This is a genomic window from Burkholderia sp. BCC1999 (assembly GCF_905339975.1).
Classification (GTDB): domain Bacteria; phylum Pseudomonadota; class Gammaproteobacteria; order Burkholderiales; family Burkholderiaceae; genus Burkholderia.
This window is the reverse complement of record NZ_CAJPHP010000010.1, coordinates 115,343-228,116: the sequence shown is the minus strand read 5'-3', so window position 1 is coordinate 228,116 and position 112,774 is coordinate 115,343. Positions and strand designations below refer to the sequence as shown.

110 protein-coding genes and 1 tRNA gene (2 of these 111 cut by a window edge) are annotated in these 112,774 nt (G+C 66.0%); 47 read left to right on the top strand and 64 right to left on the bottom strand.

Annotated features, from left to right (window positions below):
• From U5809_RS16935 to U5809_RS16915, 5 genes are all read left to right on the top strand, one after another.
• Positions 1-1,267, top strand: the 3' portion of a protein-coding gene (locus U5809_RS16935) for an SDR family oxidoreductase (RefSeq protein WP_322087367.1). It extends 521 nt beyond the left edge of the window; only the last 1,267 of its 1,788 coding nucleotides appear in the window; the start codon falls outside the window, past its left edge; the stop codon is at positions 1,265-1,267.
• A 29-nt stretch (positions 1,268-1,296) separates the two neighbouring features.
• On the top strand, positions 1,297-2,202 hold the full coding sequence (locus U5809_RS16930; protein WP_166961765.1) for a metal-dependent hydrolase: 906 nt from the start codon (positions 1,297-1,299) through the stop codon (positions 2,200-2,202).
• Between the two features lie 79 nt (positions 2,203-2,281).
• Positions 2,282-2,569, top strand: a complete 288-nt coding sequence (locus U5809_RS16925; protein ID WP_309290849.1) for a hypothetical protein — start codon at positions 2,282-2,284, stop codon at positions 2,567-2,569.
• A gap of 251 nt (positions 2,570-2,820) precedes the next feature.
• A complete protein-coding gene (locus U5809_RS16920; protein WP_322087366.1) occupies positions 2,821-3,198 on the top strand; it encodes a DUF2917 domain-containing protein in 378 nt (125 codons plus the stop codon).
• Between the two features lie 326 nt (positions 3,199-3,524).
• A complete protein-coding gene (locus tag U5809_RS16915; RefSeq protein ID WP_282508728.1) occupies positions 3,525-3,899 on the top strand; it encodes a DUF2917 domain-containing protein in 375 nt (124 codons plus the stop codon).
• Positions 3,900-4,059: 160 nt separating this feature from the next.
• On the opposite strand, the gene U5809_RS16910 is transcribed toward U5809_RS16915, so the two are convergent.
• The gene (locus U5809_RS16910; protein WP_006480752.1) at positions 4,060-4,338 is read right to left on the bottom strand and encodes a hypothetical protein; all 279 of its coding nucleotides are present in this window, start codon (positions 4,336-4,338) and stop codon (positions 4,060-4,062) included.
• A 783-nt stretch (positions 4,339-5,121) separates the two neighbouring features.
• On the opposite strand from U5809_RS16910, the gene U5809_RS16905 reads away from it, so the two are divergent.
• Complete coding sequence (locus U5809_RS16905; RefSeq protein ID WP_176048272.1) at positions 5,122-6,423, top strand: NCS2 family permease; 1,302 nt, start codon at positions 5,122-5,124, stop codon at positions 6,421-6,423.
• Between the two features lie 92 nt (positions 6,424-6,515).
• On the opposite strand, the gene U5809_RS16900 is transcribed toward U5809_RS16905, so the two are convergent.
• The 3 genes from U5809_RS16900 to U5809_RS16890 all read right to left on the bottom strand — a co-directional run bounded on the left by U5809_RS16900 (position 6,516) and on the right by U5809_RS16890 (position 9,511).
• Positions 6,516-8,474, bottom strand: coding sequence for a tetratricopeptide repeat protein (locus tag U5809_RS16900; RefSeq protein WP_322087365.1), 1,959 nt, complete (start codon positions 8,472-8,474; stop codon positions 6,516-6,518).
• Positions 8,475-8,707: 233 nt separating this feature from the next.
• A complete protein-coding gene (locus U5809_RS16895) occupies positions 8,708-8,995 on the bottom strand; it encodes a DUF1488 domain-containing protein (protein ID WP_011354308.1) in 288 nt (95 codons plus the stop codon).
• A gap of 240 nt (positions 8,996-9,235) precedes the next feature.
• Entirely contained in the window at positions 9,236-9,511 is a 276-nt protein-coding gene (locus U5809_RS16890; RefSeq protein ID WP_235212474.1) for a DUF2964 family protein, read from the bottom strand.
• A 185-nt stretch (positions 9,512-9,696) separates the two neighbouring features.
• Between U5809_RS16890 and U5809_RS16885 the strand changes: the two genes are divergently transcribed.
• The 8 genes from U5809_RS16885 to U5809_RS16850 all read left to right on the top strand — a co-directional run bounded on the left by U5809_RS16885 (position 9,697) and on the right by U5809_RS16850 (position 14,905).
• Positions 9,697-11,601, top strand: a complete 1,905-nt coding sequence (locus U5809_RS16885; protein WP_322087364.1) for a sigma-54-dependent Fis family transcriptional regulator — start codon at positions 9,697-9,699, stop codon at positions 11,599-11,601.
• 82 nt (positions 11,602-11,683) lie between these two features.
• A complete protein-coding gene (locus U5809_RS16880) occupies positions 11,684-11,986 on the top strand; it encodes a 2Fe-2S iron-sulfur cluster-binding protein (RefSeq protein ID WP_077220533.1) in 303 nt (100 codons plus the stop codon).
• 58 nt (positions 11,987-12,044) lie between these two features.
• Positions 12,045-12,539 carry an SRPBCC family protein gene (locus U5809_RS16875; RefSeq protein WP_282508725.1) on the top strand — a complete coding sequence of 165 codons (495 nt, stop codon included), beginning with the start codon at positions 12,045-12,047 and terminating at the stop codon, positions 12,537-12,539.
• A 92-nt stretch (positions 12,540-12,631) separates the two neighbouring features.
• On the top strand, positions 12,632-13,009 hold the full coding sequence (locus tag U5809_RS16870) for a DUF2946 domain-containing protein (protein ID WP_282508724.1): 378 nt from the start codon (positions 12,632-12,634) through the stop codon (positions 13,007-13,009).
• 96 nt (positions 13,010-13,105) lie between these two features.
• Positions 13,106-13,471: a copper homeostasis periplasmic binding protein CopC gene (gene copC / locus U5809_RS16865; protein WP_322087363.1), complete on the top strand. Its 366-nt coding sequence runs from the start codon at positions 13,106-13,108 to the stop codon at positions 13,469-13,471.
• A 43-nt stretch (positions 13,472-13,514) separates the two neighbouring features.
• The gene (locus U5809_RS16860) at positions 13,515-13,961 is read left to right on the top strand and encodes a copper chaperone PCu(A)C (protein ID WP_322087362.1); all 447 of its coding nucleotides are present in this window, start codon (positions 13,515-13,517) and stop codon (positions 13,959-13,961) included.
• A gap of 33 nt (positions 13,962-13,994) precedes the next feature.
• Complete coding sequence (locus tag U5809_RS16855) at positions 13,995-14,168, top strand: hypothetical protein (protein ID WP_176048279.1); 174 nt, start codon at positions 13,995-13,997, stop codon at positions 14,166-14,168.
• Between the two features lie 107 nt (positions 14,169-14,275).
• The gene (locus U5809_RS16850; RefSeq protein WP_322087361.1) at positions 14,276-14,905 is read left to right on the top strand and encodes a LysE family translocator; all 630 of its coding nucleotides are present in this window, start codon (positions 14,276-14,278) and stop codon (positions 14,903-14,905) included.
• 13 nt (positions 14,906-14,918) lie between these two features.
• Here the strand turns inward: U5809_RS16850 and U5809_RS16845 are convergent, their stop codons facing one another.
• Entirely contained in the window at positions 14,919-16,232 is a 1,314-nt protein-coding gene (locus tag U5809_RS16845) for a leucine-rich repeat-containing protein kinase family protein (RefSeq protein ID WP_322087360.1), read from the bottom strand.
• A 141-nt stretch (positions 16,233-16,373) separates the two neighbouring features.
• Here U5809_RS16845 and U5809_RS16840 point away from each other — a divergent pair.
• Positions 16,374-16,458 (top strand) — tRNA-Leu (locus U5809_RS16840).
• Positions 16,459-16,673: 215 nt separating this feature from the next.
• On the opposite strand, the gene U5809_RS16835 is transcribed toward U5809_RS16840, so the two are convergent.
• Positions 16,674-17,384 carry an NAD(P)H-dependent oxidoreductase gene (locus U5809_RS16835; protein WP_322087359.1) on the bottom strand — a complete coding sequence of 237 codons (711 nt, stop codon included), beginning with the start codon at positions 17,382-17,384 and terminating at the stop codon, positions 16,674-16,676.
• Positions 17,385-17,518: 134 nt separating this feature from the next.
• Between U5809_RS16835 and U5809_RS16830 the strand changes: the two genes are divergently transcribed.
• Both U5809_RS16830 and U5809_RS16825 read left to right on the top strand, forming a co-directional pair.
• Complete coding sequence (locus U5809_RS16830; protein ID WP_322087358.1) at positions 17,519-18,502, top strand: GlxA family transcriptional regulator; 984 nt, start codon at positions 17,519-17,521, stop codon at positions 18,500-18,502.
• 343 nt (positions 18,503-18,845) lie between these two features.
• The gene (locus U5809_RS16825) at positions 18,846-20,672 is read left to right on the top strand and encodes a hybrid sensor histidine kinase/response regulator (protein ID WP_322087357.1); all 1,827 of its coding nucleotides are present in this window, start codon (positions 18,846-18,848) and stop codon (positions 20,670-20,672) included.
• On the opposite strand, the gene flhC is transcribed toward U5809_RS16825, so the two are convergent.
• Both flhC and U5809_RS16815 read right to left on the bottom strand, forming a co-directional pair.
• On the bottom strand, positions 20,669-21,301 hold the full coding sequence (gene flhC / locus U5809_RS16820) for a flagellar transcriptional regulator FlhC (protein WP_322087356.1): 633 nt from the start codon (positions 21,299-21,301) through the stop codon (positions 20,669-20,671). The two genes, U5809_RS16825 and flhC, sit on opposite strands and share 4 nt — an antisense overlap.
• On the bottom strand, positions 21,298-21,726 hold the full coding sequence (locus U5809_RS16815) for a flagellar transcriptional regulator FlhD (RefSeq protein ID WP_322087355.1): 429 nt from the start codon (positions 21,724-21,726) through the stop codon (positions 21,298-21,300). Before U5809_RS16815 ends, flhC begins: the two co-directional genes overlap by 4 nt.
• Before the next feature lie 348 nt (positions 21,727-22,074).
• On the opposite strand from U5809_RS16815, the gene U5809_RS16810 reads away from it, so the two are divergent.
• Positions 22,075-22,707: a response regulator transcription factor gene (locus U5809_RS16810; protein ID WP_322087354.1), complete on the top strand. Its 633-nt coding sequence runs from the start codon at positions 22,075-22,077 to the stop codon at positions 22,705-22,707.
• A gap of 14 nt (positions 22,708-22,721) precedes the next feature.
• Here U5809_RS16810 and U5809_RS16805 read toward each other — a convergent pair whose 3' ends face one another.
• From U5809_RS16805 to U5809_RS16795, 3 genes are all read right to left on the bottom strand, one after another.
• A complete protein-coding gene (locus tag U5809_RS16805; RefSeq protein WP_322087353.1) occupies positions 22,722-24,041 on the bottom strand; it encodes a right-handed parallel beta-helix repeat-containing protein in 1,320 nt (439 codons plus the stop codon).
• A gap of 671 nt (positions 24,042-24,712) precedes the next feature.
• Positions 24,713-26,020, bottom strand: coding sequence for a dicarboxylate/amino acid:cation symporter (locus U5809_RS16800; RefSeq protein WP_322087352.1), 1,308 nt, complete (start codon positions 26,018-26,020; stop codon positions 24,713-24,715).
• Positions 26,021-26,329: 309 nt separating this feature from the next.
• On the bottom strand, positions 26,330-27,214 hold the full coding sequence (locus U5809_RS16795) for a LysR family transcriptional regulator (protein WP_282508712.1): 885 nt from the start codon (positions 27,212-27,214) through the stop codon (positions 26,330-26,332).
• A 78-nt stretch (positions 27,215-27,292) separates the two neighbouring features.
• Between U5809_RS16795 and U5809_RS16790 the strand changes: the two genes are divergently transcribed.
• Positions 27,293-28,594 carry an aspartate aminotransferase family protein gene (locus tag U5809_RS16790; RefSeq protein WP_322087351.1) on the top strand — a complete coding sequence of 434 codons (1,302 nt, stop codon included), beginning with the start codon at positions 27,293-27,295 and terminating at the stop codon, positions 28,592-28,594.
• A gap of 68 nt (positions 28,595-28,662) precedes the next feature.
• Here U5809_RS16790 and U5809_RS16785 read toward each other — a convergent pair whose 3' ends face one another.
• A complete protein-coding gene (locus U5809_RS16785; RefSeq protein WP_322087350.1) occupies positions 28,663-29,412 on the bottom strand; it encodes an SDR family oxidoreductase in 750 nt (249 codons plus the stop codon).
• Positions 29,413-29,453: 41 nt separating this feature from the next.
• Between U5809_RS16785 and U5809_RS16780 the strand changes: the two genes are divergently transcribed.
• Positions 29,454-30,431: an AraC family transcriptional regulator gene (locus tag U5809_RS16780; protein WP_322087349.1), complete on the top strand. Its 978-nt coding sequence runs from the start codon at positions 29,454-29,456 to the stop codon at positions 30,429-30,431.
• Positions 30,432-30,461: 30 nt separating this feature from the next.
• On the opposite strand, the gene U5809_RS16775 is transcribed toward U5809_RS16780, so the two are convergent.
• Positions 30,462-31,043, bottom strand: coding sequence for a TetR/AcrR family transcriptional regulator (locus tag U5809_RS16775; RefSeq protein ID WP_322087348.1), 582 nt, complete (start codon positions 31,041-31,043; stop codon positions 30,462-30,464).
• A gap of 101 nt (positions 31,044-31,144) precedes the next feature.
• A complete protein-coding gene (locus U5809_RS16770; protein ID WP_176048295.1) occupies positions 31,145-31,597 on the bottom strand; it encodes a MaoC family dehydratase in 453 nt (150 codons plus the stop codon).
• A gap of 169 nt (positions 31,598-31,766) precedes the next feature.
• On the opposite strand from U5809_RS16770, the gene U5809_RS16765 reads away from it, so the two are divergent.
• The 3 genes from U5809_RS16765 (at position 31,767) to U5809_RS16755 (ending at position 33,777) form a co-directional block, all read left to right on the top strand.
• Positions 31,767-32,402 (top strand): isochorismatase family cysteine hydrolase, encoded by a 636-nt coding sequence (locus U5809_RS16765; protein WP_322087347.1) that lies wholly within the window; start codon positions 31,767-31,769, stop codon positions 32,400-32,402.
• Between the two features lie 62 nt (positions 32,403-32,464).
• Positions 32,465-33,325: an AraC family transcriptional regulator gene (locus U5809_RS16760; RefSeq protein ID WP_322087346.1), complete on the top strand. Its 861-nt coding sequence runs from the start codon at positions 32,465-32,467 to the stop codon at positions 33,323-33,325.
• Between the two features lie 44 nt (positions 33,326-33,369).
• Positions 33,370-33,777, top strand: coding sequence for a DUF2000 family protein (locus U5809_RS16755; protein WP_322087345.1), 408 nt, complete (start codon positions 33,370-33,372; stop codon positions 33,775-33,777).
• A gap of 27 nt (positions 33,778-33,804) precedes the next feature.
• On the opposite strand, the gene U5809_RS16750 is transcribed toward U5809_RS16755, so the two are convergent.
• The 4 genes from U5809_RS16750 to U5809_RS16735 all read right to left on the bottom strand — a co-directional run bounded on the left by U5809_RS16750 (position 33,805) and on the right by U5809_RS16735 (position 37,157).
• Positions 33,805-34,155 (bottom strand): VOC family protein, encoded by a 351-nt coding sequence (locus tag U5809_RS16750; RefSeq protein ID WP_322087343.1) that lies wholly within the window; start codon positions 34,153-34,155, stop codon positions 33,805-33,807.
• A 65-nt stretch (positions 34,156-34,220) separates the two neighbouring features.
• The gene (locus tag U5809_RS16745; protein WP_322087342.1) at positions 34,221-35,144 is read right to left on the bottom strand and encodes a DMT family transporter; all 924 of its coding nucleotides are present in this window, start codon (positions 35,142-35,144) and stop codon (positions 34,221-34,223) included.
• 13 nt (positions 35,145-35,157) lie between these two features.
• Positions 35,158-36,147, bottom strand: coding sequence for a 2OG-Fe(II) oxygenase (locus U5809_RS16740; protein WP_322087341.1), 990 nt, complete (start codon positions 36,145-36,147; stop codon positions 35,158-35,160).
• Positions 36,148-36,176: 29 nt separating this feature from the next.
• Complete coding sequence (locus tag U5809_RS16735; RefSeq protein ID WP_322087340.1) at positions 36,177-37,157, bottom strand: hypothetical protein; 981 nt, start codon at positions 37,155-37,157, stop codon at positions 36,177-36,179.
• A 133-nt stretch (positions 37,158-37,290) separates the two neighbouring features.
• Between U5809_RS16735 and U5809_RS16730 the strand changes: the two genes are divergently transcribed.
• Positions 37,291-38,142 carry a LysR substrate-binding domain-containing protein gene (locus tag U5809_RS16730; protein ID WP_175840895.1) on the top strand — a complete coding sequence of 284 codons (852 nt, stop codon included), beginning with the start codon at positions 37,291-37,293 and terminating at the stop codon, positions 38,140-38,142.
• Between the two features lie 90 nt (positions 38,143-38,232).
• Here the strand turns inward: U5809_RS16730 and U5809_RS16725 are convergent, their stop codons facing one another.
• From U5809_RS16725 to U5809_RS16705, 5 genes are all read right to left on the bottom strand, one after another.
• Positions 38,233-38,934 carry an ABC transporter ATP-binding protein gene (locus U5809_RS16725; RefSeq protein WP_176048305.1) on the bottom strand — a complete coding sequence of 234 codons (702 nt, stop codon included), beginning with the start codon at positions 38,932-38,934 and terminating at the stop codon, positions 38,233-38,235.
• Positions 38,934-39,707: a high-affinity branched-chain amino acid ABC transporter ATP-binding protein LivG gene (gene livG, locus U5809_RS16720; protein ID WP_322087339.1), complete on the bottom strand. Its 774-nt coding sequence runs from the start codon at positions 39,705-39,707 to the stop codon at positions 38,934-38,936. The genes U5809_RS16725 and livG overlap by 1 nt, the downstream gene beginning before the upstream one ends.
• A complete protein-coding gene (locus U5809_RS16715) occupies positions 39,704-40,975 on the bottom strand; it encodes a high-affinity branched-chain amino acid ABC transporter permease LivM (protein ID WP_278644185.1) in 1,272 nt (423 codons plus the stop codon). The genes livG and U5809_RS16715 overlap by 4 nt, the downstream gene beginning before the upstream one ends.
• 11 nt (positions 40,976-40,986) lie before the next feature.
• On the bottom strand, positions 40,987-41,913 hold the full coding sequence (gene livH / locus U5809_RS16710; protein WP_034186151.1) for a high-affinity branched-chain amino acid ABC transporter permease LivH: 927 nt from the start codon (positions 41,911-41,913) through the stop codon (positions 40,987-40,989).
• A 183-nt stretch (positions 41,914-42,096) separates the two neighbouring features.
• Positions 42,097-43,215, bottom strand: coding sequence for a branched-chain amino acid ABC transporter substrate-binding protein (locus U5809_RS16705; protein ID WP_282508696.1), 1,119 nt, complete (start codon positions 43,213-43,215; stop codon positions 42,097-42,099).
• Positions 43,216-43,999: 784 nt separating this feature from the next.
• On the opposite strand from U5809_RS16705, the gene U5809_RS16700 reads away from it, so the two are divergent.
• A complete protein-coding gene (locus U5809_RS16700) occupies positions 44,000-44,650 on the top strand; it encodes a hypothetical protein (RefSeq protein ID WP_322087337.1) in 651 nt (216 codons plus the stop codon).
• Positions 44,651-44,881: 231 nt separating this feature from the next.
• Here the strand turns inward: U5809_RS16700 and U5809_RS16695 are convergent, their stop codons facing one another.
• The 6 genes from U5809_RS16695 to U5809_RS16670 all read right to left on the bottom strand — a co-directional run bounded on the left by U5809_RS16695 (position 44,882) and on the right by U5809_RS16670 (position 53,614).
• Complete coding sequence (locus U5809_RS16695) at positions 44,882-47,830, bottom strand: ATP-binding protein (protein WP_322087336.1); 2,949 nt, start codon at positions 47,828-47,830, stop codon at positions 44,882-44,884.
• A gap of 198 nt (positions 47,831-48,028) precedes the next feature.
• The gene (locus U5809_RS16690) at positions 48,029-48,541 is read right to left on the bottom strand and encodes an OmpA family protein (RefSeq protein ID WP_282508692.1); all 513 of its coding nucleotides are present in this window, start codon (positions 48,539-48,541) and stop codon (positions 48,029-48,031) included.
• 87 nt (positions 48,542-48,628) lie between these two features.
• Positions 48,629-49,897 (bottom strand): diguanylate cyclase domain-containing protein, encoded by a 1,269-nt coding sequence (locus U5809_RS16685; protein WP_322087335.1) that lies wholly within the window; start codon positions 49,895-49,897, stop codon positions 48,629-48,631.
• On the bottom strand, positions 49,894-50,592 hold the full coding sequence (locus U5809_RS16680) for a YfiR family protein (protein WP_322087334.1): 699 nt from the start codon (positions 50,590-50,592) through the stop codon (positions 49,894-49,896). The genes U5809_RS16685 and U5809_RS16680 overlap by 4 nt, the downstream gene beginning before the upstream one ends.
• 279 nt (positions 50,593-50,871) lie before the next feature.
• Positions 50,872-53,118 carry a xanthine dehydrogenase family protein molybdopterin-binding subunit gene (locus U5809_RS16675; protein WP_322087333.1) on the bottom strand — a complete coding sequence of 749 codons (2,247 nt, stop codon included), beginning with the start codon at positions 53,116-53,118 and terminating at the stop codon, positions 50,872-50,874.
• A gap of 1 nt (position 53,119) precedes the next feature.
• Complete coding sequence (locus tag U5809_RS16670; RefSeq protein ID WP_322087332.1) at positions 53,120-53,614, bottom strand: (2Fe-2S)-binding protein; 495 nt, start codon at positions 53,612-53,614, stop codon at positions 53,120-53,122.
• Positions 53,615-53,742: 128 nt separating this feature from the next.
• On the opposite strand from U5809_RS16670, the gene U5809_RS16665 reads away from it, so the two are divergent.
• Positions 53,743-54,636, top strand: a complete 894-nt coding sequence (locus U5809_RS16665; protein WP_322087331.1) for a LysR substrate-binding domain-containing protein — start codon at positions 53,743-53,745, stop codon at positions 54,634-54,636.
• A 9-nt stretch (positions 54,637-54,645) separates the two neighbouring features.
• On the opposite strand, the gene U5809_RS16660 is transcribed toward U5809_RS16665, so the two are convergent.
• Complete coding sequence (locus tag U5809_RS16660) at positions 54,646-55,536, bottom strand: LysR substrate-binding domain-containing protein (RefSeq protein ID WP_322087330.1); 891 nt, start codon at positions 55,534-55,536, stop codon at positions 54,646-54,648.
• Positions 55,537-55,780: 244 nt separating this feature from the next.
• Between U5809_RS16660 and U5809_RS16655 the strand changes: the two genes are divergently transcribed.
• The 8 genes from U5809_RS16655 (at position 55,781) to U5809_RS16620 (ending at position 64,464) form a co-directional block, all read left to right on the top strand.
• A complete protein-coding gene (locus U5809_RS16655; RefSeq protein WP_006498781.1) occupies positions 55,781-56,683 on the top strand; it encodes an amidohydrolase family protein in 903 nt (300 codons plus the stop codon).
• Between the two features lie 34 nt (positions 56,684-56,717).
• Entirely contained in the window at positions 56,718-57,623 is a 906-nt protein-coding gene (locus U5809_RS16650; protein ID WP_322087329.1) for an amidohydrolase family protein, read from the top strand.
• 81 nt (positions 57,624-57,704) lie between these two features.
• Positions 57,705-59,099, top strand: coding sequence for a UbiD family decarboxylase (locus U5809_RS16645; RefSeq protein ID WP_322087328.1), 1,395 nt, complete (start codon positions 57,705-57,707; stop codon positions 59,097-59,099).
• Complete coding sequence (locus U5809_RS16640; RefSeq protein WP_322087327.1) at positions 59,096-59,698, top strand: UbiX family flavin prenyltransferase; 603 nt, start codon at positions 59,096-59,098, stop codon at positions 59,696-59,698. The genes U5809_RS16645 and U5809_RS16640 overlap by 4 nt, the downstream gene beginning before the upstream one ends.
• Positions 59,695-60,819, top strand: coding sequence for a GTP-binding protein (locus U5809_RS16635; protein WP_322087326.1), 1,125 nt, complete (start codon positions 59,695-59,697; stop codon positions 60,817-60,819). Before U5809_RS16640 ends, U5809_RS16635 begins: the two co-directional genes overlap by 4 nt.
• Before the next feature lie 61 nt (positions 60,820-60,880).
• Entirely contained in the window at positions 60,881-62,254 is a 1,374-nt protein-coding gene (locus U5809_RS16630; protein ID WP_176048323.1) for a nucleobase:cation symporter-2 family protein, read from the top strand.
• Between the two features lie 87 nt (positions 62,255-62,341).
• Complete coding sequence (locus tag U5809_RS16625; protein ID WP_322087325.1) at positions 62,342-63,724, top strand: amidohydrolase family protein; 1,383 nt, start codon at positions 62,342-62,344, stop codon at positions 63,722-63,724.
• 14 nt (positions 63,725-63,738) lie between these two features.
• A complete protein-coding gene (locus U5809_RS16620) occupies positions 63,739-64,464 on the top strand; it encodes an aspartate/glutamate racemase family protein (RefSeq protein WP_322087324.1) in 726 nt (241 codons plus the stop codon).
• A 13-nt stretch (positions 64,465-64,477) separates the two neighbouring features.
• Here U5809_RS16620 and U5809_RS16615 read toward each other — a convergent pair whose 3' ends face one another.
• A complete protein-coding gene (locus U5809_RS16615; RefSeq protein WP_322087323.1) occupies positions 64,478-65,101 on the bottom strand; it encodes an SMI1/KNR4 family protein in 624 nt (207 codons plus the stop codon).
• A 321-nt stretch (positions 65,102-65,422) separates the two neighbouring features.
• On the opposite strand from U5809_RS16615, the gene U5809_RS16610 reads away from it, so the two are divergent.
• Positions 65,423-66,664: an FAD-binding oxidoreductase gene (locus U5809_RS16610; RefSeq protein ID WP_322087322.1), complete on the top strand. Its 1,242-nt coding sequence runs from the start codon at positions 65,423-65,425 to the stop codon at positions 66,662-66,664.
• A gap of 23 nt (positions 66,665-66,687) precedes the next feature.
• Here U5809_RS16610 and U5809_RS16605 read toward each other — a convergent pair whose 3' ends face one another.
• The 9 genes from U5809_RS16605 to U5809_RS16565 all read right to left on the bottom strand — a co-directional run bounded on the left by U5809_RS16605 (position 66,688) and on the right by U5809_RS16565 (position 75,872).
• The gene (locus U5809_RS16605) at positions 66,688-67,455 is read right to left on the bottom strand and encodes a FadR/GntR family transcriptional regulator (RefSeq protein WP_322087321.1); all 768 of its coding nucleotides are present in this window, start codon (positions 67,453-67,455) and stop codon (positions 66,688-66,690) included.
• Between the two features lie 68 nt (positions 67,456-67,523).
• Positions 67,524-68,414 carry an amidohydrolase family protein gene (locus tag U5809_RS16600; protein WP_322087320.1) on the bottom strand — a complete coding sequence of 297 codons (891 nt, stop codon included), beginning with the start codon at positions 68,412-68,414 and terminating at the stop codon, positions 67,524-67,526.
• A 64-nt stretch (positions 68,415-68,478) separates the two neighbouring features.
• Complete coding sequence (locus U5809_RS16595) at positions 68,479-69,420, bottom strand: ABC transporter substrate-binding protein (protein ID WP_059239325.1); 942 nt, start codon at positions 69,418-69,420, stop codon at positions 68,479-68,481.
• 77 nt (positions 69,421-69,497) lie between these two features.
• A complete protein-coding gene (locus U5809_RS16590) occupies positions 69,498-70,535 on the bottom strand; it encodes an ABC transporter permease (protein WP_176048336.1) in 1,038 nt (345 codons plus the stop codon).
• Between the two features lie 14 nt (positions 70,536-70,549).
• On the bottom strand, positions 70,550-72,088 hold the full coding sequence (locus tag U5809_RS16585) for a sugar ABC transporter ATP-binding protein (protein ID WP_322087319.1): 1,539 nt from the start codon (positions 72,086-72,088) through the stop codon (positions 70,550-70,552).
• A gap of 12 nt (positions 72,089-72,100) precedes the next feature.
• On the bottom strand, positions 72,101-72,877 hold the full coding sequence (locus tag U5809_RS16580) for an SDR family oxidoreductase (RefSeq protein WP_322087318.1): 777 nt from the start codon (positions 72,875-72,877) through the stop codon (positions 72,101-72,103).
• A 43-nt stretch (positions 72,878-72,920) separates the two neighbouring features.
• Positions 72,921-74,198, bottom strand: coding sequence for an L-fuconate dehydratase (locus U5809_RS16575; RefSeq protein ID WP_309290886.1), 1,278 nt, complete (start codon positions 74,196-74,198; stop codon positions 72,921-72,923).
• A 23-nt stretch (positions 74,199-74,221) separates the two neighbouring features.
• Positions 74,222-75,064: an ureidoglycolate lyase gene (locus U5809_RS16570; RefSeq protein ID WP_282508671.1), complete on the bottom strand. Its 843-nt coding sequence runs from the start codon at positions 75,062-75,064 to the stop codon at positions 74,222-74,224.
• A gap of 43 nt (positions 75,065-75,107) precedes the next feature.
• Positions 75,108-75,872, bottom strand: coding sequence for an SDR family oxidoreductase (locus tag U5809_RS16565; RefSeq protein WP_176048341.1), 765 nt, complete (start codon positions 75,870-75,872; stop codon positions 75,108-75,110).
• Between the two features lie 666 nt (positions 75,873-76,538).
• On the opposite strand from U5809_RS16565, the gene U5809_RS16560 reads away from it, so the two are divergent.
• The 3 genes from U5809_RS16560 (at position 76,539) to U5809_RS16550 (ending at position 78,486) form a co-directional block, all read left to right on the top strand.
• Complete coding sequence (locus U5809_RS16560) at positions 76,539-76,829, top strand: DUF3331 domain-containing protein (protein WP_006484717.1); 291 nt, start codon at positions 76,539-76,541, stop codon at positions 76,827-76,829.
• Between the two features lie 155 nt (positions 76,830-76,984).
• The gene (locus U5809_RS16555; RefSeq protein ID WP_322087317.1) at positions 76,985-77,971 is read left to right on the top strand and encodes an oxidoreductase; all 987 of its coding nucleotides are present in this window, start codon (positions 76,985-76,987) and stop codon (positions 77,969-77,971) included.
• A 215-nt stretch (positions 77,972-78,186) separates the two neighbouring features.
• The gene (locus U5809_RS16550) at positions 78,187-78,486 is read left to right on the top strand and encodes a DUF4148 domain-containing protein (RefSeq protein WP_176048343.1); all 300 of its coding nucleotides are present in this window, start codon (positions 78,187-78,189) and stop codon (positions 78,484-78,486) included.
• A 192-nt stretch (positions 78,487-78,678) separates the two neighbouring features.
• Here the strand turns inward: U5809_RS16550 and U5809_RS16545 are convergent, their stop codons facing one another.
• From U5809_RS16545 to U5809_RS16520, 6 genes are all read right to left on the bottom strand, one after another.
• Positions 78,679-79,878, bottom strand: a complete 1,200-nt coding sequence (locus tag U5809_RS16545) for a TauD/TfdA family dioxygenase (RefSeq protein ID WP_322087316.1) — start codon at positions 79,876-79,878, stop codon at positions 78,679-78,681.
• 22 nt (positions 79,879-79,900) lie between these two features.
• Positions 79,901-80,857, bottom strand: coding sequence for an alpha/beta hydrolase (locus U5809_RS16540; protein WP_322087315.1), 957 nt, complete (start codon positions 80,855-80,857; stop codon positions 79,901-79,903).
• Positions 80,858-80,907: 50 nt separating this feature from the next.
• Complete coding sequence (locus U5809_RS16535; RefSeq protein ID WP_322087314.1) at positions 80,908-81,396, bottom strand: thioesterase family protein; 489 nt, start codon at positions 81,394-81,396, stop codon at positions 80,908-80,910.
• A 10-nt stretch (positions 81,397-81,406) separates the two neighbouring features.
• Positions 81,407-82,372 carry an L-carnitine dehydrogenase gene (locus U5809_RS16530; RefSeq protein WP_124671638.1) on the bottom strand — a complete coding sequence of 322 codons (966 nt, stop codon included), beginning with the start codon at positions 82,370-82,372 and terminating at the stop codon, positions 81,407-81,409.
• 86 nt (positions 82,373-82,458) lie between these two features.
• On the bottom strand, positions 82,459-83,388 hold the full coding sequence (locus U5809_RS16525) for a 3-keto-5-aminohexanoate cleavage protein (RefSeq protein WP_322087313.1): 930 nt from the start codon (positions 83,386-83,388) through the stop codon (positions 82,459-82,461).
• 61 nt (positions 83,389-83,449) lie between these two features.
• On the bottom strand, positions 83,450-84,403 hold the full coding sequence (locus U5809_RS16520; protein ID WP_282508664.1) for a choline ABC transporter substrate-binding protein: 954 nt from the start codon (positions 84,401-84,403) through the stop codon (positions 83,450-83,452).
• Between the two features lie 338 nt (positions 84,404-84,741).
• Between U5809_RS16520 and U5809_RS16515 the strand changes: the two genes are divergently transcribed.
• Positions 84,742-84,909, top strand: coding sequence for a hypothetical protein (locus U5809_RS16515; protein ID WP_322087312.1), 168 nt, complete (start codon positions 84,742-84,744; stop codon positions 84,907-84,909).
• 28 nt (positions 84,910-84,937) lie between these two features.
• Here the strand turns inward: U5809_RS16515 and U5809_RS16510 are convergent, their stop codons facing one another.
• On the bottom strand, positions 84,938-85,819 hold the full coding sequence (locus tag U5809_RS16510; RefSeq protein WP_322087311.1) for a LysR family transcriptional regulator: 882 nt from the start codon (positions 85,817-85,819) through the stop codon (positions 84,938-84,940).
• Positions 85,820-85,940: 121 nt separating this feature from the next.
• Between U5809_RS16510 and U5809_RS16505 the strand changes: the two genes are divergently transcribed.
• Positions 85,941-86,384: a DMT family transporter gene (locus tag U5809_RS16505; RefSeq protein WP_322087310.1), complete on the top strand. Its 444-nt coding sequence runs from the start codon at positions 85,941-85,943 to the stop codon at positions 86,382-86,384.
• 68 nt (positions 86,385-86,452) lie between these two features.
• Here the strand turns inward: U5809_RS16505 and U5809_RS16500 are convergent, their stop codons facing one another.
• The 7 genes from U5809_RS16500 to U5809_RS16470 all read right to left on the bottom strand — a co-directional run bounded on the left by U5809_RS16500 (position 86,453) and on the right by U5809_RS16470 (position 91,946).
• Positions 86,453-87,958 (bottom strand): aldehyde dehydrogenase family protein, encoded by a 1,506-nt coding sequence (locus U5809_RS16500; RefSeq protein WP_322087309.1) that lies wholly within the window; start codon positions 87,956-87,958, stop codon positions 86,453-86,455.
• A 33-nt stretch (positions 87,959-87,991) separates the two neighbouring features.
• Complete coding sequence (locus U5809_RS16495; protein WP_322087418.1) at positions 87,992-88,459, bottom strand: cytochrome c; 468 nt, start codon at positions 88,457-88,459, stop codon at positions 87,992-87,994.
• Positions 88,460-88,530: 71 nt separating this feature from the next.
• A complete protein-coding gene (locus U5809_RS16490) occupies positions 88,531-89,031 on the bottom strand; it encodes a cytochrome c (protein WP_322087308.1) in 501 nt (166 codons plus the stop codon).
• On the bottom strand, positions 89,028-89,564 hold the full coding sequence (locus tag U5809_RS16485) for a methylamine dehydrogenase light chain (RefSeq protein WP_176048352.1): 537 nt from the start codon (positions 89,562-89,564) through the stop codon (positions 89,028-89,030). The genes U5809_RS16490 and U5809_RS16485 overlap by 4 nt, the downstream gene beginning before the upstream one ends.
• A gap of 39 nt (positions 89,565-89,603) precedes the next feature.
• Positions 89,604-90,230, bottom strand: a complete 627-nt coding sequence (gene mauD, locus U5809_RS16480; protein ID WP_322087307.1) for a methylamine dehydrogenase accessory protein MauD — start codon at positions 90,228-90,230, stop codon at positions 89,604-89,606.
• Entirely contained in the window at positions 90,227-90,781 is a 555-nt protein-coding gene (locus U5809_RS16475) for a MauE/DoxX family redox-associated membrane protein (RefSeq protein ID WP_322087306.1), read from the bottom strand. Before U5809_RS16475 ends, mauD begins: the two co-directional genes overlap by 4 nt.
• Positions 90,782-90,788: 7 nt before the next feature.
• Entirely contained in the window at positions 90,789-91,946 is a 1,158-nt protein-coding gene (locus U5809_RS16470) for an amine dehydrogenase large subunit (protein WP_322087305.1), read from the bottom strand.
• Between the two features lie 262 nt (positions 91,947-92,208).
• Between U5809_RS16470 and U5809_RS16465 the strand changes: the two genes are divergently transcribed.
• From U5809_RS16465 to U5809_RS16445, 5 genes are all read left to right on the top strand, one after another.
• Complete coding sequence (locus U5809_RS16465; RefSeq protein WP_415877951.1) at positions 92,209-93,153, top strand: helix-turn-helix domain-containing protein; 945 nt, start codon at positions 92,209-92,211, stop codon at positions 93,151-93,153.
• 125 nt (positions 93,154-93,278) lie between these two features.
• The gene (locus U5809_RS16460) at positions 93,279-94,223 is read left to right on the top strand and encodes a GlxA family transcriptional regulator (RefSeq protein ID WP_322087303.1); all 945 of its coding nucleotides are present in this window, start codon (positions 93,279-93,281) and stop codon (positions 94,221-94,223) included.
• A 483-nt stretch (positions 94,224-94,706) separates the two neighbouring features.
• Complete coding sequence (locus tag U5809_RS16455) at positions 94,707-96,419, top strand: M36 family metallopeptidase (RefSeq protein ID WP_322087302.1); 1,713 nt, start codon at positions 94,707-94,709, stop codon at positions 96,417-96,419.
• Positions 96,420-96,498: 79 nt separating this feature from the next.
• Positions 96,499-97,752 (top strand): M20/M25/M40 family metallo-hydrolase, encoded by a 1,254-nt coding sequence (locus U5809_RS16450; RefSeq protein ID WP_322087301.1) that lies wholly within the window; start codon positions 96,499-96,501, stop codon positions 97,750-97,752.
• A 175-nt stretch (positions 97,753-97,927) separates the two neighbouring features.
• On the top strand, positions 97,928-98,290 hold the full coding sequence (locus U5809_RS16445) for a YbjQ family protein (RefSeq protein WP_176048360.1): 363 nt from the start codon (positions 97,928-97,930) through the stop codon (positions 98,288-98,290).
• Between the two features lie 6 nt (positions 98,291-98,296).
• Here U5809_RS16445 and U5809_RS16440 read toward each other — a convergent pair whose 3' ends face one another.
• From U5809_RS16440 to betC, 4 genes are all read right to left on the bottom strand, one after another.
• The gene (locus tag U5809_RS16440; RefSeq protein ID WP_322087300.1) at positions 98,297-99,535 is read right to left on the bottom strand and encodes an MFS transporter; all 1,239 of its coding nucleotides are present in this window, start codon (positions 99,533-99,535) and stop codon (positions 98,297-98,299) included.
• A 254-nt stretch (positions 99,536-99,789) separates the two neighbouring features.
• Positions 99,790-100,929: a porin gene (locus tag U5809_RS16435; RefSeq protein WP_176048362.1), complete on the bottom strand. Its 1,140-nt coding sequence runs from the start codon at positions 100,927-100,929 to the stop codon at positions 99,790-99,792.
• A 258-nt stretch (positions 100,930-101,187) separates the two neighbouring features.
• Entirely contained in the window at positions 101,188-102,153 is a 966-nt protein-coding gene (choX, locus tag U5809_RS16430; protein WP_322087299.1) for a choline ABC transporter substrate-binding protein, read from the bottom strand.
• Positions 102,154-102,198: 45 nt separating this feature from the next.
• Entirely contained in the window at positions 102,199-103,749 is a 1,551-nt protein-coding gene (betC, locus tag U5809_RS16425; RefSeq protein WP_322087298.1) for a choline-sulfatase, read from the bottom strand.
• 238 nt (positions 103,750-103,987) lie between these two features.
• On the opposite strand from betC, the gene U5809_RS16420 reads away from it, so the two are divergent.
• Together U5809_RS16420 and purU are read left to right on the top strand one after the other, a co-directional pair.
• Positions 103,988-104,893 carry a choline sulfate utilization transcriptional regulator gene (locus U5809_RS16420; RefSeq protein ID WP_322087297.1) on the top strand — a complete coding sequence of 302 codons (906 nt, stop codon included), beginning with the start codon at positions 103,988-103,990 and terminating at the stop codon, positions 104,891-104,893.
• Between the two features lie 257 nt (positions 104,894-105,150).
• Positions 105,151-106,038, top strand: a complete 888-nt coding sequence (purU, locus tag U5809_RS16415) for a formyltetrahydrofolate deformylase (RefSeq protein WP_322087296.1) — start codon at positions 105,151-105,153, stop codon at positions 106,036-106,038.
• A 21-nt stretch (positions 106,039-106,059) separates the two neighbouring features.
• Here purU and U5809_RS16410 read toward each other — a convergent pair whose 3' ends face one another.
• From U5809_RS16410 to U5809_RS16385, 6 genes are all read right to left on the bottom strand, one after another.
• On the bottom strand, positions 106,060-107,052 hold the full coding sequence (locus tag U5809_RS16410) for a DMT family transporter (RefSeq protein WP_322087295.1): 993 nt from the start codon (positions 107,050-107,052) through the stop codon (positions 106,060-106,062).
• A 167-nt stretch (positions 107,053-107,219) separates the two neighbouring features.
• Positions 107,220-107,831, bottom strand: a complete 612-nt coding sequence (locus U5809_RS16405; RefSeq protein ID WP_322087294.1) for a TetR/AcrR family transcriptional regulator — start codon at positions 107,829-107,831, stop codon at positions 107,220-107,222.
• A 214-nt stretch (positions 107,832-108,045) separates the two neighbouring features.
• Positions 108,046-109,701, bottom strand: coding sequence for an APC family permease (locus U5809_RS16400; protein ID WP_322087293.1), 1,656 nt, complete (start codon positions 109,699-109,701; stop codon positions 108,046-108,048).
• 178 nt (positions 109,702-109,879) lie between these two features.
• Complete coding sequence (locus tag U5809_RS16395; RefSeq protein ID WP_174992523.1) at positions 109,880-110,743, bottom strand: glycine betaine ABC transporter substrate-binding protein; 864 nt, start codon at positions 110,741-110,743, stop codon at positions 109,880-109,882.
• A 134-nt stretch (positions 110,744-110,877) separates the two neighbouring features.
• Positions 110,878-112,026: a hybrid-cluster NAD(P)-dependent oxidoreductase gene (locus U5809_RS16390; RefSeq protein ID WP_282508640.1), complete on the bottom strand. Its 1,149-nt coding sequence runs from the start codon at positions 112,024-112,026 to the stop codon at positions 110,878-110,880.
• A gap of 29 nt (positions 112,027-112,055) precedes the next feature.
• Positions 112,056-112,774, bottom strand: the 3' portion of a protein-coding gene (locus U5809_RS16385) for an aromatic ring-hydroxylating dioxygenase subunit alpha (RefSeq protein WP_322087292.1). It continues 523 nt past the right edge of the window; 719 of the gene's 1,242 nt are visible here — the last part of the coding sequence; its start codon lies beyond the right edge, outside the window; it ends in the stop codon at positions 112,056-112,058.

Here is a 112,774-nt window from a genome sequence, read left to right as displayed (position 1 = left end):
ATCGTGGTACGTGTACCTGTTCCACCTGCCGTTCATCCCCGAGCTCGGCTGGCGGCTGTGGCTCGGCCGCGCGTGGCCGCGCCTGCTGCGCCGGCTCGAGAAGACACCGGCCACGCCGCGCCCGACGCAGGCCGACGACGGCGCGCGCGGCGTGCGCCTCTATCGCGCGAACTTCATCCGCTGCCTGTTCGCGCCGCGCGAACGCTACGCGCATGCGCCGGTGCAGACGATCGTGCCGCTCGGCGACAAGTACGTGAGCCCTGCGCTGTCCGAGAACCTGTCGCGCTGGGTACCGCAGTACTACCGTCGCGAAGTCGCGGCCGGCCACTGGCTGCCGCTCGCCGATCCCGCGCGCTTCGCGGATCTCGCCGGGCAACTGATCGACGCGGTCGAATCGGGCAACGAACCGCCCGCGCTCGCGAACGCGCGCCGCCGCGCAACGAGCGGCCGTTTCAGCGGCAAGGTCGCGGTCGTCACCGGCGCGGGCAGCGGCATCGGCCGCTGCGCGGCGCTTGCGTTCGCCCGCGAAGGTGCGACGGTCGTCGCGTGCGACATCGATCTCGCGAGCGCCGAACGCACCGCGCTGCTGCTCGGGCTGACCGGCGCGCAGGCACACGCGAAACGTGTCGACGTCGGGTCCGCCGACGAGATGGAAACGCTCGCGACATGGGTCGGCAGCGAACTCGGCGGCGCGGACATCGTGATCAACAACGCGGGCATCGGCATGGCCGGCGGCATCCTCGACACGAGCGCGCGGCACTGGGAGCGCGTCCTGCATGTGAACCTGTGGGGCGTGATCCACGGCTCGCGACTGTTCGCGCAGCAGATGGCCGCGCGCGGCACCGGCGGGCACATCGTCAACACCGCGTCGGCCGCCGCGTTCGGGCCGTCGCGCGACCTGCCCGCATATGCGACGACGAAGGCCGCCGTGCTGATGCTCAGCGAATGCATGCGCGCGGAACTCGCGGAGCAAGGCATCGGCGTGACGGCCGTGTGCCCCGGTTTCGCGGAGACCGGAATCATGGCGTCGACGCAATACGCGGGCGCCAACGCACAGGACGAAGCGCGGCTGCGCAAGCGCGCGACGAAGCTGTACCAGATGCGCGGCCTGAAACCGGAAACCGTCGCGCAGGCAATGGTCGACGGCGTGCTGCGCAACCGCCCCGTCGTCGCGGTCGGCGGCGAGGCGCACGCGATGCGCTTCGTCGGCCGCTTCATGCCGTGGCTCGGCCGAATGATCGCCCGCGTCAGCATGGCATCGCATTGACGGCGCATGACGCCGCACAGGGAGACAACATGACCGATACCGCCGACTACCACAAGATCAAGGCCCGGCACGTGAAGTTCGACTTCAGCGACACGCCGATCACCTGGGTGCCGAACGATCCGGGCAGCACGCACATCATCAACACGCTGAACCTGTTGTTCCCGGAAGGCGAGCTGTGGTTTTGCCGCGTGTACAACAAGGCACTGCCGCTGATCACCGATGCGCGCCTGCGCGACGAGGCCGAAGGCTTCCTGCGCCAGGAGGCCGTGCATTCGCGCTCGCACGGCGGCGTGCTCAAGCACTACTACGACCGGCACGGGATCGACACGAAGCCGTTCACGCAGAAGCTCAACCGGCTGTTCACGCGCGTGCTCGGCGAGCAGCCGCTCGGGCTGAAGATCGGCCATACGCGCTTCTGGCTGCGCCAGCAGCTCGCCGTCATCGCGTCGCTCGAGCATTTCTTCGGCTATCTCGGCAACTGGGTGCTCAATGCGCACGGGCTCGACGAAGGCCGTGCCGACCCGACGATGGTCGACCTGCTGCGCTGGCACGGCGCGGAGGAAGTCGAGCACCGCACCGTCGCGTTCGACATCTACCGGCACCTGGGCGGCAGCTATCCGGAGCGCTGCGTGCACATGGCGTTCGTGATCCTGCTGCTGCTCTACTACATCACGACCGGCGCGAAATTCATGTACAAGCGCGATCCGGACGCCGGCCGCTACCCGGGTTTCGTGCTCGCGTGGTGGCAAGGTTCGCGGCGCGGGCACCTGCCGTCGTTCTGGAAGGTGATCGGCGCGGCGCTGCGTTATTTCAAGCCGAGCTATACGCCGCACCACGAGGGTTCGACCGAGCAGGCGCTCGCCTACCTCGAGCGCTCGCCGGCCGCGCAGGCCGCCGCGCACGGCGGCAACTGGGGCACGACGAAGGGCGCCTGAGCGCGTTTCCGGCCGGCTCGGCGGGCAGTGCCCGCCGAAATGCGTACAATCGCGGCTTCAATTTCCCGGAGGTGCCGCGATGGCCATGAAGAAAACCGATCTCGAAAAGAACAAGGCGCTCAAACTGACGCAAGCGATGAAGCAGTCCGGCTCCGCGCGTTTCGGCAAGGGTGCCGACGAAGCCGCCAAGCTCGACCGCCGCGCGCAGCGCAAGCTCGACCAGGAACAGGGTCTCGTGCCGTTCGCCTGCAAGCTCAACGCCGAGCTCGTCGAACAGCTGAAGGCACGCGCGGCCACGCACCCGGAAGGGATGACGGGCCTGCTGTCCGAGCTGCTCGTGAACGGCCTCGCGCAACGCGACGCGTAACCGCCACGTATCTCGAAATTTCCGTTGACATTGCCAGGCTGCCACGACACACTCGTTCGCATGCCTATGCTCAAGCCATTCGCCATCGCGCATGAAAATCGAGTGAACGCCCATACGTGGCGATCACCGGAGGCGCTTGTGCATTAGCATCGCGATTCAGTTACGCATGTCACAAGGCCTCGCCGGATTCGGATGAGGCCTTTTTGTTTTGGTGCGCGTCATCCTGTCCGGCTCAACGGATGGAGATGACGATGGACCAAGCAAGCCGGCTGGTTGTTTGCCCCGATCGGTGCCGCACCGATACGATCGCGTTGCCGAGAGTCGAACTGCATTTCACGGTCGCGCCGCGCACGACGCTGGCGTGGCGCGCGCAACACGATGCCGAGGTCCGCACACACGATGCGACGCTGTGGATCACGCGGCTGGGCTGCCTCGACGATTACTGGATACGAACCGGCGACGTGCTGCGCCTGCGGCGCGGCGATCGCATCTGGATCAGCACCGACGACGAGCGGCCCGCTGCGGCATCGATCACGACCGCGTACGTGATGAAACGCGACGCGTGGCTCGCGCGTGCGCTCGCGCAGATGCGCCGCATGCTGGGTGGACGATGTCGAAGTCTCGAATAGAGAAAGCGTCGCTGTGCGCTCGATCCGGATGCGCAGCGATCTCGCGATACGCAGCACACGTGCGACAACGGATCATCCGCGCATATCCCGAAAATAGTCGTTGACAACACATCAGCCCGACAACAAAATCGTTCGCATGCCTACGTTCAAGCTCATCGCCGTCGCGATTCATTGCTCGATGAACATTCGAAAGAATGATTCACGGGAGGCGCTTGTGCGTTAGCAATCGAGCAGTACCGCATGTCACACAAGGCCTCACCGGAAACGGATGAGGCCTTTTTGTTCTGGTGCGCGTCATCCATCCGGCTCAATCAATGGAGAAGACGATGGACCAGGCAAGCCAGTTGTTCGACCGTCCCGATCGGCGCCGCGCCGGCACGATCGCGTTACCGACTGTCGTGATCCGCTTCGCGGTCGCGCCGCGCACGACGATGACCTGGCGCGCGTCGCAGGATGCCGAGCTGCGTACGCATGGCGCGGCGCTGTGGGTCACGCGCCCGCCGAGCGTCGACGATTACTGGGTGCGGCCCGGCGACGTGCTGCGCATCGCGCGCGGCGAGCGCATCTGGCTCGGCACCGATGCCGACCGATCGGCCGAAGCGACGCTCACGACCGCGTACGTGCGGCGCGGCGAGCGCTTCAGGCGCACGCTCGCACAAGTGCAACGTTTGCTCGTCGGGGTATGGAGAAGGAGCGGATGAGCGACGTGCCGTCAAGCACGCGAGACTCGGAACGACCGCGACCGGAAACGGACGCACCCGCGGCGCAGCACGCCGCAGGTGCGCATCGAATGCCGCGGCACGCGAGTGCGTGCCGCGAGCGATCGCACGCCGTGCGCAGCAACCGGATGCAATGCGTGCATCAGGTGCTGGCGGCGAGACGCGGGCCCGTGCTCCGGGGAGTGGAATCGAGGTCGGGACGTTGCGCTGCCTGCGAGGTCACCCACGGATCGATGCCCTGCTTCTGCACCTCTTCGAGGAATGACACTCGTGTGCGCCAGTAATCCGCTTGTAATTTCGCATCGATGACGCGCTGTTCGGCTGCGAACAGTTCCATGCGCGCCGTCACGAGCATCGACGCAGCGGTTTTTTCCGGCGTGGGGGCGTGTCGCATCGCCCAACGGCTGATCCAGTTCAACATGCTGACCTCCGTGATTACGGACGAACCCGCATCGGGCAATCGCAATCGGCCGTGCCTGCCCGAACGCGCAACGGCCTTGACCGCCATTCACCGCCTGGCCTGCACGGACTGCGACTCCCCCGCGTCGGCAATTACCGGCCGGCGTGTGCATGCGCGGTGTATCTATCCTAGAAAGACTTGCCGGTTTACGCGATGGGGTCTTGCAATCTTTTACACAGAAACCACAGTCGCCCCCGCATCGCGAAATGACAGTTGCGGACGGGACGGCTTCGGCGCACGATAGCCCGATATCTGCCACCGCCTGGACTGACGAATGGCCGCTGCACGCCGCTGCCGTGCATCCGCACCGGCCGCGCACGTGCGTCCGCGCACACACGCAGCCTGCACCGCGTTCGTGCAGCATGCGGGCGCTCCGTTTCAGTCGCGTGTCATCGCGCACCCGCCACGCGCGATGCAGCTGCCGTGCCGTTGCGCACGCACCGGCCGGTTTCGCCCGTTCCTCCCGCTTGCCTTTCCACCGTTTCCGCCATTTGCGCCATTTCTGCCGGTCCGTGCCGCGCGAACCGGTAAAATGCGCGCCTTCGTCGCGCGGCCGGGCTGCCAGACCGTTCGCGCGCAGGCAACCGATCGTGCCCTCCAACTATATCGTCCGAGCTATCCGCGCTATTACAATCCGCCGATAGCCGGGCAATAGTGGCTGGTTACATTAAGCCGGCCGCGCGCTGCCTTTACAACAATTCGGCACAACAATCAACACGACAACCCGACCGGAGAAACGCCTTCATGGAATCCATCAAGCGGTATTTCGGCTTCGCTGAAGCCGGCACCGACTTCCGCACCGAAATACTCGCGGGCGTCACCACGTTCCTGACGATGGCCTACATCATCTTCGTCAACCCCGCGATCCTCGGCGATGCCGGCATGCCGAAGGAATCCGTGTTCGTCGCGACCTGCCTCGTCGCGGCGCTGGCGTCGATCATCATGGGGCTGTACGCGAACTACCCGATCGCGTGCGCGCCCGGCATGGGCCTGAACGCGTATTTCGCCTACACGGTCGTCAAGGGGATGGGCTTCACGTGGCAGGCCGCGCTCGGCGCGGTGTTCATCTCCGGCTGCCTGTTCCTGCTCGTCACGCTGTTCCGCGTGCGCGAGGCGATCGTCAACGGCATTCCGAAATCGCTGCGCATCTCGATCACCGCCGGTATCGGCCTGTTCCTCGGCATCATCTCGCTGAAGACCTCGGGTGTGATCGTCGGCAACCCGGCCACGCTCGTCACGCTCGGCGACCTGCACAAGCACGACACGATCCTCGCGATCGTCGGCTTCTTCACGATCGTCACGCTCGACCACCTGCGCGTGCGCGGCGCGATCCTGATCGGCATCATCGGCGTTACGGTCCTGTCGTTCTTCTTCGGCGACAACCAGTTCCACGGCGTGTTCTCCGCGCCGCCGTCGATCGATGCAACGCTGTTCAAGCTCGACATCCGCGCCGCGCTGTCGACCGGCATCATCAACGTGATCCTCGTGTTCTTCCTCGTCGAGCTGTTCGACGCAACGGGCACGCTGATGGGCGTCGCGAACCGCGCGGGCCTGCTCGTCGAAGGCAAGATGAACCGGCTGAACAAGGCGCTGCTCGCCGACAGCACGGCGATCGTCGCGGGCTCGGTGCTCGGCACGTCGTCGACCACCGCGTATATCGAAAGCGCATCGGGCGTGCAGGCAGGCGGCCGCACGGGCGTGACGGCGATCACCGTCGCGGTGCTGTTCCTCGCGTGCCTGTTCATCGCGCCGCTCGCCGGCGTCGTGCCGGCCTATGCAACGGCGCCCGCGCTGCTGTACGTGTCGTGCCTGATGCTGCGCGAGATGGTCGAGGTACCGTGGGACGATGCAACGGAAGCCGTGCCGGCCGCGCTGACCGCACTGCTGATGCCGTTCACGTACTCGATCGCGAACGGCGTCGCGTTCGGCTTCATCGCGTACGGCGGCCTCAAGCTGCTGACGGGCCAGGCGCGCACGGTCAAGCCGATCGTGTGGGTCATCGCGGCCGTGTTCCTGTTCCGCTTCTTCTATCTCGGCAGCGAGTAAGCGAAGCTAAGCGCCGCGCGGTACGATGAAAAAACGCCACCTTCGGGTGGCGTTTGCCTTGGGCGTGCCTGAACCGGCGTCGTCCGCGCCGGTCATGGCGTTGCAACCCCTTTCAGTTCCTCGTCGTACAGCCGCTGCGCCAGCGACGAATCGAGCGTCTTGACGCGGCGATACAACTGCACCGCGTCATCGACCCGCCCGGTGCGGCGATAAGCGACCGCCAGGTTGGCCATGACTTGCGCGTCATCGGGATACGTGCGGTTCATCTCCTCGAAGATCCCGACCGCCGCATCGGGCCGCTTGCCGCGAATCGCCGCGATGCCCATCGCCTCCCGCGCCAACCGGTTCGACGGATCGAGCTTCAATGCATGCGCAGCCGCGGCCGACGCTTCGTCGGGCTGGCCGATCTCGTTCAGTTCGCCCGCGAGCACCACCCATCCCGCCGCCAGGGATTCGTCCAGCGCAACCGCGCGCCGGAACGATGCGACGGCTTGCACATGCTGGCCCAGTTGCGCCAGCGTCACGCCGTGCATCCGCCATGCCCTCGCGTCGCTGTCGTTCAGCTTGAGGGATCGGTCGAGCGCGCTCAACGCATCGACATAGTTCGACTGTGTCATGTACAGCGCGCCGAGCCGCAACCAGTATTCGGCATTGTCCGGCGCCGCTTCAACGGCACTGTGCATCGCGCTGGACGCGTTGCCGGACTGGCCCTGCAGCGCATACGCCTGGGTCAGCGCGCCCTGGATGAGCGCGGTTGCGGCGGAATCGCCGCCCTTCTGCGCCTTCAGCGCGTGCTGGTAACTGGCGATCGCGTCCGCCAGGTGGCCGAGATCGTATTGCGCACGGCCGAGTGCGTACCAAAGCCGCGCATCGTCGGGAAAGGCCTTCAACCCGTCGTACAGCACGCCGATGGTTGCCTGGGCATCCTGCTGCGCCGAGGCCAGCAGGCTCCACGCATCTGCCTGGCGCGAACCGGTCAGTTCATGTACGCCCCGTTCGAACAACGGTCGCGCTTCGGCCTTGTCGCCGCGCCGCAAATACGCGATACCGAGATTCATCGGCAGCATCGCGTCCGACGGATCGGCACGCATGCCGGCATGAAACGCGTCGAGCGCGCGATCCATCTGCCCCAGCTCGGCATAGGTGTTGCCGAGCGAAGACCAGCCAAATGCGTATGACGGATCGTTTTCGACCGAACGGCGATAGGCGGCCAGGCTGAGCGCGCCGCGATCGGGCAGCCGGCTCGTGCGGTAGGCATTGCCGAGGTTGTTCCACGCCCACGCGCTTTGCGGTCGCGCGGCCGTCCATGCAAGGTCATGGCGAATCAGCCCGTCGACGTCGTTTGCCACCGCGTACGCGCGCGCCTGGCTCATCCAGGCGGTCGCTTCGAGCGGCAGGTCGACGGCCGGCATCTTCGCCGCCACGGTCGCCATCCACTCGACCGGCAGGACCATATAGAGCGATGCGGCATTGTCCGCGCGGACGCCCACCATGCCGATCAGATTGCCTTGCTCATCGTAGACGCCGGCGCCCGGTTCGGGCAGGTGCGGCGACGCCGGATCCGGCGACGCGACCAGGCCGGAATGCACGCCGCCGTCCGCGGCCCACGCATGGCAGCACACGCGCAGCGCAACGGGATCGCGACGGTCGAATCGCGCGCCCGCCAGATAGGCGGTCGTGGCTGCTTCCGGACTTCGCGCCGTCAACGGCACGGCGGCGACGTCGAGACCCGTCGCTTCGACGATGCAAATGTCCCGATCCTGGTTGCCCGCGACGAGTCGCGCGGGAAGACGGCGGCCATCGGCCGATGCGATGTCGAATGCCGGCCGGCCGGCGAGCCGATGACACGGCGTCGCGACACGCCCCGGCGCCACGACGATGCCACCCGTCGTGACGTCGCCCGCGACGATGTCGACCTCACCGGGTGCGCGCCGACCGATCGCGTCGTCGTCCGACCGAACGGCCGCGTCGGCCATCGACATGCCGGCCCCGAGCAACCATGCGCCTGCCAGCAGACGGCGCGCCTTCCCCCATCCCGAACGATGCTCCACGTGCGGCGCCCTCTTTTTATTGTGTTGGTATTCGAATGATTTCTTCTGCGATCCTGACGAATCGGAACGCCAGTTCGCCTCGACACACTAGCAGCGGGCGCGGTGCAACGGCAATCCGGCGCCGCCCGCATACGAAAATGCCGCCCGACTCCGCCGAACGGCATTGCGTGAAAGGCAACGTCTTCGCGTGCGCCGCGCCCAGCCGCGCGCTCCGCAAGACGAGCGTCGTGTCGTCAGCGCCAGTTGGCCTCGTAGAAGCGCACGTAACCGCTGCGCAGCGTCACGCATTGCGCGCGTGTTTCCGACAGCAGGCGTCGTGCAGCCGCCTCGATACGGTCGCGGTGCTGGTCGAATGCGCCGACCATGTCCTCGAAGCGCGGCGATGCCGCACCGAAGTGGTCTTCCAGCGCCTCGGCGGTGATCTGACACTGGACGCGCTCGCCATTGACCAGTGCCGTGAATGCAAGCATCAGGTCACGCCCCGAATACTCAGGCTTCTCATTCGTGAAATGGATCTGCATGGGAGCCGCCTCGACCGGTAGAAAACGAATGACCGCGTCCGTCGTCCGCTACCGGCCGGACGAAATGTACGCGGGCTCGCCGGCGGAGGCCCCGACCGCGGAGTGTGGCGCGGTCGATGCATGCCGGTTGATTTCCACTTTAGACGGTTTCGCGCAGGAGACAAATATTCCCGCGTGCGTCGTTCCGACGCGCCATTCATCAGATCAGCGCGGCATCGGGCACCGTTTCGGAAACGGACGTCAGTGCGGATCGGTGGGCCAGACGTTGAGCGCGATCGCGGCGGTCGTGACGCCCACCGCAATCGCGGCCGCCCCGTATCGCACCGCATCGGTCAGATCGAACAGCAATCCGTGGATCGCCACGGCAATGCCGCCCAGCATGATGAACGTGGCGATGGCCGCCAGCACGACTCTCAGTTCCGTCCGAACCATGATGCGTCTCCCGAACGGATGCATGTCGCGTCGCATGCATGTTGCAATGCGGAACACGGCGCGTGCGTGCTCCATTTCCATCATTGCAGGCGGGCGCTTAAAAGCAAGGGGATTTTGATCGCGGTCGCGCATCGCACGTGGCGCTTGTATGATGATGCGTACCCGGACGGTCGGCTGTTGCGCCGGATGGTGCACCGCGAGCGGAGCAGCACTCCGCCGCCGGTTCCGATTCGGTCGGCCCGGGTTGCCCCGGGAACAGGAGACAAGTCATGCCGCAACCCTTCGTGCTGCCCGTCACCGCGGGTCGCACCGACCTGCTCGCGCAGGCGCATGCGCGTTCGACCGCGGTCGGCCTGCGCGCGCACGAACGCCCGGATTTTGCACCGCTGTCGCGCATCGCGCTGCGCGAACTGCTCGACACGAATCACGCGCTGTTCTCGCACGCGCGCCCGGTGATGGAAGACCTCCACGCGCAGATCGCCGATACGCAAAGCCTGGTGCTGCTGACCGACGCCGACGGCGTGATCCTGCACAGCATCGGCGATGCCGACTTCATCGAGAAAGCCAACCGCGTCGCGCTGTGCACCGGCGTGTCGTGGGCCGAAGGGGCGCGCGGCACCAACGCGATCGGCACCGCGCTCGCGTCGCGCCAGGCCGTCGTCGTGCACGGGTCCGAGCACTTCCTGCGCGCGAACCACATCCTCACCTGCTCGTGCGCGCCGATCGTCGATCCGTTCGGGCGCACGCTCGGCACGCTCGACGTGAGCGGCGACCCGCGCGGCTCCAGCCCGCATACGCTCGCGCTCGTGCGGATGTCCGCGCAGCTGATCGAGAACCATCTGTTCGCGAACCAGTGCGGGGAAGCGCTGCGGCTGCGCTTTCACGCGCACGAGGATTGCGTCGACTCGCTGTTCGCCGGGCTCGTCGCATTCGGCCCCGACGGCGGGCTGATCGCCGCGAACCGCAGCGCGCAATTCCAGCTCGGCGCGTCGTTCGACGCACTGCAGCATCAAGCCAGCGATGCGCTGTTCGGCATGCGCTTCGGCCAGCTCGCGCAGCAGGCCGCCCGCGCGCCGGGCGCCACGTTCCGCCTGACGCTGTCGACCGGCGTGCGCGTGCTCGCGCGCTGCGAATTCCCGGACGCGCAGAAAACGACCGTTGCCGTCACGCCGCCCGCGCCGGCCGTGCGCGTACGTGCGCCTGACCCCGACACGATCACGTTCGCGACGCTCGACACCGGCGACGCGCGCATGGCCGCCGTGCTCGAGCGCGTCGCGAAAATCCGCGGGCGCGACCTGCCGCTGCTGATCCTCGGCCAGACCGGCACCGGCAAGGAATGGCTCGCCCGCGCGCTGCACCAGGCGTCTCCGCGCGCGGACGGCCCGTTCGTCGCGGTCAACTGCGCGGCGCTGCCGGATTCGCTGATCGAGGCCGAGTTGTTCGGCTATGAAGACGGCGCGTTCACGGGCGCGCGCAAGCGTGGCAGCCCCGGCAAGATCGCGCAGGCCGACGGCGGCACGCTGTTTCTCGACGAGATCGGCGACATGCCGCTCGCACAGCAGGTCAGGCTGATGCGCGTGCTGCAGGAGCGCGCGGTCATGCCGCTCGGCGGCGCACGCGCGGTGCCGGTCGACGTGCGCGTGGTCTGCGCGACCCATCGCGACCTGCGCGCGATGATCGCGGATGGGACGTTCCGTGAAGACCTGTTCTACCGGATCAACGGGCTTGCCGTCACGCTGCCGGCACTCGCCGTGCGCACCGACCTGCCGGCACTCGTCGACCGGATTCTCGCGCGGCTTGCGCGCAGCGAACCGATGCCGCGCCGTATCGCGGCCGACGTGCTCGATGCATTCACGCGCCACCGCTGGCCCGGCAATCTGCGGCAGATGACCAACGTGCTGCGCACGGCCGGCATGCTCGCCGAAGACGAAGCCGAAATCGCGCTCGCGCATTTGCCCGACGATTTCTGGCTCGACTGCGAAGATGGGCCGGTTGCAACGGCAGCAACCACACCGGCCACACCGGCTACCGCGCACGAAGGCACGACGCTGCAAAGCCACCAGGCCGCGGTGATCGACGCCGTGCTCGCGCGGCACGGCGGCAACGTATCGGCGGCCGCGCGCGAGCTCGGCCTCGCGCGCAACACCGTGTACCGCTACCTGCGGCGGCATTGACGCCCCCGGCCGGCGGACGCTGCCCGCCGGCCGGTTCGGGTATGCTTGGCGCGTTGCCGCCGAACCGCCGCCCGCCTCAGTCATGACCGATCCCGACCACCCGCCCCTCGTGCGCATCGAGCCGCTCGGCACGACCTTCGACGCACCCGATTCGCTGACACTGCTCGAAGCCGCCGCGTTCGCGCGCGTGTCGCTGCCGCGCTCGTGCCGCAACGGCACGTGCCGAAGCTGCCTTTGCCGGATCGTCAGCGGCAGCGTACGCTACACGATCGAATGGCCGGGCCTGAGCCGCGAGGAAAAGGCCGACGGCTATACGCTGCCGTGCGTGGCCGTCGCGACGTCGGACCTCGTGCTCGACGTGCCCGACGCGGTCATGCTCGACTAGACGCGGCGTGCGGTCGCGCGCGCCGTCCTGCAACGCCTGATCCTGCATGGAGAACGCGATGGCCCAGCAAACCGATCGCATCGAGAAACACGCTCAGCTCGCGGCATCGCCCGAGCGCGTCTGGGAAGCCGTCAGCAATTCCGGCGAATTCGGCCAGTGGTTCGGCGTCACGTTCGACGGCCCGTTCGCGGCCGGCCAGCCGCTGTTCGGCCGCATCACGCCGACACGCGTCGACGACGACGTCGCCAAGGCGCAGGAGCCCTATGCGGGCACTGTGTTCGAGATCGTCGTCGATCGCCGCGAACCGAAACAACTGTTCTCGTTTCGCTGGCATCCGTTCGCGATCGATCCGAATTTCGATTACACGTCCGAGCCGATGACGCTCGTCACGTTCACGCTCGCCGCGCAGGCCGGCGGCACGCTGCTCACGGTCACCGAAACGGGTTTCGATCAGTTGATCGAAGCGCGCCGCGCGAAGGCGCGCGAGATGAACGACCAGGGCTGGGCCGCGCAGATGACGCTGATCACGAAATACCTGGCGAAGCACGCGTAGCGTGCCGCTTCGCCGCATGCCGCGGCCGACCCGCGGATCGACGTGCGTGGCATAATCCGCTCCATCGTCGCTCATACGCCACCGCGCATCGCATGCTGAGTCGTCGCCTCCGGAAGATCGGCAGTCTGATCGGGATGCTCGCCATCCTGATGACGGCGCTCGCGCCGACGATCTCGCAGGCGTTGACCACGCAAGGGCGTGTCGACGCGCTGCTGGCCGGCTACTGTACGGCCGCGCCGGCCGCCGGCGACCACTCTGCCGATGCGTCGACGAAGCGCCTGCAAGCCCACCTCCAGGCATGCGGCTATTGCAGCCTGCTTGCCCACACGCCCGCCCTGCCCGCGCCCGAACTGACGTTCGCGGCCAACGTGCGCGTGATCCAGCACCGCGCGGCCACCCGCTTCGAAAGCCTGCATCGCGCGCTGCCGCTCACGGCCGCGCAGCCGCGCGCCCCACCGTTCGCGTCCTGATCCGTTGTCGTCACGCGTGATGCCGTAGCGCATCGCGCGGCCCGCGCACGCCGCCCGCGTGCGTGACCTGTCACGTTTCGAAGGACGCTCACCGTCATGAACACCGCCACTTTCTTGCGCGGCGCACTCGCCGCGCTCGGCTTCATCGTCATCCAGGCTGCCCATGCGCATGCCATTCCGAAGACGCAGGACCCGGCCGCCGACGCCACGCTGTCGGCCGCACCGCACGCAGTCACGATCAATTTCAGCGAAGCGCTCGAACCGGCCTTCAGCTCGATCACCGTCACCGACAGCCACGGGCAATCCGTTGCCGACGGGAAGTCGGCCGTCGACGCCGGCAACCGGAAACGGATGCACGTCGCACTGGCCAGCCTGACGGCCGGCACGTACACGGTCGCGTGGGTCGCCGTTGCGAGCGACGGCCATCGCACGCAAGGCCGTTACACGTTCACGCTGAAGTAATGCACGCGCCATCCCCTGCATCCACCGATAAGGAAAACAAACGATGAAACGCTCGATTCCGACCGCGCTGCTGTTTGCACTGCTGGCGCTGCAAGCCCCTGCCACGTTCGCTGCGCCGGCCGTGCAGGCCGATGCGTGCTGGATCCGCGCGATGCCGGCGACGGTGCCGTCGTCCGGCTACTTCACGCTGAAGAACGACGGCGACGCACCCGCCACGCTGACGGGCATCGACAGCCCCGCGTACGGCATGGCGATGGTGCATGAAACGCAGACGAACGGCAGCACCGCGAAGATGGTTCATGTCGACTCGGTCGTCGTCCCCGCGCACGGCTCGGTGACGTTCAAGCCGAAGAGCTATCACGTGATGCTCGAGGAACCGCGCCAACCCGTCGCACCCGGCGCGAAGGTGCCGTTCCGGCTGCATTTCGCCGACGGCTCGACGGTGTCGGTCACCTGCGACGCGAAGCCGCCGACCTACGCCGGCCAGTAACGCGCCCCCGTACCCCGATCGAAGGAGACGCACATGAAAGACCGCCTGCCGCTGGCCGACCTGATCGTCCGTTACCGGACGCCGCTGAATCTCGCCGTGCTGATCGTCTGCGGGTTGTGGGCCGCGTGGATCGCATGGATGACGCGGCCCGCCGCGATCGACACGCCACCGTCGATCCCCGCGTACTGCATGCGCGACGCGCGCTGACGCGCCGCGCATGCGTGGTTCCGGCGGCGGCCCGCGCCATTATTGGCGTGGCATCATCGCTTCAATCGATTCATCCCGACCGCCGGAACCGCCACTCGGAGCGACGCATGTCCGTTCAGACCTGGATGCTGTTTGCCGCAGCCTATCTCGCCACGACACTGTCGCCGGGGCCGAACGTCCTGCTCGTGATCCGCAACACGGTGCGCTACGGTACGCACGGCACCGCCGCGACGATCGCGGGCAACCTCGTCGCGCAGGGTGTGGTCGTGCTGCTCGTCGCGCTCGGCGTCGGCGCGGTGCTGGCCGCGATGCCGCCGCTGTTCGTCGCGATGAAAATCGTCGGCGCCGCATACCTGATGGTGCTGGGCGTGCGGCAATTGCGCGGCGACCGCAAGGCCGCCGCGTCGACCGGTGCCGCGGAAATCGCCGTGCCCGACCGCAGGAAGCTGTTCCGCGAAGCGCTGTTCGTATCGGGCAGCAATCCGAAGACGATGATCTTCCTGTCGGCGTTCATGCCGCAGTTCATCGTGCACGACCGCCCGCTCGCACTGCAGTTCGCCGTGATGTACGCGACGATCGCCTGCACCGTCGTGATCGTTCACAGCGTTTATTCGGCCGGCGTGCGCCGGTTCCATCGCGGTTTCGGCATGAGCCGCGCGGTGCGCGCGCTCAAGCGCGGCAGCGGGCTGCTGTTCGTCGGGCTCGGGATCAAGCTGCTGACCGCGCGGCAGGCGTAAGCGGGCGATCGCGTCAGCGCATGTGGGCGGCGAGCGCCGCCGTGATCTCGTCGAACGACGGGCGCGCGTCGACATCCTCGTTCAGGCAGGCCGCCGCAAGCGCATCGAGGGCCGCCATGCGCGGCTCGCATCGCTCGAGCAGTTCGCCGAGCAGATAGCCGAACGCGCGCACTTCGAGCCGCTCGAACCTGCCGCCCTGCATGCGGTCGTTCACGTCGTAGAGCGACGCCGCACCGAAATCCCCGAGCAACGCGCCGCCGGCCCCGTCGTGCAGGATGTTGTGCGCATACAGGTCGCCATGCATGATGCCGCGCGCATGCAGATGGCCCGCGACCGACGCGATGCCGTGCGCGATCCGCACCGCTTCCGCCGGCGCGAATCGCGCGTCGGCCGCATACACGTCGCGCGTGCAAGACGCGAAACTCGGCGGCCCGGCGAGATTCTTCAGCGCCGGATCGACCAGTTCCATCACGAGGCCATGCGTGCCATCCGGATGCCCGCGCACCTTGCCGATCACCGGGATCAGGTCCGGATGGCGGCCGGCGTGCAGGCACGCGGCCATTTCGCAATCGGGCAAGCCGTCGCTCGTCACCGCGCCCTTGAACAGCTTGACGGCGACCGCCCGTGACGGCTGCCCTTCCGTGTGCCACTGCGCGCGGTAAATGACGCCCGATGCGCCCTCGCCCAGCTTCTGCTCACACGAAAGCGACGCCCAGTCGATCTCCACAACATCCGGCCCCGCGGAAGCAGCGGCCTCCGGCGCCGCGCCGAACGGATTGCCGGCGGCGGCGAGCCACGCGAGGCGCGGCTGGCGCAGCAGCCAGTCGGGCAGCGCATCCAGCCGGTTGGCCGACAGGCGCACCAGTTCGAGCGCGCGGCATGCGGCCATTTCGGCCGGCAGCGCGCGCAACCGATTGCCCGCGAGCATGAGCTTCTGCAACCGCGAACAGTCGCCGATATCGGCAGGCAGCGCATCGATTGCGTTGTCGGTGAGGATCAGCCAGCGCAGCGCGCGCGGCAGCGCGCCGCGCGGCACCGTGCGAATCCGGTTCGCCTTGAAGCCGATCATGTCGAGTTGCCCGCAAGCGCCGAGCACGTCGGGGAACGCGGTGAAGCGATTGCCGGACGCAAACAGGATGCGCAGACGATGCAGCCGCGGCAGGTCGTCCGGCAGCGCGGACAGCGCATTGCCGGTCAGGTCGAGCACTTCGAGCGTGTCGGCAAGATCGAAGATCTCGCGCGGAAATTCGGTCAACCCGCATGCGAGCTTGAGTTGCCGTGCGCCCGACAGTTGTCCGGCCTGCAGTTGTTCGAGGGTGTGGGTCACGGGAGAAAACAGGTTGCGGTTGCGATGATCGTCAGACCGATCCGACGAATTCTACCGGGATCGCTTTCGTGCAAAACCACAACCTTGTCACCCCCCCTTCACAAACGCGCAATGTGACGTTAGAATTGCGCCCCTTGCAGTGCCGACGTGGTGAAATTGGTAGACACGCTATCTTGAGGGGGTAGTGGCGAAAGCTGTGCGAGTTCGAGTCTCGCCGTCGGCACCAGGTTAATGCAATGCGCTGCTTGCCAGCGCAGCAGCCCATCGGGCATCAACCGGCGAAACACATCGCCGTCGAGCCGGCCGCCGCGCCGTCCACGATATCGCCTGCCGATATCGACTTCCGGGCCCCTCGCCGCGATCGCACACTCCCGAGCACCTTGACGACAACGACCTGCCCACGCACGTCATCGCCTCGTCTTGCGCCGCCCCCTTCCCCGGTCACGTTCCGCGCTTGAGCGGATACAGTTGCGCGTCGAAGTCGTCGAGACTCGGGAACACCAGCGGCTGCTCCGTCGCCAACGACGGCAACCGGTTTCGCCACGCATCCAGATAACCGCCCCGGACTTCGTTCGACACATACGGCACATGCCACGCGACGAACGGTTCGAGTACGTCGAGACCGGTGTACGCGAGCGTCCCCTGCAACAGGTGGCGCAGCATGCCTTGTAGCGAACCGTGCACGCGGTCGTTGCCGAACATGTGCGCCTGCCCGCCCAGCGTCAGGCTCACGATCGCACGCTTGCCCTTGAGACCGCCCCGATCGTAGAACCGCATGCCGCCGTAGACGGCGCCGGACACGAGTACGCGGTCGATCCACCCCTTCAGGATCGCGGGCGTCGAGAACCAGAACAACGGGAAATTCAGCACGAGCAGGTCACATCGCATCAGCTTGTCGAGTTCTCCCCGGATATCCGCACTGATGGTGCCGTTGGCTACGCCATGACGCTGCTCCAGCGCATAGACGCAGTAGTCGTCATTGGCACGCGCGCCGAAATCGTTCGCCGATGCGACGGGGTTGAAGCCCATCGCATAGAGATCCGACACCTCGACTTCATGCCCGTCCGCGCGCAACACGTCCTCGGCTGTGGTTTTCAAAGCAGTGCAGAACGATTGAGGCTCGGGATGAGCGTGAACGATCAGGACTTTCATGGCAATGGCTCTCGAATGAACGAATGGATCGTGATCCGGCCGGCTCGGCACGCGATCACCCGGTAGCGAAAGTGTCGCCGGTCGCCGGGTTGCTGTACATTGTCGAAATTGACTAATGTTGTGCCGAAACCGCCATGCACCGCGCCGCCATCCTTGCCTATGACGATTGCTACGCCTTCAGCCTGGGCGGGTTCGCCGACATCCTCCAGGTCGCGAATTCGCACCTGAAGAAGCAGCATGGAGAAACCGGCACGCGCTACGAGTGGCATTTCGTATCGCAGTCGGGCGGCCCGATCCGCACCAGCAACGGTCTCGAGGTGAACACGCAACCGATCCGGCCGCGGCAACGCTTCGATCTGGTGTTCATCCCGAGCGCGCATTACGCGGGGCACAAGGCGTTCGACAGGTTGCTGGCGAACCAGTCGGGCGCATGCGACTGGCTGATCACGCAATGGAATGCCGGCGCGTGCGTCGCGGCCAATTGCACGGGCACGTTTCTGCTCGCGCAAACCGGATTGCTGGACGGACGCGCGGCGACGACGACCTGGTGGCTCGCCGACCGGTTTCGCGCCCGGTTTCCGCGCGTGAACCTTCAGGTCGAACCTGTCATCACCGAAGTCGATCGCCTGATCTGCGCCGGTGCATCGGCGTCTTATCTCCTGCAGACGATTCACATCGTCGAGCGCCTCTCCGGCCCGACGGTCGCATCGCTTTGCGCGAAAACCATGCTCATCGACGTTAGCCAGACGCGCCAGACGCCCTACCTGCCGCTGCTCGCGGACAAGGCCCACGGCGATTCACTGGTTCATCGCGCGCAGCACCTGCTGCAGAAGAACATGGCGAAGGAGGTGCGGATGTCGGCGCTCGCGAACGAACTCGACGTCAGCGAGCGCACGCTGATTCGCCGCTTTCAGGCCGCACTGGACCAGACACCGCTGCGCTATTTGCAGAGCCTGCGGATCGAGGCCGCCCGCGGACTGTTCGAGGCCGCCGACCTCACGATCGAGGAAGTGGCCGTCAAGGTCGGCTATAGCGACGTGAGTTCGTTCTGCCGGTTGTTCAAGGAACGGGTAGGACTGAGCCCGGGCGCTTATCGGGGGCGCTTTCGCACGTCTTGACGTGGCCGATGCCGCGCGTCCGTCACGACGCCGGCACTTGCTGCATACGCGCTGTCGGCAAGCGAATGGCGGCACGGCCGGTGCAATCGATACACCGCTTCCCCGGCTGCCTGATCGCATGTAACGGATTGCGCACCACCGAAACACAATTCGACGCGACCTCCCGCGAATTTCAATCGGGACGCTTCAATTACATTTGCATTCCTGATCAACTTGCCGATGGCGCAAGAAAACGCGGCGTATTACCCGGTCGCAGCGACTATGCTGATGTAACGGGAATACGCGCCTGTGCCGGGCGCGCCGATACTCCCCGCTGCCGTGCGCAGCGATCTGGGGAACGCCTATGCAGTCGCGAGACCGGATTGCCTCGGAGCAGGTCAGGATCGTCTACGACGCCGTGATGCCCTACGCCGTCGGCAGCGTGTTGCTTGCCGTTCTCGCGACCCTGTCGATCGGCTGGCTGGGCCGTCCGGCTCCGGCGTCGGGCCTTGCGTGGCCCCTCTATACCGCGGTGTGCTCGGTCGGCCAGATCGTGCTGTCGCGCCTGTATCGCCGGTCGCCGTCGTCCGCGAGCCACTGGCGGCGCTGGGCGCTGTGGTTCTCCGCCTTCAGCACGGCCACCGGCATGGGCTGGGGATGGGCCTCGATTCATCTCGCGACGCACGCGGATGTCGAAATCGCGAGCCTGGTGGTCGTCGCGACGACCTGCGTCGTTGCCGGCGCCATCCCGGTGCTCGGCACGTACTTTCCGGCATTCATCGCCTTCCTGTTGCCGGCCACCGTTCCGTATATCGGCACCGCGATCCTGTCGACGAATGCGTTCCAGCCGGCGACCGCGCCGATGATGCTGCTGATCGCCTGCGTGGTCGGTTATCTCGGGCTGCGGGCGAACCATGCGGCCACGCAGAACATTCGCCTGCGCTTCAAGGCCGAACAGTACGCAGTCGAGCTCCAGGCGCAGAACGAACGGATCGAGCGGCTCGCCGTCGACCTCGACTGCCAGCGTCACATCGCCGACCAGGCCAATCTCGCCAAATCGCAATTCCTCGCGGCAGCCAGCCACGATCTGCGCCAGTCCGCGCATGCGTTGAATCTGCTGATCGGTGCGCTGCACGGCGTCCCGATGCCGCCGGACGGGCGGCGGCTCGTCGAGCGCATCGAGCGCTCGTCCGATGCGCTCAGCCGGCTCTTCGGCGCGCTGCTCGATCTTTCCCGGCTCGATGCCGGCAGCGTGGACGTACAGTGCCGGCCGTTTGCCATCGACACCGTGCTCGAGTGCGTCTGCAACGACTGCCTGCTCGATGCGCAAGCGAAAGGCGTCGCGCTGTCGCGCGTTCCGTGCCGCGCGGTGGTTCAATCGGATCCGCTGCTGGTCGAACGCATCGTGCGCAACCTCGTATCCAACGCGGTGCGCTACACCGAGCGCGGAAAAATCGTCGTCGGCTGCCGGCGCCGCGGCACCCGCCTCGCGATCCAGGTATGGGATACGGGCTGCGGCATTCCCGATCACCTGCAGAAGCTCGTGTTCCACGAGTACTACCAGGTCGGCAATGCCGAACGCGATCACGAGAAAGGCTTCGGGCTCGGGCTCGCGATCGTGCGACGGCTCGCCGGCCTGCTCGACGGCCAACTGGCCGTGCGCTCGACGCCCGGCCGCGGCTCGTGCTTCGAAGTCGCGATCGCGCTTGCCGCATGCATGCCCGACCCGCTCGACATGCCGATCGCCAGTCACGTCGACGTGCCCGGCTCGACGGGGCTCGTGGTCGTGGTCGACGGCAATCGCACGACCCGCACCGGGCTGTCCGCGCTGCTGACGGCGTGGGGCTACGAGACGATCGCGGTTCGCTCGGGCAAGGAGGCGCTGGACCGGCTGTCGGCCGGCGAGCGGCAGCCCGATCTGCTGATCTGCGACTACCTGCCGCCTCGCGGAGAAAACGGCATCGCGGTGATCGAACGGCTGCGCCAGGACGTCGACGCCGCCCTGCCCGCCTTGCTGATCAGCGGCGATACGACCGACGAACAATTGGCCGCGGCGCACACACGCGGGCTGGTTCTGCTGCATCGGCCGTTGCCGAACGGCAAACTGCGCGCGGCGGTCGGTCATCTGGTCGCCGCCGGTGCGCGCCGGCGCTCGACGACCGACGCGGACGCCCGCGGTGTCGCGATCTAGCAGCATCGTGCGTGCTCGCCGACCGCTGCCGGGTCGAGCACGATGCGTACGTTCGCGCCGGATGCGCCTGCGGCAGACGGCGCCTGTTTCGTACGGCCGGTATGCTTGCCAGCCCGCGCGGGCGGCCGGCACGCGACGCAGACGCGATTCGGCCGCAGGTCGTGACGATGAATCACGAACGCAGCGTGGCATCGGACACAGCGCGCCGTCGACAGCACCCCGCCGTCGACGAAACGCACCAGCATCCATGCGCGCGTCAGGTCGAGCAACGGTTCGCAGTGCGCCGCACCGCATCGCCCCGCATACAACCCGTAAGCCTTCACCAGCGCGTCGAGCCGCGAACACCGCGCACTGATCCGCAGGAAGCTGTAGATGTTGTGGAACAGCGACGCGTGGATGTTGGCCATCCACGTCATGTACCAGTCGCTGGAAAACGGCAGCAGGCCCTTCGGCGGCGGCACGCCACGCACCTCGCGATACAGTCGGACCAGGCGCTCGTGCGGCAGCGCCAGTTCGATCTCGAGCATCTGCGGACGCGCACCGAGCCGGATCAGCGTCACGGCATCGAGGACGAGCCGTGCGTTATCGGCGAGACTCGTCGCATGCGTGTGCTCGGCGCCGCCGTTCACGGCGTGTCCTGGTCGAAGGCCCCGATACTGGAGAGCGCGAGCGCGACGTGCAGCGGCGCGACTTCGTCCGGCGGCCCATGCCTCGCGAGCGCCTCGACCGTGTCGCAGCGGCTCAGTCGCAGCACGCAGATCAATTGCCCCGACGAGGCCAGGTTCAGCATCGATCGCATCGACAGGCTTTCCAGTGCACCCGCCATTTCCGGTGTCGTGCCGAGGCGAAACATGCCGGTCGCGCGATCCGTCCGCAGCAACCGCTGCGCCAGCCACAGATAAGACATGTTCAGGTCGCGAATTAAATCCTCTTCATTGATAGTTTCCATGTTGCACCTTGATTGATATCGAATCAGGCTGATGGAGACACTCGTCAAATCCATGCGAAGGAACATGTCTCGTTTTACGGCGTGAATCGTCTGCTTCAGCGTCAATTGCCGGATCTTCAGAAGGCAATCAATTTAAATAAACAGTGCACCCCGTATTGGCACGTTCGGTTCTTTTTATCGTATAGTCAGCACCCGGGTTCGATCGCACCCCGAAAAACCTCGGCTTTTGCAGCTTGCCCGGGCCCTTGCCATCTCGATCTTCGTTACGCTCGTTGTGCGTCCCAGCGCACCGAAAACCGCGACGATTCAGTGTCAACCACGCTTTACCGGATGTAAATCCGACGTTAGCCCATGGAAAGACGGCGTCGAATACGACCAAAGTATTAAGACTTTTCGAAAACCCGGATTCCACATTAGCGAAAGATATCTGCCTCCGACTTTATTTTTATTTTCATGAAAATACTCATTGTCGATGATCATCCGGTTCTGCGAGACGGCGTGGCGACATTGTTGCGTCAGGATGACGGCGGGATGGTCGACATTCAGGCGAGCAACGCCGACGATGCGATGCGGCTGCTCGAGCTGCACGCAGACCTCGACGTCATCGTCCTGGATCTGAAAATGAGCGGCATGGACGGGTTCGCCGCGATTGCCGGGATCACGCAGCTCCGGCCCGAACTGCCGATCGTCGTGCTGTCTTCGTCCGAGGACCCGCATGACGTACGTGCGGCCTTCACGCATGGCGCGCTCGGCTACATCCCCAAGTCCGCCCCCGCGCATACCCTGCTGTCGGCCATCAAGATGGTGGTGAACGGCGAGCGGTACGTGCCGCCGCTGCTGCTCGACATGCAATCGACGCATCGCGACCCGCCGCCCGCGCACGAACCCGACGGCCCGCGCCTGACGTCGCGCCAGCTCGACGTGCTGCGCCTGATCGCGCAAGGCGTGCCGAACAAGTTGATCGCCGACCGGCTCGGCCTGTCCGAGAAAACCGTGAAAGCCCATATCACCGCCATCTTCAAGGCATTGCACGTGCGCAATCGCACCCAGGCGGCGGCTGCGGGCCAGCGCCTGGGGCTCCTCTGATCGCCGTCGCGGCATCATCGTGCCGCGCCGGTCGCCGGCACCGCACTGCCCGACGACTGCATCAGGCCGGTGCGCACCTGCGGCATCGCCGTCGTCGCCGCACCGGCGGCCGCGATCGTGCCTGACGACGATGCGCCGACCGGCTGGACCAGTGCGACGCCGTCCAGCGTGTTGCCGCTGGCGACGACCTGGCTGGCCGTGCAGCCGCTCGACAGCAGCGACACCGCGGTACCCGCAATCGACGCGAACGTGTTGCCCTCGACCGCGAACTCGCATACGTTGCCCAGGGCCCGGAATCCCGAATAGCCCGATCCCGTCACGCGATTGCGCGTGATCTTCACGTGCGACACCGTGCCCGACCACGTGTCCAGTTCGAGCGCGCCCTGCTGCGTCGGCTGCAGCCCGTTGTTCACGTTCGCATTCTGGATGTTGGTCACCACGTTGCTGTCGATCACGACGTTCGATACGCCGTAGGTACGCCAGCCGTCCTCCTGGGCGACGAGAATGCCCGCCGCCTTCTGCACCCCGGCGACCGTGTTGTTCGAGATCGTCACGGCCTGGCCGCCGACCACCGAAATGCCGCGCCCCCAATAGTTTCCCGACACGGAGTTATGATCGATCAGCACATTGTTGCTGACGCGGCCGTCGCCCAGATAGCTGACGACGGAGATCAAATCGTCGCCGGTAGCTGTCACCGTATTGCCCTGCACGAGCACGTTGGTCGAGCCGTAGGTCGTATGGATGCCGTCGGCCAGCGTGGCGCTCACCGTATTGCCGACGATCGCGACGTTGCTGCCACCGAACACGAAGATCCCGGCGCCGGCGCCGCCCTGGATCGTCACGCCGAGCACCTGGACGCCCGTGCCCGTCACCTCGACCTTGGTCGACGCCGGTATCGTGAGCCGCGTCGTACCCGTGCCGATCAGCGTCACGCCCACCAGCGTCGAGCCGGTGCCGCTCATCACGATCGTCTGGTCGGATGGATTGGTCGCGACGAGCGTGGCGCCGTAGCCCGATACCACGACGCCCGACATCGCCACCGACAACGAGCGGCTGACCGTGTAGCGCCCCGGCGCGAGTATCAGCGTCTGCCCGGCCTGCAACGCATTGAGCGCAGCCTGCAACGCATCGGTCTGGTCGCTGCCGTCGCTTGCCGGCCGGATTGTCGCGGCTGCCGGTACGGCTGGCGCCGGTGCCGCCGGTCGCAGCCGCGTGCCATGTCGCGGTGCGTTGTACTCCGTGAGCGTCGCGGCGCAAACCTGGACCGGGAAGCTGGCAACGGCGCACGCCCATGCAACAACCCCGGCGCCGACGATACGAAATGACCTGGTCATGATGACCCCCTCGATAGGCATCCGCCCGACGCAGCGCACGATGCGACGGCATCCGGTCGCACGGCATCGACGGTCGGCCGGCGTACCGGCGCGACACGTGTCGAACATCAGGGCGTAACGATTTCGTTCGGAAACAGTCGGACAACGCCCGTGCCAGGCCATTGCCCGCTCGTCTGCCGATACCAGGCGGGCCGCTCCCCCAAGAGCGGTCGATGTCGACGGTGCCGGCAGCGTGCGACCGTCGGGCGACATGCCGAAGCGCTTGCGCGAGCGACGTGGGGCGGACGGCTTCGTGTCCCGTCCCGTACGATCATTTCGCTCGATTTGAAGTCTATTTCGCCGTCGGCGCGCGTAAATCGGACAGAAGCCGCGCGACCGTCGTAGGACGGGTCCCGAGCCTGCAGCGCGGCGGAGCACGAGACGGCGTACGACTCGTCAGGCCGGCATGAGTGTGTCGGGAAACAGCGGAGGGAGCGTCAGGAGGGAGACAGCAGGCCGCAACCGGGATCGATTCCCGATCGGGTAGACGGCGTCATCGGATGGACAAGATTCCAGAAATATTCAGGAGTACATTAGAATTAAGATGTGTCGGTCGTTCACGAGAACGCCGACATGCGAATTGCGCAGACGCACGGTTCGGCGTCTGCGCGGAAGAAAGGTGGCGCAGCCGATCAGGCGCCCGCGGTCTGCTTGACCGACGCGGCCAGCTCCGCGTCCATGAGTGCGGCGTTCGCCTCCGCGTCGCTCTCCGACAGCAGCTCGCCCTCCCATTTGGCCACCACCGCACTGGCGATCGAGTTGCCGACCGCATTGGTGGCCGAGCGCCCCATGTCGAGGAACGTGTCGACGCCGAGAATCAGCAACAGGCCAGCTTCCGGGATGTTGAACTGGTGCAGCGTTGCCGCGATCACGACGAGCGAGGCGCGCGGCACGCCGGCCATCCCCTTCGACGTCAGCATCAGCACGAGCAGCATCGACACCTGCGTGCCGAGCGACAGATGAATGCCGTAGGCCTGCGCGATGAACAGCGATGCGAACGTGCAGTACATCATCGAGCCGTCGAGATTGAACGAGTAGCCCAGCGGCATCACGAAGCTCGAGATCTTGCGCTTCACGCCGAAGCGGTCGAGTGCATCGAGGATCTTCGGATACGCGGCCTCGGAACTCGCCGTCGCGAACGACAGCATGAACGCTTCCTTGATCAGCACCAGCAGCTTGAATACGCGAGGGCCGATGAACAGCAGCCCGGCCAGCACCAGCAAGGTCCAGAGCAATGTCAGGCTCAGGTAGAAGTCGGCCATGAACACGGCAAACTTGTACAGGATCGACAGCCCGTTGACCGCGACCGTCGCCGCCATGGCGGCCATCACGGCCAGCGGCGCGAGCTTCATCACATAGCCGGTGATCTTCAGCATCATGTGCGACGTCTGTTCGATCACGGCCACGAGCGTCGCGGCCCGTTCGCCGAGCGAAGCCAGCGCCACCCCGCAGAACATCGAGAACACGACGATCTGCAGGATCTCGTTATTGGCCATCGATTCCGCGAAGGATTTCGGCACCATGTGCCCGATGAAATCCTTCAGCGTGAACTTCGACGTCGCGAGATTCGCCGTCGCGCCGATATCGGGCAGCGGCAGGCCGAGGTTCTCGCCGGGCCGCAGGACGTTGGACATCAGCAACCCGAGCAGCAGCGACAGCAGCGAAGCCGTCACGAACCAGCCGAGCGCCTTCGTAAACACGCGCCCGACCGACGCCGCGTCGCCCATGTGCGCAATGCCGACCACCAGCGTCGAGAACACCAGCGGGCCGATCACCATCTTGATCAGCCGCAGGAACACGTCGGATACCAGCGAGATATAGCCGGCGATCTCCGTCGCGGCCTGCTTCTCCGGAAAATTGGTGTAAATCATGTAGCCGATGATGATCCCCATCACCATCGCGGCCAGGATCCATACGGCCGCGCCTCCCCTTCTCTTCATGATAAGGATTCCTTTTCTTTATGAACGAGTCAGCCTCGTCGAAATCGATTGACCGACCATACGCGATCAATCGCCACGTGGTCGCTTCGATCCGCCTCCACCGGATCGACCCGGTCGCACCAGCGCCTTACAGATCGCTTCCTTGCTTGCCTGTAAGGCGCCACCTGCTTCACCGGATACCCGATCCTCCCGTTTCATATTCCGGCGCACAAGGCGCGCTGACATTCATTGACAATCCATCTGCAGACCTGACGATGCGATCTGGAAATCCATTATCGAAAACCCGATGGCAGCGCCAAACATCGCGCGTCACAACAGCGGCAACGCATTCCGGATGTGCTCGGCAAATGCCGCCGTCAGATGCGACGGTCGTTTCCGGTCGAATTTCAGCGTGATGCCGACAGCCGGCAACGGCGGCAACCGCGGCTCGCCGGTGACGATCGCGAGGTCGGCCGGCACGGCCGTCTGCGTCATCACCGCGAACGCCTGCCCCGAGCGCACCAGCGCGATCAGTCCCGCGAGGCTGCTGCTCGCATACGCGACGCGGTAATCACGGCCGACGCGATCCAGTGCTTCACAGGCTGCGAGGTGATCGAGCGTATCGCGATCGGATAGCGCGAGCGGCAGCGGATCGAAATGTTCGGGCTCCAGCCCCGGGTAACCGATCCACACGAGTTGCTCGCGGCGAATGATGTCATCGGTCGCGCCGTCGTCCGGCAATGAAATCATCGCGAGATCGACCGCACGTTTGTCCAGCTGTTCGATCAGCCGCGGTGTCGGCCCGCATACGACCTCGACGATCGCCTGCGGATGCTGGCTCGAAAACTGCCGCAGCAGCGACGGCAGCCAGACCTCCGCATAATCGTCCGGGCACCCGAACCGGATCGTCCCCGACAGCCCCGTGCCGCACAGGTCGGCCATCGCCTCGTCGTGCAGCCGCAGGATGCGTTGCGCATGCACGAGCAGCCGCTCGCCCGGATGCGTCAGCACCACGCCGCGGCCGGTGCGCTGGAACAGCGGCTGGTCGACAACTTCCTCGAGCCGCTTCATCTGCTGGCTGAGCGCCGACTGCGTCCGGCCGACGCGCGCAGCCGCGCGGCTGAGCGCGCGCACCTCGGCGATCGCGACGAACGAACGCAGCAGGTCGATTTCAAGCGAACGCCCCAAGGTATTAGCTCCTTTTCTACCTTGCATAAGAACTATTCGTTTCCATCAAACCAGACGCGCGCCTAGACTGCAAGCGATCCCTGCCCCTTTGCCCGGAGACGCCCGATGTCCCTGAACGACGATGCAACCTTCTGGCGCAACGCCAGGCAGCACCTGGTCCGCTACGGCGGCACGTTCGAGCCGCTGATCATCGAGCGCGCGAAAGGCAGCTTCGTCTACGATGCCGACGGCCGCGCGATCCTCGATTTCACGTCGGGCCAGATGAGCGCGGTGCTCGGCCACAGCCATCCGGAGATCGTGTCCGTGATCGGCGAATACGCGGGCAAGCTCGACCACCTGTTCAGCGGCATGCTGTCGCGGCCGGTCGTCGATCTCGCGACGCGCCTCGCCGACGTCACGCCGCCCGGGCTCGATCGCGCGCTGCTGCTCAGCACCGGCGCGGAATCGAACGAAGCGGCAATCCGGATGGCGAAGCTCGTCACCGGCAAGTACGAGATCGTGGGCTTCGCGCAGTCGTGGCACGGCATGACGGGTGCGGCCGCGTCGGCCACGTACAGCGCGGGCCGCAAGGGCGTCGGCCCGGCGGCGGTCGGCTCGTTCGCGATTCCGGCGCCGTTCACGTACCGGCCGCGCTTCGAGCGCAACGGCGCCTACGACACCCTCGCCGAACTCGACTACGCGTTCGACCTGATCGACCGCCAGTCGAGCGGCAACCTCGCCGCGTTCATCGCGGAGCCGATCCTCAGTTCGGGCGGGATCATCGAGCTGCCGGAAGGCTATATGGCAGCGCTCAAGCGCAAGTGCGAGGAACGCGGGATGCTGTTGATCCTCGACGAAGCGCAGACGGGCGTCGGCCGCACCGGCACGATGTTCGCGTGCCAGCGCGACGGCGTGACACCCGACATCCTGACGCTGTCGAAGACGCTCGGCGCCGGGCTGCCGCTCGCGGCCATCGTCACGTCGGCGGCCATCGAGGAACGCGCGCACGAACTCGGCTACCTGTTCTACACGACGCACGTCTCCGACCCGTTGCCGGCTGCGGTCGGCCTACGCGTGCTCGACGTGGTGCAGCGCGACGGGCTCGTCGCACGCGCCAACGTGATGGGCGACCGGCTTCGGCGTGGCCTGCTCGACCTGATGGAGCGGTTCGACTGCATCGGCGACGTGCGCGGGCGCGGGCTGCTGCTCGGCGTCGAGATCGTCAAGGATCGCCGGACGAAGGAGCCGGCAGACGGGCTCGGCGCGAAGATCACGCGCGAGTGCATGAAGCTCGGGCTCAGCATGAACATCGTGCAGTTGCCCGGGATGGGCGGCGTGTTCCGGATCGCGCCGCCGCTGACCGTCAGCGAGGACGAGATCGACCTCGGGCTGTCGCTGCTGGAGCAGGCGATCGCACGCTCGCTGTAACGCCCTTCTCCGCGTCGCGCGATCCGTCGCGCCGGTTCGTCCGACTGGTGCGACGGATCCCGAAGCAATCAGCCGGCTTCCGCCGCCCACGCTTGCGCATCGGCGCCGGCCGGCATGCGCATCGGGCTCGACGGATCGGTCGCCGCACGCCATACGGCTTCGGCGACATCCTCCGCATGGGTGATCGGCGCAGACGCATCGAGCATCCGCGCAATCGCCTTCCCGACGAAGTCCGCATACGCTTCATGCTCGAAGCCGTGCATGTTCGCGCGCGCGTTGTCGCCGAAACGCGTATCGGGCGCACGGCCCGGCAGCACGAGATGCGTGCGCACGCCGAACGGCGCGAGTTCGACCGCCATCGATTCGGTGAATGCGTTGACCGCCGCCTTGCTCGCGCCGTACGCGCTGACCAGCGGCAGCACCTTCAGCGTGACGCTCGACGTGACGTTCACGACCACGCCGGCGCCGCGCTCGCGAAACTGCGGCAGCACGGCCTGCGTGAGTGCGATCGTGCCGATCGTGTTGGTCTCGAACAACGCGCGTACCGTGTCGAGCGGCGTCAGCTCGGCCGGCGCGGCCGCGCCGAAGCCCGCATTGTTGACGAGCACGTCGATCGGGCCGGCCGCCTCGATCGCGACGCGGATGCTGTCCGCGTTCGTCACGTCGAGCGGCAGCACGCGCAGGTTCGCCGATGGCGGCAGCACGTCCTCGCGCGGCGTGCGCATCGTCGCGACGACGCGCCAGTCGCGGGCCAGGAAATGGCGGGCAATCTCGAGGCCGAAGCCGGAGGAACAGCCGGTGATCAGTACGGTCTTCATGCGAACTCCTGTGAGGTGTCGGGCAGGTGTTCGTACGATAGATGGCCGGATCCGTATTCGCTACAATCAAAAATCCGCTTTTCTTTTGCGAGAGTCCGGCGATGATCGACCCGCTGACCGAAGTCGTGACGCTGTTGCAACCGGGCGCGCGGTACTCGAAGTACGTGCGCGGCGCGAGCCCGTGGGCGATCAGCCGCACGGTCGCCGGCGAGCCGTTCTACTGCGCGATCCTCGACGGCGGGTGCCGGATCGCGATCGACGGGCACGCACCGATCGAGCTGCTGCCCGGCGACTTCATGCTGATTCCGGCCGCGTACGGTGTCGCGATGTCCAGCCTCGAACCGCCAGCGCCGGGCGTCGAAACCGCGCCGCCAGTCGCGCTCGATCACGGCGAATACCGGATTGGCGACTCCGCCAACCCGGTCGACACGCGGATGATGGCCGGCAACTGCAGCTTCGGTTCGCCCGACGCATCGCTGCTGGTGTCGCTGCTGCCGCAATTCGTGCACGTGCGCGGCGAACCGCGGCTGACCACGCTCGTGCAACTGGTCCGCGACGAATCGCGTGCGCAGCGTCCGGCCCGCGAGATCGTGCTCGCGCGCCTGCTGGAAGTGCTGCTGATCGAGGCGCTGCGCTTCACGTCCGGCACGAACGCGTCGCCCGGCCTCGTACGCGGGCTTGCCGACAGCCGCCTCGCGGTCGCGATCCGGCGGATGCACGAACGTCCCGCGCACCCGTGGACGATCGTCGAGCTGGCAAAGGAAGCCGCGCTGTCGCGCTCGACGTTCTTCGAACGCTTCAGCCGCGCGGTCGGCGTCGCACCGATGGAGTACCTGCTGACGTGGCGCATGGCGCTCGCGAGGGACCTGCTCCGCCGCAACGAGGGCCGCATCGCGGAGATCGCGGGGCGTGTCGGCTATAGCTCGGCCAGCACGTTCAGCGTCGCGTTCACGCGGCACGTCGGCCGGCCGCCCGCGCAATATGCACGCGACGAACAGGCGACGACGAACGACGCGTGAATGGCCGGGCCTGTCCGCCCCTGCGCCGGCTCACGCATCGCGCGGCCGGTCGACCAGCGCGCGTTCGACGTCGGTTGCCCATTTCCTGTCGCCGGTCGCACGAGCAAGCAGGTTCGCGCCGACCATCGCCGCGAACGCGACACGCAGTTCGTCGTCGGACATCGCACACGATGGATCGTCGCGCGCCGCAGTCACGAAAGTCGTATACAACTCCCGGACGCCATTCCGATATGCGTCGTTGAACGCATCGCTCGCATGATGGGGGGCGGCGTCCTGCCCGAGCGCCACCATCGGGCAGCTCCGTTCCGGCGCCTTCTTGCCCAGGTAATACGCGACCAGCCGTCGCCAGCCGCCCGCGACCGGCCGGCCGGCGGCTTGCGCCTTCGCCTTCCAGTTCTGCGCGGCACGTGCGAACCCGGCCGCGCAGGCTTCGGTGACGAGCGCGTCCTTCGACGCGAAGTGGTTGTAGAACCCGCCTTGCGTCAAGCCGACGCGCGCCATGATCTCGGCGATGCTGACGGCAGCCACGCCGCCGCTGCGCACCACCGCATCGGCTTCCTCGACGATGCGCTCCCGGTTCCGGTCAGCCTGCTCGCGATTCGAACGTCCCACGAAATATCCGCTCCTGCCTGAAAAAACACCTTCGATTCCCGGCGCGACACCGACGCCCGCGGCCGTCGCCACGCGCGCCGGATCGGCCGCCATCCGCGAGTCTAGCGCGTCGTGGCGTCGCGCCGGAACACGACCAGCCGCGCGATGGAACGCTGGCAGCACTCGCCGTCCTGGTTCAGCGTGTCGCTCTGCACCGTCACGACGCCGCGCTCCGGCCGCGAACGCGACGGCGCGATCGCCATCACTTCGCTGACGACATGCAGGACGTCGCCGGGCCGCGTCGGCCGTGGCCACGTGACGTCGCTGCCCGCACCGATGATCCCGTTCGCGATCGGCACGCTCTCGACGATCAGCTTCATCGTGATCGCGGCCGTCTGCCACCCGCTGGCGGCCAGCCCGCCGAAGAACGTGTGCCGCGCCGCGTCGTCGTCCAGATGGAAGACCTGCGGGTCGTACGCGCGCGCGAATGCGTGGATCTGGTCCGCATCGATCCGATATTCGGCGCTCGTATACCGATCGCCAACTTTCATGTCTTCCAGATAGATCTTCGTCATGCTCATCGGATTCCTCAATCGATTGGGTTCCAGCAGGCCGGAGATCGCGCACGATGTCGCGCCGCTTGCGCACGGCTCCCGCCCGAACGTAGAATAAATTACGACCAACCTTTATTATTTGCAAGCGGTCAATCGCGGCGACCTGTGCGAACCCTCAAGGAGCATTTCGATGACGACGTATGAACCGGCAGTCACGGCGTTGCTGTGCGTGGATCTGTACAACGATTTCCTCAGCGAAGGCGGCAAGCTGTTCCCGTGGATCAAGGACATCGCGCGCGAGAACAACATGATGGACAACCTGCGCACCGTCGTGCAAACGGCGCGCGACGCGGGCATCACGGTCTATCACGTGCCGCATCACCGCTGGGAGCCGGGCGACTATGTTCGCTGGAAGTATCCGACGCCGTACCAGCTCGGCGGCGCGCAGCATCAGGTGTTCGAAAAAGGCACATGGGGCGGCACGTTCCACGACGACTTCCAGGTGCAGCCCGGCGATATCGTCGCGACCGAGCACTGGGCGTCCAGCGGCTTCCCGAATACCGATCTGGAACATCAGCTGAAACGCTACGGCAAGGAGAAGATCATCCTCGTCGGACTACTCGCGAATACCTGCATCGAGGCGACGGCGCGCATCGGGATGGAACTCGGCTTCCACGTCACGCTCGTGCGCGATGCGACGTCGGCCCGCTCGCACGATGCACTGCGTGCCGCGCACGAAATCAACGGGCCGACCTTCGCGCACGAGATCCTGTCGACCGATGCGCTCGTCGCGGCGATCCGGGCCGGGGCATCCGGCAGCGCGTGAGCGGGCGGCATCGGCGTACACTGCCGGACACGTCACGACGCGGCACGCAACGAGCAATGGAGATGAACACGGCGACGAACGGCAGCGACGCGCGCGACCACTGGCTCGTCGCGCGGCGCGATGCGGAAACCGGCATCGAAAGCCTGCATGCGCATTTCAGCGGCCATGCATACGATGCGCACGATCACGACGACATGCTGGTCGGCTTCACCGAGCAGGGTGTGCAGCAATTCCAGTGCCACCGGTCGGTGCATACGAGCGTGCCGGGCCGTGCGATCCTGATCGAGCCGGGCGCGCTGCACGACGGCCATGCACCCGAAGCGGGCGGCTTCACGTACGGCATGCTGTACCTGCCGCAGGCATGGGTCGAACGCGCGGCGCGCCGGCTGGATCTGCCTGGCCTCGGCGGCGTCGAAGCCGCGTTCGGCCATACGCTGGTCGACGATCTCAGCCTCGTCGACACGATCCGGCAAGCGTTCATCGCGCTCCACGGCAACGAGGGCAAGCTCGCACGCGACCAGGCACTCGACCGCCTGCTGACGCGGCTCGGCGGCGAGTTGCGCACCCCGCTCGCGACCACCGGCGACCATGCCGTCGCGCCTGCGATTGCCCGCGCGCGCGATCTGCTGCATGCGCGCATGAGCGACGATATCGGCCTCGACGCACTCGTCGATCTCACCGGGATCGACCGGTTCCGGCTGACGCGGCTGTTCCAGCGCGCGTACGGCACGTCGCCGCACGCGTACCTGGTGCGCTTGCGGCTGCGCGCCGCGCGCCGCCTGCTGGCCGCCGGCCGCACGCCGGCACAGGTCGCGGCCGACGTCGGCTTCGCCGACCAGAGCCACCTCGGCCGCTGGTTTCGCCGCGCATACCGGATCACGCCGGCCGCGTACCGGCAAATGTGCACAAACGTTCCAGACTGATTGCACGCGGCATTCGATCATGTGCGCTTCAACGAGGAGCAATCATGTTCGATACCAAGGTGGCGCTGATCGTGCGTGACGATCTTGCAGCGTGGCAGAAACTCAATGTCGTCGCGTTTCTCGCGACGGGCGTCGCGGCTGAAGCACCCGAAGCGCTCGGCGAGCCCTACGAGGACGCGGCGGGACGCCGCTACGGCCGCATGTTGGGCCAGCCGATGCTGGTGTTCGCGGCCGACCTCGATGGCCTGCAGGCGGCGCACCGGCAGGCGCTGTCGCGCGCACTCACGATCGTGCCCTACGTGCACGCGATGTTTTCGACCGGGCACGACGCGGCCAACCGCGCGGTGTTTCGCGCCGGCGATGCGGCGCATCCCGACCTCGTCGGGCTCGCGTTGCGCGGGCCGAAGAAAGCCGTCGACAAAGCGGTGAAGGGGTTGGCGTTGCATGCGTGACCGCCGCGCCCGGCCCGGGATGCCGGATCAGCGATGCGCAAGTACGTTGACGAGCTTGCCGAACGGATCGCGCACGTAGAAGCGCCGCACGCCCCACGGTTCGTCGGCCGGACCATATTCGACGGGAACGCCGGCCGCACGAACACGCGCGAGCGCTTCATCGACATCGTCGACCTCGATCGACAGATCGGGCGTCGGCGTGTCCGATCCGCCCTGCGACGCGAAACTGATCTGCACGTCCATCTGCTCGGCATTGCCGTAGGTCGCGATCCGGCCATGATCCATCAGCAGGTCGAGACCGAAGAGGTGCTGGTAGAAACGCTTTGCGTCGTCGACCGATCGAGTGTCGATGTTGGCGACGATCCGTTTGACTTTCATCGGGTTCCTTCGCGAGTCGGGTTGTCTCGCGACGCTACACCGGAATCGCTCGCACAACCAGTGCGTCAGCGGCCGGCCGCCTCCATCTCCGCGCGCCGCGCCCGCGCGGGCCGCTCGACGTGCTTGCCGGCCAGCCACACGCCGATCGCGACGACGACGATGCCGAGATAGGTCGTCACCTCGATCCGGTCGCCGAACATCCATGCGGCCCACATCAGCGTCACCGGCGGTTCGAGATAGACGAGTGTCGCCACGCGCGTCGCGGGCATCCGCTTGAGCAGCGCCCACAGCGACAGATAGGCGATGAAAGTCGAGAACATCGTCAGCCACACGACCGACACCCACACGTTCGGCTGCGTCGGCACATGCAGATTGCCCGTGACGACCCCGCACGCCGCGAACAGCACGAGGCTCACGCACCCTTGCACGAACAGCGGCAGGAACAGCCCGTCCTCGTTGCTGCGCGCGGCCGTCAGTGCGCGCCGCCGCTGATAGATCGTCGCGATCGACAGCCCCAGCGCGGACACCAGCGGCAGCAGGTACATGACGATCCCGACCGACCCTGCCGGCAGCGCATACTGCCCGCCGATCACGATGCCGACGCCGACGAACCCGACGACGAGCCCGGCCCACTGGCGCGCCCCGCTGCGCTCGCTGCCTTCGAGCGACGTCATCGCGGCGGTGATGAGCGGCTGCAGCGCCGCGACGATCGCGGCGATGCCCGGCGGCAGGCCATGCTGAATCGCGATATACACGCAGGTCAGATAGAGAAACTGCGACAGGAAGCCGATCACCGCGTGATAGCGGATTTTTTCGAGCGTCAGCCGGCCAAGCTGCCGGTTGAGGACGATCGCCAGGCACAGCGTAACGAGCAGGAACCGCCAGAACAGCAGGTTGAATGCGCCGGCCGTTTCCGCGCCGAGCTTCGCGCCGATGAAACCGGAACTCCACGACAACACGAAAACGAGCTGAAGCAGGAATAGCTGCATGGGGCGACGGCTCTCAGAAGGTGGCCGGGAACAGGCGCTGGTCGGCCAGATCCTCGGGCCGGATCGGTTCGAGCCCGAGACGGTGATACTGCAGTTCGGCGTCGTCCCTGAGCGCGCGCTGCAGCGCCAGCCAGTTGACGATCGTGCGCGGAATGCCGTCGTCCGACGCGAGATGCCAGAACCCGTTGTCGTCCTCGCGCGTGTACGGACAATGAAACGACAGCACCAGCGACATGCGGCGCCCGGCCTCGACCGGCTCGACGCCATGGAACAGCTTGCTGCCGTAGATGAGCAGCGCGTCGCCCGCGGTGTCGAGATTCGCCGTCTTTACATGCCGGCGCTCCTTGTCGTGACGATCGAACGTCTCCGCAGTCGATTCGTAGAACAGAAAGTTGCCGCCCTCGTAATCGGAGCGATCCGACAGCACGATGTTCAGCATGAAACTCGTGCCGTCGGTATGCCACATACCGAGCTGTTCCTTGCCGTCGTCGCGCGAGTCCGTCGGATAGTAGTAGTTGAACTGCGACCGCGCATTGACCATCGGATACGGAATCAGCGGCGCACCTGCAAGACGCGACACCCTCATCAGGAATGCGCGGTCGTGCATCATGTCGTCGATGAACCGCGAGCGGTTCGTCACCGCGCGCACGCGCTTCGAGATGATCCAGTTGCTGCTCGACGCGCTGCGCTCCAGCGCGCAGCCGATCTCGCGCAGCGCGCTCACCGCTTCGCTGGAGAACAGCCCGCGCAGATGGCACACCGCATTCAGCGAATCCGAGCGCGTGCCGCGCATCGGCACGTCGCGGTAGCCGAGATCGTCGAGGTTGCGGCGATATCGCACCTGGTAACCGTCGCGCAGGCAGGCGCTCGTCCAGCGCATCGGTTCCTTCGACGCATCGATCGCGCCGTCGACGTTCACGCCTGCGGACAGCGACGTCTGCAACGCGAGCCTCACGCGATCGAACCCTCGCGCAAACACCGGCAATGCATTTCCCTTGTTCATCGCGCGCCTCGCTATCGGCATATCGGCATTCAGCCCTTGAACTGCGCAATCTGGTACACGACGCTGCCGTCGCCGCTACGCAGCTCGTCGATCACGCGGCAATTGCCGTGGCTCAGGCGTACGTGGCGGAATTGCTCCGGCGTGTATTTCAGGCAGACGTTGGTGATCAGATGCCCGTCGGCCCCTGCTTTCGACACCGGTTGCAGCGTGACCGCGACATGAAACTGGTCGCCGAGCAGATTGAGCCGCACGATCGACACATGATGCTCGCCCTGCGGCTCGAAGCCCTGCTGCCGGCTGACGATCTCGGAGAACCTCACCATGTTCTCGTTCCGGTAGAAGTTGTAGATGGGCTCTTCGCGCCCCTCCACGAGCAACTGCATCTCCGACACGACGTAGGTCGACTTGCCGCCGAGATTGCGGATGAGCCGGCCGATCGTCACCGGCAATTCGTTGCCTTCCTGGAACCCGAGCATCGTGATGAACGTCACGTCCTGCCCCAGGTCGATATGGTTCCACTGCACGTTGCGGTAATCGTCGGCGATGTAATTGAAGCAGCCGGGCGTTTTCAGGAACGGCATGATCGCGTGACGCATCGCGTCTTCCGACGACTCGTTGATGTCGACGGCCGTGTAACGCAGATGGTCCGGCCCGCCGCCGCTGACGGCCTTCATCAGCTCGGTCGTCTTGACCGGCTCGGGCCCGAGCTCGATGTAGTGGAGATCGCGGCCGCGCGACAAGGTGGCCAGCCGCTCGCTCAGCTCGCCGATCGCTTCGCGCAACGAACCGTTGCCGTCGCGATCCGCGCACAGCGCCGGGCTTCGTACGCCCAGCTCGTTCAGGTTGCGCATCAGCGAAAAGACTTCGCGCCCCGCTTCCCTGCACCGCGCGTCATCGTCAGCGTGCTTCAGCGTCGAATACTTTTCGTGATTCTCGACCGTCCATACCGACTCCGCCTTCAGCTTCCTGTCCCGCACCAATGCATCTACGACAAAATCATTGATCGACATGAATCGTTCCCCGGATGCGTGCAACGCCCGACCGGCTGCCTGCCGTTGTCTGCCTGTTGACCCGAGAATATGGGATGCTCAATAATTCCGTCAATCGACATTACCTGAATCACTGATTCGGAAAAACCAAATCATGCCGCGCACCCTGGACGTCGACCTGTTGCGAACCTTCCACGCCGTCGCGAAGCTCGGCCGCTTCAAGGATGCGGCCGCCCATGTGAACCGCAGCCCGTCATCGGTCACCGCGCAGATTCAGAAGCTGGAGGAAATGGTCGCGCAGCGCCTGTTTACGCGAAACAACCAGGCGGTCGAACTCACGCAGTACGGCCACAAGCTGCTGAGCGACACCACCGAGTTCCTGCTGAGTCATGACCGGCTCGTCGAATCGTTGTCACCGCAAATGCTGACCGGCAAGCTGCGGCTCGGCATCCCCGATTCCTACGCGGCGCACTTCATGGCGGAATTCCTGCCGCGTTTCGCCGCCGATCGCCCGTTGCTCGAACTGACCGTCGAAGCACGTTCCAGCGAGGAACTGCAGCTGCTGTTCTCGCGCGGCCAGCTCGACATCACGATCGCCGTCGTGCCGAAGGCGCCGCCGCACGCCGAGCTGCTCAGCAAGACCCATCCGGTGTGGGTCGCCGCGCGCACGTTCAAGTTCAATCCCGACGCGCCGCTGCCGATCGCGGTGCAGTTGCAGGGCTGCCCGTACCGCGACACCGCGCTGAACGCGCTGAAGAAGGCGAAGATCGCGCACCGGATGCTGCTCGAAAGCGCCAGCTCACCGGCGGTCGAAGCCTGTATCGCGAACGGCCTCGCGGTCGGCCTGATCGAGCACGATCGCGTGTCGGGCAACCTGACGAGCCACGTCGCCGGGATCGTGCTGCCCGATCTCCCGCCGCACCTCATCACCATCCTGACGGACGACAGCAATCGCGCCGCGCTGCATCTGCGCGACGTACTGAAAAGCACGTTCAGGATCGGGTAGGAAAGACAAGGCCGGGAACCGGCCTTGCATGCGAAAGCGCACACATCAGCAAAACGCCGCCGGCCCGTTGCAGGCCGGCGGCTGTCGGCATCAACCGCCGAGGTAGGCCTGCTTGATGCGATCGTTCGCGAGCAGGTTCGCGCCCGTGTCCGCCAGCACCACGCGCCCCGTTTCGAGCACGTAGCCGCGATCGGCCACACCGAGCGCCTTGTTCGCGTTCTGCTCGACGAGGAACACCGTGACGCCTTCGTCGCGAATCGTGCGGATGATGTCGAAGATCTGCGCGATCACGAGCGGCGCGAGGCCGAGCGTCGGCTCGTCGAGCAGCAGCAAGCGCGGCTTGCTCATCAGCGCGCGACCGATCGCGAGCATCTGCTGCTCGCCGCCCGACATCGTGCCGGCCCGCTGCGCCGCGCGTTCCTTCAGGCGCGGAAACAGCTTGAACACGTGCTCGATGCCGTCGTCGATCTCGTGGCGGCTCGCGAAGAAGCCGCCCATCTTCAGGTTCTCGAGCACCGTCAGGCTCGGGAACACGCGCCGCCCTTCCGGCGAGATCGCCATCCCCTGTCGCATGATCTGGTGCGTCGACATCGCGGTGATGTCCTTGCCCTCGAACGTCACGCGGCCCGACGAGGCGCGCGGCGTGCCGCATACGGTCATCATCAGCGTCGTCTTGCCGGCGCCGTTGCTGCCGATCAGCGTGACGATCTCGCCCTTGTTCACCTCGATCGACACGCCCGCGAGCGCCTCGACCGCGCCGTAGTGCGTATGGACCTGTTCCAGCTTCAGCATCACTCTTCCCCCAGATACGCCTTGATCACGCGCGGGTCGTTGCGGACCGCTTCCGGCGTGCCGATCACGATCGGCCGGCCGTGTTCCATCACGAGGATGCGGTCGGACACGCCCATCACGAGGCTCATGTCGTGTTCGATCAGCAGCACCGATACGCCGAACTCGCGGCGCAGCTTGTCGATCAGGTGCTGCAACTCGATCTTTTCCTGCGGGTTGAGGCCGGCGGCCGGCTCGTCGAGCATCAGCAGGCGCGGCTCGGTGATCATGCAGCGCGCGATCTCCAGGCGCCGCTGGTGCCCGTACGACAGCGTGCCGGCCTGGCGGTTGGCGACCGACGTCAGTCCCATCCGGTCGAGCCACACGGCCGCGCGTTCGAGCGCCTCCTTCTCCGCGTGTCGATACGCGGGCGTCGCGAACAAGCCGTGCAGCAGCCCGGCCTTCACCTTGCGATGCTGCGCGACGAGCAGGTTCTCGACCACCGTCAGCGACTTGAACAGGCGGATGTTCTGGAACGTCCGCACGAGGCCCTTCAACGCGATCTTGTGGCTCGGCAGCCCGGCGATCTGGTGACCGTCGAGTTCGACCGCGCCGCCGGTCGGCTTGTAGAAGCCGCCGACGCAGTTGAACACCGTGGTCTTGCCCGCGCCGTTCGGCCCGATGATCGCGAACACTTCATCGCGGCGCACGTCGAAATCGATGCCGTCCACCGCGAGCAACCCGCCGAAGCGCATCTGCAGCCCGGCGACCTTCAACAGTTCCGTATTCGCGCTCATTGCGGCAGCTCCACGTGGGGACGGCTCGCGGGCAGCAGGCCCTGCGGACGCCACATCATCATCAACACCATCACCAGACCGAAGATCAGCATCCGGTACTCGGCGAAGCCGCGCGCGACTTCCGGCAGCACGGTCAGCAGGATCGCCGCGAGAATCACGCCGAGCTGCGAGCCCATCCCGCCGAGCACGACGATCGCGAGGATCAGTGCCGATTCGATGAAAGTGAACGATTCAGGATTCACGAGGCCCTGACGCGCCGCGAAGAACGCGCCGCCGATACCGGCGAACGCCGCGCCGAGCGTGAACGCCGACAGCTTGATGCGCGTCGGGTTCAGGCCGAGCGAACGGCATGCGATCTCGTCGTCGCGCAGCGCTTCCCACGCGCGGCCCATCGGCATGCGGATCAGCCGGCTCGTCACGAACAGCGTGAAGCCGACCAGCACCAGCGCGATCAGGTACAGGAAGATCACCATGTGCTCGCCGCTGTATTCCAGCCCGATCAGTTCATGGAAGGTCTTCGCGCCTTCGACGCTCGCCGAGCGCGCCATCTCGAAGCCGAACACCGTCGGCTTCGGAATGCTCGAGATGCCGTCCGGGCCGCCGGTGAGGCTCGTCAGGTTGTTCGCGAGCAGGCGGATGATTTCGCCGAAGCCGAGCGTGACGATCGCGAGATAGTCGCCGCGCAGGCGCAGCACCGGGAAGCCGAGCAGGAAGCCGAACGTCGCCGCGGCGATCGCCGCGATCGGCAGGCATTCCCAGAACGACAGCCCGAAATACTGGTTCAGCATCGCGTACGTATAGCCGCCGACCGCGTAGAACCCGACATAGCCGAGATCGAGCAGGCCCGCGAAACCGACCACGATGTTCAGCCCGAGGCCGAGGATCACGTAGATCAGCGCGAGCGTCGCGACGTCCACCGCGCCGCGCGAACCGAAGAACGGCCACACGAACCCGATCGCGAGCATCACCCAGATGATCACGCGCTGCTGCTGCGCACCCATCGCGGGCACCGCCGGCAGCTTCACGGCCGCTTTCGCGCGCACGAGCCACGGCTTGAACAACTGGAACAGGAACACGGCCGCGACCGCGATCCACACCGGCCGCCAGTGCGGCGTCAGCACGACCTGATAGCCGTCGAGCTTCAACTGCAGGCCGAGCACCGGAATCGTGAGGATCGCCGTCAGGAACGCGGCGGCCACGGCATTTTTCAGCGCCTGGCCGATCGAAGCGTCGGCGGCCGGGCGGCGAACGGAAATGACTTGACTCATCTGCGTCTCCCTCAGACCTTTTCGATGTCCGACTTGCCGAGCAGGCCGGTCGGGCGGAAGAGCAGGATCAGCACAAGCAGGCCGAACGCGACGACGTCCTTGTACTCGGCCGGCATGTAGCCTGCGGCGAAGGTTTCGGCAAGGCCGAGCAGCACGCCGCCGAGCATCGCGCCCGGGATGCTGCCGATCCCGCCGAGCACCGCGGCGGTAAACGCCTTGATGCCCGCGACGAAGCCGATATACGGATTCAGCTTGCCGATCGTCAGCCCGATCAGCACGCCGCCGACGGCCGCCAGCATCGCGCCGAGCACGAACGTGAACGAGATCACGCGGTTCGTGTCGATGCCGAGCAGGTTCGCCATCTTCATGTCCTCGGCGCACGCGCGGCACGCGCGGCCCATCCGCGAATGCGAGATGAACAGCGTGAGCGCGATCATCAGCACGAGCGTCACGCAGACGATCATCAGGCGCGAATACGGGACGGTCACGTCGAAGTCGCCGCCGAGATGGATGTCGAACGCGCCGGAGATCAGCACGGGCACGGACACGTCGCGCGCGCCCTGGCCGATCTGCACGTAGTTCTGCAGGAAGATCGACATGCCGATCGCGGAGATCAGCGGCACGAGGCGCGGGCCGCCGCGCAGCGGGCGATACGCGACGCGCTCGACCGCGAAGCCGTACAGGCCGGTGACGATCACCGACACGATCAGCGCGGCGCCGAGCACGAGCGGCAGCGGATAGCCGGCGGAGATGCCGATTGCAGTCAGGGTCACGAGGCCCACGTACGCGCCGATCATGTAGATCTCGCCGTGGGCGAAGTTGATCATGCCGATGATGCCGTAGACCATCGAATAGCCGATGGCGATCAGCGCATAGATCGCACCCAGCGTCAGGCCGTTGACCAGCTGCTGGGCGAATTGCGGAAAGAAGTCAGTCATGTGCGGGAAGCTCCCGTTGGCGCTGGGTCGCGTACCGCCGCCGGATCACGGCGTTCGGCCGCGCGCAACGCACGGTGTCGTCTCGGGCCGCCCGTTGGTCGCGCAATGGGCCGATGCGCGACCAATACGCGCCCGCCCCGTCCGGGTCTCGGACAGGGCGGGCGCGCGGGCGGGTACTCCGTATTACTTGGCGGCGGTCTTCGTCGCGTCCTTGTGCCACGTGTAGACGACGAACTTGAACGCCTTCAGGTCGCCCTGGGCGTCATACGCGACCTTGCCGATCGGCGTGTCGAACGTCGTCTTGTGCATGTACGCGGCGACCTTCGTCGGGTCGGTCGTCTTCGCGCCCGCGATCGCGTCGGCGATGATCTTCACCGCTGCGTACGACGGCATCTGGAACGGGCCGTTCGGGTCGCGCTTCTTGTCCGCGAACGCCTTCACGAGCGCCGCGTTGGCCGGATCGGCCGAGAAGTCGGCCGGCAGCGTGACGAGCATGCCTTCCGAAGCCGGGCCGGCGATCGCCGTCACGTCCTTGTTGCCCACGCCTTCAGGCCCCATGAACGTGGCCTTCACGCCCTGCTCGCGCGCCTGGCGCATCAGCAGGCCCATTTCCGGGTGGTAGCCGCCGAAGTAGACGAAATCGACGCCTTGCGACTTCAGCTTCGTGATGATCGCCGAGTAGTCCGAATCGCCGGCGTTGATGCCTTCGAACAGCACGACCGGGATCTTCGCGGCTTCGAGGTCCTTCTTCACCGACGACGCGATGCCCTGGCCGTACGACTGCTTGTCGTGCAGGACGGCGACCTTCTTCGGCTTCACGTTGTTGATGATGTAGTGCGCGGCGGCCGGGCCTTGCTGGTCGTCACGGCCGATCGTGCGGAAGATGAAGTGGCGCTTCTTGCCTTCGGTCAGCTGCGGCGCGGTGGCCGACGGCGTGACCATCACGATGCCTTCGTTCTCGTAGATGTCGGAAGCCGGGATCGTCGAACCCGAGCACACGTGACCGATCACGTACTTGATCTTCTGGCTGACGATCTTGTTGGCGACGGCGACGGCCTGCTTCGGTTCGCACGCGTCGTCCATCATCACGACTTCGAACTTGTTGCCGCCCGCACCGCCGGCTGCATTGATCTGCTCGATCGCGGTCAGCGCGCCGGCCTTCACCATGTCGCCGTACTGGGCGACCGAGCCGCTCATCGGACCAGCGATGGCGATCTTCACGGTTTCCGCTTGCGCGGTGGCGGCGCCGGCGGCGAACAGCACGGCGGCGACGGAAATGGACGTAAGACGGGACAGCGTCATCTGGGAGCTCCTCGATGTTGTTTAGTCATACGGGCAAAGGCGGCATGACTTGCGCAATCGAACAGCACCCGGGGCGAGGACATGGGACACGCCCGAGACACATAGAAGACGGAACTCCAGCGGAATGTTGCGTAGCGGGGCCCGGCTCTTGCAGTCCCCGAAGGGGACGTCTGGTTCGGAAAGACATCGTGATGCGTCTTGCATTGCGCAAGCGTTTCGCCTGCCCCGCTTGCCAAATCGCGTGTTCGGAGGGATGGTCCGACAGCCATTGGCAAGGCAGTCGAAATTATATGGGCGTTTTTAAATCGTCTGTCAAAAATGCCGGTCGACCAAGGGAAAACACGTAGGTTTATGTGACGCCCGGGTGGCGATCGTGGTGCAACCTCGCGAGGCCGAGAACGTTTGCTTCGAGTGCAATTGGGTTGCGATTCGGTGCCGCGATTGGACGCAGTTCCTTGCTGCGTCTGGGGTTCGGCGATTGAAAATTCCGAGTCACACGCTTTCGGGCTACCAAGGGTCCGATCGTTGAAAATCAATCGACTGATGATTGTGTGGGCGGGCACCAACACGGGGCGCTCCGGCCAGGCGGTAAATCCTTCTGTTTACCAACAGACCTAAACACGTTGAAAGCTGATTGATATTTTCATGAAATAATACGAACTCGCTTCTGCAATCCAGCCAGCCTTCCTGCAAGTCGCGCCCGCCGCGCCTCGCAGTCGCTTCAGGGCCGCTTCGACGCTCCTCCGTCGCCCAGCCGCCAGCCAGTGATCTGCCGTTTTGTTCAATGCACATCACCTGCTTCGGATCGCCTATGAATCACCCCATCCGCTTGTCTTCCGCCGCCGCGCTTGCGTGCGCGCTTTCTGTTTCCACGGTCGATGCTTCAGGTCGCGATACGCTGACCGATCGGTCGGCCGGTGCCAATGTGTTCCGCTCGGAGCGGCGTGCTGCTGCTCGGGATGACGGGCATGCGGCGCGTATGAGTCGTCGCCGCGTGCAGTACGCTGCGCCGGTTGAGCGCAGTCCGTTCGATACGCCGGACAAGCGGCCGCTGCGTGCGACAAGCGATGCGCTGGTGGCGTCGCCGCCTTCCTCTGAACATGAACCCGATTTTGTATTGCCACCGAATCGCGTCGCACTTGGCGCGGGTGGGAGCGATAGTCTGGGTCGCGCCGTGCCTGGGTATGAGCAGCGCGAGCAGAACTGGAATGAATATCTGCGCGCCAACGGCTCGCGGCCGGCTGGTAGTGGTGGTTCGTATGCGCCGCAGCGGCCGTACGACGCGCCGCGTGGCCCGCATGGGGCGCCGAATCCGTTCGATCCTTCGGTCCCTCAGCCGGAGACGCGGACGTTCTACGACAACGGCTCGGGGACGACGTGCACGGCGACCGGCGGCGCTGGGACATCGCGGTCGTCTTGCAATATCGATTGGTGAGATGAGGTGTGGGGTAGCTGTAGTTGGGGCCGCCCTACTCGACACGCAGCAAACCCTCATCACGCGGCATTGCTTATAGCTGCGTGATGATCAGTTTTCCCAGCTCAATCTCGATCCGCGCCTTACGGCGCGGAACAAGATACGAATCGTTGATCAACCGCACTCCACCACCCTTCATGTCGAGAAGCTGGCGATCAGAAAACTGAAATCGCCTGCAAGCTCAAAATTCGCTCATGCAAAAGCATCACACAGGGGACCACCCACAGCGGACTCCCAAGCGGTATACAAAGTTGGTTTTTGCTCGGGGAGTTCGATCCCTTCAACAACTGCCCACGCTGCGACCTCCGCTCCACTGCCGAATAAGCGTAGAAGGGCATCGAGACGAGGCACCAATTTTTCCGCAGCGCCAATATCCCCAACAATGACAGCCGTATAATCCTCACCGTGACTTCTATGCTGCACAGCATCAAGAATCTGGCGATTCACTTTGCCTTTCCCCGTCGCCGCACGCCATTTTTCATTCGGCATCAGCGAAATCGCAGCACAACGACTGACAACGGGAAATCCAGCCGAAGACGAATATCCAATGTTATTTAAATCAAATGCAAACAGGCCACGAAACCATGACAAATCATTCGCAATCCCACCGCCCCCCTGCCGAATAAGAAGAGCCTCACCACCACCCAAAGCATCCTTCATCAACGAATTCTCAACACCCCCATTCGGACTAACAAAAAATAAAGTTTTAATTTTAATCTCACTCAACCCATGAGCCGCATTAAGAGCAACTCCATTCGACGTCGCAAAAATTGGAGAAATCAACCCCCCATACGATACCGTTTCTTGTCCAGCAAGTTTTCTGCATAGATCATAAAAATCACGAATCGAAACACAACTCCGAGATGCCTTGGCAAGCGCCATCATATGCTTTTCGATAATATCTGCAGCCAGAAGATCATCGATACCCATTCGATCAAATGCCACCGCACTACGCTGCAAATTTATTGGACATACTCCAGAAGGATCGTACACAGCAATTGAAGGTCGAGTTAAATTAAACCGTGGCTCCAATTCTGCCTGCTTCACAGAAAATTTGATAAATCCATTCTGATAATTATATTTATAAATCTCCTGAACGCGAATCCCGTTAACGGTAACTTCCGATCGTTTTATATGCTCACCGATATGCATGTCCGCACCATCGCTTCGATCTGCACGGTAACACCAAAATATTGCGGCATAAGGGGATGGATCATTGAGCGCGCACCAGTCACCCATCGGCCCTCCAGGCGACGGCACTACATTATCCATAGATGGCCTAAACTCCGCCTGAATTCGAACTGCCCCCCGATCCGATCTCCGCTTCGGAATATCAAAACCATTCCAAACATATTTTACGCGTGGATGCGACTGCACGAACCAGTCCACTTCCGGCCAGTGTTCAAGCTGAATCGGCTCCTTCTCACCAGTGCTTTCCACTACAGCTTTCGACCGCACAGTGGGTCGCAGCTTATCGAACACTTGCGAGTCTGATATCCACACTGAGATTGTTGTTCCGGCAGGTGCGGCGCATCGTCGAAGCTCTACTATTGGTTCATCCATACGAGCAGCAAACTCAAGGCCATCCGTTTCGGCTCTTTCAACATGACGCGTGCGAACTCGAATCTCATCACCAAGAAGAAATGCCGCGAGTGCACCCACTCCGAATCGACCGCCGCGGAGTACGCGACTTCGCCCTTGTTCGTCGACATGCTGACGCTTCCACACATCACTGTTGCGGAATGATGCGCCAGCGATCAGAAAGTAACGCGTAACCGTATCTAGCGTCATGCCAACGCCCCTGTCACGCACCGTAATCCATCCAGTTCTATCGTCTGACTCCTGAATCTCTACGACGACGTCGTATTCGTCACTCCCGACCTCCCCCCCCTTTCGTTCAGAAAGGTCTATCAATTCCCGGCATGCATCAACAGAATTTTGAACCAACTCACGAATTCCAACCTTATACGTATAATCATACAGCGGGCCAACCAACAACTTAAGCAAATCTGGGCCAGACGTATCAAATCCAGCTTTAATCGGGACATACGGCACCGTACGCGCAAAAGAATCCTTTTTGTCCAGATTCGATCTAATACGTCGCCAAGTTAGCCCCAACACAGCCAGACTACCACGTCGCCCATACACTTCCCCGATAGTTGCCCAGCTTTGATCCAATTCCCGCTGAATATCTTTAAATAGCGCCTCAAGCTTTAAATATGTTCGAACGTCCACGGGGGTAGCGCGCACGTATAGCGCCTCTGGATCATCGTGCACTGTAGACACCTCGCGGACTGCAAAGTGATTTCGCCATTCTTGACGCGAAACCGGACTTCTAAGCTCCTTCACACTTAGAAGACTCTTTAAAGCACGCTCACTTTGAACTTGCACATAATCCGCAATTCTTAATACAGCCATCAAAAATGGCGTCTTTATTTTTCTATGCTCGTGCACCAATCCATATCGATCTTCGATGTATTGAAATGTTGATCGAATAGACATACCATGACTTCTTGCCACGAGCCCAGCCAAATCTCGAATTTCCTCATCAAGACCTACTAGTTCGAGTGGAGAGCCGCCGCGACATGGAACTCCGTGCAGAGCAATTTCATGGGCAAGTCTGGCATGATGGCGTCGAACAAACTCCCCGATTAACAAGCAATCTCGCTCAGACAAATTATCCAAATTCAACTGTTCAATCCTCAGGGGCTCTGTATCACCAAAAATGGCCATCAACTTATCCTGACCAAATCGATTTGCCTCCCCTAGAAAATCGTTCCAAATCTGACGCCACGGGCGATCTCCTAAACCAACTATCATAGCCGGCCCGTCATTTGCAATTAATGCGCGAAACCCATCTTGTGTAAGATGCATGCCACAGTCGTGAAGCAATATCGACATGCATAGAACTGCGACGTCTTCTGCGCTCAGAAGATCTCGACTCGCATCGGAAATCAAAGATGCCGCAGTTTCAAGAACGTCCTTGATATGACGCGGACTATGGTCTGTAAATCCTGGGAAAAAAGGCATCCCACTTTGCTCAATCCACGGCTCAAATAAATCGAGGCATTTTCGAACGGAGGTACTGAGCTCTGGTGATTTTTGAATTATGTTCTCGAACAACGCAGGAAGCAGTATCATTTTTCAGTCGCTTTTAATTTAATCATTCATGGCCTCTCATTAATATATCACTTTCGGACCAAACCAAGGCTACGATTCTTTCATCCCATCCGCGCAGCTTCTAACTGGCCACATCTTCATATTCGCGCTAGACAGCGTGATCGTTTGTCGCTGACGACTTTTATTCCTTTGTATACGGGATGCGACTCGTGGCTTCCCTTACCTCGGCGAAACCACGATCGCCGCCCGCCGATTCTGCGCCCGCCCCGCCGGCGTCTTGTTATCCCCTACCGGATCGAGTTTCCCTCTCCCGACAATCGCGATCTGCTTCGCGTCCATTCCGACATCGACAAGCTCGATCGCCACCACCTCCGCCCGCCGCCTCGACAACTCGAGATCGTACTTGTCCTTCCCGTCGTCATCCGAGTACCCATAAACCCGCACGCCATTGATCCCCGCCGACCTCAACGTCCGCCCGATCCGTTCGACGATCCGCCGCACATCCGGCTTGAGGTTGTACCGGTCGAAATCAAACAGAATCGGCCCGGTCGACCCGAACTCGAATCCCTGTCCAGTCTCCTGGAACCCGGCCGACTTCAGCGCCGTGACCTGCGTCTGCGTCAGCCCGCGATGAAGCGGCGGTGGCGTCTTGCAGCCCCCCAGCAGCATGCACAGCAGCAATGCGCTTCCCACGCATAGCCGCCCCATGCTCACAGGAAACGAGTGGTTCATTTCGCATCCCCTTCGAGTGCGCCCTTGTTGGGCGTACTTCTTGTTGATCGCTGCTGCAGCCTCGCCCGCAGCACGAGACGTTAAACCTCAAGCCGACCGGAACGCGCTCTCCGCCAATTGCCACGAGCCCGGCCGCGCGCGCTTGGCGCGGTACATCGCGGCATCCGCCGCGCGCAGCAAACCGCTCGCGTCCGATGCGTGATCGGGATACAGCGCAACGCCGGCACTCATCATGGTGGCCACCACGCGGCCGTCGGACAGCTCGATCGACGGCGCCATGCCGGACAAAATCTCGTCGGCGATCCGGCACACGCTGCCCGCCTCAGGCACCGCCGCCAGCATCACCGCAAATTCGTCGCCGCCCAGGCGCGCGACGAGATCGGCCTCGCGCACCTGCGTGCGCAGCCGCGACGCGATGCCGATCAGCACCGCGTCGCCGGCGTCGTGGCCGAGACAATCGTTGATCTCCTTGAAGCGGTCGCAGTCGAGATACAGGACACCGACCCGCTGCCCCGTCAGGGTGGCGTCGCAAAGCGCAAGCGCCAGACGCGACTCGAACTGCACACGGTTGGGCAATCCCGTGAGCGCATCGTGTGTCGCCTTGTGTTCGAGCGACGCGTTCTCGTCGCGCAACGTGTTCTGCCAGTCTTCGAATTCGTCGAGCAATGCATTGAAGTCGTCGCCGAGCTGGTTCAGTTCGGCGATCGCCACCGGCTCGACGCGCCGCGCGAACGCACGCTCGCGCCGCACCGCGTGCGCCACGCCCGCCAGCGCGCGCAGCGGCGAAACGATGTTGCGCAGCAGACGCTTGGAGCTCACATACGCGCCGAGCACGCTGACGGCCAGGCAGCCGAGGATGCCGCCGACGCCACCCAGCAGGAAGCCGAAGAACTGATGCCCGCGCCCCCGCACGACGACGTGTCCGACGACGATGCCGTCGTGCGTCACCGGGACGGTCACGGGCCCGGGCAGCGCCACGTCGGCGACGGCGCGTTCGAGCCGCGCGATCCCGTTTCCGGCAGGCAGCTGCCACGTCGCGAACGGTTGCCCCTTGCTGTCCGTGACGATCACCTGAGCAACATCCTCGTCGCCGGCGATCAAACCGATCGCCTCGTTCGCCGCGACGCGGTCGCCGAACACGAGCGCCGCCTCGACCGTATAACCGAGCGAGCGCGCCAGCAGGTTCAGGTTGTTGCCCGCATACGCACGCAACGCGATCACGGCGACGACGATCAACGACACGGCCGCCATCGCCACCGCGACGAACGCAAGGCGCAGGTGCGCGCGACGCAACACGCTTTGCAGCGTCGGGCGCGACATGCGCGAGGTGGAAACGGGGAGCACGGACCGTGTCATGGCGTCACCGGCCGTCGGGCGAGGTTGAGCACGTTCGGGTGCACGCGCACGCCGCTGCGCGCGACGGCATCGAGATTGATGTCGAACGACACGCGATCGCCGTCGACATTCAGGCAGAACATGCCGCCGGCAGTGCAGGACGGATCGTGTTCCGAAATCGTCAGCACCGGATGACCGGCCACCACGGCTCTCACTCGCGCGCGTTCATCGTTGCTCAGCGCGCCGAGGTAGACGGCGTCGCACGCCATGCCGAGCGCGGGATCGTCGGGGCTCACGCGCTGCACGTCGACCAGTGTCGAGCCGGCCTCCAGCGTGTCGGTCAGGCCGCGCGCATAGTCGGGCCGGCCCGTGACGCACAGATGCAGGCGAACGGGCGTGGTCGGCCAGCGCGTGAAGCTGATGATGCCGAGCACGACCTGGCGCACGGTCGTGTCGTGTGACGAAACGGAAGGATTCGCGGGGCTCGCGGCGGCTGCGATCTGGACGGTGTCGACCGGATCGTCGGGATTGGCGGGCGCACCGGCGAGCACCGCGGGAGCCGCACCCAGAGCGCAAACGATTGCGAACAACGCGTGGCGCAGCGAAGCGGTTCGGCCAAGACGGCCGCACACCGTGCGCGCGGCGATGGCCGCCGCGTCCGCTGGCGTCGCTGCAGTCGCGAGACTGACAGTCGACGCGCACACTTTCGCATCCATGATGGCAACATCCGCTGGCGTCGCTCTGGCGCTGCCTCCCGCCTCCCTCCATGCGCGTACAGGCACCGAACTACGCGCACGATTTCTTCATCTTAGGTAAAAATTCGGATGACCAAGCAGTGGGAAACACCCGATAAAACGTCGGAAAGTATGCGGAATCGGTGTTGATTCACGACGATGCGGGCACGCGTGTCGCCGGCGTCGATCCGGTGTCGACGCCGGCAAATTGATCAGCGGATTGGATGCCCGTGCGCGGCAAACTTCATACGTTCTCGCGTGCTACGCGATCGCCGACAAATCGAACGGCGTCTCCCGCAACCGCTTGCCCGTCAGCCTGAACACCGCGTTCGCAATCGCGGGCGTCACCGCCGGGCTCGACAGTTCGCCGACGCCGCCCGGCTTCGCCGGATCGCCCTGCACGATATGAATGTCGGTTGCGGGCATGTCGCTCATCCGCATCACCCGATACGTATCGAAGTTCGACTGCTGCACGCGGCCATGCCTGAAATCGATGCGATCGGACGTTGCGTGGCCGAGCCCCCACATCAGCCCGCCGTACAGTTGCTCGTCGACACCGGCCGGCGACACCGCGATCCCGCAATCGGCCACGCACGTGAGCTTCTCCACCTTCACCGCGCCGTCCTTGCGCACGACTCGCGCGACCACCGCGACATAGCTGTCGTACGCCTGGTTCGTCGCCACGCCGAGCGCGACGCCCTCCGGCAGCGGCTGTCCCCAGCCCGCACGCTGCGCGGCTTCGCGCAGCACGGCCGCATGGCGCGGCCGGTCGCGCATGTGCGCGAGCCGGAACTCGATCGGGTCGCGCTTCGCTGCATGCGCGGCTTCGTCCATCACCGATTCGACGGCGAACACGTTCGGGATGTAGCTCACCGCGCGAAACCAGCCGGTCGGCACACCTGTCTCCATCCGGATCCAGCCGATGTCGCGATGCGGCGCCGAATACGCGAACTCCCATTGGGTCATCGCTTCGGTCGTGCTGAAATCCATCCGGTCGGTGCGCTCCAGATAACCGGGCTCCCACTGCTGCGGCGACGCGGGCATCACGCCGCGCAGCCACAGCGACGCGAGATTGCCCTGCGCATCGAGCACCGCACGCGCGCGGTGGTAGCTCGCCGCGTGATAGAACAGCGCACGCATCTCGTCCTCGCGGCTGTTCATCAGCTTCACGGGTTTGCCTGTCTTCACCGCGAGCCACGTCGCCTCGAACAGCCAGTACTTCGATTCGCGCGCGCCGAAGCTGCCGCCCGACACGAGTTCGTGCAGCGTCACGCGATGCGCGGGAATGCCGCCGATCACGTCGGCCGCCTCCATCGCGGTGGACGGCACCTGCAGCCCGCCCCAGTATTCGATGCCGCCGTTGCGTGCCCACACGGTGATATTGATCGGCTCAAGCGGATTCGCGGCTTTGTGCGGCATCGAATACGACGCCTCGATCGTGCGTGCGCCGGCCGCTTTCGCCTTCGCGGGATCGCCGTCGGCAATGGTCGGCACGACGCGCGCGGCCGGATCGTCGACCCATGCGGCCTGACGCGCGGCAAGCGTACTGCTGTCGAATGTCGCGAACAGGCTGTCCTCCCATTCGATCGTCAGCGCGGCCTGCCCGCGATGCGCGGACCAGTAGTCGTCCGCGAGCACCGCGACGCCGGCCTGGTTGCCGCCGAGCACGTCGGGGCGCGGCGGAATCTGCAACACCTCGCGCACGCCGGGAATCGCGAGTGCGGCCTTCGCATCGACGCTGCGCACCCGGCCGTCGATCATCGGGGCGCGCGTGACGACCGCGACCAGCATCCCCGGCAGCGACACATCGATGCTGTATGGAAACGACCCGTCGGCCTTCTGCGCGGCGCCGCGCTTCTTGCGCAGCTTGCCGATGTAGCGGAACTGCGCGGGATCCTTCAGCACGACGTCCTTTGGCGCAGGCAACTGCGCGGCGGCCTGCGCGAGCGAGCCGTATGTCGCGCGGCGCCCGCTCGTCGCGTGCAGCACGGCGCCGTCTGCCGTCGTACATGCCGATACGGGCACGCTCCATTGCTGCGCGGCCGCTTCGACGAGCATCGCACGCGCGGTCGCGCCCGCACGCCGCAGCCGGTCGTACTCCATCGCGACGCTCGTGCTGCCGCCAGTCGAGAACACTTTCCACAGCGGGTGAATGTAGTCCGCGAAGAACGGATCTTCCGGCGTGATCACATCGACACGAAACGGATCGACATCAAGCTCCTCGGCCACGACCGCCGAGAGTGCGGTGCGCGTGCCGGTGCCCGAATCGTGCTTGTGCACGACGAGCTTGATCGTGTCGTCGGGCAGCACGCGCACCCATGCGTTCGGTTCGAATTCACCTGCGGACGGATGCGGATCGCCGCTCACGTTCTTGCCCGCGGCCATCGCATCGGGCATCCGGAAGCCGATCGCGATACCGGCGGCGATCAATGCGGAACCTTGTTTGAGAAAACGCCGGCGCGGCGTGTCGTCGGTGTGCTGCGTATCCGGTGCACGATCGTTGCGCATGTCACGCCTCCTTCGCGGGTTCGGCGGCGGCCTTCAACGCCGGATCGCCTGAAGCCGCGCGCTTGATCGCGCGATGAATGCGCGCATAGGTGCCGCAGCGGCAGATGTTGCCCGACATCGCCGACACGATCGCTTCGTCGTCCACCGGTCGCCCGCCCTTCAGCAGCGCGGCGGCCTGCATCAGTTGCCCCGGCTGGCAATAGCCGCATTGCGGCACGTCCTCGGCCACCCACGCGAGCTGCAGCGGATGTCGCCCGTCCGGCGACAGTCCCTCGATCGTCGTCACGCGCCGCCCGTTCGCGGCGACGGCCGGGATCAGGCACGCGCGCACGGCCTGCCCCTCGAGATGCACGGTGCATGCGCCGCACAGGCCCTTGCCACAGCCGAACTTGGTGCCGGTGAGCTTGAGCCGGTCGCGCAGCACCCACAGCAACGGCATATCCTCCGGTACATTCTCGAGCGAATGGCGTGTATCGTTCACGACGATGTCGATCATGTGCGGTCTCCTGATTCACATTCATGGGGCGGCCCGCGTCCAATGCGCGGTTTCGGAGCATTATCGAAACGCGATGCACGGGTGTGCCAGCGATCATTTCGTCGAATCCCTGTCAGTCGGACTAACAGATGCTCAAGCGATACCCTTCGATCCAGTCGATGCAGGCGTTTCTGCAGGCCGCGCGGGTCGGCAGTTTTTCCAGCGCGGGGCGCCAGCTGGCGCTCACGCACAGCGCGATCAGCCAGCAGATCCGCTCGCTCGAGGAATTCATCGGCCAGCCGCTGTTTGCCCGCGCCGGCGGCCGCGTGATCCTCACCGACGCGGGCACGCTGTTCGCGAACCAGTTGTCGGACGGTCTCGAACAGATCGATCGCGCGCTGTCGTCGGTGAAGGGGCGCACGACCGGGCCGTCGATCCGGCTCGACGTCGATCCGGAACTGATGCAGGGCTGGTTGCCCGCGCGGCTGCCCGAACTGATGCGCACGCTCGACGGCACGACGCTGACGGTGCTGTCCGCGCCGCGTCTCGACCGCGATGCATTCGATCGCGTCGACGTTGCGCTGCGTTATGGCTACGGGGAATGGGAAGGCGTGGACAGCGCGCTGGTCTGCCCCGACCGGCTGACCGCAATGGCCGCGCCCGCCTTGCTCGAACGCTACGGGCTCGCCGCACCGCTCACGCCCGAACAGGTGCTGGCACTGCCACTGCTCGGCTATACGAAGCGCTCGTGGATTCCGTGGCTCGAAGCGGCCGGGCTCGAACCGGTCGAACCCGAGACGATCGCGGTGTTCGACAACGCGGCGGGGCTCGTCGCGACGCTCGCGTCAGGGCTCGGCGCGGGGCTGGTGCGTGGGCTGCTCGCCGCCGACGCGCGCCGCGACGGCCGGCTCGTCGAACTCTGCACGATTGCGATTCCGACGCACTACAACCTCCATGCGATCTGGCCGCGCGAACGGCATGCACGCGTGAAGCCGCTGATCGACGCGATCGGCGCGCTGGTCGCGCAATCGCTCGCGCCCTGACCCGCGCGGCTACGCCGTGAATTCCGCCGCGACCTCGCGCACGGTCTCAAGAAACGCCCCGAGCACGGCCGACGTATCGTCCGCGCGGTAACGTGCCTGCAGCGACACTTCCAGCGCCGGCGGCAACAGCGGCACGAACGCGACACCGCCCGTCGAAATCTGCCGTGACGACGCCGGCAGCAGCGCGACGCCCAGCCCTTCACGCACCAGCGACAGCAGCGTATGCACTTCGACGACCTCGTGCGCGATCTGCGGCGTGAAACGCGCGTCGACGCAACTCTGCTGCAGGAAGCGCGCCAGTTGCGAATGCCGCAGGCCGAATGACACGAACTGGTCGCCGGCCAGTTCGCCGAGCGCGATCGAATCGCGCGATGCAAGCGGATGGCCGGGCGGCAGCACGGCCACGGCCGTTTCGCGTACAACGATCTCGCTGCGGATCGACGGATCGTCCTGGAACAGCCGGAAAAAGCACACGTCGAGCCGCTTCTCCTTCAGCGCGTCGATCTGCGCGGCCGGCGTCATCTCGTGCAGCGACCAGTGCACGTGCGGATGGCGTTCGGCGAACACGCGCAACGCGTGCGGGATCGGCGCGACCATCGCCGAGCTGATGATGCCGACCGCCAGTCGCCCCACTTCGCCGCGCCCCGCGCAACGCGTGAGATCGATCGCGCGATCGAACTGCGCGACGATCAGCGGCACCTGCTCCTTCAGTGTTTTCCCTGCCTCGGTCAATTCGACGCGATGCTGCGAGCGCACGAACAACGCGGTGCCGAGCTGCTCCTCGAGCAGCCGGATCTGCTGGCTCAGCGGCGGCTGCGAGATATGGAGCCGCGCGGCCGCGCGCCCGAAATGCAGTTCGTCGGCCAGTACCGCGAAGTAACGCAACACACGCATGTCCATATCGCAAACGTATCAAGAACGTCAGTAAAAAATATTGTACAGAGCGCATTCGGCTTGTGACACTCGGTCCCAAGCAGCAGTGCACGTCGCAGTGTGTCACTCGATGCCGGCGAGGGGAAGGCGCGAAAAAAAAATGCGCCTTGCAAAGGGCCGCATGAATCCGACCGACCGGGTCGGTTCATCGACGTGCCTGCCCGCGATCCGGCAACCGGCTTTTCCGGTTCCTCTCAAGGAGATCGAGTAGATGATCATCGACACCAGCTGTTACCCGACGAATCTCGTCGACCTCGCGTGGCGTCACGACGGCCCGCCGTTCACCGGCGAGCGCCTGATCGAGACGATGAACGGCCCGTTCCTCATCAACGGCAAGCCGCGCCGCGTCGACAAGGCGTTCATCCAGCCGCCGCAAGGCAACACCATCTATACCTATACCGACGGCGAGAAGTCGGGCACCGAATCGATCGACGCCTACATGGCGTACACGGTCGAAATGGTGCGCAGGCACCCCGACCGCTTCATCGGCTGCTTCGTCTACAACCCGCGCTGCGGCGTGGAGAACGGCGTCAATGCGATCGATCATTACGTGCGCAAGCTCGGCTTCAAGATGGTGCAGTTCCAGGCCAACATGCACGCGTACCGCCCCGATCGCGCGCTCGACTGGCTGCGCCCCGCGCTGAAGAAATGCGCGGAACTCGGCGTGCTCGTGAAGCTGCACACCGGCGACGGCCCGTACAGCATCCCGACCGAGTGGGTGCCGATGATCAAGGAATTCCCGACCGTCAATTTCATCATGGCGCACTTCGGTGTGCAGACGGGCGGCGTCTACTGCTTCGAGCCGTTCCAGCTCGCGATGGATCTGCCGAACGTGTACTGCGAATCGGGCTGGTGCCTGCAGTCGCGCATCGTCGAGTTCGCGAAGGTGCTGCCGAAGCACAAGATCCTGTTCGGCTCCGACACGCCGCCGAACGAACCGGGCATGTGGCTGCGCCTGCTCGAAGTGCTCTGCTTCGATCCGCCGCAAGGGATGAATCTCGACGAGGACACGCTCGAGGATTACCTCGGCAACAACACGGCCCGGATGATCGGTCTCGAACCGACGCCCGCGCCGCGCACCGTCGACGAAGCGAAAGCGTTGCTCGCCGCGTGACGCGCGCCCCTCTCTCCCGATTCCGGAGCATTGCATGATCATCGATACGCACCTGCACCCGACCAACCTCGTCGACGAGGCGTGGCGCCACACCGGCGAACCGTTTACCGGCGAACGCCTGCTGAAGATGATGGACGGCCCGTACATCATCAACGGCAAGCCGCGCCGCATCGACATGGGCTTCATCCAGCCGCCGCCCGGCAACACCGGCTATCGCGATGGCAACCGCCGCGGCCGCGACGGCATCCGCGACTACATGGCGTACATCGCCGAACTCACGCAGAAGTACCCGGACCGCTTCATCGGCAACTTCACGTACAACCCGCGCTGGGGCCCGGAAAACGGCGCGGCGGAGCTCGAATTCCACATCAAGGAGTACGGCTTCAAGATGGTGAAGCTGCACGCGAACATGCACGGCTATCGGCCCGATCGCGCGCTCGACTGGCTGCGCCCCGCGATGAAGGTCTGCGCGAAGTACAACACCGTCGTGCTGATTCACACCGGCGACGGGCCGTACACGATCCCGACGCAGTTCTACCCGATCATCCGCGAGTTTCCGATGGTGAACTTCATCATCGGCCACTTCGGCATCCAGACGGGCGGCAACTACTCGTTCGAAGCATTCTGGATGGCGATGGACACGCCGAACGTGTACTGCGAATCGGGCTGGTGCTACCAGTCTCGGATCGTCGAATTCGCACGCGAGCTGCCGCGCAACAAGATCGTGTTCGGCACCGATTCGCCGCCGAACGAGCCCGGAATGTGGCTGCGCGAGCTGGAGATGCTGTGCGGGCCCGCGCCGCAGGGGATGGATCTCGACGAGGACGGCCTCGAGGATTACATGGGCAACAACATCGCCCGCCTCGTCGGCATCGAGCCGACCAAGCCGCCGAAAGATCTCGACGAAGCGCACAAGCGCCTGACGGCGACCTACGTGTAACGCGCCGCTTGCCGGATCGCGTGCCGCCGCAGTGATGCGCGCGATCCGGCTCTTCCTCTTCCGCATCCGACGGAGTGCATCATGGCGTCCAGCCTTTTCGCCGAGCAGCAGGATTTCCACCACTTCGCGAACGCGTATCGCGATCGCTTTCCGGACGATGTGCTGACGATCGCGCAGCCGCTGTCCGCCGACCAGGACGTCACGGCCGTCGTCGCGTCGCTCGCCGCGCGCGGCCGGCACGACATGCTCGTCTGCGAACGCGTCGACGGGCTTTCGACGCCGCTCGTCACCAATGTATTTGCTTCCCGCACGCGCATCGGCCGGTTGTTCGGTGTCGACGCGAACGGGCTGTTCGACGCATGGCAACAACGCGCGAACGCGCCGGTCGCGCCGGTCGTCGTGCCACATGGCCCCGTGCTCGATCAGGTGACCGAAGGCGACGCGGTGGATCTTGCGCAACTGCCGATGATCCGCCACTTCGAGACCGACCGCGGGCCGTATGTGACCAACGCGGTGATCGTCGCCGAAGATCCGGTGACGGGCGTCGCGAATCTCAGTTACCACCGCTCGATGCCGCATGCGCGCAATGCGCTGGCGACGAGCCTGCATTCGCGCGGCCATCTGTGGCGAATGCTGCAGACCGCGAAGACGCGCGGCGACACGCTGAAAGTCGCGATGGTGATCGGCGCGCATCCGCTGTTCATGCTCGCGGCCGCCGCGCGCGTGCCGTTCGGTGCGGACGAGCGTGCAATCGCCGGCGGGTTGTTCGGCGCGCCGCTGCAGCTCGTGCGCACACCGCGTCACGGCATCGGCGTGCCCGCCGCCGCCGAGTTCGTGCTCGAAGGCACGATCGATCCCGACGCCCATGCCGAAGAAGGCCCGTTCGGCGAATTCACCGGCTACTCGTCGGACCGCTCGACCAACAACGTGCTGCGCATCGACGCGATGATGCGGCGCAACGACGCGTGGCTCGTCGACGTGGTCGGCGGCCCGTACGCGGAACACCTGACGCTCGCTCGGCTGCCGCGCGAAGCCGAGATGAGCGAGAAGCTGAAGGCGCGCTTTCCTTCGGTCACCGCCATTCACTACCCGAACTCCGGCACGCACTTCCACTGCTACGTCGCGCTGAAGCAGTCGCGCGACGGCGAGGCGCGCCAGATCATGCTCGCGCTGCTCGGCTGGGATCCGTACCTGAAGAACGTCGTCGCGGTCGACGCCGACGTCGACATCACCGACGACGCGCAGGTGCTGTGGGCGATCGCGACGCACTTCCAGCCGCACCGCGACCTGTTCGTCGTCGACGGCCTGCCCGGCAGCCCGCTCGATCCGTCGTCGTCGGCCGACGGCACGACGTCGCGGATGGGCATCGATGCGACGCGCGGCTCGCGCTTCGACGGCGTGCGCGCGCGGGTCGGCGACGCCGCGATGCAGCGTGTCGCACACGTCATCGCGCAACTCGGCGGAGCTTCGCGATGAGCACGCGGCGGCTCGTGGTCGGCATCAGCGGCGCATCCGGCTTCGTGTACGGGATGCGGCTGCTCGCGCTGCTGCGCGAGCTCGACATCGAGACGCACGTGATCGTGTCGCGTGCGGCCGCGCTGACGATGGCGCACGAGACCGATTTCAAGCTATCGGACATCGCCGCACGCGCAAGCGTGCTGTACCGGAGCGACGACATCGCCGCTTCGATTTCGAGCGGCTCGTTCCGCACGCTCGGGATGATCGTCGCGCCTTGCTCGATGAAGACGCTTGCCGAGATCGCCAGCGGCCTGTCATCCGGCCTGATCTCGCGCGCGGCCGACGTCGTGCTGAAGGAGCGCCGCCGGCTCGTGCTGCTCGCCCGCGAGACGCCGTACACGCTCACGCACCTGCGCAACATGGCCACCGTCACGGAGATGGGCGCGATCGTCGCGCCGCCCGTGCCGGCGTTCTATGCGCGCCCCGCCTCGCTCGACCAGATGATCGACCACACGCTCGGCCGCGTGCTCGACCTGTTCGATCTCGATTCACGCACCGTCCATCGCTGGAAAGAAAGCGAATCTCAGCCCAACCGACTCAACGGAGACGCATCATGACCCACATCCACACCACCCACAGCGACGTCGAGAAGATTCCGGTTACCGTGCTCACGGGCTTTCTCGGCGCGGGCAAGACCACGCTGCTGAACTACATCCTGCGCGAGAAGCACGGCCGCAAGATCGCAGTGATCGAGAACGAGTTCGGCGAGATCGGCATCGACGGCGGGCTCGTGCTCGAATCGACCGAGGAGATCTACGAGATGACGAACGGCTGCGTGTGCTGCGTCGGCGCGGTGCGCGAGGATCTCGTGCGGATCGTGCGGATGCTGGTCGCGCGCCCCGACCGGCTCGATCACATCATCGTCGAGACGAGCGGGCTCGCCGATCCTTATCCGGTCGCGCAGACCTTCTTCCTCGACGATCCGATCGCGAAGGAAGTTGCACTCGACGCGGTCGTCACGATGGTCGATGCGAAACATATCCGCGCGCACCTCGACGATCTCGTGCTCGACGGCCGCGACAACCAGGCCGTCGACCAGATCGTCTGCGCGGACCGGATCGTGATCAACAAGGTCGATCTCGTCGACACGCCGGACGTCGGTGCGCTGACCGCACGGCTGCGCGAGCTGAACACGACGGCCGAGATCGTCACGTCGAGCTACGCGCAGGTCGATCTCGACCGTATCCTCGGGATCGGCGCGAACGAATTCGCGCAGATCCTCGTCGAGAGCGACGGGCTGCACGCCGATACGCTGCATGCGGACGCGCACACGCACGGCCACGACGAACACGAAGACCACGACGACCATGCGCACGACGGTCACGCCGCGCACGCACACGACGAGGACCACGACCATCACGAGCACGACGAGAGCGTGTCGTCGGTCGGCATCGAAGTCGACTCGGACGTCGATCTCGACGCGCTCGAAGCATGGCTCGGCGAGCTGCGCCGTGCCGACACCGCGAAGCTGTTCCGGATGAAGGGCATTCTCGCCGTGCAGGGCCGCGCGCAGCGCTACGTGCTGCAGGGCGTGCACGGCGTGATCGAACTGCGCGCCGCGCAGGCGTGGGGGTGCGAACCGCGCTCATCGCGCATCGTTTTCATCGGCCGCGATCTCGATCGCGCCGCGCTGACCGACCGTTTCCATGCCTGCCTCGCCGCGCCGGTCGCGGCCTGACGGGCACGCCAGGCGGGCGCGCCACGCGCCCGCCCGATAACGAACCTCAGGAGACACGCCCATGAACTCTGCTTCACATCCCGTCGATCGGGTCCTGCCGCGCCGCCAGATGCTGACGCTCGGCCTGCAGCACATGCTAGTCGCCTATATCGGCGCGATCGCGGTGCCGCTGATCGTCGCATCGGCGCTGAAGATGTCGCCCGCCGACACGACCGTGCTGATCAGCACCGCGCTGTTCTGTTCCGGCATCTCGACGATCCTGCAGACGGTTGGCATCTGGAAGCTCGGCGTGCGCCTGCCGATCCTGCAGGGCGTCGCGTTCAGCAGCGTCGGCCCGGTGATCGCGATCGGGCTGACGCCGGGCGTGGGGTTCGCCGGCGTGTGCGGCGCGGTGATCGGCGCGGGCATCATCACGACCTTCGCCGCGCCCTTGATCGGCCGGCTGCGCCGCCTGTTCCCGCCGGTCGTGACGGGCTGCATCGTCACCGTGATCGGGCTGCAGCTGTTTCCGGTCGCGTACCAGTGGGCCGGCGGCGGCGACGCGGCGAAGCTGCAGTTCGGCGAGCTGTCGTTCCTCGCGGTCGCGCTCGTCGTCGCGGTCGTGATCCTCGCGGTCAACCGCTTCGCGAACGCGTTCCTGCGCAACCTGTCGGTGCTGATCGGGCTCGTCGCCGGCAGCCTGCTCGCGATCGCGCTCGGGATGGGCAACTTCACGAACGTGGCGGCCGCGCCGTGGTTCACCGTGCCCTACCCGTTCCACTTCGGCACGCCGGTGTTCGCGATCGTGCCGGTGCTGACGATGGTCGTCGTGATGATCGTGCAGATGGTCGAATCGATGGGCCTGTTCGTCGCGATCGGCGACATCGTCGAGAAACAGGTCAGCGAGGAGGATGTCGTGCGCGGGCTCCGTGCGAACGGCGTCGCGAGCGCGATCGCCGGCACGTTCGCCGCGTTCCCGTTCATCGCGTTCATGGAGAACGTCGGGCTCGTGATCCTGACCGGCGTGCGCAGCCGCTGGATCGTCGCGGTCAGCGGCGCGCTGATGTGCATCGTCGCACTCGTGCCGAAGATCGGTGCGATCGTCGCGTCGACGCCGTCGGCCGCGCTCGGCGGTGCGGGCATCGCGATGTTCGGCGTGGTCGTTGCGGCCGGCGTGCAAACGCTCGCGAAAGTCGATTTCGAGAACAACCGCTACAACGTGCTGATCGTCGGCTTCACGATCGCCACCGCGCTGATTCCGGTGATGGCGCCGAAGGTGTTCGCGCACATGCCTGACTGGACGCAACCGTTCCTGCATAGCGGCGTCGTGCTCGCGTGCCTCGTGTCGGTCCTGCTCAATGCGCTGCTCAACGGCGTGCCGGCGGCGGAACCCGTCGAATCGCACGTCCATGCCGACGCCGCGCACCGCAGCGGGATGGCGCGCGAGTGCGACTGACCGGCTGCCTGCCGCGCGCGGCATCGAGCCTGCGCGCGGCGCTTGACGAACAACGACCCGATTATCCGAATCCGAGGAGACCCGACCATGAGCGTTCCTACTTCTTCGCTGCTGATCCGCAACCCGATCGCGGTCATGAGCGGCCGCGCCGGCGATGCCGCGCGGCTCGGCCAGGCCGACCTGCGCATCCGCGACGGCCGGATCGAGACGATCGCGCCCGGCCTCGCGCCGCTGCCCGGCGAACGCGTGATCGATGCGAGCAACTGCGTCGTCTATCCCGGCTGGGTCAACACGCACCATCACCTGTTCCAGAATCTGCTGAAAGGCGTGCCGGCCGGTATCAACGCCGACCTGCAGGAATGGCTCGCCGCCGTGCCGTATCCGCGCGTCGCGCGCTTCACGCCGGAACTCGCGCGCATCGCGGCCCGGCTCGGCTTCGCGGAACTGCTGCTGTCCGGCGTGACGACCTGCGCGGACCATCACTACCTGTATCACGCAGGCGGCACGACCGAAACCGGCGACCTGCTGTTCGACGAAGCGGCCAGCTTCGGCATGCGCTTCGTGCTGTGCCGCGGCGGTGCATTGCAGGCGGCCGGCGATCATCCGGGCTTCGCCGGCACCACGCTGCAGCCTGAAACGCTCGACCAGATGCTCGCGGATATCGAGCGGCTGAAGGCGCGCTATCACGATGCAGGCCCGGCATCGATGCGCCGCGTGGTCGTCGCGCCGACGACACCGACCTTCTCGCTGCCGCCCGGCCTGCTGCCCGAAGTTGCGCGTGCGGCGCGCGGCATGGGCCTGCGGCTGCACTCGCATTTGTCGGAAACGACGCGTTATGTCGATTTCTGCCGCGAGCGCTTCGGCAAGCTGCCCGTCGAATTCGTTGCCGAGCACGAATGGCTCGGCAACGACGTGTGGTTCGCGCACCTGGTCCATCTCGAAGCGAGCGAGATCGCGATGCTCGCGGAAACGGGCACCGGCTGCTCGCACTGCCCCGTCAGCAACGCACGGCTCGGCAGCGGCATCGCGCCCGCACCGCGCATGGCGGCGGCCGGCGTGCCGGTGTCGCTCGGCGTCGACGGCGTCGCGTCGAACGAATCGGGCAGCATGACGCACGAAGCGAATTTCGCGTGGCTCGTTCATCGCGCCGCGCACGGTGCGTCGGCCACCACGGTCGAGGACGTGCTGCACTGGGGCACGCAAGGCGGCGCAAACGTGCTCGGGCTCGATGCGGTCGGCACACTCGCCGTTGGACAGGCCGCCGATCTCGTGCTGTACGACGTAAGCGGCCCGCGCTTCAACGGCTTCCACGACTACGCGATCGCACCCGTTACGGCCGGCGAACCGGCGCCGGTGAAGTACAACATCGTGAATGGCCGCGTCGTCGTGGACAACGGCGAGATTCCCGGCCTCGACCTGGCTGCACTGCGCCGCGCCGCAGTCGATGCCGTGCGGCAGTTGCTCGACTGAACGGAGATCATGCGATGAATCCACGCATCCGCATCGGCATTCTCACGCCGTCATCGAACACCGCGCTTGAACCGCTGACGACCGCGATCGTCGCCGATCTTCCGAACGTCAGCGTCCATTTCGCACGTTTCACCGTGACCGAGATCGCGTTGAGCGCGGCCGCGCTCGACCAGTTCGACGCGGAACGCATCCTCGTCGCGGCGCGGCAGCTTGCCGATGCCCGTGTCGACGTGATCGGCTGGAGCGGCACGTCGGCCGGCTGGCTCGGTTTCGAACGCGACGCCGCGCTGTGCCGGAGCATCGCGAAGGCGACCGGCATCCCGGCGACGACATCGGTGCTCGCGCTGAATGAGCTGCTCGAACGCACCGGCGTACGGCGGCTCGGCCTCGTCACGCCGTATCTCGACGACGTGCAGCAGCGGATCGTGCGCCAGTACGCGCAGCTCGGCATCGATTGCGTGGCCGAGCAGCACCTCGGGCTGCGCGACAACTACAGCTTTGCCGAAGTGCCCGATACGCAGTTGGCGGCATTGATGCGCAAGACGGCGCAGGCGCGGCCGGATGCGGTCGTGACGTTCTGCACGAACCTGCATGCCGCGCATCTGGCCGCGCCGTTCGAGCAGGCGACGGGGATCGCGGCTTACGACACCGTGTCGACGGTGGTGTGGAAGGCGTTGCGGATGGCCGGTGTCGATACGCGCGTGCTGGCGCGTTGGGGGAAGCTGTTCGCGATGAGTTGATGCGCACGCGCGTTCAACGTTCGTCGGCGTCCTCGACGAAGATCTCGAACCACGCATTCATCGCAGCCCAGAATTCCACGGATTCAAGCCGTGCCGGCTGCTCGTGCCACCAGATCCGCCCCGCCCGGCTGCCATCGCCGGCGCTGTCGCGAAGGTCGACGCACAGGTAATCGCCGCCGCCGTTGTGAAGCACGGTGCGCACGAGATCGGGGTTCACGCCGAGCTTGCGCGTCTCGGCCGGCGTCAGATCGAGCTTGTCCGCCAACGAGGTCTGATCGCCGAGCGGCAGCGGGCCCATCGAACGGGCCGGAAAGAATGTCCAGCCGTCGTGCACGGCCTGGTGGAAGCGCTGCAAGTCACCGGGCAGCGCGCCCCAAACCGGTTCGTCGACCGGCGCCCGCTCGCGCAACGGCGCGCGGCCGATGAAGAAATTCAGATCGTCCTGCTCCACCGTGTACGGATACAGCAGCATGACCTCGCCGCCGTCGTTGCGAAACACGGCCGGCCGCGCGAGCTTGTCGCGAAAGAACCGCGCAACGGCGGGCAAGTGATCGATGACGCCGGCCCACATCTGCATGAGCCTGTCGGCAAGCATATCGTCCGGAACGGCGAGCAGTTCGCGCCAGCCGGCCGGCACCTCAATATCGGCCGGAATCTCGTCCGCCGCGAGCCACACGCTGCCGATCGCCCTGAAGCGTCTCAACTCCGCCGCATAAACCGGTGCGGAAAACTCGATCATCGCGCGTCACCCCTGAATGCCGGAACTCGCGCATTCTACTGCCCGCCTCGTCACGGCCGTCCGGAATCGTCGCGTACGGGCCACCTGCAACAAAGCGGCCGCACGCGCCCTCTTGGTCCCCCGCGCCGCCGCGAGTATGCTTGCAGTTCGAACGATCTCCAACCAGGGCGCGCACACCGTATCACGGGCGAGCGCACCGCCAACCGTCAATCACCATCGATGGATTTCGACGTCATCGTTCTCGGCGCCGGCATCGTCGGCGTCTCGGCCGCGCTGCATCTGCAGGATCGCGGGCGCAAGGTCGCCCTCGTCGATCGCGGCGCACCCGGCGAAGGCACGAGCTTCGGCAACGCAGGGCTGATCGAGCGCTCGTCGGTCGAGCCGTATCCGTTCCCTCGCAGCCCGTTCACGCTGATGCGCTATGCGCTGAACCGCTCGACCGATCTCTACTGGCACAGCGCGTCGCTGCCCGCGTTCGCGCCGTGGCTCGCGCGGTTCTGGTGGGAATCGGCGCCGCTGCGCCATGCGGCCGCGTCGCGCGACATGCTGCCGCTGATCGAGCGCTGCATCGTCGAGCACGACGCGCTGATCGCACGGGCCGGCGCCGGCGAGCTGATCCGTGCGAACGGCTGGCTCGAAGCGTTCCGCACGCCCGCCGCATTCGAACGCGGCGTGGCCGAGGCCGGCCTCACCGCGCGCCGCCACGGGCTCGGCATCACGCCGCTCGACGCGGCCGCACTGCTCGCGCACGAACCGAGCCTCGCGCCGGGCTTCTGCGGCGCGCTGCACTGGCTCGACCCGAAAAGCGTCGTCGATCCGTCCGCGCTCGTCAAAGCGTATGCGCAGTTGTTCGTGCAAGGCGGTGGCACGCTCCTGACAGGCGACGCCGCGAGCCTCGACGCGCTGTCGCCCGGCTGGCAGGTTCACACGCAGGACGGCCCGGCCGCCGCACCGGCCATCGTCGTCGCGCTCGGCCCGTGGTCCGACACCGTCTTCGGCAAGTTCGGCTACAAGATCCCGCTGCGCGAGAAACGCGGCTATCACATGCACTACGCGCCGTCCGCGCGCGGCGTGCCGTCGGCGCCGATCGTCGATCGGGAATACGGTTACGTGATCGCGCCGATGCGGCGCGGGCTGCGGCTGACGACGGGTGTCGAGATCGCGCGGCGCCGCGTGCCGCCAACCGGCGTACAGCTTGAACGCGCGGAACGCGTCGCACGGCCCGTGTTCGGGTTCGGCGAACGGCTCGACCCGCAGCCGTGGCTCGGCTTCCGGCCGTGCACGCCGGACATGCGACCGGTGATCGGCCCCGCACCCGCCCATCGCGGGCTGTGGTTCGCGTTCGGGCACAACCACCACGGACTCACGCTCGGCCCCGTGACCGGCCGGCTGCTGGCCGAGATGATGACGGGCGAAGCGCCGTTCACCGATCCGGCGCCGTATCGCGCGGACCGGTTCTGAGCGGATAGCGCGTCAACGCGCGCTCAGTCGAGCGCGCGGCCGAAAATCCGGATGACTTCGTCGAGATGCTCGGCCATCGCACGGCGCGCGGCTTCGGGATCACGTGCACGGATTGCATCGAGGATCGCGCGGTGTTCCAGTTCCGACCGGTGCGGCATGTCGTTCGGCATGTACAGCGACTGCAGCCGCTGGAACATCAGGTCGTACTTGTGCGCGAGCAGCTGCTTGATCATCAGCGCATACGCGGCGTTGTCGCTCGCTTCCGCGATACGGATATGGAACAGCCGGTCGCCCGGGTGCGTGAGCGAGCCGCTGCGGTTGTCTTCCTGGTTGCGCAGGAACGCTTCGTGAATCCCTTCGATCTGCGCGTCGGAGCCGTGCCGTGCCGCAAGCGCCGCGGCTTCCGGCTCGATCAGCCGGCGCGCCTGCAACAGGGCGAACGGCGGGATTTCGGTGTCGAGGTCGAGCGCGATGCCGAGTTCGGGATCGATCTCGACGATCGAGAACGGCGCGACTTTCGCAACGGGTTCGGGTGCAGGCTCGGGCACTGCAGCTGCTTCGGGATGGCGCACCTTCACGCCGTCGCCGACGCGCACGCTGACGAGCCCGCTCACTTCGAGCGCGATCAGCGCCTCGCGCACCGACGTGCGCGACACGCCGAACTGTTCGGCCAGTTCGCGCTCGGGCGGCAAATAGCTGCCCGGCGGAAAATCGCCGGACTCGATCATCGCACTGAGCTTGTCGGCGATCTGCTGGTAGAGGCGGCGGTTCTGAATCGGCTGGATGGACATACGTTGACGCTGGTAATCGGTTTCGTTCCGGACGGTCTGACGAATCGAACAGACCGTTCGCGCCTATTTTATATGCCGCGCTTCACATCGCCCGGCACCGCGTAGCAACGCGCGGCCGTGCCGCCCCACAACGCGCCGCGCTCGGCCGCCGACAGCCGCGATTCGGCCCAGCGCTCCACGAGCGACGTCACTTCGTCATACGACGCCGCCAGCAGGCACACGGGCCAGTCCGACCCGAACATCAGCCGCTGCGGCCCGAATGCGTCGAGCGCCGCATCGAGGCACTGTTCGATGTGCCGGATGTCCTGCGCGCGCAGGCCACGCCGCCAGTCGGCCTCGGTCACGAGCCCCGACAGCTTGCACGCGACATGCGGCAGCGCACCCAGCTCGCGCAGCGACGCGCGCCAGCGCGCGAGCGCCGTGTCGTCGCGCCCGAACTCGGCGAGCGCGGGCTTGCCGACATGATCGAGCACGAGCCAGTGCGCATCGTGCGTCGCGCAGAACACGCGCACCTCAGGCAGTTGCCGTTCGAACACGAGCACGTCGTACACGTAGCCGTTCGCCTGCAGCCAGGCGACGCCGCGATTGAAACCGGGATCCGCGACGAACGCGGCCACGTCGGCCTCGTCCTGCACCTGATGACGAAAGCCGCGCAGCTTCGGGCTGCCCCACTCGGCGACACGATCGGCAAGCGCCGGCGCACCGAGATCCTCCCAGCCGACCACCGCCGCGATACGTGCGTCGTCGCGTGCGAGATCGAGCAGGAACGCCGTCTCGTCGCGCCCGGCGCGCGCCTGCACCGCGATCGACGCGCCGAGCGCCTGCGCATGCATCTGCGGCCACAGCGCGTCGGGCAGGTAGTCGCGCGCGAGCACCTCCATCCCGGGGCCGATCCACGGATAGTCGGCCGCGCGATAACGCCAGAAGTGCTGATGGGAATCGATACGCACTGCGCCCATGGTGCCCTCGTGTTCAGTTGCCTCGGCGGCGGCGCGCGTCATCACCGCCGCTCATGCGCAACGTTCAGTCGTACAACACCGCCGCGATCTTCGGATCGTCGATATTGGTCTTGTCGTACCAGTAGAAACCGGTATCGATGACCTTCGGCAGCTTCTCGCCCTTGGTCGCCTTCACGGCCGCCTCGACGGTCTTGTAGCCGATCCCGATCGGGTTCTGCGTGATCGCGCCGGCCATCAGCCCGCTGCGGATCGCGTCCTTCTGCTGCTTGCCCGAATCGTAGCCGACGATCACGACCTTGCGTTTCATTTCGCGCACGCCGTTGACCACGCCGATCGCCGAGCCTTCGTTGGTGCCGAACAGCCCCTTGAGTTTCGGATACGCCTGCAGGATCGACTTCGTCACCTCGGTCGACTTCAGCTGATCGCCTTCGCCGTACTGCACGGTCACGACCTGCACCTTCGGGTGCGCCGACTTCATCCGCTCGAGGAAGCCGTCGCGGCGGTCGATGCCGGTGCGGCTCGTCTGGTCGTGCGCGACCACCGCCACCTCGCCTTCGTCGCCGATCAGCGCGGCAAGCTTGTCGGCCGCGAGCGCCGCGGCGGCCTTGTTGTTGGTCGCGGCCGTCGTCACGGGGATGTCGCTGTCGACGCCCGAGTCGAACGCGATCACCGGGATCTTCTCGGCCTGCGCCTTCTTCAGGAGCGGCAGCGCGGCCTTGCTGTCGAGCGCCGCGAAGCCGAGCGCGGCCGGCTTCTTCGCGATCGCGGCCGACAGCATGTCGATCTGCTTGTCGACCATCGCCTCGGTTTCGGGCCCTTCGAACGTCACCTTCACCTTGTAGTCCTTCGCGGCCTGCATCGCGCCCGATTTCACGGCCTGCCAGAACTGATGCTGGAAGCCTTTCGAGATCAGCGGGATATAGGCTTCCTGCGCCTGCGCGCCGGCCGTGACGCCGACGGCGAACGTCAGCCCGACGATCGCGTTCAACACCTTGCTCCTGATCACTTCGCGTCTCCTTGGTTGGACTCTTCTGGATGCCGGCCGGGCCGGCGGTGAAGCGGATGCCTGCGTGCAGGCGCGCGTCAGCGGCGACGCCGGCGCAGGATGTCGACGTACACGGCGAGGATGATGATTACGCCCGTCACGACCGTCTGCCATTCCTGCGCGACCGACATGATGCGCAGGCCGTTGGTCAGCACGCTCATGATGAACGCGCCGATGATGGTGCCGACGATGCTGCCCGCGCCGCCCGACAGCGACGTGCCGCCGATCACGACGGCCGCGATCGCGTCGAGCTCGTAGCCCTGGCCGAGCGCCGGCTGCGCGGAATTCAGCCGCGACGCGATCAGCAGGCCGGCAATCCCGCACACCGCGCCGCTGAACGTGTAGACGGCGATCTTCCACGCGTCGACGTTCACGCCGGACAGCCGCAGCGCCTCCTCGTTGCTGCCGAGCGCGAACGTGTAGCGGCCGAAGATCGTCCGGTTCAACACGATCGATGCGCCGATCGCGACGAGGAACAGGATCAGCACCGCGTTCGGAATCGGCAGCGCGGGAATCAGGTTGCCGATCAGCGAATCCTGCGCGATCGCCGTGAAGCCCGGCGTGTCGTTGAAGTAGATCGGCCGCGTGCCGGAGATCACGAGCGACAGCCCCTTGAGCAGCATCATCATGCCGAGCGTCGCGATGAACGGCGGCACCTTCATCTTCGCGATCACGAAGCCCGACACGCAGCCCGACAACGCACCGAACAGCAGCGCGGCCAGGATCCCGAGCGGCAGCGGCATGCCCCACTTGGTCAGCACGACGCCGGCCATCACCGCGCAGAATGTCATCAGCGTGCCGACCGACAGGTCGATGCCCGACGTGATGATCACGTACGTACACGCGACGGCCAGCACGCCGTTCACGGCGGTGGCCTGCAGGATCGTGACGAGGTTGTCGACTTCGAGGAAGTTCGGCGACGCGAAGCTGAAGAACACGATCAGCAGCACGAGGCTCGCGAACGCGAGCAGCTTCTGCCGTGCCGCCGGATTGAAGAAGCGCGACTTCAGGCTCGATGCGGCGGCCGGCGTATCGCCGGAAGCGAGGGGCGGAACGGGATGCGTATCGTTGGACATGGTAGGCGTCTGAATCAGGACAACACGGTCGACTCGCGCTGCGTCGCGAGCTGCATGATCTTTTCCTGCGAGGCGTCGGCCGCGCGCAATTCGCCGGTCACGCGGCCTTCGCACATCACGAGAATCCGGTGGCTCATGCGCAGCACCTCGGGCAGTTCCGACGAGATCATCACGATCGCCTTGCCGTCCGCGGCCAGCGCGTCGAGCAGCTTGTAGATCTCGCTTTTCGCGCCGACGTCGATGCCGCGCGTCGGTTCGTCGAAGAACAGGATGTCGCAGTCGCGCAGCAGCCACTTCGCGATCACGATCTTCTGCTGGTTGCCGCCCGACAAAAGGCGCGCGGGCTGCGCGACCGACGGCGTGCGGATCGCGAGTTGCCGCACGTACGCCTGCGCGGTATCGCGCATCTCGCGCGCATCGAGGAACACGCCACGGCGCACGAAGCGACGCATGCTCGACAGGGCAATGTTGTTCTGCACGTCCATCCCGACCGCGAGCCCGAAGTGCTTGCGATCCTCGGACAGGTAGCCGATCCCGTGCCTCACTGCGTCGGCCGGCGTGCGGATCGTCACGGTCTTGCCGTGCACGCGGATTTCACCGGCATCGACCGGGTCCGCGCCGAACACCGCGCGCGCAACCTCGGTGCGGCCCGCGCCCATCAGCCCCGCGAAGCCGAGGATCTCGCCGCGCCGCAACGTGAAACCGACCTCGCGGATCGCACGGCCGCGCGACAGCCCGCGCACTTCGAGCGCGATATCGTTCGACGACGTATCGGGCGGCGTGCGGGATTCCGACTCGAGCTGGCGGCCGACCATCATCGAAATGATCGTATCCATCGAGGTGCCGGCCATCGGCACGGTCGCGACGTACTTGCCGTCACGCATCACGGTCACGCGATCCGCGATCTGGCGCAGCTCGTCCATCTTGTGCGAGATGTAGACGATGCCGACGCCGTTCGCGCGCAGGTCGCGGATGATGCGGAACAGCTCGCCGATCTCCGCGTTGTTGAGCGCGGCGGTCGGCTCGTCCATGATCAGCACGCGCGAGTCGAACGACAGCGCCTTCGCGATCTCGACCATCTGCTGCTTCGCGACCGTCAGCCGGCCGACCTGCGTGCGCGGATCGAGATCGAGCCGCATCCGCCGGAAGATCGCGGCCGCATCGCGGTTGAGTTTCTCTTCGTCGACGAATACGCCGAGGCGGCCGCGAGGCTCTCGGCCGATGAAGATGTTCTGCGCGACGCTCAGGTGGTTCATCAGGTTCAGTTCCTGATGGATGATGCCGATCCCGAGCGCCTGCGCGGCGCGCGGATCGGCGATCTCGACCGCGCGGCCGTCCATCCGGATCTCGCCGTCGTCGCGCTGGTACACGCCCGCGAGGATCTTCATCAGCGTCGACTTGCCGGCGCCGTTCTCGCCCATCAGCGCATGCACCTCGCCGGCGCGCAGGTCGAAGCGGCAGTCGTCGAGCGCCTGCACACCGGGGAAGCGCTTGCCGATACCGGTCAACGCAATCAGCGGCGGCGTGGTGTTGGGGTTCAGGTCGGGTTGCATGAATCGCGGCCCTCAGCTGATCGCACGGTCGAGATGCGTGTAGCCGCCGTCGACGAACAGCCACTGGCCCGTCGTGTGCGACGCGCGTTCCGACAGCAGGAACACGGTCGTATCGGCGATTTCGTCGGCCGTCGTGAAGCGCTGGCCGAGCGGCACCTTGCCCGCGATGCCGGCGAGCTTCGCGTCGGGATCGTCGAAGCCCGCCAACCAGTTCCGGTACAGCGGCGTCATCACTTCGGCCGGGATCACCGCGTTCACGCGCACGCCGTCGTCGCGCAACGCGACGGCCCATTCGCGTGTCAGCGCGAGCTGCGCGCCCTTCGACGCGCAATAGCCGCTCGTGTTGCCCTGCCCGGTCACGGCCGTCTTCGACGAGATGTTGACGATCGCGCCGCGTGCCGCCTTCAGGTGCGGCACGCAGTAGTGCGCCATCACGTAGTAGTGAACGAGATTGCGCTCGAGCGACGCGACGAACGCGTCGCGCCCCGCATCGAGCCCGATGCTGTCGTTGATGCCCGCGTTGTTGACGAGGCCGTCGAGATGACCGAAACACTGGATGGTCTGCGCGACCGCATCGCGGCACTGCGTGTCGTCCTGCAATTCGACGGACACGCACGTGGCGCTCGGCTGCTTCTGCACGAGTGCGCGCCAGAATGCATCGTCTGGCGCGTGCCGCGCGAACACCACCGGAATCGCGCCTTCTTCGGCCAGCCGCATCGAGATCGCGGCGCCGATGCCCGATGCGCCGCCGGTCACGATCACGACCTTGTCTTGCAGATTCAAATCCACTTCGCGTCTCCGTCGTTCATGTTGTCGGCACGCCCACCCTGCTTCAGCCGCGGAACCGGTACTGCTCCAGCGATTCGGGTTTCATCTCGATCGAGAAGCCGGGCGCCGTCGGCGGCATGTACGCCGCGCCGCGCACGACGCACGGTTCGACGAAATGCTCGTGCAGGTGATCGACGTATTCGGTCACGCGCCCTTCCTTCGTGCCGGAAATGCACACGTAGTCGATCATCGACAGGTGCTGCACGTACTCGCACAGGCCGACGCCGCCCGCATGCGGACATACGGGCAGCCCGTACTTCGCGGCCATCAGCATCACCGCGAGAATCTCGTTCACGCCGCCCAGCCGGCACGCGTCGATCTGCACGACGTCGATCGCGCCGCGTGCGATGAACTGCTTGAACAGCACGCGGTTCTGGCACATCTCGCCGGTCGCGACCTGCACGGGCGCGATCGCCTTGCGAATCTTGCGATGCCCTTCGACGTCGTCGGGGCTCGTCGGCTCCTCGATGAACCACGGCCGCGCGAACGCGAGCTCGCGCACCCAGTCGATCGCCTCGTCGACTTCCCACACCTGGTTCGCGTCGATCATCAGCTTGCGATCGGGGCCGATCACTTCGCGCGCGATCGTCACGCGGCGGATATCGTCCTCGAGGTTCGCGCCGACCTTCAGCTTCACGTAGTCGAAACCGGCGTCCACTGCCTCGCGGCACAGCCGGCGCAGCTTGTCGTCGCTGTAGCCGAGCCAGCCGGCCGACGTCGTGTAGCACGGGTAGCCGTCGCGCTCAAGCGCCGCGATCCGCGTGGCCTTGCCAGGCGCCTGCCGGCGCAGCAGCTCGAGCGCTTCGTCCGGCGTCAGGCAGTCGGTCAGGTAGCGGAAGTCGATCGCGCGTACCAGTTCCTCGGGGCTCATGTCGGCGACGAGCCGCCACAGCGGCTTGCCGACGGCCTTCGCCCACAGATCCCACACCGCGTTGACGACGGCGCCCGTCGCCAGGTGGATCGCGCCCTTGTCGGGGCCGATCCAGCGCAACTGGCTGTCCGACGTCACGTGCCGCCAGAAGCGGCCCATGTCCTCGCGGATCCAGTCGAGGTCGAGGCCGACGACAAGGTGACGCATCGCGTCGATCGCCGCGCAGCAGATTTCGTTGCCGCGCCCGATGGTGAACGTGAGCCCGTGACCCTCGAGCCCGTCGCGGTCGGTTTCGAGCACGACGTAGGCCGCCGAATAATCGGGGTCCGGATTCATCGCATCGGAGCCGTCGAGCTGGCGCGAGGTCGGGAAGCGCACGTCGAGGACGCGCATCGATCGAATGATAGGCATGACGAACCGTCCGTTAAAGGAAATCAGGCTTGCACGGTGCGCTGGCGTTGCTCGCCGAGCCCGTCGATACCGAGCGTGATCACCTGTCCGGCACGCAGGTAGACGGGTGGCTTCTGCCCGAGGCCGACACCCGGCGGCGTGCCGGTCGAGATCACGTCGCCCGGCTGCAGGCTCATGAAGCGGCTCAGATAGCTGATCAGGTGTGGCACGCGAAACACCATCGTCGCGGTCGTGCCGTTCTGGTAGCGGTGGCCGTCGACGTCGAGCCACAGCCGCAGCGCGTGCGGATCGGGTACTTCATCGGCCGTCACGAGCCACGGGCCGAGCGGGCCGAACGTGTCGTTGCCCTTGCCCTTGTCCCACGTGCCGCCACGTTCGAGCTGGAATTCGCGCTCCGACACGTCGTTGACGACGCAGTAGCCGGCGACGTGCGACAGCGCATCGGCTTCCGCGATATAACGACCGCCCTGGCCGATCACCACGCCGAGCTCGACTTCCCAGTCGGTCTTCTCCGAGCCGCGCGGAATCTCGACGTCGTCGTTCGGGCCCGAGATCGCGCTCGTCCACTTGCCGAATACGACGGGCTCCTTCGGCACCTCCATCCCCGATTCGGCCGCGTGGTCGGAATAGTTGAGCCCGATGCAGATGAACTTGCCGACGCGGCCGACGCAGGCGCCGAGCCGCGGTGTGCCTTCGACGAGCGGCAGCGACGACGGCGGAATGTCGCGCAGCCGCGCGAGCGACGCGGGCGTCAGCGCGTCGCCGGCGATGTCGTCGATCACGCCGGACAGGTCGCGAAGCTGGCCCTGCGCATCGAGCAGGCCCGGTTTTTCATGGTGTTTGTCGCCAAATCTGAGCAATTTCATAGCGTTGTCCGAACGGAAACGGAAAGTGAATGGGCAGGCGCGGTCAGTTTGACCAGCCGCCGTCGATCAGGTGGATCGCGCCGGTCGTGAACGACGCTTCGTCGGAGGCCAGGTACAGCGCGAGCGCGGCCACTTCGTCCGCGCTGCCGATGCGGCCGATCGGCTGGCGCGCGACGAACGCCTGGCGTACCTCGTCGGCCGACACATGGCGCGTGCGCGCCTGGTCCGCGATCCGCTGCTCCAGCGACGGCGATTCGATCGTGCCCGGACAGATCGCGTTGCAGCGGATGCCGCGCTCGACGAAATCGGCGGCGACCGCCTTGGTCAGCCCGATCACGGCCGCCTTGGTCGTGCCGTAGACGAAACGGTTCGGCACGCCCTTCACGCTCGACGCGGCCGACGCCATGTTGATGATCGACGCGCCGCCGGCTTCGAGCATCGCGGGCAGCAGCGCGCGGATCAGCCGGTACATCGACGTGACGTTCAGGTTCATCGAGAACGCCCACGCGTCGTCGTCGCAGTCGAGGATCGAGCCGTGGTGCACATAGCCCGCGCAGTTGAACAGCACGTCGAAGGCGCGTTCGCCCGCGGCGAGCGCCGCGACGTCGCCTGCATCGGTGACGTCGAGCCGCCGCGTGGTCAGCCGGCCGCCCGCGCGTTCTGCGTCGGCCTCGAGCCGCACGAGCGCGGCTTCATTGATGTCGGTCGCCAGCACATCGGCGCCCTCGCTCGCGAACCGCAGCGCGGTCGCGCGGCCAATGCCCTGCCCGGCCGCCGTCACCAGCGCGCGTTTGCCCTGCAATCTCATGAGCACGTCTCCCGAAAAAGCCGGCCATCCATCGGCCGATTGGCACAAAGGACTAAAGGTCCAACCAATCATAGGAAGGGATCGCGCGTTTGTCACGAAATCAGGATTCAGTATTTACCCGGGTGGGGAAATCGGGCCGGCGGAGAAAAATCCGCTGCTCGACGGGCACGGGAAGGATGCGCCGGGGGCTGCGCGAACCCAATACTGGCGGGCCTCCCGGCCGGGTTGACGCGTTCGCGCGACGCGGCATCGACGCCAAACTGACAAAAAAGTCATGTTCACGTCAGGGTCTCAACGGGATGGGCGCGCGATCATGGCGTTGCCGGACCGCGCTTTTCAACCATCGCCTCTCCGCCCGCTTTCGGTCCCTGCGGGCACCTCCGTCCCCCGGCGATGGACTCCGTGACTGGGCGAGCAGACACGGTGCGCGGGCCGATTTTCCGCCCCGGACTTCCCGTCCGGGGCGTTTTTGTCCGTGGTTTCCAAGAAAATAAGCTTGGATTGTTTCTAAATCGGCAAAAGGTAATTTGAGCCAGACAGGATGTTTTTTCCGGTCACAGACGCTTACATTTAGCGCACCACTCATGGAAACCGCTACGGATTCGCCATCGGGTAGTGACATCCACTGCCACGGCCGAAACCGCACGAGCTTTAGGAAACGGCAAAATGAAGGCCTCCAAATCCCTGCCTGCGCTCGATCCCGCCGACGTCCACGTCGAAATTCTCGAACGTTCCGATACGCTGCTCGTCGTCCGCTGGGTCGAGCCCGGCCGCTGTCACTACGGTGAACAGCGCTGGCGCCGCCGCTTCGCGCAACGCACCGGCACCTGCGCGCTGTCGCGCCAGGTCATCCACCGCGGCGACGAAGTGTTCCGCCCGGCCGAACGCCCGGCGCCCGCGAATGCAGCCGCGATGATCTCCGCCGCCGAGGTGCTCGCGCTGGCCGGAAGCAGGTAAAACCTGCCGGTCGAGCGCCAGGGCGCACTGCGCCCGCCCTAGAAGCACCGGTCTAATTCCCCCGCTTGTCTGTCACGTCCGCCCGCACTATCGTTACACCACGCAATGTAACGATTACGTGTCGCGGCCGCTCGGCCGTGCCGATGGAGACAGACATGCATGCATGGAGTGCGCGCCACGTCCCGGCGCAGGGCGGCAAGGTCGCGGTCGTGACCGGCGCCAACAGCGGTCTCGGCTGGCAGCTCGCGGAAACGCTGGCCGCGAAAGGCGCGACGGTCGTGATGGGCTGCCGCGACGCCGTGCGCGCCACCCAGGCGGCCGATGCCATCCGCCAACTCCACCCCGATGCTCGTGTCGAAGTCGATCCGCTCGACCTCGCCGATCTCGCGTCGATCGAACGCTTTGCAGGCACCATCGCCGAACGCCACGGCCGCGTCGACATCCTCTGCAACAACGCCGGCGTGATGTTCCTGCCGCTGCGCCACACGCGCGACGGCTTCGAGATGCAGTTCGGCACCAACCACCTCGGCCATTTCGCGCTGACCGGCCATCTGCTGCCCGCGTTGCGCGCCGCACGGCGGGCGCGCGTCGTGACGATGTCGAGCGGCTTCAACCGCGGCGGCCAGATTCGCGTCGACGACCTGCGCGGCGAGCGCCGCTACAACCGTTATCTCGCCTATTGCGACAGCAAGCTCGCGAACCTCGTGTTCGCGATCGAGCTGCAGCGCCGTTTCGAGCGCGCCGCGTTCGCGGGAATCAGCGTGGCCGCGCACCCCGGCTACGCGGCGACCAACCTGCAGTTCGCGGGCCCAGCGATGGACAGCTCGCCCGCGCGCGCCGCGTTGATGCGTGCGGCGAACCGCTATCTGGCGCAGCCGGCCGACCAGGGTGCGCTGCCCGCGATTCATGCGGCAACGTCAGCCGATCTCGCCGGTGGTGCGTACATCGGGCCATCCGGCTGGTTCGAGTCGCGCGGGCTGCCGGCGCCCGCGAGCGTGCCGCGCTCGGCGCGCGACGTGGCCTCGGCGGCGCTGCTGTGGGAGGCGTCGGAAGCCGCGACGGGCGTGCGCTTCCTCAGTTCGGGCGCGCCCGCCGGACGCGCGCCGGGCCGGCCGTTCGACACGGCGGCCGAAGCACGCTGAACCGCGCGCCGCCGCCCGCAATATTCTTCATACTTATTGCACAGACCGAAAAGAAAGCCCGTTGAAAGACTGATTCGCCGCGCCACTGTTACCGCGCAGGAAACAATCTATCGTCAAATTCAGCGTTTACCCTGAACCCTCCGGTGACTAAGATTTGATCAATCGCTTAAGACATGGCGTCGAGAGCGAACTCAATAAAACACCCGGAGGTCACCATGAAATCGCTCGTTTCCGCAGTTGTTGCCGCTGTCGCCCTGTCCGCTTCGTTCGGCGCATTCGCTCAAAGCACCGTGACCCGCGCTCAAGTGCGCGGCGAACTGGTCCAGCTCGAACAAGCCGGCTACAAGCCGGGCGTGTCGAGCCCGTACTACCCGAACGACATCCAGAGCGCCGAAGCACGTGTTCATGGTGCCGACACCAGCGGCTACGGCGCACAACCGGCTCCGCTCGTCCACTCGGGCGCCCCGGCAGCCGCATCGTCGAACGCACGCGACTCGATCTTCTTCGGCCAGTAAGCCGATGTGCCCTCGGCGGGCGCCGCGCATCGCGCGATGAAGCAACGCAGTCAGGACGAGCCCCTTCGCGGGGCTCGTCTTTTTTGTGAAACGCATACCTCCGCCGCCCGGCAGCGGGTGGCTTCGCCCGGGCGCTGTGCGTCCGGGTGCTTTTTCCTGGTCGGGTATGCGTGATGAAGCCGGGTGCGCCGATCAGCGCGCCGCGGCCGTGGCAGGCGCCGATCGCGACAGCACGCGCCAGCGCGACAGCAATTCGTCGCGGTCGACGTAACAGCCCTGCAGGTGCCGGCGGCCGGTCGACGGATCGAACTCGGTACGCGCATGCAGCACGCGCCGGTTGTCGAACGCCCACATGTCGCCCGCCCGCAGCCGGCGGTGTACACGCAAGCGCGGCTCGCGCGCGAGCGCGAGGAACCGCCGGTATGCGCGATAGACGGCCGCGACCGAGCCGGCCGGCGCATCGAGCGGCCCGCGCAGGAAGTTCGCGACGCGCACTTCCGTGACGTTGCCGCGCGCATCGAGCCCGATCACCGGCGCCGAACAGCGGTAGTCGCTGTTCGCACTCTTGTTCCAGAACTCGAACGGCGTCGTCGCCAATTGTTCGAAATCGGCCGGATGCTCGCGCCGCAGCGCATCGGCAAGTGCAAAGCCGTCGAGAAAGATGCTGTCGCCGCCCGTCGCTTCGTTGGCCAGGCAATGCAGGAACTGCACGCCCGGCTGCAACTCGCGTGTCGGCAGGTCGGTATGCGGCGGCAGGTTCAGCGACGTATACGCATTGCTGTCCGGGCGCGGTTTCGATTCGACGTCGAACAGCACACCGAAATTGCTTTCGCGGATCAGGCCGATGCGGCGCGCAATCTCGTCGACGCGGCCGCGCTCGGCCGGCACGCCTTCGACGAGCGTCAGCCCCGTGCGCTGCAGCGCGGCGAGCCAGGCGAGCAGCGCACCGTCGTCCTCCATCACATCGCGCCACGCGAATACGCCGATCGCCGTTGCATCGTCGCCGGCCCATACGTGCCGCCCGTGCGCGGCCAGACGCTCCGCCCGCGACGCATCGTCGTACGCATGCGCCCGCAACCAGCCCGGCGACCACGCGCTGCGATGCCCGTCGTTCCACTCGACATGCAGCGCACCGTCGGTTTCGACCTGCACGGTGAGCGCCGACAGATCCTCGCGCGCATCGGCAATCTCGAACACTTGCTCGCGCGTGAGCGCATGCACGCACGCGGAACACGAGCAGTTGTCGCGCAGCCAGTCGAAATGGAACGGCGATCGTCGCGCGTCGCTCCACTCGACGTCCACCGCGCCATCGCCGATCGTCGCCGCCGCGATGGCCGCGTCGGCCGAAATCGTCCGCCAGTCCTCGATACGGTGTTGCACTGCTGCCTGCATCGTTGCCTCCCGGAAACGCCCGCTACGCGTGTGGTGCGAGCAAAAAACCGCCGACCATCCGATGCATGCGTGCGGCCTGCGGGCTCGTCCCGAGCGCGCGCCAGCAGCCGTGCACCAGTCCTTCTCCCATCCAGCCATGCGCGCCCCCGCCGGCCGCGCGAATTCGTTCGACGTACACGCGTGCGTCGTCGCGCAGCGGATCGTGTTCCGCACCGATCGCGAGCACCGGCGGCAAGCCGTCGAAATGCAGCGCTTCCAGCGGCGCCGACGCGCGCAACAGCGGGTTGTCGTTCATCAGCACGTCCGACAAGTCGCCATCCCAGTACAGTTCGCGATAGCGGTGAACGTCGTCGAGCGTCAGCATCGGCGCGTGCGCTTCCGTTTCGCGGGCGGGCGATTGCGGTTCGAAGCCGAGCATCGGATAGACGAGTGCGATGCCGTCGACGTTGCGTTCGCCCGCATCGCGCAGCGCGGTGGCCACTGCCGCCGCGAGCATCCCGCCCGCGCTGTCTCCCGCGAGCGTCAACGGGTGCACGCACGGCCCGAACGGCCAGCGTGCGTCGCGTGCGGCACGCGTGACTTCCAGGCAATCTTCGAGCGCGGCCGGCGCGCGGTGTTCGGGCGCCAGACGATAGTCGACTGCGATCACGTCGAGCCCCGTGTCGGCCGCCAGTTGCGCCGTGATCAGTGCATGACTGTCGAGCGAGCCGACGACGAAGCCGCCGCCATGAAAAAACAGCACCGTCCCGCGCGATGTGCGGTGCGCGGACGTGTAGCGTCGCAGCGCGATCGCGCGCCCGTCCGGCGCGTGCCACACGGCGTCCTGCTGCTCGATGCCGGCCGGCAGCGCGGCCGGCGTCCATTCGGCCGCGAAGCGGTCGTAGAGGCGGCGCTGCTCGCCGGGCGAGCGCGCCGCCGCATCGGCCGGATACCACGCGTCGACGGCTGCGACGAACGCTGCGATTTCCGGTTCGAGCATCGTGCGCGCTCCGCAGTCAAAATTTGAAGGGCAAAGTGTATGGATCGCCGCTAGCGGCGCGGCGGCAAGCCGATCACGCGGCCCGCATACGCAGGCGCCGCGCAATCGCGCTGCAACGCATGCAGCTCCGCCACACGCGCGGCCACGTCTTCGTCGAACGGCGCCGATTTCGCACCGTCGCGCGTATCGACGTGCAGCAGCATCTGCTCGCTCGCCGATACCGCGTCGTCATGCCCTTGCGCGAACAGTTCGAGATACAGGTGCAGCCGCTTTGCGTCGTGCGCGAGCACGCGCGCATCGACGCGCACCTGCGTGCCTTCCTTGATCTCGTGCAGGTAGTTCACGTGCGCTTCGAGCGTGTAGACCGAACGCCCCCGCTCGCGACGCGCGGCGTCGTCGAGCCCGATGCGATCGAGCAATGCATCGGTCGCGAAGCTGAAGATCAGCAGGTAGAACGCATCGCGCAGGTGGCCGTTGTAGTCGACCCATTCGGGCCGCACCACGTCGCGGTAAATCGTCAGCGGGGTATCGCCGGTCATCGCCTGTCCTTTAATCCTCGAATCGCATCCCGTGCCGCGCCTTCACCGCGGCGATCGATTTCAGCACCTCGGTGATGCACTCGTCGCGATAGCGTTCGAGCTCCTTGATGCTGCGCGTGCCCTGCTGTTCGGTCGTGCCTTCGACGACGCTGTCGATCAGCGCGTCGGTCAACGTCGGCGCGACCAGCTTCGTCCACGGCAGTTCGAGCGCAGGACCGAACTGCTGCATGAAGTGTCGCATGCCCGCGTCGCCACCGGCCAGCGTGTAGGTCAGGAACGTGCCCATGAACGACCAGCGGATGCCCGCGCCGAAACGGATCGCATCGTCGATCTCGCCGGTCGTCGCGACGCCTTCGTTGACCAGGTGCAACGCCTCGCGCCACAACGCTTCGAGCAGGCGATCGGCGATGAAGCCCGGCACCTCCTTGCGCACGTGCAGCGGCCGCATGCCGAGCTTGCGATAGATCTCCATCGCGCCTTCCACGGCTTCCGGCGACGTGCGCGCGCCGCCGAGCACCTCGACGAGCGGCAGCAAGTAGACGGGATTGAACGGGTGGCCGACCACGCAGCGCTCCGGATGCGTCGCCCGCGCATAGAAATCCGTCGGCAGCAGCCCCGACGTCGACGACGCGATGATCGCGTCGGGTTTCGCCGCGCGGCTGATCTGTTCGTGCAGTTCGAGCTTCAGCGCCTCGCGCTCGGGCGCGCTTTCCTGGATGAAATCGGCATCGGCGACACACGCCTCGATCGTCGCGACGAAGCGCAGCCGTGCGGGGTCGGCGCCCGGCGCGAGGCCGACGCGTTCGAGCGCGGGCCACGCGTTCGCGACGTTCGCGCGCAGCCGTTCTTCCGCGCCCGGCGCGGGGTCCCACACGACCACGTCGAGACCGTGCGCGAGCGCACGGGAAATCCACCCGCTACCGATCACGCCAGTGCCGATGGCGGCGAACGTCTTGATGTCGGTCTTCACAGCCATGTCAACGCATCCTTCAAATCAGGGGAAATCGGTGGGCGGCCGCGCCGGTGCGCATGCCGCCGTGTCGTATCAGTCAGCGAAAGAACTCACGCGAATTCGGCGATCGCACGACGTTCGAGCGAACGCTCGCCACGCGCCGGCAGGCCGAGCTTGCGGCGGCCTTCGGCCGGTGTCAGCACGCGGCCGCCGAGCCGTTCGATGACCTCGCGGGCGCGTTCGACGAGCGTGCCATTGGTCGCATGCACACCGCGATCGAGCCAGATGTTGTCTTCGAGGCCCACGCGCACGTGGCCGCCGAGCAGCATCGCCTGCGCGACCATCGGCATCTGCATGCGGCCGATCCCGAAGCCGGCCCAGTGCGCGCCCGGCGGCAGGTTGTCGACCATCGCCTTCATCGTGCCCGTATCGGCCGGTGCGCCCCACGGAATGCCGAGGCACAGCTGGAACAGCGGCGGATCGTCGAGCAGCCCTTCCTTCAGCAACTGCTTCGCGAACCACAGATGGCCCGTATCGAAGATCTCCAGTTCCGGCTTCACGCCGAGTTCCTGGATGCGCTTCGCCCCGGCGCGCAATTGCGCGGGCGTCGACACGTAGATGTAATCGCCGTCGCCGAAATTCAGCGTGCCGCAGTCGAGCGTGCAGATCTCGGGCAGCAGCTCCTCGACGTGCGCAAGGCGCGTGAGGCCGCCGACCAGGTCGGTGCCCTTGCCGAAGCGCATCGGGTCTTCGCCCGGGCCGATCTCGAGATCGCCGCCCATGCCGGCCGTCAGGTTGATGATCACGTCGACGTCGGCCGAGCGGATGCGGTCGACCACTTCGCGGTACAGGTTCGGGTCGCGGCTGCCGCGGCCCGTCTGCGGATCGCGCACGTGGCAGTGCGCGACGGTGGCGCCGGCCTTCGCGGCTTCGATCGCGGCCGCCGCGATTTCCTTCGGCGTGACCGGAATCGCCGGATGCTTGCCGACCGTATCGCCCGCGCCGGTGACGGCGCAGGTGATGATGACTTCGTGGTTCATGCTGGGTGCCTCGCTTGATTCGGGTTGTGTCGCATTGCAGGGGTGGCGCGGGCGCCGGCCATCACAGGCCGAGATACGCCTTCACGGCAGGCAGGCCGTCCTTGCCGTCGAACGTCTTGACGCCCGCGAGCCACGGATCGAGCACCTGCGGATTCTTCTTCAGGTAGGCCTTCGCGGCCTCGGCCGGCTTCGTCTTGTTCATCACCGACTGCATCAGCTGGTTCTCGAGTTGCGTCGAGAAGCGCAGGTTCGTGACGAGCTTGCCCGCGTTCGGGCAGCGCGAAATGAAGTCGGGCGCCGTCAGCGTGTACACGCGCGCTTCGCCGTAGTTAGGCCCGAACGACGCATCGCCGCCGGACAGGTAGTTCATGCTGAGCTGGATGTTCATCGGGTGCGGCTCCCACCCAAGAAAAACGACCCACTTCTTCTCGCGGATCGCGCGCTCGACCGTCACCAGCATCCCGGCCTCGCTCGACTCGACGAGCTTGAAGCCGCCGAGCCCGTACTGGTTCGTGTCGATCATCTTCTGGATCGTCGCGTTCGCGCTGCTGCCCGGCTCGATCCCGTAGATCTTGCCGTCGAGTTCCGCGCGGTGTTTCGCGATGTCCTCGAAGGTCTTCAGGCCGGCCTGGTATTCGTAGCTCGGCACCGCGAGCGTCGCCTTCGCGCCGGACAGGTTCGGCGGTTCGACGACGTTGATCGACTTGCTGTCGAGGAACGGCTGCAACTGCTTCTGCTGCACCGGCCACCAGTAACCGAGCGACACGTCGAGCTGCTTGCTCTTCAGACCGGCGAACGAGATCGGCACCGACGCGATCGTCGTGGTCGGCTTGTAGCCGAGCGCCTCGAACACGGTCGACGCGAGCGCCGTGGTCGACGTGATGTCGGTCCAGCCGATATCCGCGAAACGCACGGTGCGGCAGGTCGCGGCATCGGTCTCGGCCAGCGCCGCGTTCGTGAACGCGCCGGTCGCCAGCACGGCCGCGGCAAGCGCGGCGATCTTCGTCGACTTCATGGTTCGGTTCCTCCCGGTTGGTCTCGCGGCAGCCGGCGCGCGGAGTGTGCGCCGGCCTGCATCGTGGGAGTAAAAGTAACGAGCCATATTCGCCGCGAGAAGACCGCCGGCGACCTGTTCTTGACTATTTGCGACTATGAGTGGAAACCACTATGTTTTGCTTGAGGCTTGGTGGGCGGGGGTTTAAGGCGATTTCAGGTGGAAATCGGGTTGCCCCGATGCGGCGTGCGGCTTTCGATTGAGCCCCGGCGACACTGACAGATTTCCGACATACCCCCGGGTGCCGCGGATCGGCCCTAAGCTGGCCTCCTCAACACGTCCGGCCAGCCAGGAACCCCATGATCCTCACCGCTCTCTTTGTCGTGGCCGTTTTCGCCATCGTCGCGCTGATGCACCGCGGCGTGATCGGCAAGGCCGACACGCGGCTACGCGCACGACTCGACGCGGAAGGCCCGCGCGGCGATATATCGCGCCGGTTGATGCGCGAATCGGGATACCGCGTCTGAGGTTGCGCGCGGCGGCAATGCGCCCGCCTCAGCCGGTCGTCACCACCCGCACGAACGCCTCCGCCAGCACCGTCGGCTCGACCGGCAACAGCAGCGCACACACCGACTTCGCGTCTTCATCCGAAAGCGGCACGAACACGGCGCCGTCGATACCGAGGCTCGCCATCCGCTCCGGCACGATCGCCACGCCGCGCCCGGCCGCGACGAGATTCAGCATCGACGTCTTCGGCGACACGATCCGGGCCGCCGCCGGCACGAAGCCCCGTTTCAGGCAGAGATCGATCACGACGCGCGCCAGCCCGCCCCGCTCGCGATACACGGCCGACACGAACGGCTCTCGCCGCAACCGCGAAATCGCGACGCGCTTGCGGCCCGCGAGCGGATGATCGGCAGGCACCGCCACGCACAGGCGCTCGGCCGCCAGTTCGACGAAGCGTACGCGCGCATCGCGCCGCAGCACCGGCAAGCGGACGACGCCGACATCGGCTTGGCCGTTCGCGATTTCAGTCACCTGATCCTCGGACGACGCACGATCGAGATCGACCCGCGCGCCCGGGCATTCGCTCATGAAGCGATCGAGATCGGGCATCAGGCTGCCGACTGGAACGGTACTGGAATGCAGCAGCCGCAGTACGCCAGCCTCGCCGCGCGACAACTGCGAGCCCTCTTCGGCAGCCGCCATCAGCGTGGCCGGGATCGACGCGACGCGTTCGCGATAGATCGCGCCGGCCGGTGTCAGCCGGACGCCCCTCGGCGCACGGTCGAACAGCAGGAAACCGAGTTCGTCCTCGAGCTGGCCGATCTGCCGGCTGAGCGCCGACTGCGCAACATGGAGCGCACCCGCGGCCGGCGTGAAGCCGCCGAGATCCGCCACGGTCAGGAAATACTGGATTTGCCGGAGTGATGGCATGCCGAAACGAGATGGATACGCGCCGAATTCGATATTTGTGTTATAGCGGCGCGCTCCGCAGAATGAAAGCCTCCCGTGCCGGAATCCCCGTTCCGGCCGCTCATACGGAGCGTTCATCGACGTGACTACCCTGCTGTCCTATCTGCTGGTCGTGGCGGCCGGCATCAGCGTCGCATTGCAGCAGGTGCTCAACGCGAACCTCCGCGCGCAGATCGGCTCGCCGTGGTGGGCCGGGTCGGTCAGCTACCTCGTCGGACTGGCCGCGATGCTGGCCATCGCGCTGCTGTCGCCGCATCCGCGCCTGAGCGGCACCTTCTCCAGCGCAGGGTCGTGGTTCAGCTGGACAGGCGGATTCTTCGGCGCGATATTCGTCGGCGTCGCGATATTGATGGTGCCGCGACTGGGCGCGGCCACGACGCTCGCGCTGATCGTCGTCGGGCAGATGACCGGCGCGCTCGTGTTCGATCACTTCGGCGTGCTCGGCATCGCGCAGCATCCGGCCAGCGCGGTCCGCATTGCCGGCGCGGCGTGCCTGATCCTCGGGGTCGTGCTGATCCGCGCCTGAAGGCGTCGCGGCCGGCACGCGTGCGTTGCCGATACGACGGCCACACACGCGCTCGCTCGCGACGACGCTCACGCGTAGTTCATCATCACCGACTTGCTTTCCGTGTACTGGTCGATCACCGCGCGGCCGAGTTCGCGCCCGAAGCCCGACTGCTTCATCCCGCCGAACGGCAACGCATTGTCGAGCAGCGAATGGCAGTTGACCCACACGGTGCCGGCTGCGATACGCGGAATCAGCTTGTGGATCGCCGACAGGTCGTTCGACCAGATGCTCGCGCCGAGGCCGTACGGCGTGTCGTTCGCGAGCTGCACGGCCGTATCCGGATCGTCGAACGGCATCGCGACGAGCACCGGTCCGAAGATCTCCTCGCGCACGACGCGCATCGCCTGCGTCGTATCGACCAGCACGGTCGGCTCGACGAAGAAGCCGGGGCCGTCGATCGCACGGCCGCCCGCCGCGGCGCGCGCCCCTTCGCCGAACCCCGAGTCGATGTAACCGCACACGCGCTCGCGCTGTTTCGCCGAGACGAGCGGGCCGATCTGTGTCGACGGGTCCATCCCCGGGCCGATCTTCAGGCTCGCGGCGATCTTCGCGACGCGCTCGATCACGCCGTCGAACACCTTCGAGTGGATATACGCACGCGAACCGGCCGTGCATACCTGCCCCTGGTTGAAGAAGATCGCGTTCGCGACGCCCAGCGCGGCCTTGTCGAGATCGACATCGGGCAGCACGATCACCGGCGACTTGCCGCCGAGTTCGAGCGACATCCGCGTCATGTTGTCGAGCGCCGCATGGCCGATCGTCTTGCCCGTCTGCGTCGAACCCGTGAATGCGATCTTGTCGATGCGCGGATCGCGCGACAACGCCGCGCCGGCCGTGTGACCGTAGCCGGTGACGATATTGACGACGCCGTCCGGAAAACCGGCCGCCTGAATCAGTTCGCACAGGCGCAGTGCGCTCAGCGGCGTATCTTCGGCAGGCTTCAGCACGACCGTGCAACCGGTCGCGAGCGCCGGCGCAATCTTCCATGCCGCCATCAGCAGCGGGAAATTCCACGGGATGATCGCGCCGACCACGCCGACGGGTTCCTTGCGCGTGTAGGTGAAGATCTCGCTGTCGGGCATGTACGGCATGCCGGCGTCGATCACGCTGCCTTCGATCTTGGTCGCCCAGCCGGCCATGTAGCGGAAGCACTGCGCCGCCATCGCGACGTCGAGCCCCTGCGCGACCATCACCGGCTTGCCGTTGTCGAGCGATTCGATTTCGGCCAGCTCGCGCGCGTTCGCTTCGATCAGGTCGGCGAGCACGAGCAGCAGCCGCTCGCGGTCGGTGGTCTTCGCGGTGCGCCACGGGCCCGCGTCGAATGCGCGCCGCGCGGCGGCGACCGCCTGCTGCACGTCGCGTTCGTCCGCTTCGGGCACGCGCGCGAGCACGGTGCCGTCGGCCGGATTCACGACGTCGAACTGGCGACCCGACGCGGCGTCGCTCCACTCGGCGCCGATCAGCATCTTCTTCGGCTTCGCGAGGAACGCGCGCGTTGCGTCGAGCAACGGAAAGGTTTCGTTCGTCTCCATGTCCACGTTTTCCTGGTTCGTTGAATGAGTCGGTCAGTAGCGATCCGTGACGCCGTCGATCCCGCGCGCCTGCAACGCGCGGACGAGCCCGGCGCGCACGGTCGCAACGTCGGCAAAAGCGGGACGGCGGTGCGCGGCGACTTCGGCGGCCGTATAGGGCTTGAAGTCACGCGGCAGCGCATCGCGGTTCATCGTCGTGAGCACCCAGTTGAGCACGTCGGCCAGATCCTGGTCCGACAGCGCCGAGTTCGACGCGCCGGGCACGCGCATCACGTACTCGCGCCCGCCCGGCAGGTGCGTGAAATAGCCGAGCGAGTTCGCGAGCGGCGGCACCTTGCCGGGAATGCCGCCGCCCGTCGCCGTATGGCAGCCCATGCAGTTGAGCACCCAGTGCTGCCGCACGAGTGTCGCGTCGGTTAAGCCGTCGGCATGCGCGGACGGTGCGACCGCACACGCCGCAGCGCCCGCCAGCAGCAGCCACGACGACAGGCGACGCGACATGCCGGCGAGCCACGACGACGCGCCCCGCGTACCCTGCGCGGAGGCGTCCGCACGGGACGCGCGGGCGCCGTTCACAGGCCGAGCCCCTTGATCACCACCGCCCGTTGCGCGTGCACGGCCGTGCCGTCCATCACCTTCGCGCGCGCCGCGCGGATATCGGCCGCCGTGAACGGCTTCGCGTCGCCGTGCTGCGCGTTGAGGTCGAACACGACGTAGTTGAGCACGTGCGCGATGTCGTCGTCGCTCGCGCTCGCGAACGACGGCATCTTGAAGTTGTAGCTCTTGTCGTGCACCTTGATCTCACCGAACATCCCGTGCAGCAGCGTCGCGACCAGTTGCGCACGCCCCGGCTCGGCCGCCGCATACTTGCCCGGATACTCGGTCAGCGGCGGCGCGAGGCCGTCCTGCCCTTTGCCGCCCGCCTGATGGCACACCGCGCACTGCGCGTCGAACAGACTCTTGCCAGCCGGGTAATGTACGGTTTCCTGCGCGCCGGCAACGCCCGCCAACGCAAGGGCTGCAACGGCCGTCATGCTTGCAACAGCGATCCTTCCTGCTTGCTTCACTTTCATTGCTTTGCCGCTCCCAGCAGAACCGAAACCGAACAGTGGTAATTCGAATTACCGTTCGCCATGCACCAGTTGATGTCGTTGTTCAGCGACAGCTTGTACAGCGGCTTCTCGCGCTCGTTGCGGTTGCAGAAGCACTTGCCGCACGAAGTCTTGCCGCAACAGTCGTTGTACGACACGATGTAGTCCGAACCATCGTGCGGATTGCGACACGTGCCGATCCACGTGATCGGCGAAGGCGTCGTGCCCGGCGGGCAGCTGCTCGACGTGCCGCCACAGCAGCTGCAGAGCCAGCCGTCGATCGCGCAGTACTTCCAGTAGTCGCAGCTCATCGGGTCGTCGCTCGCACCCGACGCGGCGGCGCCTGACGCGCCCGACGCCGCATCGGCCGCGTATGCGGTGCGGTCGACCGGCAGCAGCGGCAGCAGCGCCGATCCCACCAGCACCTTGCCGAGCTTCGCCATCGCGCTGCGCCGCGAACTGTGCTGCGCGACGCCGCGCGCCGACCGCTCGAACCATGAATCAAACAGGCCCATGTCGTTGTTCTCCCATGACGTTGTAAGTGGGTCGGCCGGTCATGCGTGCTGCGCGTGCGCGTCGCGGCTGTGATCGCCGTGCACGAACTGCTGCAGCGATGCGACGCCGCGCTCCTTCGCCTCGAACAGGCTCTCGAGATGCTCGCGCGTATTGACGAGGCCCTTCGCACGCACCGTGCCGGTTTCGTCGAGCAGCACCGCGTACGGCAGCTTGCCGATCTGGTATGCAAGGCCGAGCTCCTGCGACAGCACGTACGGGAAGCGCCCGAGGTCGTGCTTCTGCGCGAAGCGCGCGTGTTCGTCGAAATCGCCGTCGCTCGCGAGCACGATGTTCACCGGCGTCGCTTCGCTTGCCTGCAGCGACGGCAGCAGCGGCAGCAGCTTCTTGCAGACCGGGCACGTCGGCGACAGGAAGAACAGCAGCGTCGCCTTGCCCGACGCATCGATGCCGCCGACCTTCACCTGCGAGCCGCGAATGTCGGTCAGTTCGAACGTCGGCGCGATCGCGCCGACCGCCGGCCCCTTGTCGATCATCAGCGCGCCGGCCGGCATGATGCGTTCGTACAGGATGCCGATCTGGCGCACCAGCGCGAGGCAGATCGCGCCGAGCGCGAGAACGGCCACCCACAGCAGGGCGGTGGAAACGGTGAGAGCGGTTTGCATCATGAATTCCTCAGGTGGGAAAGGCGCGGTACGTTGGCGAGCAGCACGTCGACGGTGAGCAGCGCGCAGACGATCAGCAGCACGGAGAAGAACAGCGTCAGGTAGTCGAACCACACGACGGCGCGCGCGCCCGGTTCGACGAACGCGGTGGCGGTCAGCGCGACGAGCAGCAGCACGCGGCCGACGTGCAGCCAGCCGATGCCGCGCGGCGCGTCCGTGCGCGCGGCGGTGAAGCCGGAACAGCCGCAGTCGATGTCGGTATGGCCGCGCAGCAGGTTGATCGCGAGCCCGGCCGCGAAGGCCAGCAGCAGCGCGATCAGGCCGGTCGCACCGGCCGTGCGCGTATCGGGAAACAGCAGCGCGGCGGCGCCGAGCGTTTCCGCGAGCGGAATCGCGAACGCGATGGGCGCGGTCAGCGCATCGGGCAGCAGCCGGTAGCCGGCGAGCGCCTGCCGGAATGCGGCGGGCCGGCGCATCTTCGCGAAGGCGCCGAGCAGCACGACGGCGGCCGCGCCAGCCTGCGCGCTGGTGGCGAGTACGGGATCGAGGGTCATCGCGGCCTCACGGGTTGACGAGCAGCGACGACGTATTGCCGATCTGCTTCTCGACGTTCTGCAGCTTGCCGGTGCGCGCGTCCATCACGACGAGGTCGGACGTCGCCGTCAACCCGTAGAACAGCGGCTTGTCGTCCTCGCTCACCTGGATCGACACGAGCGGATCGATCTTCTGTTGCGCGAGATCCCAGCGCGCGACGCGCTGCTTCGACTTCAGGTCGAACACCCACACCTGCGTACCGGGATCCTTGTGCGAGCCGTCGGTACCCTTGTGCATCAGCACGTAGTAGCGGTTCTGCCTCGCCTGCACGGCCGTCTGCTGCATGCCGCCCGGACGCCAGCCCTCGGCGCGTTCAGCGTCCGTCAGCACCGGCCACGGCTTGCCGAACACCGGCTTGTCGCCGCTGAAATCGGCGCTGCGCACGTTACCGCCGTAGGTGGTGAACAGATAGTCGCCCTTGTAGCGCGACGCGTTCACGAACGCCGGATCCTTGTCGACATCGATGAACGCGTCCGACATCGTGCGCTTCGCTTCCTTGCCGTTCGCGTCGAGCGTGACGGTCAGCGCCTTGCCGCTCTCGCACAGCGCGGTGAATCGGTCGTTGCCCGACGGATACGCCAGCACGCAGGCCGCGGTGTCGATCTCCGACAGCACCTTCTTCGACACCGCGTCGATCACCGTGATCGATGCGGCAGGCGTGATGTTCGCGACGTACAGCCGCTTGCCGTCGGCACTGAACGCGGTGTTGTACGGCGACGGTACATGCTGCCCGTGCTTCGGCGGAATCACGATCTCGCCCGCGTGATCGAGCGTCGTGTTGTCGGTCATCTCGACGACATCGGTGCGCGCGCCGTGCGAGCCGCGCGCGAAGTAGGTCGTCGCGACGAAGCTGGTTTTATGGTCCGGCGAGATCGCGAGGCCGGGGCCGAAGCCGCCGTCGATCTGGCCGAGCAGCTTCTTCGCGTCGGCGTCGTACACATAGATGCGCCCGTCGGTCATCGACGGCATCGAGATGTCGACGATATAGACCTCGTGCGGATGCCACGGCGGCATCTTCTGCACGACCAGCTCTTCGGGCTTTTCCGTCGCGTTCGCGCCGCCGGCCCACGCCGCCGCGAACGCCAGCGTCGCCGCGAGCGCCGCGGTTCGTCGCCTTGTCCTCATGTCGCCTCCAGTTGGGGATTCACGTAATGTGGGGCGACTGTAGTTCGACAATAAATCCGGTCAGCACCCGGACCGGCAACGCGTGCGTGCCGATTCGGGATATTGGAAATGCGCGTGAAAGCCTCATGGCCAAGCGCCTTCCGACCCTCTGAAGAATGCACGCGGAATAGCGCTCCCCCTTATTGCGCCGACCGCTCGGTCGGTTTAATCTTTCGCGGTCCTGCTCGATACCCCCGGAGGCGCTGTGTTCGTGTTTCACGAGATGTTCGACGACGCGGACCGGCATGCCGAGGCGCTGCGCGGCTGGAACCAGCGCTACGACCAGATCGGTCCGGGCTCGTACCGCAGCGCGGTCAAGCACGCGGTGCTCGACGGCCTGCAGCTGTTCCAGGAAGCCGCGAACGTGCGCATCATCCAGCGTGGCCGGCTGCCGCCCGGCCATACGGTGTTCGGCATGCCGCTCACCGGCTCGGGCGCGTTCGCGTTCGGCGGCGCGCGTATCGAACGCGGCACGATGGTGATGGCGCGCGGCGGCGCCCCGTTCGAATTGCATTCGCCCGACGACATGTCGCTGATCGGCGTCGTCGTCGATGCCGAGCTGCTGCAGCAGGTCGAGGATGCGGCCGACGTACGGCTCGACGATACGACGCTGCGGCGCGGTGTCGTCGACATGCCGACCGCCGTGCTGATGCGCGCGAGCGTGCAGATCGCGACGCAGCTCGAACGCGTGCTGTCCTCGCCCGATACGTACGTCGACGCACGCGTGCAGCGCGAGCTGCGCGGCGAAGTCGGCAACGTGCTCGTCGATCTCCTCACATACCGGATGCCCGCGCCGTCGAACCGGCTCACGCACGCATGCCGCGCCGACATCGTGCGCCGCGTGCACGACTACGTGATCGAGCATCCGGAAGCGCCCATCGACGTGCTGAGCCTGTGCGCGCAGTTGCGCGTGAGCCGGCGCACGATGCAGAACAGCTTCCAGTCGGTCGTGCAGACGAGCCCGTTGCACTACGTGCGCTCGCTGCGCCTGTCGCAGGTGCGGCGAATGCTGCTCGACACGCGGCAGGCCGATCTGCCGATCAGCGACGCGGCCGCGCGCTGGGGCTTCATCCATCTCGGCCATTTCGCGAACGCGTACAAGGCGCAATTCGGCGAACTGCCGTCGACCACCGCGCGCCGTTCCGTGCGCGGTGCAAAAACGCGCTGACGCGCGCAAAACCCGCGATAATCTCCCGCTGACCGTTCGGCGCGTGCGAACCGGCGCGGCGCGTGCCGGCCCGATCGCCGCCTCGTGCGATACGTGACGACCACCGGATTCGATCCCCTGCTCCGATGCCCGAGGATTTTCACTTCCTGTTGCTGCCCGGCTTCTCCGCACTCGGCTTCATGTCGGCGGTCGAGCCGCTGCGCGTCGCGAACCGCTTTCGCACCGAACTCTATCGCTGGCACGTAATCAGCGCCGACGGCGCGCCCGTCGCCGCGAGCAACGGTATTCCGGTGGCCGCCGAAGCCGCGTGCGCGGACGTCGAACAGGTCGACACCGTGTTCGTCGTCGCGGGCTTCGATCCGCTCGTGTGCTACACGCGTGCGCTCGCCGACTGGCTGCGCCGCCAGCACCGGCATGGTGCAACGCTCGGCGGCATCGACACGGGCAGCTTCGTGCTCGCGGAGGCCGGGCTGTTCGACACGTCGCAACCGCTCACGCTGCACTGGGAGGCGCTGGCCGCGTTCCGCGAGCGCTATCCGGGCCTGAACGCGACGCAGGAGCTGTTCGAGATCGACGACCGGCGCATCACGTGCGCGGGCGGCACCGCATCGATCGACATGATGCTCGACCTGATCGGGCGCCGGCATGGCGCCGACCTCGCGGCCGCCATCTCCGAACAGTTCGTCGTCAGCCGCATCCGGCAGCGCTCGGACAGCCAGCGGCTCGAGATCGCCGCGCGCTACGGCGTGCACAACCGCAAGCTGATCCAGGTGATCGGCACGATGCAGCAGCACATGGAAAACCCGCTCGGCTCCGACGCGCTCGCGCAGGATGTGTCGATCACGCGGCGTCAGCTCGAACGGCTGTTCAGCGCGACGCTGAACGACACGCCGACGCACTTCTACCTGAATCTGCGCCTCGATCGCGCACGTGAACTGCTGCAGCAGACCGACATGAGCATCACGTCGGTGTGCGTCGCATGCGGGTTCGAATCGCCGTCGCATTTCTCGCGCACGTATCGCACGCGATTCGGCGTGAGCCCGCGCAGCGACCGGCGTGCAACGCGCTGATCGTCGTGCGTTTTAATCACAATCCCGCGCGGTATTACGCGTTCCGGCAGCGTTTCCCGCCGCTCGCTGAACAATGCCGGCGATTGATCCGCCAACCGAAGCGACCGTCGAAAATAAACTGGAATGTCGTTGAAAATATTCTGTAACATATCAAAAAAAGTTAGATAGGCAGCCTAACGACATGCATGCCGCATTCCGGCGGGCTGCCAACCGATATCGATTCGATCCGAGGGGTATGACATGACGATGCTCGCTTCGCCGTCGCCGCACCTGCCTGCCGTTCGCTTCCCTTCACGCGCGTCTCCCGCGTCCCCCTCTTCGTCCGCCTGTTTCTTTTCGACCTGACATTCAGGATTCCTTAGTCAGTCGACACTCCCAACACCGCTTCGCCGCACCGGTTCCATCGAACCGGCGCGCGGGCCGTGTCGTGCCTGCGCGCCACGAGCGCGCGGGCGTGTCCAACCGTTGAGATGAGGATCACGTATGCAGACATCACGCAAAGCATTGCCGCTCGCCCTGGGTCTCGCGCTCGGTTTCGGCATCGTCGGCGGCACCCTGGCCGATACGAAAGTATCGAACCCGCAGGCCGCGAGCCTGCGCGAAAGCCTGACGCGCGGCGTCGCGCCGCCGGCCGCGAAGGCCGATACGGCCGCCGGGCAGTACCGCGCGGACGGCGTCGCCGTCACGCTGTACAACCCGGCCTATCGCGTCAAGAAGGCTGCCTCGACGCCCGCCGCGACCGCACGCGACTTCGTCGCGTCTCAGGCGACGCAGCTCGGGCTCGACCCGGCCGCGCTCGCGAGTCTCGTCGTCACGTCGGAACGCAACGATGCCGACTTCACCGTCGTGCGCCTGCAGCAGCAGGCCGCCGGACTGCCCGTGTACGGCAGCGACATCGCGGTGACGGTCGCGAAGGACGGCCGCATCCTGTACGTCGCGAGCAACACGATCAACGGCGTGGTCGCGACGACGCGCAAGTCGCAGGCCGTCGACCAGCAGCAGGCGCTCGACCGCGCCCGTGCGTATCTCGGCGTGAGCGGCTTCACGAATCTCGATGCGCAGCTCGTCGCGTTCGTCGACAAGGCCGGCACGCACACCGCGTGGAAGGTGCGCGGCCGCCCGCAGGACGGCCCGAAGGGCGACTGGGAACTGCTGATCGATTCGGGCAGCGGCGAAGTGCTGCGCGCCGAGGACAAGGCGTTCTATGCGACCGACGGCACCGGCTTCGTGTTCCGGCCCGATCCGCTTTCGCCGACGAAGAGCAGCTACGGCAGCACGGGCTACAAGGACAACAACGACGCCGATTCGACGCAGCTCACGGCCGCGCGCGTGCGCGTGACGCTGAAGGATCTCGCGCAGTCGGGCTCGCGCTACACGCTGACGGGCCCGTACGCGGCGTGCATCGATTTCGATGCGCCGCTCGACAACGCATGCCCGTCGCAATCGACGCCCGCGTTCGAATTCACGCGCGGCAACCTGTATTTCGAGGCCGTGAACGCGTACTACCACATCGACACGTTCCTGCGTTACGTGAACCAGACGCTCGGCATCAAGGCGCTGCCGTATCAGTACACGGGTGGCGTGCAGTACGACCCGCACGGCGAATCGGGCGACGACAACTCGTCGTACTCGTCGAGCAGCGGCCGGCTGACCTTCGGCCAGGGCGGCGTCGACGACGCGGAAGATGCGGACGTCGTGATCCACGAGCTCGGCCACGGCATCCACGACTGGGTGACGAACGGCGGCCTGTCGCAACAGGAAGGCTTGTCGGAAGGCACCGGCGACTATCTCGCCGCCGCGTACAGCCGCGACTTCAACCAGTGGAGCCCATCGGATGCGCAGTACCACTGGGTCTACAACTGGGACGGCCACAACGAATACTGGGGCGGCCGCGTGACCAACTGGAACGTCGGGCGCACGTATGCGCAGGCGCGCGGCGCGGAGATCCATACGGCCGGCCAGTACTGGGCGTCGTGCAACCTCGTCGCGCGCGATGCGATCGGCGCGCAGGCGATGGACAAGGCATTCCTGAAGGGGCTGTCGATGACCAACAGCTCGACCAACCAGAAGGCCGCCGCGCAGGCCGTGCTGACGGCCGCCTCCGCGCTCGGCTACAGCAACGCGCAGCTCACCGCGATCGGCAACGCATACAACAAGAGCTGCACGTACGGCGTGACCGTCCCGCAGAAGTCGTAATTCCGCAGCAGGCGGGGGCACATCGCACGACCTGCGGCGCGCTCCCATCATCGACATCGCCATCCTCACGAGATCGAACATGCCTACTCTGAAACTCACTCGCCTGAGCACCGCGCTCGGCGCCATGCTGCTGACCGCCGCGGCACACGCGGCACCCGTCTGGATCACGCTCGGCGACACCGCGTTCCGCCAGCTTCAGCGCATCGATGCAAGCGCCACCGCGCAATACAGCACGACCATCGACGCCGGCAAGACGGCCGACGGCGCCACGCGACGCGAAACCGTCCACGTCGTCGAGATCGACGATTCACGGCTCGGCGAGCTGGCCCACGCCGTCCACCATACGCGCGGCCACGGGCCCGGCTACGTCGTGCATGACTCGTTCGACGAAGCGCGACTGGCGCTGCAGCCGTTGCCGGCCACGCTCGCGAAACAGGCCGCGGCGCCTGCGTACAAGGTATCGAACGCACCGCAGATCGGCACCTGGATCCAGCAGCTTCAGGCCAGCAACATCGTCGGCACGATCACGTCGCTGTCCGGCTTCACGAACCGCTACTACACGACGTCGCACGGCGTCGCTGCGTCGGACTGGCTCGCGCTGCAGTGGAAACAGCTGGCCGGCTCGCGCACCGACATCGCCGTCGAGCAGTTCGCACACACCGGCTTTCCGCAGAAATCCGTGATCCTGACGATCCGCGGCAGCGATCCGGCTGCCGGCACGATCGTGCTCGGCGGTCACCTCGATTCGACGGTCGGCCGCACGACGGAGAACACGCGCTCGCCCGGCGCGGACGACGACGCGTCGGGCATCGCGAGTCTCACCGAAGCGCTGCGCGTGCTGCTTGCGAACGACTACCGGCCGAAACGGACGATCAAGTTCGTCGGATATGCGGCCGAGGAAGCCGGCCTGCTCGGCTCGAAGGCGATCGCGAAGCAGTTCCGCACGCAGAACGCGAACGTAGTCGGCGTGCTGCAGCTCGACATGACGAACTACAAGGGCGATCCGAAGGATATCTACCTGATCACCGATTACACGAACGCGGCGCAGAACACGTACTTGACGAATCTGGCGAAGACTTACCTTCCGGAACTCGCGATCGGTACGTCGCAGTGCGGGTATGCGTGCTCGGATCACGCGTCATGGAATGCGCAGGGCTATCCGGCATCGTTTCCGTTCGAGGCCGACCAGAACGACAGCCCGTACATCCATACGGTGAACGACACGCTGGAGAACTCGGACCGGCAGGCAAACCACGCGCTGAAGTTCGGCAAGCTGGCGCTGGCCTATGCAGTCGATCTCGGCGGGAACGGCAGTGCGACCGTGAAGCACTGACGGCGCGCGGCCGGACCGTTCGGCCGGAAAGGGCGAAAGCGTGTGCTCGCGGTTTGCACACGCTTTCGTTACGAGGTGCTCTCTGCAGTCGCGGCGTTTGTCCCTCGTCGAACCGGGAACGCGGGCTCGTCCGGATAGAATCCCCGTTCGACCACTTCGCTACGCGCTTCCCGCCATGACCGACTTCTCCCATTCCATCGACGATCTGTCGCCCGCGCGTGTCACGACCGCGTTCGACCTGCCCGGCCATACGACCGTTCGCTCGCTCGGCGTCGCGCAGGGCATCGTCGTACGCTCGCGCTCGATCGTCGGCTCGTTCGGCGCGTCGCTGCAGACGATCTTCGGCGGCAACATCACGCTCTATACGTCGCTATGCGAGAAAGCGCGCCAGCAGGCCTTCGACAAGATGCTGACCGATGCGCGCAAGCTCGGCGCGAACGCGATCGTCGCGATGCGCTACGACTCGACCGAAATCGGTTCGGGTGTCACGGAAGTCATCTGCTACGGCACGGCCGTGCGCGTGACGCAGGACGCGTGACACGAGTCACGCGTCGCGCTCGAGCGACTTCATGTTCGTGAGCTGAGGAAACAGCCGCATCCACGTGAGCGCAACCGCGATCGTCGCCGCGCCGCCGACGACGATCGCCGTGGGCGCGCCCCACCATGCGGCCGTCACGCCCGATTCGAATTCGCCGAGCTGGTTCGACGTGCCGATGAACAGCGAATTGACCGCACTCACGCGCCCGAGCATCTCGTCGGGCGTGCGCAACTGCACGAGCGACAGGCGCACGACGACGCTGACCACATCCGATGCGCCAAGCGCGGCCAGCGCAACGAGCGACAGCGCGAAGTGGCGCGACAACCCGAACACGATCGTCGCGATGCCGAATGCGATCACGCCGCCGAACATCGCGCGGCCCGGCCGTCCTTTCAACGGGAAACGCGTGAGCCACAGCGTACCGGCAAGCGCGCCGACGGCCGGCGCCGCGCGCAACGCACCGAGCCCCCACGGCCCGACCTGAAGGATGTCGCGTGCGTAGATCGGCAGCAGCGCGGTCGCGCCGCCGAACAGCACCGCGAACAGGTCGAGCGACAGCGCGCCGAGGATCGCCGGTTCGCGCCGGATGAACGCGATGCCTGAAAACACCGATCGGAGCGTGACCGGTTCGCGCGTGGGCGGCGCGCTGCGCAGCGGAATCGTGCCGCTCAACACCGCCGCGATCGCGAATGCGACGACGCTCGTGCCGAACGCGACGGGCGCGCCGACGCCATACAGCAGCCCGCCGAATGCGGGCCCGAGAATCTGCGCGGCCTGGTTCGCGGACGTCGACAACGCGGTCGCGCGCGGCAGGTCGGTGCGCGGCACGACGGCCGGCAGCAGCGACGACACCGACGGCGACTCGAACGCGCGGGCCGTGCCGACGATCGCCGCAAGCGCATACACGGCCGGCGCGGCCAGCCATCCTTGCACCGCACCGAGCAGGAACACGCCGGCGGCCAGCGCCTCGACGCCCTGACAGATCGTCGCGATGCGCCGGCGGTCGTAGCGGTCGGCCACCTGCCCGACGACGAGCGTCAGCGCGAACATCGGCACGAACTGCGCAAGGCCGACGAGACCGAGCGCGAACGCGCTGTGCGTGAGCGCGTAGACGTACCACCCGATTGCAACCGACAGGATCTGGAAAGCCAGGGAAGACATCACGCGCGTGCCCCAGAAACGCTGGAACGGCGCATGGCGGAACAGGTTCGCGGGTAACGGGGATAAAGGACTGGAGTCGGGCACGGGGTCGGTCGTCGGAGTCTGGGCGGTCGGCGCTGCGCACTGCAACCGTTCGGACAACGACGACGCACGCCGGTGCGTGCGCGCGACGACGGTGCTGGCGCGGCGAAACCGCGATGATATGCCAACCTCGAAAAACGGACCGTATGCCTGCCGCGGACCGGCCCCGCCCGACGCACGGCAAAAAAAAAGCGCGAACCTCGGTTCGCGCCAAAGAGAGACCTCGCTGAGGACGTCGCCGCCCCACACCACCCCGCTCAGAACGAATGCCGCATCCCGATCCGCACGTCGGCCTGCGTCTGCGTCGTCGACGGCGTGAAGCTGTAGCCGATCACCGCATCGACACCCTGCGACGCGCGCAGGTAGTCGCCGGAGATATACACGTCGGTGCGCTTCGACAGCATGTAATGCAGGCCCGCCGTGCCCTGGTTCCAGTGATGGCCCTCGAAGCGCGTGTGCTGATAGCCCGCGATCAGGCTCAACGCCGGCGTGAACTGGTACAGACCGCCGCCTTCATACACCTGCATGTGCGACGACTGGCCGAAACCCTTGATCGTCGTGTACGAGAAGTTGGCGTCGAGCGTCAGCTTGCCGATCGTGTAGCTCGAGCCGATGCCGAACGTGCCCTGGCTGTCGACGTCCATCGCCGTGTTCGCGAACAGGTCGGTGCGTGCGCCGGTCGCCGGATCGACGGTCACCGTCTGCTGGCCGAGGAACGTGTGCGTGCCGATCATCGCGTACGGGTCGAACCCGTAGATGCCGTTCGGGTTGTTCAGGCGCGTGTACGCGGCGCCGACCGAGAAGTCGCCCTTCGTGTAGCTGGCGCCCGCGCTCCATGCGCTGTTGCGGTGGAAGTTGCCCGCGACGTTGCCGAACGAGTACATCGCGCCGAACTTGAAGCCGCTGAGGTCGTTCGACAGGAACTTCACCGAGTTCGGCAGGCGGTCGCCGTTGAAGCGGTCGAAGTCGCCCTGGTGGATCGCATAGCCGCTGCCCCACGCCGAGATGTTGTAGATCGACACGAGTTCGTTCGTGATGTCGAGCTGATTGCCGAACGACAGCGTGCCCCAGTCGTTCTGCAGGCCGACGTACGCCTGGCGGCCGAACTCGGAACCGCCGAAGCCGAGTTGCCCGGTGCCGAGGCGGAAGCCGCTCTCGAGCGTGAACACGGCCTTCAGGCCGCCGCCCAGGTCTTCGGTGCCCTTGAGGCCGAAGCGGTTTCCGTACGCGACGCCGTCGTCGAACTTGACGACGTGCGAGCCGCCCGTGTTGTTCACGTACGTGATGCCCGCGTCGAGAATCCCGTACAGCGTCACGCTGCTCTGCGCGTGCCCGATGGCGGGAATGCAGGCCGCGCATGCAAGCGCGGCGGCTACGGCAACTTTCGTGTGCTTCATTGTCGACCACCCTCCCTGAACCGTTCGATGGATAGAATCTCGTCCCGGCGCGTGCCGCGATGCGCCGGTGGATTCGAATTCAATACGCCCGCTGGCTTCGGCATTTCGTTTTTCGCAATAACGCAGCCATTGGCGAAAAATACAAACCCATATTTCGCATCACCCGTCTGAAGGCGACACTAAATGGTCACGATGCGACCGGTCGGGAAAACACGTAGACAGGCGGCGCGGTAAAACCGGCCGCCAGAAGGGAGGGAATCAGCGACCGTCGAGGGCCGCGCGCACGGCCGGCAGGCCCGGTGCACCGGCCGCCGTCGTCACGCCGTCCAGCCAGCCGGCGACCAGCGCCGGGTCGGTCTTCAGCGCATGCTGCGCCGCGAGCGCGGGCGACGTCTTGTTGTCGAGCATGTCGGCGATCATCCGGTTTTCGACGTCGACGGAGAACGTCATCTGCCGGAACAGCCGCGCAAGGTTCGCGCACTGGCCCGCGAACCCGGAGCGCGTGACGGTGTTGACCGTCGCGCCGCCGTAGTTCGGGCCGAAGTACGCATCGCCGCCCGACAGGTAGGTCAGATGGAACTTCGTGTTCATCAGATGCGGCTCCCAGGCCAGAAACACGATCCAGCGCTTGTCGCGCACCGCGCGCTCGACCTGCGTGAGCATGCCCGTCTCGCTCGATTCGACCAGCGACCAGTTCGCCGCGCCGAGCGCGTGGTCGGTGAGCATCCGCTTGATGTTCTGGTTCGCGGGCGCACCGGGCTCGATCCCGTAGATCTTGCCGCCGAAGCGCTCGGCGTAGCGCGCGAGGTCGGCGAACGTATGCACGCCGGCGGCCGCCACGTAGTCGGGCACCGCGAGCGTGAACTTCGCGCCGCTCAGGTTCGCGTGCAGCACGTCGATCGATTTGTCGTCGACGAACGGCTTCACGAGCGGCGCCTGCGCGGGCATCCAGTTGCCGAGGAACACGTCGACCTGCCCTTTCTTCAAGCCCTGGTACGTGATCGGCACCGACAGGTTCGCCACGTCCTGCCGGTAGCCGAGCGCCTTCAGCACGACGCCCGCCATCGCGTTCGTCGCGTCGATGTCGGTCCAGCCGGGCGCCGCCATCTTCACGTCGCTGCACGTCTGCGGGTCGGCCGCCCGCGCGCCCTGCGCCGTCACCAGGCACGCGGCCGCGGCGAGCGCCGCGCCGATCCGGATTGCTGCATTGCATTGCCGTTTCATCGTCCGCTTCCTCCGTCGTTCGTTTGGGTTCGCGATGCGGGGCGCTCAGCGCCCGACGCGCGGAAAACGCGCCATCGCCTCGAGCGTGTCGAGTTCGATGTGATTGCGCATGTAACGCTGGCTCGCGTCGGTGAACGGCTGCCAGTCCCACGCCTGGATGCGGCCCTGCGTCGTCGCCGTGTAATGAAAGCGCCGGCGCCGCTGGCTCGCACGCACCTGCCGGTCGAGCTCGGGCAGATCCCAGCGCCGCGCGGCCTCCGCGCGGAACGCGGCAAGGACGTCGGCGGCTTCCGGCACGCCGGCCAGGTTCGTCAGCTCGCGCGGATCGTCCGACAGGTTGTAGAGCTGGTCGGGATCGAGCGGACAATGCACGTACTTCCAGTCGCCGCGACGGATCATCACGACCGGCGCGACCGCGCCTTCCGCGAGGTATTCGCCGATCGCGACATCGTGTGCGGGCGTGCCGTGCAGGTGCGGCACGAGGCTCGCGCCGTCGACGGGGTCCGGCCACCCGGGGTCCGGCCATCCGCCGGCCGGCGCGGCGCCGGTCAGGTCGACGAGCGTCGGCAGCAGGTCGAGGTGCGACACGGGCCCGCGCACGCGCGCGGCGCCGAAGCGGCCCGGCGCATGGACGATCAGCGGCACACGGCAGCCGCCTTCGAAGAACGTCATCTTGTACCAGAGCCCGCGCTCGCCGAGCATGTCGCCGTGATCGGACGTAACGATCACGATCGTGTCGTCGGCGAACCCGCACTGTTCGAGCGCGGCCAGCACGCTGCCGAACTGCGCGTCGACGTAGGACGTCGCGCCGTAGTACGCGCGGCGCGCGGCGCGGATCTGCGCGTCGGAAGGCGGCGTGCGGTCGTTCTCGCAGACGAAGCGCAGCCGCTGCGAATGCGGGTCGCTGTCAGCCGCGTCGAGCCGCACGGCCGGCATGTCGATCTCGTCGTCGCGGTAGAGATCCCAGTATTCGCGCGTGATCGCATACGGGTCGTGCGGATGGGTCAGCGACACGACCATGCAGAACGGCCGCGCATCGTGCCCGGCCGCGCGCTCACGCGCGACGTCGTACAGCTTCTGCTTCGCGGCGAACGTGACTTCGTCGTCGAAATCGAGCTGGTTCGTGCGTACGCACGGGCCGGCGTCCAGCACCGAACTCATGTTGTGATACCAGCTCGGCCGCTCGGTCGGCCGATCCCAGTCGGGCACCCAGCCGAAATCGGCTGGATAGATGTCGGTCGTGAGCCGTTCCTCGAAGCCGTGCAACTGGTCGGGCCCGCAGAAATGCATCTTGCCGGACAGCATCGTCCGGTAGCCGCCCGCGCGCAGGTAGTGCGCGAACGTCAGCGTTTGCGCCGGCAATTCGGCGGCGTTATCGTAGGCGCCGATCCCCGACGGCAGCTTGCCGGTCAGCAGCGAGAAACGAGACGGCGCGCACAGCGGGCTCGCGCAGTACGCGGCGTCGAACACCACGCCTTGCTCGGCGAGCCGGTCTAGCGTCGGCGTGCGCGCAACGCGGTTGCCGTAGGCCGGCAGCGCGAACGGCGTGAGCTGGTCAGCCATCAGGATCAGGATGTTGGGTGTCGGATTCGTCATCGGCGTTCGTGGGGGAAGCGGTGTTCGAATGGAACGGCGCGCCGCTCGGGCAGCGAGAAGTCCGGCATGAGGAGGCGGCCCGCAGAAAGTGCCGCGCGTGCGCGCCGCGCTGGCTAGAATCGCGGAATGCGTTGCGTGGCGGCCGTGAAGCGCGTGTGCCGTACCGTCCGATGCACTATCGCCCGCCCGAATTCGCGCGGGTAGGCGTCCGGCCCTTATGGGGCCATTAGAGAGACTTATGTCGAAATCCGAACCGTTACCGTCGATGCAGGCGCTGCGCGCGTTCGAATCGGCCGCCCGGCTCGCGAGCTTCACGGCCGCCTCGCGCGAGCTCGGCTCGACACAGCCGGCCGTGAGCCAGCAGGTGTACCAGCTCGAAGCCGAACTGGGCGTGCCGCTGTTCGACCGCAGCCCGCGCGGCGTCACGCTGACGGCCGACGGCCAGTGCCTGTACGAAGCGGTGCGGCTGAGCCTCGACACGCTGCGCGGCGCGACCGCGACGCTGCGCGCGCGCCGCGAACACGGCGCGCTCACGATCGTCACCGACTTCGGTTTCGCGACTTACTGGCTGATGCCGCGGCTGGCCGGGTTGAAGCGCGTGATGCCGGACGTCGACGTGCGGGTGGTCACGTCACAGGATTACGACGCGCAGCGTGACCACGGCGACATCGCGATCCTGTTCGGCGACGGTCACTGGCCGTCGTGCACGGCCGCGCGGCTCTTTCCGGAATCCGTCACGCCCGTGTGCTCGCCCGCGTTCCGCGCTGCGCACCCGCATGTCGCACGCGCCGACCACCTGCTCGCGCTGCCGCTGCTGCACGTGCAGCCGACGCGCCCCGAACGCTGGCTGTCGTGGTCCGGCTGGTTCGACGCGCACGGCCTCGAACCACCGGCGGCCGCGCGCGGCGTGACCTTCAACAGCTACGCGCTCGTGATCCATGCGGCGCTGCTCGGCGAAGGCGTCGCGCTCGGCTGGTCGCCGCTGGTCGACGAGCTCGTCGCGTCCGGCCAGCTCGTGAAACTCGTCGACGCGCCCGTCGTCACGTCGCGCGGCTACTTCCTGGTGCGCCCGCCGCAGCGGCCCGAGCCGGACGCAACTCATGTGTTCCGGCGCTGGCTGCTCGACGCGTGCGCGCCGGCCTGAACGGCCGCCGCCCGGCCGGCTGGTATCCGCCTGACGCCCGCCGGACCGGCCACGCCCGCCTCGCCTGACGCCTCGCCCAGCGACCGTTTGAAGCCCCGCCGCCCGGCCGCGCTGGCGCGCCGATACCAGCCACACGGCGGGTTGGTTCTATCCGCGCCCAAATCGTCCTGATTAACTTGAGCCTCCCGCTACCCGCGTAGCGTGGCGCCCCGTCGCGCCGCCGCGCGGGTAGCGTTCAATGACATCCGAGGAATCTCATGACCGCCGACTCACGCCCCGATCAATTCGTCCTGACGCTGTCGTGCCCGAGCGCGGCCGGCCAGGTCGCCGCCGTCGTCGGCTTTCTCGAGCGCCATCGCTGTTATGTCGATGCGCTGAACGTGTTCGACGACGATCTCAGCAACCACTTCTTCGTGCGCTGCGTGTTTCATCCGACGGATGAAACGCTGCAGATCGACGCGCTGCGCCAGGAATTCGCGCCGATCGCGGCCGCGCTCGGCGGCGGCGGCGAAGGCGACACGCAATGGGCGATCCACGACGTGAACGCGCGACCGAAGGTGCTGATCATGGTGTCGAAGCTCGAGCACTGCCTCGCGGACTTGCTGTTCCGCTGGCGGATGGGCGAGCTGAAGATGGACATCGTCGGCATCGTGTCGAACCACCCCGATTTCGAGCCGCTCGCCGCGCAGCACGGGCTGCCGTTCCGGCATTTCCCGATCACGGCCGACACCAAGGCGCAGCAGGAAGCGCAGTGGCTCGACTTCTTCGAATCGAGCGGCGCCGAGCTCGTGATCCTCGCGCGCTACATGCAGGTGCTGTCGCAGGAAACGAGCGCGAAGCTCGCGAACCGCGCGATCAACATCCATCATTCGTTCCTGCCCGGCTTCAAGGGCGCGAAGCCGTACCACCAGGCGCATACGCGCGGCGTGAAGCTGATCGGCGCGACCGCGCACTTCGTCACCGACGATCTCGACGAAGGCCCGATCATCGAGCAGGTCGTCGAGCGCGTCGATCATGCGCTGCGCCCCGAGCAACTGCTCGCGGTCGGACGTGATGTCGAATCCATCACGCTCGCGCGCGCGGTGAAGGCGTTCATCGAGCGGCGCGTGTTTTTGAACGGCGACCGGACGGTGGTGTTTTCGTAAGCCGGCGGCCACGGCCGTCCGTCATGCGGAAGCCGACGGCACGCGCACGGGCGCCGTGGCGACGCGCCGCGCCCGGCGCCGCAAGTACAGGTTGTTGAGAATCAGCGCGATGCCGGTCAGCGCGGCGCCCGCGATCTGCGCGCGATTGGGCACCACGCCCGTCGCCGCGGACACGATGAACGCGGTGATCGGCAGGACGTCCATGAACAGCACGCCGTTCATCGGCCCCAGAATCCGGTTGCCCGTCATCCACAGCAGGATCGCGCCGAAGCCGGCTACCGGCCCCATGTACGCGAGATGCGGCAGCACCGCGTGTATGGCGGACCACGACGGCGCCGCAATTCCATGCGTCACGATCAGCACCAGATTGACCGCGACGATCGTGGTCAGGCCGAGGCACGTCGTGAAGGTCGTGTATTTCAATGCCGACCAGCCGGTGAAGCGCGCCGCGCCGAACGTGTAGACCACCCAGCACAACGCGCCGACGACGATCAGCGCATTGGCCGCGTAGTGCTGCGGTTCGTGCAGCGCGGCGATCACGTCGCCGCGCGTGATGACGAGCGCCACGCCGGCAAAGGACAACACGACGAACAGCACCGACACCGGCGCGGGCGCGACGCGCCGCACCAGTGCGTTGAGCAGCAGCCCCATCATCGGCTGCGTCGCCATCATGATCGATGCGCTCAGCGCCCCTTCGTCGCCGGCCAGTTGCTGGCCCAGGAACACGAACGATCCGAACCCGCAAAAGCCGATCGAGCCGAGCAGCCATGCAAGCGCCACGGATTCGCCGGCCGGGCGGAATGCGTTCGGCCCTTCGACGATCCGCAACAACACGACGAACGCAGTGCCGGCGATCAGATAGCGCAGCGACGTGAACGTGAACGGATCGATGTACCGCAACGCATCGGTCATCACCGGAAACATCACGCCCATCAGGATCGTCGCGCAGACACATGCCGCGATGCCTTTCCCGTACGCGCTGGCGGCGGGTACTGCGAAATTTGCACCATTCATGACCGATCGTTCCCAAATTAATTGAACAACGACGCCGGTACGGCTGCGCGTAGCGGCGGGATCCCTTCAACTTCCTTGCCGAATCTGCCTGCCCTTCACGGTCTCGACGGTCGTGCGCCGAATACGCACAATTTGAAACCGATCATTCTCAAAATAATCAAAAAAAATCAGGTCAGCGCCCGCATCGCGACGTCGACGATCGAGGCCAGCTCCGCCTCCGACGCGCTCGACTTGCCCAGCACGCGCATGCCCTGGACCAGGCACAGCAGGAACCGGCCGACCTCTTCCGGATCGAGATTCCGGTCGAAATCGCCCGACTGCTGGCCGCGCGCGATGGCGAGGCTGAATTGCGTACCGATGCGCAGCAGCGTCGATTCGATATACGGCCGCAGCGCGTCGTCACCGGGCAGCAGTTCGACCGCCGAATTCGTGATGAAGCAACCGCGGCGCTCCGACAGCCGTACGCCGATTTCCGTGTAGTACAGCAGCGCCTCCCTGAGCGCCTGCCGCGGCGGGAGATCCGCCGCGAGACGCTCCTTGAGCCGGGCGATCGCGCCTTCCGCGTAACGGTCGAATGCGGCAACCAGCAACCCGTGCTTGTCGCCGAACGTCCGGTACAGGCTGCCGCGAAACACGCCGGTCGCCTCGCACAGCGTGTCGATCGACGTCGCGTGATACCCCTGCTCCCAGAACACGCGTGCGGCGGCGTCGATCACCTCTTCGGTGTCGAATTCGCGTGGACGCCCCCTGTCACGGGAGCCGGGAGAGGTCGGACTCATGAGTCCGGATATTAGAACCGATCATTCCCAAAATCAAGCGGCCTCGATCACTTCCTTGCGCGACCTGCGCCGGCAATGGCGCCGGCCCTGAACGACAAAAGCCCGACCGGTAGCAAGCCGGTCGGGCTTCGTTGCTTCGTTGCTTGCCGCGAACCCGATCGCGACGCCCGTGTGCGGTTTCCGGGCGGCGCGCACGGTTACACGGCCTGACGCGTCACTTCACCCACGCAAGGTAATACGACAACCAGATCGTGAGCCCCGCACCGATCAGCGCGGCATACGGCATCAGGTTCAGCCACATCGCGCGCTTCGGCACTTCGAGTTCCATGTCGCGCTGCATCTGCGCGGGGAAACGGCCGCGGTCCTGCCAGTAGTGGCGGAACAGGAACACCGGCACGATCAGCAGCATCGCGATCAGCCCGTTGCGCAGCGTGCCGTCGCCCTGCAGGTTCGCGCCCGCGCCGACATAGACGAGGTTCGCGTAGCCGCAGATCGAGCCTGCGACGAGCAACCAGGTCGGGCAGCGGAACGGCCGATCCCAGTTGCCGCGATCCATCCGGTGGATCCAGCCCGACTGAAGATTCAGGAATACGAACAGCATGTAGCAGACGTTCGAGATCGACAGTACCGTCATGTAGTCCGACATCATCAGCAACACGAGGTTGAAGCCGAGATCGGTCCACATCGCGCGCGTGGGCGAGCCGTGCTCGTTCACGTGCGACAGGTACTTGGGCAGCCAGCCGTCGACCGAGGCCTGATAGAGCGTGCGCGATGAGCCCATCATCGACGTCATCACGATCAGCAGGATCGACAGCATCAGCATCACGACGACCGCATTCGCGACCCACGCGCCGCCGCCGACGATCTTCGCCATCGCGGCCGCGACGCCGGTGCCGTCGCCGATCGACGGATCGAGCATCGCCTGCGTGCCGAGCGCGCCCTGGAACGCCATCGGTACGAGCGTCATCACGACGAGACACAGCGCGCCCGACCAGAAGATCGCCTTCGCGGTATCGCGGCGCGGATCGCGGAATTCACGCGTGTAGCAGACGGCCGTTTCGAAGCCGTACGACGCCCAGCCGGCCATGAACATCGCACCGAGCGCCATCGTGACGCCCTGCCCGTTCCACGAGCCGAAGGTCGCGGTCGTGAGATTGCCGTGCGCGTCGTGGCCGAGCGGCAGCAGCGGGAGCAGGTTCGACATCGGCACGTCGCCGGTGACGAACGGCACGATGCCGACGATCAGCAGCGGCGTGAGCGACGCAATGCCGAGGATGCGCTGTGTACGCGCCGCCTTCGATGCGCCACTGTGTTGAAGCTTGAACGTGATGAGAAGCAGGATCGTCGCGATGATGAACGTCGCATTGATCCGCAGGGACAGACCCGGCTTGATGAACCCGAGATCCGCGATCTTGAGCTGCCATTGCAGCACCGCCGCGTTGGCGGGAAAGAGACTCGTGAGCGCATAGCTCGCCGCGAGGCCACAGCCGAGCGCAAGCATCGGCGACCACGCGAGCCAGTTGCACCACACGGAAACCGGGGCAATCAGCTTGCTGTAACGGACCCAGCCGATCGCGCCATACACGGACGCGCCGCCCGATTTATGGGGAAATAGCCCCGATATTTCCGCATAAGTCGCGCTTTGAATCAGCCCCATCGTGATCGCGGCGATCCAGATCGCCCAGGCGGGCTGGCCGATCGTCGCGCATACGCCACCGATCGTGAACAGCACGCCAGCCGGCACGCCGCTCGTTACCCAAAAAGCGTCTTTCCAAGTCAGGCCACGATGCAGCGTGTGGCCCGTCGAATCATGTGAGATGGTTGCCTCAACATCACTGGTGCTGTTCGCACGCAGTCCTGCCTGACTCATCCAATTCCTCCTGTGATGACTCCGCACAAGGGCGCTAGTGTAACAACTTACGCGCTTTTTTGCAGAATCAGAAAAACAATTCCGGGAAATGGCCGCATTGCATCACGATCATTTCGGATTCCTGCGTACCACCCCCGGCGTGTCTCTTTAATGATTCGTATGACGTATCGTCTGGTACTTACTGCGCGCCTTCGGTCCACGAATTCACGCGGTCCGAATGCGCCGCAATCCACGCGTCGGCGGCCGCTTCCGGCTTCGAGCCGTTCTGGATCGCGAGCATCACGCTGTCGATTTCACCCGGCTTCCACTGGAATTTTTTCAGGAACGCGACAACCGGCTTCGCCTTCGTTTCGAGCCCCGGATTCACGACGCTGTCGACGTGCTCCGCGCCGCCGAACACCTTCTTCGGATCCTCGAGGAAGCGCAGCTTCCACTTCGCGAACATCCAGTGCGGCGCCCAGCCCGTCACGATCACCGGCTTGTTCGCATTGACCGAACGCGACAGCTCGGCCGTCATCGCGCTGCCCGAACTCGGCATCAGCGTGTAGCTCAGCCCGTAGCTCTTGATCGCGTCGTCGGTCTTGCGCATCACGCCCGCACCTGCGTCGATACCTACGATCCGGCCACCAAAGCTGCCCTTCTCCGCATTCAGGTCGTCGATGCTCTTCGCCTTCACGTACGCGGGCACGATCAGGCCGATCTTGGCATCGGGGAAGTTCGCGCCGAGGTCGACGACCTTGGCCTTGTATTCATCCCAGTACGAGCCGTGCGTGACCGGCAGCCACGCGGACAGCGTCGCATCGAGATCGCCGCGCGCGACGCCCTGCCACATGATCCCGGCGGCGACCGGTACGAGCTGGACCTGGTAACCGAGCTTCTTCTCGATCACGCGCGCTGCGACGTTCGAGGTCGCAACGCTGTCGTCCCAGCCTTCGACGTAACCGATCTTCAGCGTCGGCTTCGTATCGGCGAGCGCCGATGCGCTCAGTGCCACCATCGCCGACAGTGCGCCGGTCCACAACAGTTTTCCGAACAGCTTCATGGTCGATCTCCTTGATATGCGCACCGTGCGCGTTGTCTCTCTAGGTTCTTCAACCACAAATCCGCGGTATCGTTGTTTTCCGACGGATGCTTGTCCGGGTGCGACGTACCCGGACAGCCGATGGCGAGCTTCGACTACTTGTCGATCACGAGATCCGACAGCGGCTTGCTGCAGCACAGCAGCACCATCCCCTGGTCGATCTCGCGCTGGCGGATGCCGCCGTTGTGCTTCATTTCGACTTGCCCCGACACGAGCTTCACCTTGCAGGTGCCGCACATGCCCTGCGTGCACGACGCCGGCAGCCGCACGCCCGACTGGCGCGCCGCATCGAGTACGTGCTGCTCCGAACCGCACGCAATCTCGCGATTGCTCTTCGCGAAGCTGACCGTGTACTGCTTCGTGTCCGCGTCGCCGCCTTCGGCCGGCGGTGCGAGATCGGCGAGCAGCTCGTCGCTCGCGGTCTGCGCGAGCGTCTCGAACGAGAAGCTCTCCTCGTGATACTGCTGGCGATCGAAGCCGGCTTCGTCGAGCAGGTCGCGCACGGCCTTCATGTACGGCGCGGGGCCGCACGTGAAAATCTCGCGCTCCATGAAATCCGGTGCGATCAGCTTCAGCAGCGGCAGTGTCAGGAAGCCCGTGACGCCCGGCCAGTTCGTGCGCGCGCCCAGGCGCTCGACGACGAACGACGTGCGAAAGTTCGTATGATTCGACGCGATCAGGTCGAGCTCGCGCGCGAAGATGATGTCGTCCGGCGTGCGCGCGCTGTGCACGAACAGGATGTCGCGATCTTCCGCGAGATCATGGTGCGCGCGGCTCATCGACATCAGCGGCGTGACGCCCGAGCCGGCCGACAGGAACAGGTACTTGCGCGCCGGATGCCGTGCGCACGTGAACTCGCCGGCCGGGCCGAGCACGCGCACCGGTGCGCCCGGCTGCAGGTTGTCGTGCAGCCAGTTCGACACCTTGCCGCCCGGCACGCGCTTCACCGTGATCGACACCGTGTGCGGCCGCGCCGGCGACGACGAGATCGTGTAGCAGCGGTTGATCGTTTCGCCGTCGATGTCGAGCTCGAGCGTGAGGAACTGCCCGGGCTCGAACGAGAACGAGCGGCCCTGCGGCGAACGGAAGAAGAAACTCTTCACGTCGTGCGTTTCCTGCCGCACCTGGCAGCACACCAGCGTTTCCTCGACGTCGCTCGTCCAGCGCTCGGGAAGGGCGTTCCAGAACGCCGGGCGTGTAACCCGGCTGTCCGTCGGCTCGAAGTTGGCCGCATCTCGCATCATGTCTGACTCCGCTTGTACACTGCTAAGTACTATTCGCCGGTTTTTTCGGCGAGCCGGCCGATGTACCAGGCCGAGAATTTTTCGACGAGACCTTCCGTGAACGGCGAATACGGGCCCGGCTCATACGCGCTGCTGGTCGCGCCGCGCTGCGAGAACTCGACGAGCGCGCGATCCTGGTCGTTGGTCGCGTTCCACACGGCCGTGAGGTTCTTCACGTCGTAATCGATGCCTTCCTTCGCATCCTTGTGCACGAGCCACTTCGTGCGCACGAGCGTCTTGCCGGCCGACAGCGGGATCACCGAGAACGTCACGATGTGATCGCTCATGAAGTGGTGCCACGAGTTCGGCTGCGTCCAGAACGACAGACCGCCGAGGTCGGCCTTTTCGAAGCCGCCGAGCAATTTCTTCGACGCGACCTTCGCATCGAGCGTCTGCGATTCGCCGCTGCGATCGAGCGGCAGGCGCTGCGTGCGGAAACCCGTCACGTCGAGCAGCTTTTCGATCTCCGCGGACGGCAGGCCCATCTCGGCCCACTCCTTGCCGCGGCGCACGCACGTTTCTGCAAATGCGTCCATGCCTTCGGCGTTCGCGTCGGAACGCTGGTAGCCGAAGCCGTATTCGTACAACGAGATCGTCAGCTCCGGATGGTTCGCGACGCAGTGATAGCACTCGCGGTTGTTCTCCATCGTGAGCTTCCAGTTGCCTTCCTCGATGATGTCGATCTGCGCGGCGATCTTCGTGCTCGGCA

What these genes read in the sequence shown, in the direction of transcription:
- U5809_RS16915 (WP_282508728.1), top strand. Translation starts at nt 3,525, where the DNA reads ATGGACCAGGCAAGCCAGTTGTTCGACCGTCCCGATCGGCGCCGCGCC.
- U5809_RS16455 (WP_322087302.1), top strand. Translation starts at nt 94,707, where the DNA reads ATGCAGACATCACGCAAAGCATTGCCGCTCGCCCTGGGTCTCGCGCTC.
- U5809_RS16825 (WP_322087357.1), top strand. Translation starts at nt 18,846, where the DNA reads ATGCAGTCGCGAGACCGGATTGCCTCGGAGCAGGTCAGGATCGTCTAC.
- U5809_RS16740 (WP_322087341.1), bottom strand. Translation starts at nt 36,147, where the DNA reads ATGAACAAGGGAAATGCATTGCCGGTGTTTGCGCGAGGGTTCGATCGC.
- U5809_RS16890 (WP_235212474.1), bottom strand. Translation starts at nt 9,511, where the DNA reads ATGATGGAAATGGAGCACGCACGCGCCGTGTTCCGCATTGCAACATGC.
- U5809_RS16585 (WP_322087319.1), bottom strand. Translation starts at nt 72,088, where the DNA reads ATGCAACCCGACCTGAACCCCAACACCACGCCGCCGCTGATTGCGTTG.
- U5809_RS16905 (WP_176048272.1), top strand. Translation starts at nt 5,122, where the DNA reads ATGGAATCCATCAAGCGGTATTTCGGCTTCGCTGAAGCCGGCACCGAC.
- U5809_RS16500 (WP_322087309.1), bottom strand. Translation starts at nt 87,958, where the DNA reads ATGGAGACGAACGAAACCTTTCCGTTGCTCGACGCAACGCGCGCGTTC.
- U5809_RS16525 (WP_322087313.1), bottom strand. Translation starts at nt 83,388, where the DNA reads ATGAACCACGAAGTCATCATCACCTGCGCCGTCACCGGCGCGGGCGAT.
- U5809_RS16550 (WP_176048343.1), top strand. Translation starts at nt 78,187, where the DNA reads ATGAAATCGCTCGTTTCCGCAGTTGTTGCCGCTGTCGCCCTGTCCGCT.
- betC (WP_322087298.1), bottom strand. Translation starts at nt 103,749, where the DNA reads ATGACGAATCCGACACCCAACATCCTGATCCTGATGGCTGACCAGCTC.
- U5809_RS16850 (WP_322087361.1), top strand. Translation starts at nt 14,276, where the DNA reads ATGTCCGTTCAGACCTGGATGCTGTTTGCCGCAGCCTATCTCGCCACG.
- U5809_RS16460 (WP_322087303.1), top strand. Translation starts at nt 93,279, where the DNA reads ATGCCCGAGGATTTTCACTTCCTGTTGCTGCCCGGCTTCTCCGCACTC.
- U5809_RS16400 (WP_322087293.1), bottom strand. Translation starts at nt 109,701, where the DNA reads ATGAGTCAGGCAGGACTGCGTGCGAACAGCACCAGTGATGTTGAGGCA.
- U5809_RS16665 (WP_322087331.1), top strand. Translation starts at nt 53,743, where the DNA reads ATGCTCAAGCGATACCCTTCGATCCAGTCGATGCAGGCGTTTCTGCAG.
- U5809_RS16590 (WP_176048336.1), bottom strand. Translation starts at nt 70,535, where the DNA reads ATGTCCAACGATACGCATCCCGTTCCGCCCCTCGCTTCCGGCGATACG.
- U5809_RS16625 (WP_322087325.1), top strand. Translation starts at nt 62,342, where the DNA reads ATGAGCGTTCCTACTTCTTCGCTGCTGATCCGCAACCCGATCGCGGTC.
- livH (WP_034186151.1), bottom strand. Translation starts at nt 41,913, where the DNA reads ATGACTGACTTCTTTCCGCAATTCGCCCAGCAGCTGGTCAACGGCCTG.
- U5809_RS16800 (WP_322087352.1), bottom strand. Translation starts at nt 26,020, where the DNA reads ATGAAGAGAAGGGGAGGCGCGGCCGTATGGATCCTGGCCGCGATGGTG.
- U5809_RS16530 (WP_124671638.1), bottom strand. Translation starts at nt 82,372, where the DNA reads ATGGCTGTGAAGACCGACATCAAGACGTTCGCCGCCATCGGCACTGGC.
- U5809_RS16635 (WP_322087326.1), top strand. Translation starts at nt 59,695, where the DNA reads ATGACCCACATCCACACCACCCACAGCGACGTCGAGAAGATTCCGGTT.
- U5809_RS16570 (WP_282508671.1), bottom strand. Translation starts at nt 75,064, where the DNA reads ATGAAATTGCTCAGATTTGGCGACAAACACCATGAAAAACCGGGCCTG.
- U5809_RS16555 (WP_322087317.1), top strand. Translation starts at nt 76,985, where the DNA reads ATGCATGCATGGAGTGCGCGCCACGTCCCGGCGCAGGGCGGCAAGGTC.
- purU (WP_322087296.1), top strand. Translation starts at nt 105,151, where the DNA reads ATGACCGCCGACTCACGCCCCGATCAATTCGTCCTGACGCTGTCGTGC.
- U5809_RS16470 (WP_322087305.1), bottom strand. Translation starts at nt 91,946, where the DNA reads ATGAGGACAAGGCGACGAACCGCGGCGCTCGCGGCGACGCTGGCGTTC.
- U5809_RS16640 (WP_322087327.1), top strand. Translation starts at nt 59,096, where the DNA reads ATGAGCACGCGGCGGCTCGTGGTCGGCATCAGCGGCGCATCCGGCTTC.
- U5809_RS16680 (WP_322087334.1), bottom strand. Translation starts at nt 50,592, where the DNA reads ATGGATGCGAAAGTGTGCGCGTCGACTGTCAGTCTCGCGACTGCAGCG.
- U5809_RS16575 (WP_309290886.1), bottom strand. Translation starts at nt 74,198, where the DNA reads ATGCCTATCATTCGATCGATGCGCGTCCTCGACGTGCGCTTCCCGACC.
- U5809_RS16755 (WP_322087345.1), top strand. Translation starts at nt 33,370, where the DNA reads ATGTTCGATACCAAGGTGGCGCTGATCGTGCGTGACGATCTTGCAGCG.
- U5809_RS16830 (WP_322087358.1), top strand. Translation starts at nt 17,519, where the DNA reads ATGCACCGCGCCGCCATCCTTGCCTATGACGATTGCTACGCCTTCAGC.
- U5809_RS16605 (WP_322087321.1), bottom strand. Translation starts at nt 67,455, where the DNA reads ATGTCCATCCAGCCGATTCAGAACCGCCGCCTCTACCAGCAGATCGCC.
- livG (WP_322087339.1), bottom strand. Translation starts at nt 39,707, where the DNA reads ATGAGCGCGAATACGGAACTGTTGAAGGTCGCCGGGCTGCAGATGCGC.
- U5809_RS16670 (WP_322087332.1), bottom strand. Translation starts at nt 53,614, where the DNA reads ATGATCGACATCGTCGTGAACGATACACGCCATTCGCTCGAGAATGTA.
- U5809_RS16655 (WP_006498781.1), top strand. Translation starts at nt 55,781, where the DNA reads ATGATCATCGACACCAGCTGTTACCCGACGAATCTCGTCGACCTCGCG.
- U5809_RS16520 (WP_282508664.1), bottom strand. Translation starts at nt 84,403, where the DNA reads ATGAAGTCGACGAAGATCGCCGCGCTTGCCGCGGCCGTGCTGGCGACC.
- U5809_RS16810 (WP_322087354.1), top strand. Translation starts at nt 22,075, where the DNA reads ATGAAAATACTCATTGTCGATGATCATCCGGTTCTGCGAGACGGCGTG.
- U5809_RS16695 (WP_322087336.1), bottom strand. Translation starts at nt 47,830, where the DNA reads ATGATACTGCTTCCTGCGTTGTTCGAGAACATAATTCAAAAATCACCA.
- U5809_RS16645 (WP_322087328.1), top strand. Translation starts at nt 57,705, where the DNA reads ATGGCGTCCAGCCTTTTCGCCGAGCAGCAGGATTTCCACCACTTCGCG.
- U5809_RS16560 (WP_006484717.1), top strand. Translation starts at nt 76,539, where the DNA reads ATGAAGGCCTCCAAATCCCTGCCTGCGCTCGATCCCGCCGACGTCCAC.
- U5809_RS16485 (WP_176048352.1), bottom strand. Translation starts at nt 89,564, where the DNA reads ATGGGCCTGTTTGATTCATGGTTCGAGCGGTCGGCGCGCGGCGTCGCG.
- U5809_RS16540 (WP_322087315.1), bottom strand. Translation starts at nt 80,857, where the DNA reads ATGCTCGAACCGGAAATCGCAGCGTTCGTCGCAGCCGTCGACGCGTGG.
- U5809_RS16545 (WP_322087316.1), bottom strand. Translation starts at nt 79,878, where the DNA reads ATGCAGGCAGCAGTGCAACACCGTATCGAGGACTGGCGGACGATTTCG.
- U5809_RS16770 (WP_176048295.1), bottom strand. Translation starts at nt 31,597, where the DNA reads ATGACGAAGATCTATCTGGAAGACATGAAAGTTGGCGATCGGTATACG.
- U5809_RS16475 (WP_322087306.1), bottom strand. Translation starts at nt 90,781, where the DNA reads ATGACCCTCGATCCCGTACTCGCCACCAGCGCGCAGGCTGGCGCGGCC.
- U5809_RS16730 (WP_175840895.1), top strand. Translation starts at nt 37,291, where the DNA reads ATGCCGCGCACCCTGGACGTCGACCTGTTGCGAACCTTCCACGCCGTC.
- copC (WP_322087363.1), top strand. Translation starts at nt 13,106, where the DNA reads ATGAACACCGCCACTTTCTTGCGCGGCGCACTCGCCGCGCTCGGCTTC.
- U5809_RS16760 (WP_322087346.1), top strand. Translation starts at nt 32,465, where the DNA reads ATGAACACGGCGACGAACGGCAGCGACGCGCGCGACCACTGGCTCGTC.
- U5809_RS16920 (WP_322087366.1), top strand. Translation starts at nt 2,821, where the DNA reads ATGGACCAAGCAAGCCGGCTGGTTGTTTGCCCCGATCGGTGCCGCACC.
- U5809_RS16880 (WP_077220533.1), top strand. Translation starts at nt 11,684, where the DNA reads ATGACCGATCCCGACCACCCGCCCCTCGTGCGCATCGAGCCGCTCGGC.
- U5809_RS16930 (WP_166961765.1), top strand. Translation starts at nt 1,297, where the DNA reads ATGACCGATACCGCCGACTACCACAAGATCAAGGCCCGGCACGTGAAG.
- U5809_RS16785 (WP_322087350.1), bottom strand. Translation starts at nt 29,412, where the DNA reads ATGAAGACCGTACTGATCACCGGCTGTTCCTCCGGCTTCGGCCTCGAG.
- U5809_RS16690 (WP_282508692.1), bottom strand. Translation starts at nt 48,541, where the DNA reads ATGAACCACTCGTTTCCTGTGAGCATGGGGCGGCTATGCGTGGGAAGC.
- U5809_RS16835 (WP_322087359.1), bottom strand. Translation starts at nt 17,384, where the DNA reads ATGAAAGTCCTGATCGTTCACGCTCATCCCGAGCCTCAATCGTTCTGC.
- U5809_RS16750 (WP_322087343.1), bottom strand. Translation starts at nt 34,155, where the DNA reads ATGAAAGTCAAACGGATCGTCGCCAACATCGACACTCGATCGGTCGAC.
- U5809_RS16875 (WP_282508725.1), top strand. Translation starts at nt 12,045, where the DNA reads ATGGCCCAGCAAACCGATCGCATCGAGAAACACGCTCAGCTCGCGGCA.
- U5809_RS16620 (WP_322087324.1), top strand. Translation starts at nt 63,739, where the DNA reads ATGAATCCACGCATCCGCATCGGCATTCTCACGCCGTCATCGAACACC.
- U5809_RS16565 (WP_176048341.1), bottom strand. Translation starts at nt 75,872, where the DNA reads ATGAGATTGCAGGGCAAACGCGCGCTGGTGACGGCGGCCGGGCAGGGC.
- U5809_RS16410 (WP_322087295.1), bottom strand. Translation starts at nt 107,052, where the DNA reads ATGAATGGTGCAAATTTCGCAGTACCCGCCGCCAGCGCGTACGGGAAA.
- U5809_RS16405 (WP_322087294.1), bottom strand. Translation starts at nt 107,831, where the DNA reads ATGAGTCCGACCTCTCCCGGCTCCCGTGACAGGGGGCGTCCACGCGAA.
- U5809_RS16790 (WP_322087351.1), top strand. Translation starts at nt 27,293, where the DNA reads ATGTCCCTGAACGACGATGCAACCTTCTGGCGCAACGCCAGGCAGCAC.
- U5809_RS16705 (WP_282508696.1), bottom strand. Translation starts at nt 43,215, where the DNA reads ATGACGCTGTCCCGTCTTACGTCCATTTCCGTCGCCGCCGTGCTGTTC.
- U5809_RS16735 (WP_322087340.1), bottom strand. Translation starts at nt 37,157, where the DNA reads ATGTCGATCAATGATTTTGTCGTAGATGCATTGGTGCGGGACAGGAAG.
- U5809_RS16515 (WP_322087312.1), top strand. Translation starts at nt 84,742, where the DNA reads ATGATCCTCACCGCTCTCTTTGTCGTGGCCGTTTTCGCCATCGTCGCG.
- U5809_RS16860 (WP_322087362.1), top strand. Translation starts at nt 13,515, where the DNA reads ATGAAACGCTCGATTCCGACCGCGCTGCTGTTTGCACTGCTGGCGCTG.
- U5809_RS16435 (WP_176048362.1), bottom strand. Translation starts at nt 100,929, where the DNA reads ATGAAGCACACGAAAGTTGCCGTAGCCGCCGCGCTTGCATGCGCGGCC.
- U5809_RS16390 (WP_282508640.1), bottom strand. Translation starts at nt 112,026, where the DNA reads ATGATGCGAGATGCGGCCAACTTCGAGCCGACGGACAGCCGGGTTACA.
- U5809_RS16795 (WP_282508712.1), bottom strand. Translation starts at nt 27,214, where the DNA reads ATGCAAGGTAGAAAAGGAGCTAATACCTTGGGGCGTTCGCTTGAAATC.
- U5809_RS16745 (WP_322087342.1), bottom strand. Translation starts at nt 35,144, where the DNA reads ATGCAGCTATTCCTGCTTCAGCTCGTTTTCGTGTTGTCGTGGAGTTCC.
- U5809_RS16675 (WP_322087333.1), bottom strand. Translation starts at nt 53,118, where the DNA reads ATGCGCAACGATCGTGCACCGGATACGCAGCACACCGACGACACGCCG.
- U5809_RS16700 (WP_322087337.1), top strand. Translation starts at nt 44,000, where the DNA reads ATGCACATCACCTGCTTCGGATCGCCTATGAATCACCCCATCCGCTTG.
- U5809_RS16870 (WP_282508724.1), top strand. Translation starts at nt 12,632, where the DNA reads ATGCTGAGTCGTCGCCTCCGGAAGATCGGCAGTCTGATCGGGATGCTC.
- U5809_RS16805 (WP_322087353.1), bottom strand. Translation starts at nt 24,041, where the DNA reads ATGACCAGGTCATTTCGTATCGTCGGCGCCGGGGTTGTTGCATGGGCG.
- U5809_RS16855 (WP_176048279.1), top strand. Translation starts at nt 13,995, where the DNA reads ATGAAAGACCGCCTGCCGCTGGCCGACCTGATCGTCCGTTACCGGACG.
- U5809_RS16510 (WP_322087311.1), bottom strand. Translation starts at nt 85,819, where the DNA reads ATGCCATCACTCCGGCAAATCCAGTATTTCCTGACCGTGGCGGATCTC.
- U5809_RS16465 (WP_415877951.1), top strand. Translation starts at nt 92,209, where the DNA reads ATGTTCGACGACGCGGACCGGCATGCCGAGGCGCTGCGCGGCTGGAAC.
- U5809_RS16660 (WP_322087330.1), bottom strand. Translation starts at nt 55,536, where the DNA reads ATGGACATGCGTGTGTTGCGTTACTTCGCGGTACTGGCCGACGAACTG.
- U5809_RS16910 (WP_006480752.1), bottom strand. Translation starts at nt 4,338, where the DNA reads ATGTTGAACTGGATCAGCCGTTGGGCGATGCGACACGCCCCCACGCCG.
- U5809_RS16445 (WP_176048360.1), top strand. Translation starts at nt 97,928, where the DNA reads ATGACCGACTTCTCCCATTCCATCGACGATCTGTCGCCCGCGCGTGTC.
- U5809_RS16600 (WP_322087320.1), bottom strand. Translation starts at nt 68,414, where the DNA reads ATGGGCGCAGTGCGTATCGATTCCCATCAGCACTTCTGGCGTTATCGC.
- U5809_RS16395 (WP_174992523.1), bottom strand. Translation starts at nt 110,743, where the DNA reads ATGAAGCTGTTCGGAAAACTGTTGTGGACCGGCGCACTGTCGGCGATG.
- U5809_RS16535 (WP_322087314.1), bottom strand. Translation starts at nt 81,396, where the DNA reads ATGACCGGCGATACCCCGCTGACGATTTACCGCGACGTGGTGCGGCCC.
- U5809_RS16630 (WP_176048323.1), top strand. Translation starts at nt 60,881, where the DNA reads ATGAACTCTGCTTCACATCCCGTCGATCGGGTCCTGCCGCGCCGCCAG.
- U5809_RS16685 (WP_322087335.1), bottom strand. Translation starts at nt 49,897, where the DNA reads ATGACACGGTCCGTGCTCCCCGTTTCCACCTCGCGCATGTCGCGCCCG.
- U5809_RS16610 (WP_322087322.1), top strand. Translation starts at nt 65,423, where the DNA reads ATGGATTTCGACGTCATCGTTCTCGGCGCCGGCATCGTCGGCGTCTCG.
- U5809_RS16715 (WP_278644185.1), bottom strand. Translation starts at nt 40,975, where the DNA reads ATGAGTCAAGTCATTTCCGTTCGCCGCCCGGCCGCCGACGCTTCGATC.
- U5809_RS16450 (WP_322087301.1), top strand. Translation starts at nt 96,499, where the DNA reads ATGCCTACTCTGAAACTCACTCGCCTGAGCACCGCGCTCGGCGCCATG.
- U5809_RS16765 (WP_322087347.1), top strand. Translation starts at nt 31,767, where the DNA reads ATGACGACGTATGAACCGGCAGTCACGGCGTTGCTGTGCGTGGATCTG.
- U5809_RS16780 (WP_322087349.1), top strand. Translation starts at nt 29,454, where the DNA reads ATGGCCGGATCCGTATTCGCTACAATCAAAAATCCGCTTTTCTTTTGC.
- choX (WP_322087299.1), bottom strand. Translation starts at nt 102,153, where the DNA reads ATGAAACGGCAATGCAATGCAGCAATCCGGATCGGCGCGGCGCTCGCC.
- U5809_RS16495 (WP_322087418.1), bottom strand. Translation starts at nt 88,459, where the DNA reads ATGTCGCGTCGCCTGTCGTCGTGGCTGCTGCTGGCGGGCGCTGCGGCG.
- U5809_RS16885 (WP_322087364.1), top strand. Translation starts at nt 9,697, where the DNA reads ATGCCGCAACCCTTCGTGCTGCCCGTCACCGCGGGTCGCACCGACCTG.
- U5809_RS16490 (WP_322087308.1), bottom strand. Translation starts at nt 89,031, where the DNA reads ATGAAAGTGAAGCAAGCAGGAAGGATCGCTGTTGCAAGCATGACGGCC.
- U5809_RS16725 (WP_176048305.1), bottom strand. Translation starts at nt 38,934, where the DNA reads ATGCTGAAGCTGGAACAGGTCCATACGCACTACGGCGCGGTCGAGGCG.
- U5809_RS16895 (WP_011354308.1), bottom strand. Translation starts at nt 8,995, where the DNA reads ATGCAGATCCATTTCACGAATGAGAAGCCTGAGTATTCGGGGCGTGAC.
- mauD (WP_322087307.1), bottom strand. Translation starts at nt 90,230, where the DNA reads ATGATGCAAACCGCTCTCACCGTTTCCACCGCCCTGCTGTGGGTGGCC.
- U5809_RS16650 (WP_322087329.1), top strand. Translation starts at nt 56,718, where the DNA reads ATGATCATCGATACGCACCTGCACCCGACCAACCTCGTCGACGAGGCG.
- U5809_RS16420 (WP_322087297.1), top strand. Translation starts at nt 103,988, where the DNA reads ATGTCGAAATCCGAACCGTTACCGTCGATGCAGGCGCTGCGCGCGTTC.
- U5809_RS16925 (WP_309290849.1), top strand. Translation starts at nt 2,282, where the DNA reads ATGGCCATGAAGAAAACCGATCTCGAAAAGAACAAGGCGCTCAAACTG.